This is a genomic window from Moraxella sp. DOX410, assembly GCF_032248735.1.
GTDB classification, from domain to species: domain Bacteria; phylum Pseudomonadota; class Gammaproteobacteria; order Pseudomonadales; family Moraxellaceae; genus Faucicola; species Faucicola tetraodonis.
In genome coordinates, this window is record NZ_CP135138.1 from 2187756 (window position 1) to 2303098 (window position 115343).

A 115343-nucleotide genomic window follows, 5' to 3' on the forward strand; every position below is an offset into this window, starting at 1 on the left:
AGCTGCCACCACAATCGCTGCCACGCCAATCGATAAACTCACAAAACTGGTCAAGAATAGTTCAAGAATGATCAGCACTAACCCCAAAATTAGCCAGTGCCAAGGCTCAATTAGCATATCCCCACCTTGATTTTTAGTATACCAAACCCATTATGCAAGATTATGAATTTAAAAACAAATGCCGTCATTTAACCCGCTATCTTTGTCACATTATTCACTATCATCGGCTATCAACTGCTTGACCACACAGACCGCTAACTGTGGTTAATGATTGCACAAAGATGCGTTTTTTCCTATAGTGGTCTATGACCCTTTCATCTCTAGAGTCCCAAAAAATACGATGAGCCTTGATGCCCTCAAACTTAGTAACCAGTTATGTTTTCCCATTTATTCACTGTCAAAAAGTATCACTAACCACTATCGTCCCCTGCTAAAAGCCTTGGATTTGACCTACCCACAGTACCTTGTCATGCTGGTGCTATGGGAAAAAAGTCCACAAACTGTCGGCTCATTGGGCGATTTCTTAGACCTTGATACTGGCACCCTGACGCCTTTATTAAAGCGTCTTGAAAGCAAAGGCTTCGTGCATCGCGAGCGTGCCACCCAAGACGAACGGGTGGTACAAATATCGCTCACTGCCAAAGGGGATGCCCTAAAACTCCAAGCCGCTACCATTCCTAGTGCTATGTTAGCTGCCATGCAGTTAGATGACGAAGCGATAGATCTGCTACAACAAGTGGCGCAAAAACTCTGCCCGATTCATACAGAGGTGTGTCCCCACAATCTATCACCCAAAAACCATTAAACAAATTTTTAGCATTAAGCGCTATCTGCCTACGTCTTATCTATTATCATGCGTCTTGTCAGGGTATCGTTAGATTTAGCATTTTTAGTCATTTGTTATTAGTTTGTATGCAGCGTGTGAGAATTTTATTACCTTATCTAGGCACTGAAAATTATATTGTGTAAAATATAATTGTTTCAAACTAAACATTAAAACCTAAATACTGTGGCGAATGTTATAACGCCTATCGCCGATTTTTTCATTTATTCACGCAAGTTAATTATTCAAAAAAAGGTACTCTTATGAAAATTTTTTATAAAACCCCAACTGCTACCTCAACCGGCGGCCGCTCAGGTCATGTTGCACTAGAAGATGGTTCACTGGGCTTTGATTTACAAACCCCTGAGCAAAATAGCACAGGCGTCAACCCAGAAAAATTATTTGCCATGGGTTATGCCGCTTGTTTTGACAATGCCTTGACTCATGTGGCACAGCGTATGAAGCTAGAAGGGGTCAGCTCAAAAACCTCAGCAGTGGTTGGGCTTGGCATGAATACCCAAGGCGGTTATGCGCTTGACATCGATTTGTATATTGAACTTAGCGGCGTCAGCGAAGAACAAGCGAAAGACTTGGTGGAAACGACGGACAAAGTCTGCCCGTATTCCAATGCGGTGCGTGGCAATGTTGACGTACGTCTGCATACCCAAGTAGTGGCATAATCAATTTAACATAATTTCCATTGCAAGCGGCGTGCTCAAATGTCAAAGACTCATTTGGGCACATTTACCGTTTTGTTGAGCAAGTTGAAAGCCATTCAAGCGTTCTAACAGCCAATGACAAAATTGGTAACATCGAGCTTTCTTTAGCTTTGTTTAAAGGCTCGGACAATAACTTTTATCGCTCTACTATTATCATTATAGTTTTATCACTAGATTAGGAATATTTCATGTCACTGATTGAAAACTTACAATGGCGCCATGCCGTCAAAGCCTTTGATCCAAACCAAAGCGTGAGTCAAGAAAATATCGACAAAATCATCGAAGCCGCTCGACTGGCGCCCACCTCATCGGGATTGCAGCCATTTAAAGTTATCGTGGTCAAAAACCAAGCCATCAAAGCGCGGCTAGTGGCGGGTGCGCTCAATCCTGACTGCATGAAAGAATGTTCTCACGTGCTTATTTTTGCAGGTTGGCAGGATTATAGCGCCGAAAAAATTGATACCGTGTATGACATGACCACAGATGAGCGTGGCTTACCTAGAGGGCGTTTTGATAGTTATACTTCCATGCTCAAAGCAAGTGTGGCCAAAAAAAGCGCAGACGAAAATTTTGAACATATCGCTCGCCAAGCTTACATTGGCTTGGGACTTGCGTTAGCTCAAGCAGCAGAGCTTAAAGTAGACAGTTGCCCTGCCGAAGGCTTTGATCCTAAGCTGATTGACGAGGTATTAGGTTTAGAGAAATTGGGGCTAAAAAGTATCGTAATCATGTACGTGGGTGTTTCAGATCCAGCACGTGATTGGATTGCGCCTATGGCAAAAGTACGCGTAGCCACAGAAGATTTTGTTATTGAATACAATTAATTCATCAGCTAGCAAAAAAACCGCTAAGAACAACCCTCTAAATAGCTTATTTAGAGGGTTTTTTATATCTACAATGGGCAAGTGATATTGGTTAAAGCAATTTGTACGGGGATAAGCTTTATGAAAAACGGATTTTTTTAATAATCATCTTTATTGACAGCGAACCGGTAGATTGACAATACCTACCACCGGTACGCCATTTTTGGTAAAGGGGTTAAATTTGCCGCTCTTAGCCTGCATAGACAGTTGTCTATCGACTCTGACATTGCCGGTCGATTTGGCTAAAGTGACGCTGGTTGGATTGCCTTGTTTGTCCACCGTATAGCGAATAATCGCTGTTAATGCGCCGTTTTCCAGGTCTTCACTATGACAGCTAAAGCTAGGTTGCCGCCGCCAACTTGCTTGCCCTGCCGAAAAGCTCACAGGTGAATTATTTTGCGCTTGTTGGGCTTCTTTATCCTTGTCGGCTTGTTGTTGTTTTGCCTTTTCGGCTTTCGCCCTAGCTTCATCGGCTTGTCTGGCTTTGGCATCAGCTAGCGCTTTTTGACGATCCATTTCTGCTTGTTTGCGCTCGCGCTCTTGTTGTTCAATTAATTGGTTGTCCAACGCTTTTTGCCGTGCAAGCGCTTGTTGGCGTTCCAATTCTTGTTGCCGTTCCAATTCTTGTTGTTGTTTTAAGTCTTGCTGTCTGGCGAGTGCTTGTTGGCGCTCAAATTGTTGTTTTTGCGCCTGTTCGGCTCGCTCATTGGCGAGGGCTAGTTGCCTTGCCATGACAATGTTTTGGTCAACCTGTGGCGGCTTGACGATAGTTTTTTCAGCTGGTTTCGACGGTTCGGGTAATGGTTTAATCGGTTGTTCTACAGGTTTCTTAGCAATCGGTTTTTCGACTGTTTTCTCAACAGGCTTGCTGATGGGTTTTTCTATCGGCTTTTCTTCTGGTTTTTCTGCTAGTTTTTCTACGGGCTTAGGTAGTTGTTTTATCGGTTGTTGCTCGGCTGTTACCGTCATCTCTTCAGGCTTGGTTGGCGCAGGTGGTGGCGCGATAAAGCTAATTTCTAACGGTGGCGTGACTTTGGGCGGTTTGATATCAGGCGTTGCCATATTTGCCAAGCTAATCGCTACGATACCATGTAAGCTCAATACACCAATCAGTGCCAACGTGCCCGACTTTTTATCGACTATGCTGCTAATATCGTTTGAGAAATGGGCTGGACTAAAGTTAGCGTGACGTTGGATAGACATAGTTATAGCGCTGTATGTTTAGGGAAACTTTTGAAATCGCTGTATTATAGTGTGAATGAGAATCGTTATCAATATCTTAAATGATATTAATTCTTATTTATAAAAATTAATGATAATTATTATCATCAATGCTATGATTTGCTATTTTAAAACTTTGACCCGGGTCAACTCATGCTAACCACCCAATCGCTTACCGTCATGCGCCAACAAAAAACCCTCTTAAACAACATCAATGTTACCCTTGAGAAGGGAAAAATCTATGCCTTAATTGGGCATAACGGTTCGGGTAAATCGACATTGATTAAAGCTTTGGCAGGGGAAACCACCCCCACTAGCGGACAGATTTTATTACCGGATTTTGCTGACAAATCAATCTTTGATTTACCGCCAAAAACCCTCGCCCAACAAGTCGCCTATTTACCGCAAAAATTGCCTGATGCCAGTCAATTTACCGTTGCCGAACTGGTGATGTTAGGGCGATACCCTTATCAAAAATGGCTACAAAAGCCTACGCCACAAGACCATACTAAGGTGCGTGAAGCAATGGCGCTGACCCAAGTCACGCCGTTTGCCGAGCAATCAGTGGCAACGCTATCCGGAGGGGAGCGCGCCAGGGCATGGCTTGCCATGTGTATCGCCCAAGATACGCCCTATTTGCTACTTGATGAACCACTTGCCCCGCTCGACATCGTCTATCAAGTTGAAATACTGCGTCTCATTCGTGATTTGGCACGGCAGAAAAACAAGGCGATTGTGATTATTATTCATGATATTAATCTTGCGGCACAGTTTTGTGATGAGTTTATTGCGTTAAAAAACGGCAAGCTTTGTCATGTGGGTGATATCGCCAGTACCATGCAACCGCAAGTGCTTGACCAGATTTTTGGTATCAATTTGCATTTATTAAGTCACCCAGTCACCGGTAATAAAGTGGCGGTGGTGTGATGAGAGCTTTTTGCTTGCTAATTGTTTTGTTTTTTTTGACAGCGTGCCAGCCTCAGCGGGATTTAAAGCTTGAAGCGCCCCCCGCAGAGGCTCACAGCGTCAAAGTCATCACCCCTGATTGGGCGGTGGCTTCGACACTCACCGCCCTAGGCTATCCACCGATTGCCACAGGCGATACCAAAAGCTACCGTGAATGGGTGGGGACGCCCGCGCTGCCAAGTGATATTATCGATATTGGGGAACGATTCACCCCAAACTTTGAACGGCTTGCCCAACTCACCTCATCTTCTAACAATATTGTGATTATTGATAATGATTTTTATGCTCATCTAAGACCTGCTTACGGCAACACACCCCATAAGTCGGTGAGTTTTATGTCAAAAAACGCGATAGCGACTTGGCAGGACTATGCTGAACCGACACTTCAGCTGGGTGAAATTATTCATCAGCCGCAGCGCGCCCAGCAATTTTTAACCCAGTCAAAAAAACAGCTTGGCAAGCTTGGTGCGACATTTCGCCAAACACATCCTCACATCAAAAAAATTGCGGTGGTGCAGTTTGCCGATAGCAATAATTTGCGGATTTATACCAACAATAGTCTGTTTCGACCGACATTTGAGGTGATGGGGTTAAATTTGATTACCCTTGAAGATCAGATGGGTAAAGGCAATCTTTGGGGATTTAATTCGCTGGCATTGAGTGATTTGGCAAAACTTGATGATGATACCTGTTTGGTAGTGGTTGAGCCGTTTAGTCCTATGCTACGTCAAGAATTAGCCAAAAATTTGCTGTGGCAGCGTCTAGGCTATGGCGCAACGGCTAACAATAGCCGCTGTATGGCAGTCTTACCGCCGATTTGGCTGTATGGCGGCGTGTCTTCTATGGTGGTATTTGGCGAGCGATTAAATCAGGCTCATTGGTTAGGGGGCAAGGCGAATGGGTAATAAAACTAGGCTACAACATAACCAGCGAGATAACCAGCGAATTACCAAACCCTTGAATGCCCCTGCCCTTTGGCTTTTTAGTGGCTTATTGTCGCTGGTTTTAATGACCACGGCTTTAGTCCTTAAAACCACTTGGCATGATTCATTGGGGTTATTATTTGCCCGTTCACAGTCGCTAACCTTAGCGCAAATGGTGGCGCAGTTACAAATTTTGCCGACTATGTTAGTGACGATATTTGCCGGGGGATTACTGGGCGTAGTCAGTGTCTTGCTACAGCAATTGGTCAAAAATACCCTTGCTTCAGATAGTACCCTTGCGGTAGGGACAGGGGCACAATTGGCTTTATTAATTGTGACGCTGTTTTTTCCCAATTTTGGCTTGTATGGTAGCTTTTGGGTGGCATTTATTGGCGCATTGCTGAGTATGGGCTTGGTGTTTGCAATTGCTGCCAACAGTCGTATGAATCCTGTGGTGCTCATTTTGGGTGGTTTGGTGGTCAATATTTTGTTTTCTGCTATATCCTCACTGTTGATGATTTTTTTCTCAGAAAGGGTTATGGGCGTTATGGCATGGGAAAGCGGTAACTTAACCCAAACCAGTTGGCAAAACAGCCAGTTTTTTGTGCTAATAAGCCTAATCTTGCCCATTATCTTGTTGTTTTTGGTCAAACCTTTAACCATCATGAGCCTTGATGAACGCCAAGCCAAAGCCTTGGGAGTACCTGTGGCTGCCGTGCGTATGCTGGTAGTAACCCTTGTTGCAGTAGTCACCGCAAGCGTGGTAAGCCGCGTGGGCGTTTTAAGTTTTGTCGGTTTGGCTGCGGCAAGTGTCGTTAATGTAGTAGCGATTCGCCCGATTGGACAACGCTTAATGGCAGGATTTGCCTTTGGAGCGATGTTGTTGTGGCTCACTAATAACGTTGTGATGCTGCTGTCACCCTGGTTTAAACCATTACTTAATATAACGCTGCCTGTGGGATCGGTCACAGGGATTTTAGGTGCCGGGTTGATTATTTGGTTGGTCATTCGACAAAGTAAACAGCCCATGATTGCCGAACAAAGCCCTAGCCTATTGGTCGGCAAACGCCGATATTTTGGTGGCGGTTTTTGGGTGGTTGCGGTCGGGTTGTTGCTGCTTGTGACGGTAGGTGTATTACATATTTCCCCTGATGCGATGGGCAGTTTTGGGTGGCATACCGAGGCAAGTTTTATCGAAAATTTTCGCCTGCCGCGTACGTTATCGGCAATGGCAACAGGTCTGATGCTGGCTACCGCAGGGGTGCTATTACAAAACTTGACTCGAAATCCGATGGCAAGTCCTGAAGTCATGGGCATCAGTTCGGGTGCGGCATTGGGGGTGGTATTGGTGTTTGTGCTCAGTCCAGTGATACTAGGCACACTGGGACTGGCAACCGATTCTTTTTGGGCATTAGGATTGCCGTTATTGGGCGGGCTGTTAGGTGCGGGTTTGGTGTTACTGTTGGTTTTATGGCTTGCTCGTCGGCTATCCTCAAGCTATTTGTTACTCGTGGGTGTGGCGATTTCTGCATTGATGGGTGGTATTTTAACTCTAATCAAACTGTCAGGCGACCCTCGCTTACAAGCGATGCTCAATTGGCTATCGGGTACAACATATCATGCTTATCCTGTGACGGCGTGGGCATTAATGGTCATCGGTACAGTGTTATTTTTGCTCAGTTTTTTGCTACTAAAGCCGCTTAGGGTGATTAGCCTAGATGAAACAATGGCTCGCAGTTTGGGCGTATCAGTAAAACGTAGCGAAATACTGATTTTTAGTCTTGTAGCAGTGTTAAGCACTGTTTCGACATTGGCGGTTGGACCGCTAAGTTTTATTGGGTTGATGACGCCGCATTTAGCCAAGACACTTGGGGCGGTGCAGTTACCTCACCAATTAGCCTTATCAGCGCTACTGGGCGCAGGATTGATGTTGATTGCTGATTGGGTGGGACGTTATGCGATTTTTCCCTATGAAATACCTGCGGGCACAATCGCTTCCATCGTAGGCGGTTTATATTTTTTATGGTTGATGAAAGGTATGAAAAATTAAACAGATAACTTCTTTGGTTGCGCTATCATTATTTATTGTAAATAAAAATAATAATTGTTATCATTCGCAAAAATGTTTTATCTATTGTCCTTTGAGTGATTGAATATGCGTTTATCCCTATTATCTTTAGCCGTGCGTTCGGCTTTGGCAGCAAGTACGATTGGCTTATTATCAACCGCGGCGATGGCAGAAGAAGCAAATACCACGGATGCCGCCACAGAAACCCTACTCGATGAAATCGTGGTGACTGCAAGTGCGGATGCATCAAAAACTGGTTTGCCGCCCGCCTATCAAGGTGGGCAAGTCGCCACAGGTAGCCGTATCGGTATTTTGGGTAATAAATCGACCATGGAAACGCCTTTTTCGACCACGGCCTATACCAATGACTTTATTTTAAATAAACAAGCGGATTCTGTTGGCGATATCCTAAAAAAAGACTCAACGGTGCGTGTGGCGCGTGGCTTTGGTAATTTTCAAGAAGCTTATCTGATTCGCGGATTTGTCACCAACTCTGACGATACCATGATTAACGGCTTATACGGCATTATGCCCCGTCAATCTATCGCAAGCGAGCTATTTGAGCGGGTCGAAGTACAACGTGGCGCGAGTACCTTCCTAAATGGCATGGCACCCGGGGGAAGTAATAAAGGGGGCACAGTGAATTTGCTGCCAAAGCGAGCCACTCAAACGCCGATTCGTAAAGTCACTATCAGCAGCGAAAATGCCGAAAACGGTAAAATTGCCCTAGACGTGGGACAACGGTTTGGCGCAAATCAAGCGTACGGTGTGCGTGCCAATGTCGCCTATCAAGACGGCGGTACAGCAGTCGATGATGAAAAAGCCAAATTGGGTTTGGTCGGTTTGGGCTTAGATTATCGCCAAGATAACATGCGGTTATCGGCAGATTTGGGCTATCAAAATAACGAACTGCAAAAAACACGCACCAATGTCACCTTGTCAGGTTTGACCCGTGTACCCAATGCCGCTGATGCCAAAAGCAACTGGTCGCAACCGTGGAGTTATTCAAATGAAAAAGATGTGTTTGGCACATTACGGGCTGAATATGACCTTAGCCCAAATTTGACTGCGTATGGCGCGTATGGCTTTCGTCATGGCGAAGAAGAGAACTCGCTCGCTAACTTGACGGTCACCAATTTAAATGGCGATGGCACCACCTACCGCTTTGACAATGCCCGTGAGGACGACATCAACACAGGCGAAATCGGTATCCGTGGGAAACTGACCTCAGGCAAAATCAACCATAACTGGGTAGTGTCTGGCAATATCTATAAAGCACAGATAAAAGCGCCTTATCAATTTGACTGGCAAAACACGCTGACGACCAATTTATATCACCCAACCTCGTACGCCAAACCCAGCTGGTCGGCGGCGGCGTTGGCAGGTGGCGATATCGACCATCCTACCAAGACAGGCGAAACCACGCTCACCAGTGTGGCATTGGCAGACACCCTAGCCTTCATGGATGATAAACTTCAAGTGACCTTGGGGGCAAGACACCAAACCATTGAAGATGAAAGTTTTGACCCCACCACCCAAACCAGTAATGGCAAATATAAAGAAAGTAAAACCACGCCTGCGTTTGCCCTATTATATCGCCCAACCGATGAATGGTCAGTCTTTGCTAACTATATGCAAAGCCTCAGCAAAGGCGAAACTGCCCCTCTCACCACCACCATTGATGGCGTAACAACTGAGCTGACCAATGCAGGTCAAGCCATGTCACCGTACGTCACCAAACAAAGCGAAATCGGCGTGAAATACGACCGCGGCGTTATCGGTGCAGGTCTCACCGCTTTTCAAACCAACAAGCCGCGTTATACTACCGTTGATACTACCTTTGAAGCGCACGGCAAAAACCAACATAAAGGCATTGAGCTCAATGTATATGGACAACCCACCGCCAATATGCGAGTGCTAGGCGGCGTGACCTTCCTTGATACCCAACAAAAAGACACCGGTAGCGATGCCACTGAAGGGAAGCAAGTTATCGGTGCAGCAAAACACCTGTTGAACCTAGGGCTAGAGTATGACTTACCACAAGTAGATGGCTTAACCTTAACAGGCGATGTCATCCATACCGGCAAACGTTACGCCAATGATGCCAACACCCTAAAAGTCGATGGCTACACCACTGTGGATTTGGGCGCAAGATATAAAACCCAACTTGCTGGTAAAGCAGTCACGCTCAAAGGGGTGATTGCTAACGTCACCGACAAAGACTACTGGTCATCGGTGGGCGGTTATGAAAATACGGCAGGTGACAACGGTGCAGGCTATCTTACCTTAGGTGAGCCACGCACATTGAAGCTGTCAGCGACCTTTGATTTTTAATTTTACCCATTGTTAACGTTTGCCATCGGATGAAGCTTGCTTTGTCCGATTTTTATTTGAGACTGGCTAAAAAATAAAAGCTAAACAGGAAATACATGTTCCCTACTACCATGCCCCTTATGACCCTTATCTGGCAACAGCATCGTATTGCCTTTATCAAAGTCATCTTGCTCAATCTGCTTAATGCCTTGGTGAATGTCGCCATTATCGCCTTTATTAACCGTTTTTTAATCACAGCAGTCGGCACTGATAATCCCCTCTTAGGCAGTTGGCAGATATTAGCGGTATTTTTGGTAGCGATTATGGGTTTATTAGCGACAACGTTTATGTCACAGCTTGCCTTGACTAAGTTAGGGCATCGCTTTGTGTTTGAATTACGTTCGCAACTGATAAAACGTATCTTAGACACTTCAATTGCCCAAGTTGAAAAAATCGGTAGTGCCAAGCTGTTAGCCAGCTTAACTACCGATGTGCAGTCGATTACCGTGGCATTTGTACGCTTGCCTGAGCTGGTGCAAGGGGTGATTATCTGCACAGCGACCGCGGTTTATTTGGGGTTTTTATCCGTGCCAATGCTGCTTGTGGTCATGGGGTGTATTACGCTGACCATTTTTATCAGCAGTAAACTCGTTGGCCATGTGTATGCCCATTTAGCCACATTACGAGAAATCAATGATGCACTGTATCAAGATTATCAAGCGGTGATTGATGGACGAAAAGAACTTGCGTTAAATCGTGAACGTGCCAAACGTCTATTTACCAATGATTATCAACGCCACGCAAGCGACTATTTCAACCATATTGTCAAAGCAGATACTTTTCATTTATCAGCCGTAAGCTGGTCAAATATTATGATGTTTGCCGTAATTGGGGTGATTTATGCCCTAGCCAATATTTATCACTGGGTAGATACCGCCACCGCCACTACGTTTGCCCTCACCGTATTATTTATCCAGTCGCCTTTACTGATGGCGATTGGGGCATTTCCCACCGTGCAAACGGCTAAAGTTGCCTTGGAAAAAATACAGTCATTACAGCTTGCCGACTATAGCCCAGATTTTGATACCCAAATTTTAACCCCAAATTGGCAAGTCATTACTTTTAAAAATATAAATTATCACTATGACAATAGCGCAAATTTTGGCTTAAAACATATCAACTTTACGTTAAAACGGGGCGAAGTGGTGTTCTTAATTGGCGCCAATGGTAGCGGAAAATCGACACTTGCCAAGCTCATCACAGGGTTATATCAGCCTAAACTTGCGGAAAACACGGGTATTTTTATCGATAATCAGCCTGTCGCCTCAGAACATTACCCCCATTATCGCCAGTTATTTTCAGCGATTTATAGCGATTTTTATCTGTTTAACACTGTGATGGGAAACGCACAAAATGCGCCCAATGCTGAGTTAATCGATAATTGGCTAGATATTTTAGCCATCAAAGAAAAAGTCAGCGTCACCGATAACCAACTTAGCGCCACCGAACTTTCGCAGGGGCAGCGTAAACGCCTTGCCATGCTGCTTGCTGTCGCCGAAGAAAAGTCTATTTTACTGCTTGATGAATGGGCTGCCGACCAAGACCCTGCCTATCGCCGTGTGTTTTATCACACTATTATTCCCATGTTGCAAAAAATGGGCAAAACGCTGTTTATTATCAGTCATGATGACAGCTATTTTGAAAAGGCGGATAGATTGTTGATGATGAAAAATGGCGAACTCAGCGAGCTGACCGGTTTGCAACGCGAAAAAGCCAGTCTAGATGCCATTACAGTGATTGGTGAGCATTAAGAATCTATACGACCTGCCCTAAAACCTCGTAACAGCTGATTAAATATAATTGCAAATGAGAATAATTATTGTTATTATTTTCATTACTTTTAACATACTGTAAATTTCTGTAATTATTTATTAGGGCGGGGTCACTTATGCGTTTATCTTTTTTATCAGTAGCAATACGGGCTAGTTTGGCGGTGGGTATTAGTCATATTTTTACCAGTCAAGTGCTGGCAGACGTTGCGACCAATAGCGAAGATGCACCTGAAACCACATTAGATACCTTGGTCATTCGTAGTGATGCTTACCGCACTACCGCTACCAAGACCGCCCTTGACCCCGAAAAAACCCCCATGAGTTATTCTCGTATCGAGCAAGAGACATTGCAGCAACGCCAAGCAGACAGTGTGGCGAGTGCACTGCGTTATGAGCCAGGTGTCAGTAGCGAAAGTCGTGGGACGGTTGGCATCTTTGACGAATATACCCTGCGTGGTTTTAAGAATTATTCCAACTTTTATGACGGGATGCGGCTGCCGTATGATGGAACTTGGAATTTAATGCCCCAAGTCGATGCCTATGCTACCGAAGCCGTGGAAGTACTCAAGGGACCTGCTTCGTCACTGTACGGCTATAATGAACCGGGCGGCATGGTCAATCAAATCGCCAAAACCCCAAAAAACACCCCCGAAAACGAAATTAGACTACGGGCGGGCACCAATAATCTTAAAGAAATCGCCATTGACAGCACAGGTCCTATTAACGATACCACCAATTATCGCATGGTGGCATTAGCCCGTGAAAAAGACGGACAAATGCAAACGACCGAAGAAAAACGGGTGCTGCTCAATCCCTCTATCGAATACAAACCGAGCAACAATATCTCGGTGCTTGCCAATTTGTATTATCAAGATGACCCTCATCAAGTCCCTTCTACCCCACTACCAAGCGTTGGCACAGTGTATAAAGCCAGTTATGGTAAGTTAGACGCGGATGCCTACGCCGGCGATAAATGGAATGATTTTAGTAAAAAAGTCTTTATGCCAAGCGAGACCATCAACTGGAAAATCAATGATTTATTAACCTTTAAACATACCTTGCGTTATACCGATGCCGACGCCCAACAAAAAAACACCTACCATCAAGGCTTTAGCGAAGGCTCAGACAGCAAGCTTATACGCACCGCCTACACGACCGATGAGAAAATGACCAACTGGGCAACCGATAACCAATTGGCTTATAATCTGATTACCGATAATACCTCGCACAATTTGCTATTGGGTGTGGACTATCAAAAAACTGACAGCACGGCTAAGTACGCAGATGCCATGTACAATGACATACCCATTATCGATTTAAGCGATCCTGATTATGATTTATTTAGCAAAACTGCCCTGAGTTTGACAGGCTATCAACAAACCGATGATATTGAGCAAAGTCAATTCGGCGTTTATCTACAAGATGAAATGCAATGGAACAAGCTTACTGTGGTCGCAGGGTTACGCCACGATGACTATAAAAGCACCACCAAAACCACTGCCACAGATAGCGATGCAAAAACCACCGTCAACGAAGCCAACCAAACATCCGGGCGATTGTCAGCCCTGTATCAACTTGACAATGGTTTTGCCCCCTATGTCAGCTACGCTCAGTCATTTCAACCATTATTGGGTGTCAACTATATTACAGGTGAAGCCTTTAAGCCCACCACCGCCAACCAAGTTGAAGTCGGCATAAAATACAACTCGCCAGATAAAGCCACCAAAGCCACGCTGTCTGCCTACGATATCACGCGCAAAAATGACAAGGTCACTGCGATTGACTGGACCAAACAAACCCAAACAGGTGAAACCACGTCAAAAGGTTTTGAAATTTCTGCCGATCATCGTTTCAACGATTGGCTCAATGTGGGTGTCGGCTATGGTTATGTCGATGCCGAAATCACCAAGGATGAGTTTAATCCGCAACTGGTCGGCAATACCCCGCAACAAATTGCCAAGCACAACGCCACACTGTGGGCAAGTATGAAACCCAACGCCAAAACCGCGGTGCAAGTGGGTGTGCGGCACATCGCTGGGATGCAGATTGATAGAGAAAACTCAGATACTTTGCCAAGCGTCACCTTGGTGGATTTGGCTGGTAGTTATCAAATCAACCCCACGTTCGATGTGGGCTTAACGGTCAGTAACTTGTTTGACAAAACCTACGTGGGTAGTTGTTATGACCGCAACAATTGCTGGATGGGCGCAGAGCGACAAGCCAGTGTTAGCTTGACTGCGAAGTTTTAATCAGGTTCATAAATCTAAACAAAGGATTTGTTAACCCAAGTTCTTTCCTTATCGCCCTTTAACAAAAATTACATTCTATGCACCCAGAAAATCTGACTTTATTTGATGACCCCGAAATTGCCAACATCATCGATCACATCAACGAAGACCACGGCGATGATATGAAACACATGGCGTTAGGCTTGCTAAACTTAACCAAGGTTCAGCAAAAAACCTTGCAAAATGCGACCTTGCGCCAAATCTATCAACAAGGCTTGCTGTTGGATTTGCAATTTGCGCAAAACGAGCCGCACTTAGACAATCAGCTTTTGGCATTTAGTGAGCCGACCCAAACCCTTGAAAAATTCAATGACCAATATGTCGCCTTATTGCAGCGCAGTGACCGCAAACAAGGTAAAAAAACGATTGATATTAAGCAGCGTCAATTTTGTCTGCAAAGCGTGGAAGCGGTTAGTCACCATATGTATCGTTTGACAGTGCAAACCGATAGCGATTTATCCGATTTACCGGCAGGTTATGCGTTTTTGTTTGATGTCAAACTACCCGACACCGACCTAAAAAAACACCCCCGCCCCTACCGCTATTATACGCTTCGCAAGGCATGGAAAACCGTGAATGAAAATGGTGAAACGCAAAACCTTGCTTGGATAGATATCTATTGTCATGGAGAAAAAAACGGTGAAATCAGTCTTGGCGAAACCTGGGTAAAATCGTTAAAAACAGGCGATGTTTTTACCAGTGAGCGAGAATTCCCCGAAAAAATCGATCATCTCGGTGTTAATCAGCCACAGGGACAAAGTCTATTAATCGCTGATGAAACCTCACTACCGACCGTAGCCAGACTGTTAGAGCAGTCGCCAATGACCGAGCAGACAATACCGCCGATTGTACTTACCTTTTTGCAAAGCCCGCTAGATTTGGCTTATTTAGAAGACGTTTTAGCCCAGTATCCTGCAACGGTGTTGCCAATTGTGGCGAATGATAACCAACTGCCCCATACGCAGATTTTTACGACACTGCAAGATTTTTTACAACAACATCCTCGCCAAATTGACCACATCTGGGGTGGTCTTGAAGCGACAACAACGAAAAAGCTGCGTTTGCTATTGGATGAGTTATTACAGTTAAGTCGCGATAATAGCGTACTAAAAGTGTATTGGCGAGCAAGCTAAGGGTTATCCTAGAATTGGGCAGACTATCAAATGCGTCTTTGGGTGCGTGGTCATAACAATTGATTGTTTGCGGGGTCGCTTGACGGTAGGCGGCGGGCGGCGAATTTTATGAACCCCTAGCTATTCATCATTTTGTCACGCAACCTTTCTATGATATTTCACAAATTTATCAACGCTCTTATTTGAGCCTAATTTAGTGAGCGATCATGAACTATAAGACCCATCATTATAAAAACCATCATTATAAAAACCATCATTATAAGAATACGCAAATCAAGCGCATTTGCCTTACCACATCCATGATTGTAGCAAGCATGTCACTTGTTGCTTGTAATAACAATGATAATGATAGTAATGACCCTAAACCACAGCAAATCGCTACCAATACGAACCTTAACTTTACTATTCTTGAAACGTCAGATTTACATAATAATGTCATGAGTTATGATTATTACAAGTTGACAGAAGACAAAAGTTTTGGGCTTGAGCGAACCGCAACGCTTATTAATAACGCTCGTAGTGAATCTGCCAATAATATCTTGCTAGATAACGGTGATACCATTCAAGGTAGTGCTTTAGGCGACTATCAAGCAACGGTGAACCCTGTCAAATGCGACGAAACACTGGGCATTTATAAGGTTATGAATGACCTAAAATATGATGCAGGTACGATTGGTAACCATGAATTTAACTATGGGTTGAACTATCTTAATCAAATTACAGGCAGTCAGTTTAATGTTGATGGCATAACCGCAAGTGCCAGTGCTTGTAAAGGACCAGACTTCCCCTTGGTTTTATCCAATGTCATTAGCGCTCGCAATAATCAGCCACTGTTTAAGCCTTATAAAATCATTACCAAAACCTTTACGGCAACCACACCAGAGGGTAAGACGGTTACCGTACCGCTAAAAATTGGTATCATTGGCTTTACCACACCCGGTATTATGCAATGGGACAAAAAATGGCTAGACGGCAAAGTCACCACCGCCGGTGCAAAAGAAATGGCAGAAAAATACGTGCCACAAATGAAAAGTGAAGGTGCAGATGTCATTGTCGCCTTGTCGCATGGGGGTATTGATACCTCACCATACAGCCCAACGATGGAAAACGCCAGTTGGCATCTATCGCAAGTGGCAGGTATTGATGCGATTTTGATGGGACACACACATCAAGTGTTTCCTGATGCTAGTAGCAAAGACACCCGCCTAGACCAAGCAGGTATTGATAAAGTTAATGGCTTGTTAAACAACGTCCCTGCGGTCATGCCAAGTTTTTGGGGCAAAGGGTTAGGGGTCATCAAATTGAATCTAACCTTTGATGGCAAGAAATGGGTCGTCAATAAAAACAATACCAAAGTGGAAGTACGTACTATCCAAAATGCTGATAAAACTTTTGTCGCAGCTAACCCGCGAGTGGCTCAATTAATTCAAGCAGAACATAATGCCACTATTAATTATGTCAAAACCCCAATCGGTACATCCGATTTCTCAATGACTTCTTACTTTGCTGATGTGGGTGATGTGTCAGCGATTCAAGTGGTCAACCAAGCCCAAGCCAATTATATCAGCGATTATATTAACGCCAATTTGCCACAATATAAAGATATCCCTGTCTTATCAGTAAGTGCCCCATTTAAAAGCGGATTTGCAGGGGGTTCAGATTATACGGATGTTGCTCAAGGCAATATCGCCATTAACAATGCGGCTGATTTATACCTGTATCCAAATACCGTGTTTGCAGTAAAAATACAAGGCAGTGACATCAAAAAATGGCTAGAGAATTCCGCCAAACGCTTTAATCAAATAAACCCAAGTCTTACCACACCACAATCGTTAATCAGCACTTTTCCTGGGTATAACTTTGATATGTTTACCTCAGCCGATGTGCAATATGAAATTGATGTGACTAAACCTATCGGTAGCCGTATCCAAAACTTAACCTACAAAAGCAAGCCGATTGAAGACAACGCACCATTTATCATCGCAACCAATAACTATCGTGCATCAGGTCTAAAGGAATACTACAATATCAATAGTACCAATGTAGTTGAATCACCTGATGCCAATCGTGATGTGCTGATTAACTACATCAAAGCGGCTAAGAATTTATCATTAACCAATAATGGTAGCAGTCGTAGCTGGCGGTTTGTCAAAGTAAAAACAGCGGGTCCTGTAACCTTTAAATCGAGTGCAAACAAAATTGACTTTGCCCAAAAAGCAGGATTAACCAATATTAGCGTCGTAAATAATGACGACGGTTCAAATAAAGGCCTGGCAGATTATGCAATAGATTTATCAAACTAATCGCCAAAAAACTTGTATTTTATTTATCGTTAAAAAAAGTGTGGTAGTTGCCACACTTTTTCTTTTTCTATTTTATTAAGCTTTAAAAGGTACAGCGGACAAGCTTTGACATGCCATCCTTCTTACGTTTATACCGGATTTTACGACACTTTTGTTTTGTTGTTTGTTTTTCATAAGGATAGTGTCTCAGGGTTTTCTGTCTCCGACAATATGAAATATAAAAAGTATTGAGAAACTACAATACAAAAAACACCCCCTTACTGATGTAAGGGGGTGTTTTGGAATAGGGAGCTGACGATGACCTACTCTCACATGGGCGAACCACACTACCATTGGCGCATTGGAGTTTCACTTCTGAGTTCGGGAAGGGATCAGGTGGGACCTCCAAGCTATTATCGTCAGCAAAGGGGGATAGAGGAATGAGTTATTTTATAAGTAAAGTATGAGCTATATCAAGCGAGGTGATAATCGTTATTACCTACAAAGCCATTTAGGCGTTGTATAGTCAAGCCAAACGAGCAATTAGTATTGGTTAGCTACACATATCACTATGCTTCCACACCCAACCTATCAACGTCGTAGTCTACAACGGCTCTTTAGGGAAATCTAATCTTAAGGTGGGCTTCCCGCTTAGATGCTTTCAGCGGTTATCCCATCCGAACATAGCTACTCGGCAATGCGACTGGCGTCACAACCGAAACACCAGAGGTTCGTCCACTCTGGTCCTCTCGTACTAGGAGCAGATCCTCTCAAATTTCCAACGCCCACGGTAGATAGGGACCGAACTGTCTCACGACGTTCTAAACCCAGCTCGCGTACCTCTTTAAATGGCGAACAGCCATACCCTTGGGACCTGCTTCAGCCCCAGGATGAGATGAGCCGACATCGAGGTGCCAAACACCGCCGTCGATATGAACTCTTGGGCGGTATCAGCCTGTTATCCCCAGAGTACCTTTTATCCGTTGAGCGATGGCCCTTCCATACAGAACCACCGGATCACTAAGACCTACTTTCGTATCTGCTCGACTTGTGGGTCTCGCAGTTAAGCGCGCTTTTGCCTTTATACTCTTCGAACGATTTCCGACCGTTCTGAGCGCACCTTCGTACTCCTCCGTTACTCTTTAGGAGGAGACCGCCCCAGTCAAACTACCCACCATACATTGTCCTCAGCTCTGTTAAGCTTGAGTTAGAACCCCAACATTACCAGGGTGGTATTTCAAGGATGGCTCCACAGACACTGGCGTGCCTGCTTCAAAGCCTCCCACCTATCCTACACAGGTAAGGTCAAAGTTCAATGTAAAGCTGTAGTAAAGGTTCACGGGGTCTTTCCGTCTAGCCGCGGGTACACAGCATCTTCACTGCGATTTCGATTTCACTGAGTCTCTGCTGGAGACAGCGCCGCCATCATTATGCCATTCGTGCAGGTCGGAACTTACCCGACAAGGAATTTCGCTACCTTAGGACCGTTATAGTTACGGCCGCCGTTTACTGGGGCTTCGATCAAGAGCTTCGCTTACGCTAACCCCATCAATTAACCTTCCAGCACCGGGCAGGCATCACACCCTATACGTCCACTTTCGTGTTTGCAGAGTGCTGTGTTTTTAATAAACAGTTGCAGCGGCCTGGTATCTGCGACTGCCAATAGCTTTGTAGAGCATGTCTACTCACCATCGGCAGCGTACCTTCTCCCGAAGTTACGGTACCATTTTGCCTAGTTCCTTCAGCAGAGTTCTCTCAAGCGCCTTGGTATTCTCTACCTGACCACCTGTGTCGGTTTCGGGTACGATTTCTTTATGACTATCGCTTAGAAGCTTTTCCTGGAAGCAGGGTATTTGCCACTTCGCTGTACAAGTACAGCTTGCTATCAGATCTCATTAATAGTCTAGCGGATTTGCCTACTAAACCTAACTACATCCTTCCACTTGGACAACCATCGCCAAGCTGGCATAACCTTCTCCGTCCCTCCATCGCATCATAAACAAGTATCGGAATATTAACCGATTTCCCATCGACTACGCCTTTCGGCCTCGCCTTAGGGGTCGACTCACCCAGCCCCGATTAACGTTGGACTGGAACCCTTGGTCTTCCGGCGAACGGGCTTTTCACCCGTTTTGTCGTTACTCACGTCAGCATTCGCTCTTGTGATACCTCCAGCATGCTTTACAACACACCTTCACAGGCTTACACAATGCTCCCCTACCACTTAATTGAAACAATTAAATCCGCAGCTTCGGCTCCTAGTTTGAGCCCCGTTACATCTTCCGCGCAGGCCGACTCGACTAGTGAGCTATTACGCTTTCTTTAAAGGGTGGCTGCTTCTAAGCCAACCTCCTAGCTGTCTGTGCCTTCCCACATCGTTTCCCACTTAACTAGGAATTTGGGGCCTTAGCTGGCGGTCTGGGTTGTTTCCCTCTTGACGACGGACGTTAGCACCCGCCGTCTGTCTCCCGGATATCACTCATCGGTATTCGGAGTTTGCATCGGTTTGGTAAGTCGGGATGACCCCCTAGCCGAAACAGTGCTCTACCCCCAATGGTGTTCGTCCGAGGCGCTACCTAAATAGCTTTCGGGGAGAACCAGCTATCACCGAGTTTGATTAGCCTTTCACCCCTATCCACAAGTCATCCCCTGGCTTTTCAACGACAGTGGGTTCGGTCCTCCGGTAACTGTTACGTCACTTTCAACCTGCTCATGGATAGATCACTCGGTTTCGGGTCTATACCCTGCAACTAGACGCCCTATTAAGACTCGGTTTCCCTACGGCTCCCCTATTCGGTTAACCTTGCTACAGAATATAAGTCGCTGACCCATTATACAAAAGGTACGCCGTCACGGAACATGTCCGCTCCGACTGCTTGTATGCACACGGTTTCAGGTTCTATTTCACTCCCCTCACAGGGGTTCTTTTCGCCTTTCCCTCACGGTACTGGTTCACTATCGGTCAGTCAGGAGTATTTAGCCTTGGAGGATGGTCCCCCCATCTTCAGACAGAATTTCTCGTGTTCCGCCCTACTTAATATGCTTCTTATAACCTTTCGAGTACGGGATTATCACCCTCTACGATTGACCTTTCCAAGTCATTCCTCTAAATTATAATCAGTCGGCTCCTCCCCGTTCGCTCGCCGCTACTAGGGGAATCTCTATTGATGTCTTTTCCTCGGGTTACTGAGATGTTTCACTTCTCCCGGTTTGCCTCGTAAATAAATTTACGATACCTGTCTTATGACAAGTGGGTTTCCCCATTCAGATATCGCCGGATCACAGGATATTGCCGCCTCCCCGACGCTTTTCGCAGGCTGTCACGTCTTTCATCGCCTCTGACTGCCAAGGCATCCACCATGTGCACTTCATTACTTGACTATACAACCCTAAAGGGTCGTATAGGTAATGGTAACGATCTTCACCTATGTTTACGCTTGATTCAGTTCTCTTTACTTTTAAGTAATCAGTTATTCCAATCATTTCTTTGGGTCTGATTGGCTGATTACTAAGGTTAATTATCTTCGTTGGAACTTGATAATTAACCCAGACTCATTTCTCTATGTTGTTATTGAATTATCAGACCCTCGTCAGGTCGTGATTTCTGATAAAACAGATTGAAGTAATCTCTTAATACTTACTAAATTACTCTGTCTGCTTTATAACGTTAAGCTAATTATGGTGGAGCCAAGGAGAGTCGAACTCCTGACCTCCTGCGTGCAAGGCAGGCGCTCTACCAACTGAGCTATGGCCCCTGAGCAAGGATCAGCAAAGCATCGCTTTGCCCGAGCGCAAGAGAATTTACGAAGTAAATTCTAAAGCATTTAACCTCTGGTTAAATGGTGGGTCTAATAAGACTTGAACTTATGACCCCTGCCTTATCAAGGCAGTGCTCTAACCAACTGAGCTATAGACCCTGAACGAGGATTAGCAAAGCATCGCTTTGCCCGAGTGCAAGAGAATTTACGAAGTAAATTCTGAAGCCGTAACCCTCGAATTAGCTTATTTATACACAAGAACAACTTGCTGTGAATTCTCACTTAGTGCTTTAGTTAAGGAGGTGATCCAGCCGCAGGTTCCCCTACGGCTACCTTGTTACGACTTCACCCCAGTCATCGACCACACCGTGGTAAGCGCCCTCTTGCGTTAGGCTACCTACTTCTGGTGCAATAGACTCCCATGGTGTGACGGGCGGTGTGTACAAGGCCCGGGAACGTATTCACCGCAGCATTCTGATCTGCGATTACTAGCGATTCCGACTTCATGGAGTCGAGTTGCAGACTCCAATCCGGACTACGATAGGCTTTTTGAGATTAGCATCACATCGCTGTGTAGCAACCCTCTGTACCTACCATTGTAGCACGTGTGTAGCCCTGGTCGTAAGGGCCATGATGACTTGACGTCGTCCCCGCCTTCCTCCAGTTTGTCACTGGCAGTATCCTTAAAGTTCCCGGCTTAACCCGCTGGCAAATAAGGAAAAGGGTTGCGCTCGTTGCGGGACTTAACCCAACATCTCACGACACGAGCTGACGACAGCCATGCAGCACCTGTATGTGAATTCCCGAAGGCACTCCCGCATCTCTGCAGGATTCTCACTATGTCAAGACCAGGTAAGGTTCTTCGCGTTGCATCGAATTAAACCACATGCTCCACCGCTTGTGCGGGCCCCCGTCAATTCATTTGAGTTTTAACCTTGCGGCCGTACTCCCCAGGCGGTCTACTTATCGCGTTAACTGCGCCACTAAAGTCTCAAGGACCCCAACGGCTAGTAGACATCGTTTACGGCGTGGACTACCAGGGTATCTAATCCTGTTTGCTACCCACGCTTTCGAATCTCAGTGTCAATATTATGCCAGGAAGCTGCCTTCGCCATCGGTATTCCTCCAGATCTCTACGCATTTCACCGCTACACCTGGAATTCTACTTCCCTCTCACATATTCTAGCACCACCAGTATCACATGCAGTTCCCAGGTTAAGCCCGGGGATTTCACATGTGACTTAATGAGCCACCTACACTCGCTTTACGCCCAGTAATTCCGATTAACGCTCGCACCCTCTGTATTACCGCGGCTGCTGGCACAGAGTTAGCCGGTGCTTATTCTGCAGGTAACGTCTAATCTAATGGGTATTAACCATTAGCCTCTCCTCCCTGCTTAAAGTGCTTTACAACCAAAAGGCCTTCTTCACACACGCGGCATGGCTGGATCAGGGTTGCCCCCATTGTCCAATATTCCCCACTGCTGCCTCCCGTAGGAGTCCGGACCGTGTCTCAGTTCCGGTGTGACTGATCATCCTCTCAGACCAGTTACAGATCGTCGCCTTGGTGGGCCTTTACCCCACCAACTAGCTAATCTGATTTAGGCTCATCTAATAGCAAGAGCTTGCGCCCCCTTTCACCCGTAGGTCGTATGCGGTATTAATTCGAGTTTCCCCGAGCTATCCCCCACTACTAGGTAGATTCCTAAATGTTACTCACCCGTCCGCCACTAATCATCTCTAGCAAGCTAGATAATCATCGTTCGACTTGCATGTGTTAAGCCTGCCGCCAGCGTTCAATCTGAGCCATGATCAAACTCTTCAGTTTAATCTTTCTATCTATTGTCACCGCGTAGCGGTGTCAATAGATTTAATTTGTTGACTCAATTATTTATACTGTCTTTGCTCAAATAAACTTACGAGTATCTTCACTCTGACAATATAATTAATTAAAGTCTTAATTTTATCGCCCTAAGTGAAAATCCACACAAGTTGTTCTTGTGTTTGTTGTTATTTAGTTCACAACATCATCGGCTGATGTCGTTAAGAAGGTCGCTATTTTAACAGCTTATTTTGTGTTGTCAATAACTTTTTTCTTTAATTTTTTATGACCGCTCAACTTCTATCTATATTAATTTAAGTCGTTGTTTTTACTACAGTTTGTGGCTGTAGTCGCTGCCAGTGAGTGCGTATTATACGCTTTTCTTTTCCCCTGTCAATACCACTACGAAAAGTTTTTTGATTTATTTTCAAATTAGTTTTTTATAGTTAAAGATAAGAATGCTTACACTCATCAATATACTGGTCGCTAGGGTAATTAAGACAATTTTGGCTAGCTCTGGTGCGAGTGCTTTTGAGGGGATATTTTCATCACTATAATGGCGAACCATTTTAAGATGCTTCGCAATCGGAGAGATTAGAACAAGTAGGCTTAATAGATAAAAATTTTGTCGCAAGGTCACAAAGGTAATGAGTAAAAAGTAAGCACCCAACAACATAAACCGATACAGGTGGCTCATGCTTTCTTTGCCTAAGGTGGTGGCAAGGGTATTTTTACCAGCGCGTGTATCTGTGTCAAAATCCCGCATATTGTTAATCATCAATACGCAAGTGCATAGCAGTCCGATCACCACCGCAGCAATAATATCCATCACGCGGATAAATTGTGTTTGTAGGTACACGCCCCCTAGTACATTAACTAAGCCGAAGAATAAAAATACTGCTATTTCGCCTTTGACATTGTACCCATAGGGGTTTTTACCCATGGTATAGGTCACTGCGGCGATAATCGCGATGATGCCCAATGCTAAGAAGGTGAAAAATCGGTCAGACTGTTAAAGCTCAGCCAAAGTAAGCCAATACCGCAGCCGAAAATAAACAGTGCCCAACTTATGATTAATTTCTTGAGGGTCTTGGGGTTGATTGTCCCTTGGGCAGTCTGTCTGTCGAGTCGATGGGCATCAGTACCCCGCATGCCATCGCCATAGTCGTTGGCTAAATTGGATAAAATCTGTAAGCCTAAGGCAACCCAAAGGCTTAGCAAAAAGATTTGCCAATTTTTGCTGTTAAAGCTGCCAATACGGGAGTATGCCAACGCATTGGCTACTATGATGCCAGCCACCGCTAGTGGATAAGTGCGTGGGCGAGTCGCTTGCCAAAATGCTTGTAAAAAATTGACCATCACTCACTCGAAACCTTGTATCACCAATCGCAACATCTAAATGGATTTAGCCATTTAGATGCACGTTTACCAATGATGCGGGGTTTATGTTGATTTTTTTAGACCTGCTTGTGCCAACAACGCACCTAAGCTACCGATTTTTTGCGGTTTGTCGGCTGCTTGGTTTTGCGGTTTAGCGGCTTTATCACTACGTTGGGGTTTGCCCGAATGTTTGGCTGATTTACCGCCGCGCTCGCTATGGTCTGCGTGTTTTTTCGCGGTACCAGCCACTGGTTGGTTGGTATTTTTTGCTTTATCAGCGGGGGCTTTTTCAGCAGCTTTGGCTACCATTGAGGTGTCTGACTTCATGCTAAAGCCCACGCGTTTACGCTCTGCATCCACTGAAATCACGCGAACGGTGACGATATCACCTGGTTTGACGTGATTTAACGGATCGGCGATAAACTCGTTACCCATCTCTGAGATATGTACCAAGCCATCTTGATGGACACCAACATCAACAAAACAACCAAAACTTGTCACATTGGTGACCACGCCTTCAAGCGTCATGCCTTCGGTTAAATCGTTGAGGCTATTGACATCGTCACGGAACTGCGCTGTTTTAAAGCTCGGTCTTGGATCGTGTGCAGGTTTGGCTAATTCTTGTTTGATGGCAGCGGCTTTCAGCGTTGCTTGCTCGGCATCGTTAACCTCATCGTTTGCGGCAGCGATAAGTGAAGCGGTCAGATTGTTAAGCGCTGACTCGTCACCTAGCACATCGTTGAGATTATTGTCAGTTGAAGCCAGCCATTGTTTGACCATCTCGTAGTTTTCTGGGTGTAACCCTGTCGCATCTAACGGCTCATCACCGCCACGAATGCGTAAAAAACCTGCCGCTTGTTCAAAAGTTTTGGCACCCAATCTTGGCACGTTTTTGAGCTGTTCACGATTGGCAAAGGCGCCATGTTCGTTGCGGTAGTTGACAATTTGCTGCGCTACATTGACATTGAGACCTGCGATATAAGATAAAATCGCAGGGCTTGCGGTGTTGACATCTACGCCTACTGCATTCACGCAGTCTTGCGTGACTTTGGTTAAACTATCGGCTAGCTGCGTTTGGTTGACGTCATGCTGATATTGACCCACGCCAATGGCTTTGGGATCGACTTTAACCAACTCAGACAAGGGATCTTGCAAACGACGGGCAATCGATACTGCCCCACGAATGGATACATCAAGCTCTTGTAATTCTTGCGATGCCAGTTCGCTCGCTGAGTACACAGACGCACCAGACTCATTGACCACCACAGGCACGGCTTTGATATCCCCGTTTCCTTGAGCGCTGTTTTCTGCCAAAATTTCTTTGATTAAGGCATCTGTCTCACGGCTAGCCGTACCATTACCAATGGCGATTAAATTCACATGGTGGTTTTTGAGTAAATCGGCAATGGTTTGTTTGGCTTCATCGACCTTATTGTCTGGGGCAAATGGATACACCGTTGCAATCGCAAAACTATCATCGCTGTTTTTGGCAACATGACCTAGGCTATCAACCACGGCCATTTTGACCCCATGACGGATACCCGGATCGACGCCTAAAATCGTTTTTTGACCCGCTGGCGCTGCCATCAACAGATGCTGTAAATTGCTTGCAAACACGTCAATTGCTGCGGATTCAGCCGTTAAGCGTTTTTCTGTGAGCAAACGATGCTCAATATGCGGACGCCATTTGTCCAACCACAGTTTTTTGCCCAGTGACAATAAAAACTGTTGACGGTCACTAGGCTCGGCAGCCGTTAAGTTAAATGCCTGATTAATTTGCTGGATAAATGGCGCATCATCGCCTTCAATCGCAATCGTCAGTACATTGTCTTGGCGACCGCGTAGCATCGCTAATAATCGATGATTGGGTAGACGTGCCAAGCTTTCAGCGTGGTCAAAATAGTCTTTGTATTTTTCGCCGACTTCCCGTTTTTCTTCGCCCACTAGACGGCTATGAATTTGGGCAATTTTACCAAAGCCGACGCGCAGTTTGTCGAGTAGATCAAGCTGCTGTGTCCACTCATCGATAATAATGGCACCGATACCTGATAACTGTTTTTCTTTATCTTCAAAAATTGACGCTTCGGCTTCGCCGTTGTCATCTTGAACAGGCGCTGGCGCTTGATAATCTGATAAGGCTGTCTCTGGGCTTACCGACTCATTTAAAACCGCCAAGGCAATTGGCTCAAGTCCTGCTTCACGCGCTTGGGTTGCCAGTGAGCGGCGACGCGGACGATACGGCAAATAAATGTCTTCTAGCTCAAGTTTGGATGCCGCCTGATTAATGCGTTCACTCAATTCATCGGTTAGCTTATTTTGTGAGGTCAACAGCTCAATGATTTTTTGGCGGCGAATGGCCATATCTCGTTCATAGCTGAGCGATTTTTCCAGACTACGCAATTGTACGTCATCGAGCCCGCCGGTTTGGTCTTTACGATAGCGGGCAATAAACGGAATCGTCGCCCCATCATCATAGAGTTTGACGAATGCCATCATTTGGTTGAGTTTGATACCAAGATTGGCAGCTAATTTTTGATAAATGGCTTGCTGGACTTGCTCAGAGAGTACATCTACCGCTGGATTAGCCGCAATGGCAGTAACGTTTGTAGTCATATTTTTGCCTAACACTTATAAGGATGAACTCATAACTTCAGAGTTCACGCATTATAACAAAACAATACACAAAGATAATAGGTAAACGCTATTTTAACAAAAATCTTTAGTGAATTTTTACCTTGTCAATTATACCCCTGTTGTTAAACTAAAATTTTGCTAACGGATGACTATATAATAGATGACTACCCTATAAGCTAACGTCGCGTTTTTAGCAAAATCACTACAGCAATCGACACATTTCTTTGCTTTAATAACCGCATAACCAAGCAAATTTGACTGAATAATAAGATTGATAATGCTTGCAAGTTGTAACCAATCGTTTCAAAATACCCTTATCAGTCCTTAATAAAAATTTTTATACCCATATATTTTATAACATTGCTTGTCCTAACTATTAATTATAAGGTTCATTTCAACACGCTAATGGAACATATTTAGCGTTTATAAAAACTATGTAGCGAAAACAACATTCGAGTGAAAATAACATTGGTGATAGGAATATCGACGATAAAAATGAGGAAAATAATCAATGAGTGACGACATCAACCCCACTGTAGAATCTACTCCCAATCAATCAGCCGCCGGCGATATGAATCAGCGCATTTTGGTCGTTGATGATGATGCGCGCCTACGTACCTTATTGCAACGTTTCTTAGAAGACGATGGTTATATTGTACGTACTGCGCATGACGGCAACCAAATGGACAAATTGATGCAGCGTGAATTATTTTCGCTGATTGTGCTTGATTTGATGCTACCTAACGAAGACGGTATCAGTATTTGCCATCGCTTACGCGCAGAAAACTCCGATATTCCGATTATTATGTTGACCGCTAAAGGTTCCGATGCCGATCGTATCGCAGGACTTGAAGCAGGCGCGGATGATTATTTGCCAAAACCCTTTAACCCCAAAGAATTATTGGCACGTATTAAAGCCGTATTGCGCCGGCAAACGCGTGAATTGCCAGGCGCACCCAGTCAGCAAATGGAAGTGGTCGAATTTGGGTCATGGACATTAGATTTATCAACGCGCACCCTAAAACGTGATGGTAACATCGTGACCTTAACTACAGGTGAATTTAGTGTATTAAAGGCTTTGGTACAACATCCCCGTGAGCCATTAACCCGTGATAAACTGATGAATTTGGCACGCGGCCGTGAATGGGGCGCAATGGAGCGCTCAATTGATGTGCAAGTATCGCGTTTACGCCGTCTTATCGAAGATAACCCTTCGCAAGCGCGCTATATCCAAACCGTTTGGGGCGTGGGCTACGTGTTTGTACCCGATGGGGCAGAAAGCTAGACAACCGCTATTTAAGACAGCGGATTAAAAAAGCTAATTAGAAGAGCGGATTAAAAAAGCCAATTAGAAGAGCTAAGTTAACAGAGTTTAAGAAATTGTTATGATAAAACCGTTGATTGTAAATACAGCCTGTCACCTGGTGATGGGCTTTTTAGGTTCTGGTAAAACCAGTTTTATCAATGCCTGTATCACGCATTTTCAGCAGCAAGAAAAGTGGGCGATTTTGGTCAATGAAGCAGGTCAAATCGGTATTGATGAAAAGCTATTGACGAGTAGTTCTAGCCATGATTTAGCGATTCGCCAAGTATCTGGTGGCTGTATCTGCTGTACTTCGCAACTACCGCTACAAATTGCGCTCGCTCGCTTGACTTCTGAGTATAGGCCTGACCGATTATGGATTGAGCCGACAGGGCTTGCACACCCGCGCGAGCTGATTGAGCAGCTATCTGCACCGCATTGGCAAACTGCGCTGTCGCTAAAATCTGCCATCAGTATCGTCAATGCGCGTCATTGGCAAGATGCCCGTTATCGTGACAATGAAGGCTACCAAGCGCATGTGCGGTTTTGTGATGTGGTGGTGATTAATCGTTTTCATGGGTTGGATGACACCCAAAAAACCCAGCTAACCGCATGGGTCAAGGGCTTGAACCCTAAAGCAAACTTGATTTGGCAAGCAGAACAAACGCTGAGCGAAGACAATCTGCAGCAATTACAACAAGCGCTCAAGCAATCAAGCCAAGTGCTTGCCGAGCGTAGTCACTACCAACAAATTAGCTTAACGAGCTTTGCTCAGTCCCACGCTCCCTCCACCACCCAAGCCGACACCACCCAATCACCAACAGCTACCAATGATGACTTGCCATTTCGCTATCATGATGTACAAAACGGCTATCAAATCATTGGCTGGCGGGTGTCAGCCGACTGGACAATTGATATGACTGTGCTGATGGAATGGTTGTTGGCACTGCCCAACTGGCAACGTATCAAATCGGTGGTCCATATCAAACATACGCATGATGAGCAATGGCAAACCATGAATTTTACCCCTGATTCGCTCGATTTGGTGGCCTGTGAGCCACAAACCGATAACCGTATTGAAGTGATTTTTTTGGATAACACTATCGAATTGGATTTTGATAGGCTCGATACTGAGCTGATGATGATGTTTGGGCATATCAGTTAAGCTTACGGTTGATGGATAGCCCATTTTATTGTCTATTTTTTGATTTTGCGGCTGTTTTTTTCATTGATTATGTGGCGTTAACATCGGGCGTGATACGGATGATAGCGTCATTTTCAAGGTTTTTTTCTTGCATATCAAACCCTGTATGAGTGATGGTGAGCAAGCTACTCACGCGCGTCCCATAGCTACTTCCTAGCAACTTATCGAGGCGATTGGCAGGAATAAAGATGGAAGACAACACCAACTCTGTCTCCATACCTAAACCTGTATCAGGTAGCTGGGTGATAGGCGCTTGTTCACGGTCTTGCAATATCTCAAATGCCACGTTTTTCCAATTGGCTGTTTGCCAATTCTCATGCCCAGCAAGCAGCGGCAATAACTCTTGTCGTACTCGCCTGCGCAGTTTTTCCGTTTTAAACCATGCCTTATTTGGTTGACCATTGGATAACACGTATAAGCCTTTTGCCAATACCTCGATGCCATACCCTTTATTATTAAGTAGCACCGCTTGCTGCCGATCGCCGATGACTAGATTAAACCCATCGTAGCAGGGCAAATCAATTTGCCTTGCAAAAGCTAGCGGCGACCACTCACCACTTAAATAATCAACGACTAACTGACCTCGGGACGTGGCAAAGACAGGCTTATCTTTGATAATCTCTCGGTAGTTTAAAATCACCCCCCAGCGCCCATGCACAGGATCTATACCCAACCAAGTGCCACCTGCTTGCGCATCTTGCCCCGCGATGATTTTTTTTCCATTCGGCAATTGCCATTCATGCAGTACGCGTGTAGGACGCTGCAAAAATTCATCCCGATTGGATAATAGCACCAAGGGTTTATCCTCAAACAGCTGCCAAGCCAAAGCCACAATGCACATACTTCATTCCTTTTAACTAGTTACCATGCTATCGCCCATTGAATCCTGCATCAGCTCGATTACTCATTCCATAGGTTAGCACCCAAAACTTTTTTAGCAATCACCAAATCGTCATATTGTTCATTTATGATAAAAAATCTAAAAATTGCAGTTTTAAACGATTGTTGCCCTTGTGAATAAGCTTATGACGCCAATTAGCATCGTGATTATTACCCTAAACGAAGCCGAACGTATCGGTAATATTTTGCGTGACTTAGCCCAGCAAAGCTACCAAAATTTTGAAGTCATTGTGGTGGATTCCAACAGCGAAGATGACACCTGTCAAATTGCAGCCAGTTTTCGCCATCAGTTGCCCGCGATAAGCGTACATAAAATGTCAAAACGTGGCGTCAGCTTGGGTCGTAATACAGGGGCAAGCCTAGCCAAAAATGAACGAATACTGTTCCTAGATGCCGATGTGCGGTTGGATGCAGACTTTTTGCAACAAGCCAGTCAATTATTGGATAAAAAATCCTTGAAAGTAGCCGGCGTGTATATGAATGCTGACCACCTAAAACCTTGGTTTACAGTGGGTTATCTGCTGTTTAACATGGGTATTTTTGTTAGCCAATTTTTATCGCCAACAGCGGTGGGTGCCTGTATTTTTTCCAGTAAATCCGTACATGAGCAATTGGGCGGCTTTGATGAGTCTATAACTTTGTGTGAAGATTGTGACTATGTCAATCGCGCCAAAAAAATCACCCGCTATCAGATGCTACCGCTCACCTTTCGCTTTGACCCACGCCGCTTGCAGCAAGATGGCTATTTTAATACGGGCTGGAAATACCTGCATGCCAATTTATATCGTTTTTTTATTGGCGAAATCCGTGATAACAAAATCCGCTACCAGTTTGGGCATTACCATACCCCAAAAAAATAGCGTCGGTGGTGACGCTATTTTTTGCAGAGTTTTTAGGAGCTTGCCCTATGCTTTATCGTCCTTTAAACTCAGCAGGACGCTTTTGCATAAAGGCGGTAATCCCTTCTTTAAAGTCTTCACTGGTCGCCATTTGCATTTGGTAAATTACTTCTTGGTCTAGCGCGATATCTAGTCCTGCAAATGCCACTTGATTAATCGATTGCTTCATTGCCGCCAGTGCCAAGGTTGGCAAGCTCGTGAGGCGGTCGGTCAGTTTTTTCACTGCCGCATCCAGCGCATCTTGACTCACCAGCGCATTCACCAGTCCCAAATCTTCTGCTTTTTGCGCGGTGATTTGCTCACCCAACATCACAAGCTCAGTGGTTTTGGCGGCACCAATCAACTGCGATAACAGATAAATACCACCCCCATCAGGCACTAGCCCGATATTGACAAAGGCTTGTAAAAATTTAGCATTATCACTTGCGACGCGAAAATCACACGCTAACGCGATATTCATGCCTGCGCCCGCACACGCGCCATTGATACGCGCGATAATCGGCTTGCTGATTTTGCGAATACGGCGCGTGATATCCGCAATCCCAATGGTCAGACTATGCGACATTTTCAGTAGGTTTTCGCGGTTATCTGCGCCTGATAGCATCTCGCGAATATCACCACCGCTAGAAAATCCTTTGCCCGCGCCTGTAATGACAATCACTTTGGCGGCTGTGTCGTATTGTGCGTAATCAAGGGCTTGATAAAGCTCCGATTTCATCATGCTATTGAGCGCATTGAGTGATGCTGGATCATTGAGGGTAATCGTCGCAACACTATCTGCAACATCATACGTAACTTTTTGAAAGGTGGGTTGTTGTGTTTGGGTTGCCGTCATGGGTCATCCTTTTACCAAAGAAATAAATACCAAAAAAATAAAAACAATGAACCCCTTCATCTTACCGAAATTATTTTTTTTTGGGAAATAAAACGCGACTTGTAAGGTCAACAATCCAAACCCGACCACAAAATTTTTACAATTTTCAAAATTTCTGTATTGACAGAAATATATAAAAAGCTCAAAATAACTAAAAATTGATTGATTTATATCTATTTACTTATACACAGGGCTAAAAAGTGCAACTCACACCCACCATGGAAAAATTTGTCTTACATTGGGGCGAAATGGGCAATAAATGGGGCGTAAACCGTACCGTTGCCCAGATTCATGCCTTGTTGTTTTTGGCAGGCAAGCCGATGAATGCCGAAGAAATCCAAGAAACCTTAGGCGTGGCGCGTTCAAATGTGAGTAATAGTATCAAGGAATTGCAGAGCTTAAATTTGGTACAAACGGTCCATACGCTCGGTGATAGACGCGATTATTTCACCACGGGCACGGATGTGTGGGAATTGGCTAAGGTGATTGTCGAAGAACGCTATCGCCGAGAGCTTGCGCCGACGGTTGGATTCTTGGCGGATTTAATCAATGAGCCAGAATTTGCCACAGAAAGTAAAGACATACAGCAACGTATCAAAGACACCTACCAATTTGTCGATACGCTGACGAGTTGGGCGAACGAGATGCTAAAACTTTCGTCCACTACGCTCAATCGTATCCTAAAGCTTGGGGCAACGATTCAGAAGTTTGTGAAATGATGGGAAATGCTGGATTGGGACAATGACTGCAACATATCCGACTGGCAAAGTTTTAACCTGTTATGCTGTATAGTTGGCGGTTTAAGTAGTGTAATCGTTGGCAAATTGGTTTTACCAAAAAGCTAAAAATTTTACCCATAAATTTCAGTTTTGACAGAAAAAAGGAAAGAAATGATGAAAATACTTATCACAGGCGGTTCAGGATTTTTAGGCACAGCATTAACACAATCGTTAAAAACCCATGGCGTAAAAGGTGACACTGCGTCAGTCACTTGGGTATCTCGTTCTGTAGAAAAAGAGAAAACCAAAAATATCGCAGACGACGTTATTAGCTATGACGATCTTGCCAGCACCGATCAGACGTATGATGTCATCATCAATCTAGCAGGTGCGGGTATTGCCGACAGCCGTTGGACGGAGGCACGTAAGCAAGAATTGTTTGATAGTCGCCTAAAACCCACACAAGCGGTAATTGATTATATTGAGCGAGTCGGCAACAAGCCAAAACTATTGATTAGCGGCTCAGCCATCGGTTGGTACGGTATCCAAAAGGAAAACGACCCAACTGCGCTTGATGAAACCAGCCCCGTGACAAAAACCGACTTCGCTCACGAAATTTGTCAGGCATGGGAGCAGCTAGCTTTGACTGCCCAAGATGCTGCAACAGATACTGTAACAGATGCCGTAACAGATGCTGTGCCAGTTGCGATTGTGCGCACAGGGGTAGTGATGGCGCCCGAGGGGGGTATGGTTGGGCGACTGATTACCCCATTTAAAATGGGCACAGGTGGTAAGCTTGGCAATGGTCAGCAAATCATGAGCTGGATTAGCCGTACTGATTGGGTGCGTGCGGTGATTTTTATCATTGAACAAAACCTGACTCACACGCTGCCCACTGAGCAAATTTACAATTTGACCAATCCAACGCCTATTAGCAATACTGCATTTACCGATGCGATGGGCACTTGGTTGCACCGCCCTACTGTGATGACCCTGCCCGCCTTTGTGGTCAAGACCATGTTTGGTGAAATGTCGACATTACTGTTGGATGGGCAACGCGTTGTGCCTACAGCGTTACTGAATAAAGGTTTTGAATTTAACGACTTGACCGTATTAGATGCCCTAAAAAGCTAATCTTCGGAGACTGTTAATATGATTACCATGTACTATGATAATACCTGCCCTGTCTGCCGTACCGAAGCGTTGCATATGGCAGAAAAAAAACCTGACGCCATTCGCATCGTTTCGATTAATGACGCACGGGAAGAACTTGCCAAATTTGGTATTAGCGAAGATGAGGCGATGACTTATCTGTGTGTGCAAGATAAACAGGGGAACATGCAAAAAGGCATGGATGCTGTACGACTGCTATATAAAACCGCACAGCTGCCATTTGCAACCGTGTTTGAATGGCCTGTGGTGAAACAAGCCAGTGATATGATTTACCCTATTTTTGCGCGACATCGCAACCTTATACCCAACTGGATGACCCAACTTGTCTATGGTAAAGTCGCAGCAGACTGCAAAGACGGTATGTGTAGAACTCGAGGCAAATAAATGCCGTTTGGTTTAAATGGCGGTATGTACGCTCAATGATTTATTTATCATGGATAGCTTGATAATTTTTAGTGGTCATTGGGCGTTACAGTCATGATGGTGCAATCATGATTAGGCACAATGATTATTAGTCACGCTTATGAGTATCAAGTTATGTCTACTATTAACTTTGGGTGCTTTGATAACGTTGCCACTAATTTTCAACTAACATTCTACAATTTTTTTACAGTTTGAGAAAAAATAGCTAGATTTTTTAACAATTTTCATTTAATAATAGCAACTAATCAGGAAGATGAGATTGTTTGTATCATTTAAGACAATCTATTACGTTTAGCATAGCGGACTTGCTTCACCATATTGTTGTCTACTGTTATTGTCATCCAATCGCTATCTTCCTTGTCGGTTTTGACACTGATTGGTGAATCAATCATCAATGAGTTGTCTTTTTCATTCATTTACAAGGAGCGTTACCATGGATGAGGCACAAATTCAGCGCGTCATGAGTCATCCTGAATTCCAAAGCATGGCAAAGAAAAAAACTAGCCTAGGTCTTATTTTTACCATTATCACACTAGTTTTTTGGTTCGGTTATCTGCTACTCGTGGGATTTAACCCAAGCATGTTTGCTAAACCAGTTTCCGCAGGTTCGATGACGCCTGTAGGTTTTTATATTGTCGTAGCTTTCATCATTTTTGTACCACTCATCACTTGGATATATGTCAAAAAAGCAAACGGCGAATTTGACACGATGACTCGTAAAGTCATCGACGATATCAACAGTGGTAAAGTATAACTACACAGGGATTGTGTTAGGTTTTCATTTGTAAAATTGTGGGGCTGATAATCATTTTGACATCAGTTCTGACATCAGTTTTGACACCATGGAGGGTGGCATGTTACAACAACAGTATAACAGCGTGACTGTTAAAGGCTTGGGCAAGCGTATCGGCAAGGTTTCAACCGCCGCAAGCTTGACGCTAATGGGTCTGATGGCACAGATGCCAGCATGGGCAGCGGGTGCCCTTGAAGGCGAAGTAAAAAAACAACCGCTGAATATTTCAGCCATTATCATGTTCTTGATTTTCGTTTTGGCAACACTCGGTATTACTTACTGGGCGTCAAAACAAAACAAAACCGCTAGCGACTTTTATACCGCGGGCGGCGGTATCTCAGGTACCAAAAACGGAATCGCCATTGCCGGGGACTATATGTCAGCGGTAACCTTTTTGGGGTTATCGAGTATGGTTTTTACCGTCGGTTATGATGGCATGATTTATACCCTAGCCTTCTTGATTGGCTGGCCAATTATTTTATTCTTAATCGCTGAGCGGCTGCGTAACTTGGGTAAATTTACTTTTGCCGATGTGGCATCTTATCGTTTTTCCCAAACTCCTGTACGTATTTTTGCTGCATCCGGTACCTTGGTCGTCGTTGCACTATATTTGGTTGCGCAGATGGTTGGTGCGGGTAAATTGGTTCAATTATTATTTGGATTAGATTATATTTACGCAGTTATCATCGTTGGTGTATTAATGATGGTTTACGTATTGTTTGGGGGTATGCTAGCCACCACTTGGGTGCAGATTATCAAAGCTATTTTGCTGATGTCAGGTGCGACTTTCATGGCATTTATGGTGATGAGCCATGTTGGTTTTAGTTTTGACAAATTATTTAAGTCAGCAGTGGCGATTCATGATAAGCATGAAGCGATTTTGTCGCCTGGTAAATTGGTTAATAATCCCATTGAATCTATCTCATTAGGTTTGGGTCTATTGTTTGGTACAGCAGGTTTACCCCACGTATTGATGCGTTTCTTTACGGTGCCAGATGCCAAACAAGCCCGTAAATCGGTACTGGTTGCCGCTAGCTGTATTTCTTACGTGTATTTTATGATCGTTCTTATTGGTTTGGGTGCTATCGTTATCCTAGCTGAACATCCAGATTATTTTACGACAGTGGTGAAAAATGGCGTAAGCTCACAAGCACTCATCGGTGGTGCCAACATGGCAGCGATTCACTTATCCCATGCCGTGGGTGGTAACTTATTCTTAGGCTTTATCTCGGCTGTTGCTTTTGCAACTATCCTAGCGGTTGTGGCAGGTTTGACGTTATCAGGCGCCTCAGCGGTCAGCCATGACTTGTATGCTAGTGTTATCAGAAAAGGTCAAGCGAGACCTGAAGAAGAGATGCGTGCATCAAAAATTACCGTGGTTGCATTAAGTTTATTGTCAATCGTGACCGGTATTATCTTTGAAAACCAAAACCTTGCGTTCATTGCAAGTTTGGTATTTGCGGTCGCGGCATCGGCTAACTTCCCGATTCTTTTGTTAGCGATGTTCTGGCGTGGTCTAACCACTCGTGGTGCGGTAATCGGTGGGTTTGCAGGCTTAGCAGTCGCAGTGTTACTGATTATCTTAGGACCTGCGGTTTGGGTAGATATCATGAAACACGAATCACCGGCTTTCCCATACAAAAACGTGGCGTTATTTAGTATGCCTGTGACCTTCATTCTAGCGTGGATTGCATCTATCACTGACAACTCACCACGCGCTCAGCTAGATAGAAAAGGCTTTGATGCACAGTATGTACGTTCATTAACCGGTATCGGTGCGTCAGGTGCATCTGACCACTAACCCAATGTTCAATAATAAATACCGCTTACCATAAGCGGTATTTTTTTATATTGGGTTTTTTATAAAAGCTACTAATTTTATCCTTGATGAATCTCTACAAGGTTTTGGCTTGCCGTGGCATCAGCTTGTTTGACATACAATTTTGATTTTGAACTGTAAGGCACTAGCCCTGAGGGTACGACGCCTTTAGCAGATTCGTAATTATGAATGGAGTCATCGAAGAAAATATGCGGGGCAAAGGTTTGCAGTACATGGCGTTTATCCAAGCCACCTAAAAAGAATGCCAAATCCACATTGACGCCCCAATCACGCAATGTCTTAATCGCGCGCAAATCAGCAGGCGCATTGCGTGCGGTCACCAGTGCAATTTGAATCGGTGGATGCTTGATTTTAGCAGGCAGGCGTTTTTGTAGTTTAGAGAGTTTAATTAAAAAATCCGCATACGGGCCTTTATTCATCGGCACATCACTCATTTTGGCTTCATAATCATGAAACGCTTTGAGTCCTTGCTGGCGCGACAATAGTTCCCCTGCTTCATCAAATAACACGGCATCGCCATCAAATGCAATGCGTAGTTGATTGGTGTCTAGCTCTTTCATATCAATGGGCGGCGCATCCAAAATCGCGCAGGCACACACGCCTGCATCGGTGACTTGCTGGGCATCGTCATGATTGGTGGTCAAAAACAAATCCACCTTAAAATCTGCCACATAATCCGCCACCCCTTCGCCTGAAGTAAATGCCGAGCGACTAATCGGTAGTCCATGACTACGCAGCGCATTTAATACTTGAATGCCGGTATCTGGGCTGTTTTTTGACATAATCACCACTTCAACCATAGGCGCAGCGATGCCCTCGCCCTTGTCATCGGCTGCACAATGCTGATTGAGATTGAGTAAGGCTTTGATAAGCGGATAACCCGTCCCAGTTTGCAATGGGTCATTTTCGCGTTCAATCATATAGCTGCGAAATTTATCAATCGCCGTTTCTGGATCTTCGGTTAACGCTTGTTGAAAAAACCGCTCAGACTCTGATAGGTCAAACAATGCCGTGGCAGAGACCGCCACAATTAATGTGTTGGAAAAATCAACTGACATAAAAATGCCCTTAATCAATCGTATTGTTATGAAGCATAGCACTCACTATGCTGTAGTTATATAAGTTTTGCCACGGGTAATCTAGATTATTCCTGTAACTTGTTGGTGTAAAGGCGCACAGTTTAGTGTCAAGACACCCAGTCAAATTGCAGATACCAATCATTAGCTGTCGACTATTACAGTATTTTTTTACACGGCTATCGTGAGCTGCCTCATTTTCTGTCATCACTGCAAGCAATTCAATCAGCAAGTTGGTTTCATCACCGCAATTTGCTATAATATCTTGTTTACGCTTTTTGCAAAGCGACGAATTCATGGGATTGTAATGCCTATCGAGACACGGTAAGTCTGGATTGGCAGAGTTTTTCCCTTTTTTTATTCCCATCTCTCACGGTTACATGACCGATAGTAACGGTCATCACTGCCAAAGGACAACAGGAGCAATTATGGTAGCCATTACCTTACCAAACGGCGATATTAAACAATTTGATGGGCAAACGTCAGTCATGGAAGTGGCGCAAAGTATCGGCGCAGGGCTTGCCAAAGCCACCGTTGCAGGACGTGTCAACGGCAAATTAGTTGATGCGTGTGACCCGATTAGCGAAGACGCCAGCGTTCAAATCATCACGCCAAAAGACGAGGAAGGTGTGGAAATCATTCGCCACTCGACCGCTCACTTACTGGGTCATGCTGTCAAACAGCTGTATCCTGAGGTAAAGATGGTTATCGGTCCTGTGATTGAAGAGGGTTTTTATTACGATATCTACAGCGAGCGCCCGTTTACGCCAGAAGACATGGAAAAAATCGAAGCGCGCATGACGCAATTGATTAACCAAGATTACGATGTTATCAAAAAAATGACACCGCGTGACGAGGTTATCAAAGTATTCCAAGACCGTGGCGAGACTTATAAATTACGTCTTATCGAAGATATGCCGAATGAAACCCAAATGGGTTTATACTATCACCAAGAATATGTTGATATGTGCCGTGGACCACACGTGCCCAATACCCGTTTCTTAAAAGCCTTTAAACTCACCAAAATGAGTGGTGCCTACTGGCGCGGTGATGCCAAAAACGAGCAACTTCAACGTATTTACGGTACCGCTTGGGCAGATAAAAAAGACCTAAAAGCCTATATCCAGCGTATCGAAGAAGCGGAAAAACGCGACCACCGTAAAATCGGTAAAGCGCTTGATTTATTTCACATGCAAGAAGAAGCGCCTGGTATGGTGTTTTGGCATCCCAATGGCTGGACGATGTGGCAAGTGCTTGAGCAGTATATGCGAAAAGTACAAAAAGATAACGGCTATCTTGAAATCAAAACCCCGCAAATCGTCGATAGAAGCCTATGGGAAAAATCAGGTCACTGGGAAAATTATGGCGACATGATGTTCACCACCCACAGTGAAAAACGTGACTATGCCATCAAGCCGATGAACTGCCCGTGTCATGTGCAAGTGTTCAATCAAGGGTTAAAATCTTACCGTGACTTGCCATTGCGTCTTGCTGAGTTTGGCTCATGCCACCGTAATGAGCCGTCAGGTTCACTCCATGGCATCATGCGGGTACGTGGCTTTACCCAAGATGACGCCCATATTTTTTGTAGTAATGAGCAAATCAAACAAGAAGCCCAAGACTTTATCAAGCTTACCCTTGATGTGTATAAAGACTTTGGTTTTGATGACGTGCAAATGAAACTCTCGACTCGCCCAGAAAAACGGGTCGGTGCTGACGAACTGTGGGACTTGGCAGAAAAAGACTTAGCGGACGCATTGGATAATGCCGGGCTTGATTGGCAGTATCTGCCAGGGGAAGGCGCATTTTATGGACCCAAAATCGAGTTTAGCCTTAAAGACTGTCTTGGCCGGGTATGGCAATGCGGTACACTGCAGCTTGACTTTAACTTGCCAGAGCGACTAGGTGCGGAGTTTGTCAATGAGCAAGGCGAACGTGAGCGCCCTGTGATGCTCCACCGTGCGATTTTGGGGTCATTTGAACGCTTTATCGGTATGCTCATCGAGCATTACGCCGGCTGGATGCCAGTCTGGCTTGCACCGCAGCAAGTTGTGGTGATGAACATTACCGACAACCAAGCGCCAGCCTGTCAAAAAGTCGCCGAACAGTTGAATCAAGCCGGACTTCGTGTCATCACCGATTTGCGTAATGAGAAAATTGGTTTTAAAATTAGAGAACGCACCCTTGAACGTATTCCTTATATGATTGTCATGGGTGATAAAGAAGTAGAAAGCAACCAAGTTAACGTCCGTACTCGTGAAGGTGACAACCTTGGCGTGATGAGTATCGATGCCTTTATCGACTTGGTTAACCAAGCGACCGCCCAAAAAGGGCGTGTCAAATCAAAAACAGCGTAGGAGTAAGTATTATTAAGAGTTCAAACCGATTAGACATCAACGAGGAAATTCGTGCCAAAGAGGTACGCTTAGTCAAAGAAGACGGCGAACAAGTTGGTGTTGTGGATATAAAAACGGCTTTGCAGGCCGCCCGTGATGCTGAGTTGGATTTGGTCGAGATAGTACCAGACGCTCAGCCTCCTGTTGCCAAAGTGATGGACTACAGAAAATATCTGTACGACCAAAAACAAAAAGCCAAAGAAGCCAAAAAGAACCAAAAACAAACGCAGCTTAAAGAAATCAAATTGCGTCCTGGTACGGAAGAAGCCGACTATCAAGTCAAACTTCGTAAAATCCGTGAGTTTTTGGAAGACCAAGACAAAGTCAAAGTCACCATTCGCTTCCGTGGTCGTGAGATGGCTCACCAACAAATTGGCTTGCAGCAGCTTGAAAAAGTCATTGCCGATACAACCGATGTTGCCAATGTTGAACAACAACCAAAAGTTGAAGGCCGCCAAATGGGTATGCTACTTGGACCTACCAAGAAAAAATAATCAGCAAACCCGACTCTATAAAAAAACCACATCAATATATGTGGTTTTTTTATTGGCGTATTAACCAATTGATAAAATGTTAAGCTTTTAAATCACTGTATTTTTAAATCATTGTATTCGGGGTGTTTCTGTAGATAGCTTGCCACGTAAGAGCAGGCTGGCACGACTTTTTTACCTTGCTTGCGGGCGTAGTCTAGCGCGTGCTTGGTCAACGCCCCTGCAATGCCGCGCCCACCAATGGCGTCTGGTACAATGGTATGGTCATATACGATGACATCACCATTATCCACATAGCTGATGTAAGCAGTAGTGCCGTCAACGGTGGTTTCAAAACGCTGGGACTGCTCGTTATGGTGAATAGATAATTGTAAATCCGACATGGTTGTCTCCTTGTGTATTTTTTTGTCTACTATGCTATCTGTGACTTAGTTATTTGTCGCTTGGTTATTTGCCGTTTGATAGTAGCACAGCCACTGTCCATGGCTTGTAAAAGTTTTTGCCTATTCGGTATGGGCTTTGCAAATGATTTTTCGCTAGGCTTTTACCTTGCCCCACCCTGTTAACAATGCGATAATAAGCGGTTAAATCTTACCATTTTTCAAATTTTTTGGCGTGGATGATACGCCTTACCTTCACTTGCTATTAGCTAACTTAAACAGGAAAAACATGGCTCAATATATTTATACCATGAACAAGGTATCAAAAATTGTTCCACCCAAACGGGAAATCCTAAAAGACATCAGCCTGTCTTTTTTCCCCGGTGCAAAAATCGGCGTGCTGGGTCTCAACGGTGCCGGTAAATCAACCTTGCTTAAAATCATGGCAGGTGTGGACACCGAGTATAACGGTGAAGCGCGTGCCCAAGCGGGTATCAAGATTGGCTACCTTGCCCAAGAACCGCAGTTAGACCCTGCCAAAGATGTGCGTGGCAATGTGGAAGATGGTGTGCGTGAAGCCCTAGACGCATTGGCACGGCTTGATGAAATTTACGGCGAATATGCCCTACCCGATGCTGACTTTGACAAACTTGCCGCCGAGCAAGGTAAGATGGAAGACATCATCCAAGCGTGGGACGCCCATAACTTAAACAACCAGTTAGAAAAAGCCGCCGATGCGCTGCGCCTACCCGCGTGGGATGCCGACGTGAGCAAATTATCGGGTGGTGAAAAACGCCGCGTCGCCCTGTGCCGTCTATTGCTATCCAAACCTGATATGCTGCTATTGGACGAACCGACCAACCATTTGGATGCCGAATCAGTCGCTTGGCTTGAGCATTTCTTAAAAGATTATAGCGGCACCATCGTGGCGATTACCCATGACCGCTATTTCCTTGATAACGTTGCCGAGTGGATTTTGGAGCTTGACCGTGGCTATGGTTACCCTTACCAAGGTAACTACACCGAGTGGCTTGAGCAAAAAAATAAACGCCTAGAGCAAGAGCAAAAGCAAGAAGAAGCCTTTGCCAAAGCGCTGAAACAAGAGCTTGAATGGGTGCGTAAAAACCAAAAAGGCCAGCAAGCCAAATCAAAATCTCGCTTGCAACGTTTTGAGGAATTAAACTCCAAAGAATTCCAACAGCGTAACGAAACCGCTGAAATCTACATTCCACCAGGACCACGTCTTGGCAACAAAGTCATTGAAGTCAACAACATCAGTAAATCATTTGGTGACCGTTTGCTATACGAAAACCTATCCTTCACTGTGCCACCGATGGCGATTGTGGGGATTATCGGACCCAATGGTGCAGGTAAAACAACCTTGTTCAACATGATTACAGGCAAAGACAAGCCAGACACGGGCACAGTTGAAGTCGGTGAATCGGTAAAAGTGGCGTATGTGGGACAGGTACGTGATGAGCTAGACGACAAAAAAACCGTATGGGAAGAAGTCTCCGACGGTCTTGATATGATTACTGTGGGCGAATACACCACGCCTAGCCGTGCCTATATCGGACGCTTTAACTTTAAAGGTCAAGACCAACAAAAACTGGTCGGTAGCCTGTCGGGTGGTGAGCGTAACCGTCTGCAACTTGCCAAAACCTTAAAACAAGGGGCAAACGTGCTGTTACTCGATGAGCCATCGAATGACCTTGATGTTGAGACGTTGCGCGCGCTTGAAGATGCGGTGGAAGTATTCCCTGGTACGGTGATGGTGGTGTCGCATGACCGCTGGTTCTTAGACCGTATTGCCACCCATATTTTGGCGTTCGAGGATGAAGGCCCGATTTGGTTTGATGGTAACTACTCAGAGTTTGAGGCGTATCGCAAAAAACAATTGGGCGCGGATGCTGAGCCAAAACGCATGAAATATAAAAAGATTGCGAAATAGTTAGCGATTTCTGACCTATAATTTATGCTATATTAACCCTACTCAAGCGATTTGAGTGGGGTTTTTTAATCGTTTTTGATACAACAAAATTAGTACCACCCATTGCAATTTTGGATAAGGCAACCTTAACAATGATGTTGGAAGGCTTAAGCAGTACGCCACTCTATCATGCGTTATGACACGTTTTAAACAAGTTAGGCTGATACGCTATTTATGCCATCATTTAGCAACCAAAAATAAAAAAAGGACGTATTCAATACGCCCTTTTTTTTCAAAAAACCTTATTAAAACAACACCCGCACCCGAATGGTTTCTGGGATATTTTTGAGTGCTTCAACCGCTTGCGCAGAATCGCCGCTACCGACATCCATCACCAAATACCCCACATCTTCTTCAGTCATCAGGCTTTGGGCAAAGATATTGATATTGGCATCGGCAAAGGATTTGTTAATCTGTGACAACACGCCAGGCACGTTTTGGTGAATATGGAGCAGACGATGCGTGCCTTCTTTTTGCGGCATACTAACATTTGGGAAGTTCACAGACGTTGCAGTATCACCCATATCAGAGTAACGCACAAATTTTTCTGCCACTTCAAGACCGATATTGGCTTGGGCTTCTTGGGTTGAGCCACCGATATGCGGTGTCAAAATCACATTGTCAAACGCGCGCAGTGGTGATTCAAATTCTTCATCCGCTGATTTTGGCTCTTTGGGGAACACGTCAATCGCCGCGCCCAAGATATGACCACTTTCCAGGGCTGCTGCTAGCGCATCAATATCCACACATTTGCCACGCGCCGCATTAATAAGATGCGCGCCTGGCTTCATAGCAGCCAATTCTGTGGCGGTAATCATATTACGCGTGCTTGGCAAATCTGGTACATGCAAGGTGACGACATCGGCTTTACCAAGCAGTTCTTCTAGACTTCCCACTTGGGTGGCGTTGCCCAATGGCAATTTGGTGACCACATCATGATAGATGACTTTCATACCAAGGCTTTCAGCGAGTACCGATAACTGAGTACCAATAGAGCCATAACCCACGATACCCAAAGTTTTGCCGCGCACTTCATAGCTGTCTTTGGCAGATTTGTTCCAGCCGCCACGGTGTACCACCGCATTTTTTTCAGGGATACCGCGCATCAGCATGATGATTTCGGCAAGGACAAGCTCCGCGACAGAGCGGGTGTTAGAGTAAGGGGCGTTAAAGACAGGGATACCCAGTTCACGGGCAGCTTCCAAGTCCACTTGGTTGGTGCCAATACAAAAACAGCCAATGGCGATGAGCTTTTCGGCTTTTTCTAAAATATCGCGGGTCAAATGGGTGCGAGAACGAATGCCGATAAAATGGGCGTCTTTGATTTTTTCGCTAAGCTCTTCAGGGTCTAAGGCGGTTTTGATATTCTCAACATTGTGATAACCCGCCTCTGACAGCACTTTAAACGCATTGTCATGCAAGCCTTCAAGCATCAAAAAGCGGATTTTGTCTTTCTCAAGTGATAGATTTTGTGCCATAACAACCCCTAGTCAGTATTTTTAGTCAATTATCCTATCACACTTGCCGGGTTTTTTGTGGTGAAATTCCCGCAAGATGGCATGATTTTTTTGTCTTATGGGTAAAAAATTCTTCATCAATCGCCAGTGTTTTTGTCAAAATTTATGCCGTTAGTTATGCTATGATAGAGCCTCAAAAACCTTTTCAATCTGTCTAAAAATATGGGTAAAAGCCACACCATGACTGCTAATCAGACCGCCATCAATACGCTCATTGAACAACTACGCCAGCAAGGATTTGACGACAGCCAAATCAAAACCGATGCGGACAGTTTGGGCTTTTGGGGCAAAGATTGGACCAAGCATTTTGAACCCAATGCCAGCGCCATTGTCTTCCCAAAATCCACCCAGCAAGTGCAAGCCATCGTCAAGCTATGTAATACGCTAAACATCGTCATTACCCCAAGCGGTGGTCGTACCGGTCTATCTGCAGGGGCGGTTGCCGCCAATGGCGAGGTGGTAATTAGCCTTGATAAAATGCACCAAGTATTGGGCTTCTACCCTGCAGACCGTATGGTGGAAGTGGAAGCCGGTATTGTCACCAAAGCGCTGCAAGACTTTGCTGACAGTCAAGGGTTATACTATCCGGTGGACTTTGCGTCAGCCGGTTCAAGCCAGCTTGGTGGCAATATTGGCACCAATGCCGGCGGTATCAAAGTCATCAAATACGGCATGACCCGCAACTGGATATTAGGTCTTACCGTAGTGACAGGTAAAGGCGATATTTTGCATTTGAACAAAGGCATGATAAAAAATGCCACCGGTTATGACTTGCGTCATTTGTTTATCGGAGCAGAAGGCACCTTAGGCATTGTCACTGAAGTGCAAGTCAAGCTAGAGCGTCAGCCCAAAAACCTAACTGTCATGGTGCTTGGCGTGCCAGAGTTTGCCAATATCATGCAAATCTTGTCAGCCTTTCAAAGCAAAATGGATTTGACCGCGTTTGAATTTTTTGATCATGTCGCAGTTGATAAATTACTTGCCACAGGGCATGTACAAAAACCGTTTGAAACCGATGCGCCATTTTATGCGCTACTCGAATTTGAAGCGCCCTACGAGCCGATTATGGACATGGCGATGCAGATTTTTGAAGACTGTATGAGCGAAGGCTGGGTGCTTGATGGGGTGATGAGCCAATCGATTCACCAAGCCCAAGAACTATGGAAACTGCGCGAGTATATCTCTGAGACCATCTCGGTATTTACCCCGTACAAAAATGACATCTCCGTGCTCATCAGCCGCGTGCCAGAGTTTATCGCGGATATCGATGCCATTGTTAGCCAAAACTATCCGGATTTTCAAGTGTGCTGGTTTGGGCATATCGGCGATGGTAATTTACACTTAAATATTTTAAAACCAGAAAACCTTAGCAAAGACGAATTTTTTGAAAAATGCCAAGTGGTCAACAAGTACGTGTTTGAAACGGTGCAAAAATACAACGGCTCTATCTCAGCGGAGCATGGCGTGGGTATGACCAAAAAGCCGTATCTTAATTACACTCGTCCTGATGAAGAAATTGATTATTTACGCGCCATCAAGCAAGTGTTTGACCCCAATGGGATTATGAATCGTGGTAAGATTTTCGACTAGATAACCAAAAAAAGGATACAAAAAAAGACCTTTAACTGAGGTCTTTTTTTTGTCTCTCACATGGTTAGATTTTATTCACATTCATCGTGTCTGGCATGTTGACAATCGGTTTAAGTAGTTCAATGGCATCGGCGACAGTATTACAAACGATTAATCGTTGTAAATCTTCTGGTTTCATAAAACCTTGCTCAGCGGTAAACTGTAGATGTTCAACCAATTTGTCATAAAAACCATTGATATTGAGAATAATCATCGGCTTTTCATGTTGATATAGCTGTCGCCAAGTGGCAATTTCCATGATTTCTTCAAGCGTGCCAAGCCCACCTGGCAAGGTGATAAAGGCACTGGCGTACTCTGCCATGATGGCTTTACGGGTATGCATGGTATCGGTCAAATGCAAACGCGTCAAACCCCCATGCGCCACTTCTCGATCCATCATAAACTCAGGAATCACGCCCACGGCAATGCCGTTTTTTTCAATTACACCATCGGCAACCGCGCCCATACAGCCAATCACCGCACCGCCATACACCAGACCTAACCCCGCTTCAACCAACCCCCTACCCAACTCATGCGCCGATTGGACATAGACAGGGTCATTGCCTTTGCGAGAGCCGCAATACACAGCGACTAAGGGAACATCAATATCATGAAGTTTGACAATTTGTGCAATATCGCTCATTTCTTTACTAGTAATAATATCTACGGGTGTCATGCTTTTTCCTTTTAATGTGTTGTCATTATAGGCTACTCATCCTACAAATTGGTGAACGCATCCTAGGCGCAGCGTATCTCATTTTGGCTACATTTGGCGCATAGGCATTATAATTGGTGCAGTTGGCAAAAAATAAAGCAATGGCTGTTAAAAAGCCATCAAGTAGATATCCTAATAAGTATGATGGGCATCGGCAGCGATGCCATTGCTGCCGGCATAGATGTTGGCGAGAAAATATTGGGCTTGCTGTTCGTATTCAGACGTTGGGGGCATACCGCATTCCGCGAAATTTGATGGGGTCAAAAGGTTTATATTGCGTCTGTTTATAGCGGCTGATACAACACGCCGACCAACAACACCGTGATATCCTTCGCTGCTGGGGTAATCTGTACAATATCAAGTGCTATTGATTGAGCATCATACGTGGTTGCCAAGCTGTCGATTTGGCTTTGTAACTGCTGCCCAATGCTGTCTAACTCCTGTTGCAGCTGCTGACGAATCGCATCAAGCTCTGCGACGGTTTGTTTGTTGGCATTGATATCGCCCACCGAGTTCATGGCACGTTTGACATTATTGATATTGGTCTGTGACAACGCTTTGCGCCCCATAAACGCGCCTAAGACCGCAGAGCCAATACTGACCCCTGCATCCAGCCAGCCTTTGCTTGACTCAGCGGCTTGTTGTTGGTATTTTTCATTGGCGGCTTGCAGTTTTTTGGCTAGCACGTCTTGTTTTTTAGCAAAGCTATCACGCAGCTGGGCAATGGCGATATCACGCTGTTCATGCAGCGGTACGATGAGCCGATTGCGGAAGGCTTCTTCGCTCTCTGCCACTTCGCTATACAGCTTTAAACTATCGACATACCACAGGTTTAACACTTGCTGCTGACGGATGGCTTCTTTCACCGCTTTTTCCCAAGTTTTCCATGATGCCTTGTCGAGCGCTTGGGTAGGCAGTTGTTTGAGCACAGCGGGTTGGTGCGGAGCCGATTGTAACTGCTCAAAGGTCAAATCACTTAAAATCGCTTGATGCCAATCTACCACCAACGGCGGCTCACCAAATGCTGTGGTTAATAATAGCTGCTGCTGACTTTGAGCGCCTGATTTTTTGTCATTAAAAAATACCCGCGCATAGGCAAAGGCAGTAGGCTCATAGAAGGTTTGACCATCGCCCGCCCCGTCTTTGGGTGCATAATACAAGCCCACATCTTTGGGCAAGGCCGGCGGCTGACTCATGGTGCTTGCTAATGGATTGATGGCAGGCGTGGTGGCTTGCGCTTGCGCTGGGTCGGTAGGTGCAATCGCTTGGCTATTGGCTTTGAGCTGTGCTATGGCTTGTTTGCTAAGCGGCCCTGATAGGTAGTTGAGCGTGAAGCGGGTGCTAAAAATCACAGGGCTAGCATCATGCACATTGTGCAGTAAAAATTGGCGTTTACCGAGTTTATCAAACCACGCATTGAGCGCCGCTTTGTCCAGTCCACTGCTGCCGCTGGCAGAGAGCAAGCCATCCATCACCCGTTCACGGTCTTGGGCAGTCTGCAACCGTCCGATAAACCAAGTACCCGCGTTGGATAATGCTTTGTAGTCCAAGTCCACTGGGTTTTGGGTCGATAACACAATCCCCAAACCAAATGCACGCGCTTGTTTTAGTAGGGTCAACAGCAATACTTTGGTCGGTGGATTGCCAATCGGCGGTAAATAGCCAAACACTTCATCCATGTACAAAATTGCCCGCAAGGTTGAGGTGCCTTGCTGACGGCGCATCCAGCCCAATAAATTGGTGAGTAACAAGGTGACAAAAAATAAACGCTCATCATCGGATAGATGGGCAATATTGAGCACACTGGTTTGTGCTTTGCCATTTTTATCATAAAACAGTGCGCCAGCATCCAGCGGCATGCCTTTAAGCCAGCTGGCAAAACTCGGTGATGCCAAAAGCCTATTGAGCTTCATCGCCAGTGCGCTACGGTCTTTATCCGCAAATACTTGTGACAGCGGCAGGATGCCGATTTTGTCAAACGCTGGCGTTTGGATTTGGGTAATCAAATCCACCAAGGTTAAAGTTTGGTTATTGTCCCAGGCGTTTTTAAGTAGCTGTGCCAAAAACACATGCTCGGGTGCAAGGTTATCCCCATCGACTTTTAATAGCACCAACAGTGCCGACACTGTCGCATCGATATACTCCGCATAGCTTTCGCCATCATTTTTGACACTATCGGGCGGCGGGACGAGATTGCCAAGTAGGGCAATGGGTAAGCCATTCTCGCTACCTGGGGTATAGACACTGACACGATTGGCGGCTTTGAGTGCTTGCACACGCTCTGGGGTTTGAAAACTGTTGCCAAGCCCTTGTTGCCAGTTGGCTGCGGTTTGCTTGGCAAACTCTGCCACACTCATACCCGCTTGACTTGCCATGCCGCTATCAATCCACGGCTCAAAGTCACTGGCTGCCAAATTTGGGAACGTCAATGCCAAATTGCCCAAGTCACCTTTGGGGTCAATCGCAATCACCGGAATATTATCCAGCGCAGCTTCTTCCAGTAAGCTAATCCCCAAACCCGTCTTACCCGAGCCCGTCATCCCGATAATCACCGCATGGGTTGTTAAGTCAGCTGCGTCATATAGGGTTGCTTGACCTTGTGTAGACTCTGGGTACACGTCTTGACCGAGATAAAATTGACCGATACTATCAGCAATATTATTGGTGAGCGTTGGCATGGGATTCCCTCAAAATTTTTATAAGTAATGATTTATCGCCAACATGACGACTGGTCTAATTGTCTAACTGCCTAACTGCCTAATTGTCTAACAAGCTGAGTGGCGGTATGTCGGTTTCATTATAGGTAAAATTTTATCATTTCGCCTAGCAAAATTTGTCGATTCTTTTGTCGAGACTTAACACAATTTTTTAGCGCCAAAAAGATAATGCTTGCTACCAAATTTTGAAGTTTACCCGCTTACTGTTGGGTATTAAAAGCTGAGCAATAAAAAAAGCGATGGGTGACATCGCTTTTGGTGGGATTGCATCATCGCACTATGCTAATTAAGTTTAAAACTACTTTATAAAAATCATTTTGTCAGCGATTTCGTTGCCGCTTGGGTCATTGTCTAATTGGTAATATTGACGAAGCAATTGCCCCACATCACCCAATAGCGCAACCAAGCTATCAATGTGTCGATTAGCTTTAATACCTTCGATAGCCTTGTCGCACATCGCTTGCCACATAGTTGGCATCACATGGCTATTGATGCCTCTATCGGCGACAATCTCCAGACGCCGCTCACAGATATTAAGATATACCAACACCCCAGTATTATCCTGCGTATCCCAGACGCGATAATCCCCAAAAACTTCGATCGCTCTGTCTCGGCTGTTTTGTAGCCGTGCGGACGAAATGGGCAAATGATTCTCAATCACTAGCACCACTTCGCCGCGATGCCCTTGCTCAGCTTCGGTAATTGCTTGGTTTAGCTGTTGTTGGGCGCTGGGCGTTAACCAGCGATTGTGCAGGCTAGGTATAAACGCAACTTGACGCCACCATCTAGCCCAACTTGGCACAGTGGAAGTCACTGTCGCCATCGGTGAGGTGTAAGCAATGGTTTCTTCGTTGGCACCATTCGTTGCAGTTATTGGGTCATTTGTGCTCATGAAAATTCCATAAAAAATAATGAAGTATATAGTTGATGATAAGGGGTAAATTTAAAATAATTTTTAATAACTAGCCGATTACTGACTATTGATTACCAATCGCCCCCAGCGCCACCACCGCCAAAGCCACCACCGCCGCCACCAAAGCCACCACCACCAAATCCACCGCCGCCAAAACCGCCTCCACCAAATCCGCCACCCGGTAGGAAGACAACCCCACCGCCGCCTCTGCCACCGCGACCACCACCGCCACCTCGAAATAGCAAAAATAAAAAGACAATAAATGCCACAAATATACTGCCTAGTAACCCTGCACCAAAGATTGTACCAAGCGTTACAATGCCACCTGCCGTAGCAATCGAACCAAAAAAGCGCCCTAATATACTGGTCAAAATCATACCAGCGACAAAGCCAAAAAAGCCTAGGAAGATAAGCGGTATTCCGCCCTCTTGATTTGACTGAGCATTGCTATTGGCATTGGTATTGACTCGATTGGCATCTGCTTGCTTTAAAATAGCCGGATCGGTTGTCAAGCGTTCTTCAATGCGATTAATTCCCGCCGTGATACCACCGGCATAATCGCCTTGTTTAAATCTTGGGGTTATGTCATCGCTAATAATGCGTTTAGCGACGGCATCAGGAATGGTACCTTCAAGACCATAGCCCGTTAAAATGTACATTTTACGGTCATTGACAGCAACAACCATCAACAGACCTTGATCGGTGTCTTTTTTGCCCAGTTTCCAGCGATCAGCAACTTTCATTGAATAGTCAAAAATATCCTCGCCATTGGTGGTTGGCACAATGACCACGGCTGCTTGCGCCAAGCCGCGGTCATTAAGACTACGCAGTTTGGTTTCAATCGCCTGTTTATCACTAGCCGATAGAATTTTTGCTTCATCAATGACAGGGTTATTTAGGATTAGTTTATCAGCGGCAACAGGGGCTTGGGTTGACTGTTTAGGCGTCTTAGTAGTCTGGGTATTGGCGGTAGCTGTTGCCTGATTGCTATTTGTCGAATTGCTGGTTGCTTGAGTATTGACACCTGGTATCGGCAGTGCATCATTGCCCAACGTCTCTTTAATTGCATCATTATTGAGTACAGCATCATTAAGCGCTTCATTGGTTTGTGCGGTTTTGGCAATCGCAACCATGTCCTCAACACTATGATCTTGTAGTGTGGGCTTAGCGGTAACGGTTGCGGAATTGGCTGTCGCTGTGGCAGTTTCTGCAACGGCAGCCATAGGCATCGCAAGTCCAATGCCCATGGTCAGCGCAGTAAAAGTACTTAATAGCACCCGCTTGGCTAACAAACGAGATGACAATTTTTGCGGCTGATTATGGGAGCGCTGTAAATTGGGCTGTGTCTGTACAATATTCAATGACACCTGTGTTTCCTCAAAGTATGCAATTTTTTTATTATGATATAGTCAATTCAACAACTATTTTAAAAAATTAAAAAATTAGTCTGACAATTGATGCAAATCTTATCTAATGAGCCTGCCACCAACTGATGGCAGACTATTTAAAAAAATCTTCTTAACTCTCAAAATTTAACTATACAGTTAACATTAACAATGGTGAATTAAGGTTTCGCTGTCGCGGTAGCCGAATTATTTACAGGCTGACCACCGGCATTGGCAGTGTTCCCATTGTTTTGCACTGGCTGACCGCCCGCATTTGCGGTGTTGGTATTGTTATTGCCAAAATCAACGGTTGGTGCGGTGGAGATTTGCGCCTCATTAGCCACGGTAAAGTTTGGACGGGTATGCATACCAAACACTTTTGCGGTAACATTGGTTGGGAATTGGCGTACGGTAGTGTTATAAGTTTGAACGTCTTGGATATAACGACCACGTGCCACGGTAATGCGGTTTTCGGTACCTTCAAGCTGTGCTTGTAACTCTTGGAATTGTTTGTCCGCTTTTAGGTCGGGATAGCGTTCTGACACTGCCATTAGGCGCGATAACGCACCGCCCAATTGATCTTGCGCTTGTTGATAACGTTGAAAAGCCGCTGGGTCATTGAGTACATCGGCACTCACATTGATAGTCGTCGCTTGTGAACGCGCTTGTGTGACTTGGGTTAAGGTCGCTTGTTCGTGCTGGGCATAACGCTCAACGACTTTGACTAAGTTTGGAATCAAGTCAGCACGGCGCTGATACTGGTTGACTACTTCTGACCATGAGGCGTTGATTTGCTCATCTTGCGCTTGCATAGAGTTATAACCACAACCGGTCAGATTGGCAGAACCCACCACCAAGGCTGCGGCTAATAAGGAGTTTTTTACTGTGGTATTGAATGGTTTCATAAGTTTTCCTCAAAAATAAATTAAATAAAGCGATATCTAGGTTTTTGAAAATTATGAAGCTATGTGCGGATACTGTAAATTTACGTTTTGTATAGTGCTGTATGGTTTTGTATCAAACCCCAGACTTATTAAAGCCGGCTTAGCGGCTTAGAATAGTTAAATATCGAATAGGTAAAAAACGAATAGCTAAAAATTGAATAGTTAAAAATTTGCAGTTAGCTTAGCAAAAAAAGACCAGCCAACGCTGATCTTTTTGATTACCTTTATTATCTACTAAAAAATTATTGCTGAGCGGCTTCAATTTGAATAACTAACTTCACTGTTTTACTCACACCCATTTTGACATAACCATCAATCCCCCAATCGGTACGGTCAATCGTGGTTTCAAAATCACCACCGTACACATATGCCATTAGCAAAGGACTGGCGTAGCCATTAAATTTGCTCGCTGTCAACGTAATAGGGCGAGTTTTTTTGAGCAAAGTTAGATTGCCTTTAATTTGGTGTAGTTGACCCTTTTTAAAGATAAATTTGGTAGAGGTAAAGTGGGCAGTTGGATATTTATCTGCATTAAAAAAGTCTTTACTTTTTAAGTCTTCATCAAATTTCTTATGACCTGTTTGCAATTTTTCCAACGGAATATCAAGATCAATTTGCCCTGTTTGATTGTCGGGGTCAAATACCATGTCGCCTTCCAAGCCATAAAACCCACCATGATTGGTTGAGGTACCAAAATGGTCAATGCTAAATCGCACATTGGTATGCATCGGGTCGAGTTTATAGTTGATTGAATCAGATTTGACGATTTTTTTGCTTACTGCTTTTGCGCCTAAACTGAAAGTTTTAGCCAAGGCTTTTTTGGTCAAAATGGCAGTGGTTGCCACGCCTGCAAGTTTGGCAAGTGTCCCTAAGTTGTTAGTTTTATCTGTCATCAACTTTCCTTATTATTAGTTGTTAAAAATTGCATTGGTTTGAACATTTTAACTTATCAATTGAATCAAGCTGTGCAAAGTGTGTTGGCAAAGCTCAGTATTTGTGAAATTATCTATCGTAAAAACGTAAAAAAGCCAATGCGTTAACATTGGCTTTTGGGTAACGCTAAGCAAGCTTATTGTTGTACCGCTTCAACTTGGATGTTAAGTTTAACGTCTTTAGCAAAACCCATTTTGACATAAGTATCCATGCCCCATTTGGTGCGGTCAATGGTAGTCTCAAAATCACCGCCACATACTTGTGCATTTTTTAGCATTGGGCTGTTATAGCAGTTAAATTTAGTGGCTTTTAGGCTAACTGGGTTGGTTTTACCCAATAGCGTCAAGTTACCGTCAACTTTCGTTACTTTGCCATTTTTGAAATGGAATTTGGTTGATTTAAAATTAGCCGTTGGGTATTTTTCAGCGTTGAAGAATTCAGCTGATTTTAAATGGTTGGTAAAATGTTCGTTACCCGTGTCAAGACTATTGACAGGAATGTCAACGTTGATGCTGCCTGTATTTTTGGCTGGGTTATAGTTCAAGTCACCCGTTACGCCGTAGAAACCACCTTGGTTGGTCGTTGTACCGAAGTGGTCAATCGCAAAACGTACATTGGCGTGGTTTGGGTCTAGTTTGTAGCTGGTGCTGTTGCTTGGCTTAACTTTTTCTACTTTGGCGGTTTTAGGCGCTTTTGTGACCGCTGCAGGTTGAGCTGCGGTTTCACCAACTTTTTGCGTTTCACCGTTTTGCGAAATGACTAATTCTGCATTGGCAAATTGTGTGGCTAACAACGCTGCGATAGCGGTAGTGGCTAAAAGTTTGCTATTCATGGGATTTTCCTTGATATGTTATAAGAACTGTTTGGGTATACAAAACATTGTTAATGAAACTTAACTTAGTCTATGTAGGATTAAGTTATTATAACATATACCTTTTCCTTGTTATCGTGTATTGTTTGTAAATTGTTGCTAGTTTTTGACCGAGCCAAGATTTTCACCATGACAGCCTTTATTACCCAGCCTTTATTGCGTTAGGCGGGTTGGATTAGGTCATTAAAAAAGGACAGCTTTTGCCATCCTTTTATAAAAAAATTAACTATGTTAACTTTCATCGTAACTTTTATCTTAAAAATGCCCGAGCATTTCTAAACATCCGCATCCACGCCCCGTCATTGTCCCACGCTTCAGGCTTCCAGCTGTGGTTATATGCCATCAAATTGCGCTCTGGGTGTGGCATCATCAAGGTCACACGCCCATCGGTGCTACAAATCCCTGTCACCCCTTGTGGTGAGCCATTTGGATTGAGCGGATAATGCTCGGTTGCTGTGCCGAGACTGTCCACATAACGCATCACAATTTGCCCATGTGCGCTCATCCCTGCGATATCGGTATCGCTCAGCGTCGCAAAGCCTTCGCCATGTGCCACCGCAATCGGTAGAATGCTCTCTTGCATGCCTTTTAACAGCACCGACTTGGTACGTTCAATTTTCACATTCACCGTGCGTGCTTCAAAGCGTGCCGATTTATTGGCGATAAAACGGGGGAAATTCTCTGCGCCAGGGATTAAGTCTTTAAGCTGGCTCATCATCTGACAGCCGTTACACACGCCAAGCGAGAAGGTTTCTGGTCGGTTAAAGAATCGCACAAATTGCATGCGTAGTTCATCATGGAACAGTACCGATTTTGCCCAGCCAGCGCCAGCGCCAAGCACATCGCCATAACTAAAGCCGCCGCAAGCCACTAGCCCATCAAAGTCACGCAAGTTGACACGCCCTTTAAGCAAGTCACTCATATGCACATCGACAGCTTCTAGCCCTGCGCGTTTAAAGCCTGCCGCCATTTCTAGCTGACCATTCACGCCTTGCTCACGCAAAATAGCGACTTTGGGCTGTATGCTGCGGCTATTGATATACGGGGCTTCAATCGCTTGGTTGAGATCATAATCGGCTTGGGCAATTAAGCCTTGATGGGATTTATCACCAATCAAATCAAAGGCCTGTTGTACGCATTCGGGGTTGTCACGGTTTTTGGCGATATGGTAGCTGACTTTGCTCCATTCTTGCTCAAGCTCGCTACGCTCAAAACGTAAATTTTGCGTAGCCGTTTGGATGAGTAAACTGTCTTCATCGGTGCTTTGACCGACTAGGCTTAACAATTCGCTGACGCCTGTGGTTTCGGCTAATTCAAGCAATTGGGCAACCTTATCGGACTTGACTTGAATGACCGCACCGAGTTCCTCAGCAAACAATTGACCGAGTAAATTGTCATCAGTTAACACCAATTTCACGCCTTGACGACTGGTGAATTGCATCTCAGTGATGGTGGCAAGCAAACCGCCATCACCAATGTCATGATATGCGGTGATTAAGCCTTGGTTGTTGGCTTGCTGGATAAAGTCAAAAAAGTTGATTAAATCTTGCGGATTATCCAAATCTGGGCAAGTATCACCGAGTTGGCTTAAGGTTTGGGCAAGGATTGAGCCACCCAAGCGGAACTGACCTTTTGATAAGTCTAAACGATAAAAAGCGGTTTCGCCAAGCGCTGAGCTGGTTAGCAATTCTGGGGTTAAGGTCTTGGTGACATCTTGCACAGGGGCAAAGGCAGTGATAATGAGCGACATGGGTGACACCACAGACTTGTTTGCTTGCTCCTCTGACCAATTCGCCCGCATCGACAAGCTGTCTTTACCCACAGGAATGGCAATGCCAAGTGCCGGACAAAGTGCTTCGCCCACGGCATACACCGCATCAAATAACGCTTGGTCTTCTTTGTCTTCACCACAGGCTGCCATCCAGTTCGCCGACAAGGTAATGTCTGATAGCTTGGCGATATTCGCCCCTGCGATATTGGTAATGGCTTCGGCAACAGCAAGGCGCGCAGATGCAGCAGGATTAATCAAGGCAACTGGGGTACGCTCGCCCATACTCATGGCCTCGCCTGTCATCGGATTGCCATCGACAGGGATGAGAGCAGAAGCGGTAACAGCACAGTCCGCCACTGGCACTTGGTAACGTCCAACATATTGGTCACGTACTACCATACCCGTGATGGAACGATCGCCAATGCTAATTAAGAAAGATTTACTGGCAACCGTTGGATGACGCAGGACGTCTTTGACCGCTTCAGCCAAATCGACTTTATCAAGATTTAACGCTTGCAGTGTTGGCGTGCTACGGCTAAAGCTACGCTGCATTTTTGGCGTGCCACCGAGTAGCACTTGTAGGGGCATATCGACCGGTTGTTGGTCGCCTTTGGTGTTGAGTAGTGGGTCATTGACTACCAACTCACGCACGTCCGTCGCTTCACCCAAAATCGCATACGGGCAACGCTCGCGCTCACAGATACTATCAAATAGCTCACGGCTCTGTGGACGGATTGCCAACACATAACGCTCTTGGGCTTCATTTGACCAAATCGCCATTGGCGACATACCATGCTCAAGCGACGGCACTTTACGCAAGTTTAACACCGCCCCAAGTTCGTGGTCATTCACAAGCTCGGGCATGGCATTTGATAAGCCACCTGCCCCCACGTCATGAATCGACACAATCGGATTGTTATCTTCATCTGGCTGGTTTCCTGCCATTGCCCAACAGCGGTCAATGACTTCTTGACAGCGGCGTTCCATCTCGGCATTGTCACGTTGCACGGACGCAAAGTCCAAGCCTTCATCAAGCTCCCCACTATCCACCGAACTTGCTGCGCCACCGCCCAAGCCGATTTGCATGGCAGGACCCCCTAGCACAATCAGCAAATCACCTTGCTGAATCGGATTTTTTTCCACCAAATTGCGTTTGATATTACCGTAACCACCGGCAATCATAATGGGTTTGTGATAGCCTCGCATTTGGCTGCCATCTTGGTCTTTTGAGGTATCCAATTGAAATGAGCGAAAATAACCGACCAGATTTGGACGACCAAATTCATTGGAAAACGCCGCACTACCAAGCGGTGCTTGGGTCATGATTTCTAATGCGGACGCCATACGCGCTGGCTTGCCGTAGTCAGCCGTCGAGACTTTTCCGCTGTGCTCCCATTTTTCTGGCATATCAGGCAGCTGCAAATGCGACACATGGAATCCTGCCAAGCCTGCTTTGGGTTTACCGCCACGACCTGTCGCGCCCTCGTCACGGATTTCCCCGCCAGAGCCTGTTGCCGCGCCTGCATAGGGTGCAATCGCCGTTGGGTGATTGTGGGTTTCGACTTTCATCAAGATATCAATCGGCTCTTGATGAAAATCGTATTCCAAATGCTTGTTGTCGCTGTTTAATAGCGGATAAAAACGCTGCCCTTCATGCCCTTTTACCACCGCGGCATTGTCTTTATACGCGGATAAAATATCGTTAGGATTTTGCTTGAAGGTATTTTTAATCATGCCAAACAAGGATTTTGGCTGTACTTCCCCATCAATCGTCCATTGCGCATTAAAAATCTTGTGACGGCAATGCTCCGAGTTGGCTTGGGCAAACATCATGAGCTCAACATCGGTCGGATTGCGCTTTAGCACATGAACGTAGGCATCCATCAAGTAGTCAATATCTTGGCTCGATAACGCAAAACCGAACTCACGGTTGGCAGATTCTAACGCTTCACGCCCTTTGCCCATCACATCGACATGGTTGAGCGGTGCTGGCTCGTGGTCATCGAATAAATGCTGAGCCTTTGCCAAGTCATAAAATAGGCTTTGGGTCATGCGGTCGTACAACATCATCTCGATATCATGCGGGAGCTTTTCAGGCAAATTTTCGCCGATGAGCGTATACACCACCAAGCGCTCAACACGCTCAATCGCTATCTCACAATTGTTAAAAATATCCGTCGCTTTACTTGCCCAAGGGCTAATCGTACCAAAACGTGGGCTGACGATAATTTGCAGCGCCTCTTTATTCTCATGTTGGCTTTCATGTTGGTTTTCATCTCGGCTTGCTTGATTAAGCGCGATTTCGTCACCGTGATTGAGCAAATCTACCGCTTTTTTATAGTCGTGTTCTGCCAAATCCTTAGAAAAAATATAAACTTGCTGGCTTTTTAAGTGGGTGATTTTGAGATTGGTTTTTTGGCTAAGGGAATTTAGCAGTTTGGTGGTTTGAAAATCGGTTAAAAATGGGTGTCCAGCGATGATAGTCATAGAAAGTTCCGCTTGCTTTGGGAAAAGTTGGGAAAATAACAGAAAAGTTTGCGGTTATTATAGCATTAAACCCACGGGCGTATCACTTGTCTTGATGGTGATAGACTGTCATTTCACTTTGTGTTTTTTCTAAAGTGCCTTTCAATTGTGTTACCTTGCGATAACATCATTAACGGTTTTATACCAATTACTTGCAGCTTTTCGACAGACTTAAACAACCAAAGCCGATATTATCGTCCAAGTTAATGACTTTAACCGAGTTTTAAAATAAATTCTTAACCAGTTAGCAATAAATTTTTTAGCATTAACTTTGAGACGTATAATAACCATATAATAACAAGGACATTCTCATGGCAGATCTCACCAAAGAGCAACATATTGAAAATATTAATAAAGTGATTGAAGGCGTCAAATATGCAATGATGACCACCATTACTGCAGACGAAAAACATTTACATGCGTGCCCTATGACCACCAATAAAAATGAATTAGAAAATGGTAAAATTTGGTTCATCGGCGATCGCAAATCAGAAACTATCAAAGACTTGGAAAAAAACTCACAAGTCAACTTATCTTATACCTCAAGCGACCAAAAAGACTTTGTATCTATCAACGGTACGGCTAAATTGGTTAATGACAAAGCCAAACTAGATGAGCTTTGGAGCCCAATTTATGCGGCGTTCTATGAGAAAGGTAAAGAAGATCCTAACGTGCAAGTGATTTGCATTGAATGTAACGGTGCGCAGTATTGGCTAAGCGGTAACACGGTGGTGGATATGTTTAAGATGGTATCAGCGGCTGTCCAAGAAGGTAAAACCGCAGAAAATCTGGGTGAAAACCATTCTGTGACTTTTTAATTATTGGCTTTAAAAAAATACAACCCCAGTTTTTTAACTGGGGTTTTTTATAGTAAATTTTAGCTAACAATTTTTTAGAATAATCCATTTTTTTAACGTCATTAGCTTTTTTTAAAGTTATCGATTAAGGCTGTTTTAGATAGGGCCATGCCGCTTTCAGATAAATAAACATTGACCATAACGTCAACACCACTGAAATCAATAATAATAAATATCCCGTCATTTCAAGCGACTCCCAATTGAGCAGTAACACCGTAATTGCCACCATTTGAAAAGTGGTTTTCATCTTGCCCACATATGACACTGCAACGCTGGTACGATTGCCTAGTTCTGCCATCCACTCACGCAACGCAGAGACGGCAATCTCCCGTGAGATGATAACAATTGCTGAAATCGCCATGACAATGTCAGGATGCCACTGCACCAAAATAATTAGCGCAGCAGCAACCATCAGTTTATCCGCCACAGGGTCAAGAAACCGCCCAAACGCCGATGTCATATTAAGCTTGCGGGCAAAGTAGCCATCTAACCAATCGGTAATTGCCGCCAAAATAAATACAGCCGTCAATAAAAAGTGGCGTAGTAGACTATCGCTAAACTGATACATGCCTATATTGGCAATTGCATTGTCACTAATGGCGCTTTGCCCAATCCCCATCGCAGGCGGCCAATAAGCAATCGCCACAAACAGTGGAATCATCACGATGCGCGCAATGGTCAAGTTGTTGGGCAAGTTAAAAATACTGCCCGAAGCAACAGGGGGATGGGCTGTCTCGTCGGTCACTGGCTTATCGGTCATGGGATTTTTCGTTCATTCTTGTTGTAGGGCGCGGCGTAACGCTAATTTTAGTTGAAATAATTATAACGGTTCTCAAAGTAATGTCATTATTTTTTGCCCATAATGCTCATTTTTGTTATATTTTTCAACAATCAAGCCACTTTACCTTATTGATTTCATGGTATTTTTTACCAAATATGTCATTGTATAAAAAACACTTCAAAAGTAACAGGGTGTAATTAGGTAGTCAAAAATTTAGACTTTTATTGATATCATAACGTCCGACAACAAAAATAATAATAACAATAAGACTTATTTCGCTATTAGCAAATTTTGCTGTTGTCAGGTTTATTGAAATTTGAATACTTTGTACCCAATTCATCAGTCATAACGTATTAATTTGCGAATTTTTTTATCATATAGTGATTGGACAATTTTGATAAACCGCGTTCATTGTCAAAAATTTTCAGACTTTTAACACTTACCTGTGCTTTTCCTCAGCCCATTGCTCACCTCCTGCAATGGGTTCTTTTTATTCTCTTAAATCATTGATATATATAAATTTATTAAAATTAATATGAAATTTGACCACACTTTTGACCACACTTTTATCATTCCGCTTGCCCTTTTTTGACTTAAATTATTTTTGTAACTGCCGAAAAACACCCCTGTCCAAAAATGGGCATACCCCCTCATTTTTAAGGTGGCCTTTATGTTCCAAAATGGATAAGGGTAAAAACCTTAGTAATTCCTTAGGGCAATCTTAAGGCTTTAAACTGGTAAGTAATTCAGTTTACTTGACTTGCCATTACATGGGGTTGTCTTGTCATTTTGAGGTTTAGTAAATTCTTGACGGGTCACAATAGCAAAATGCCCGTATGCCTTACCCTGTATCGCTTTGGCGGTTTCCAGTCTCTTAAATCTGTCTATAATTTTGTTTTACGGTTCATTGTTGAAAATACGCCTTATGCCTTGCTCTGCTTGGATTTGGGTGAATTTCGGATTTTAAATCCGTATCACTACGTATCAAAAGCCAATGAGAAAATGCTTTAAAAATTAGATAAGGGCTAACCCTTAGCGGGTGTCATCATGCGAGCGTGATTGCACCAATCGCAAGGGCTTAATGGTTTTTAAAGTGGTGAGCTGTGGGCGGTTGTATCCAGTGAGAGAATATTTTTATTTCACTATTTTTTTAAGATGTTGTTGTTAGATGTTGTTAGATGTTGTTAGATGTTGTTAGATGTTGTTAGATGTTGTTAGATGTTGTTAGATGTTGTTAGATGCTGTCGATTGTCTTTGATTTAAGATAATTCATTATGTTAAACTCAATTGTCCAAACTATTTATTTTATTATTACTATAATCATGGACAAGTTCTGTAGGAGTACATTATGAGCCGTTTACGGAATCGTGAAGATAGAATGAATGCTCGTCATCGTGTTGGCGTGGTCGATGGGATTGCTGGTTCTTGGACAGGTCCTCGTTATATTACTGTACCTCGCACTGATTTTTCACCTGGCACTAGAGTTTATTATTATCGTGTATCCCAATCTATTCGCCGTTCGTACAATCGTTATAAATCAGAATTAAGTACCGATGACTGATAATTCACCCAACTCATATAATAATTTAGAGCCCGTTACACAACCTGATTCTTCTACGGAAAATCAGGTTGATTTACATTTGCATGCACATCGACATAACGATCATTCAAATACTAACTATGTGCCTATTCAAAATGCCCATAACGTTAATATCTCTCCTCCTGCTATTCCTGCTAATGATATGGTTTTATTAGAACAATATCATCCAGGTGCTATAGACAGAATACTTAAAATGAGTGAAATTGAGCAAACTTTTACTCACCAACTTGTTAAAAGTGAGCAACTTGAACAAGTAAAAATTAATCAACGAAATGTTGAAATTAGTAAAGAACAGAATAGATTTAATACTATAAAGCTTTGGATGGGATTTTTTATCATTATTGGGCTAATTGTAATAGCATTTTATTTATTCACTGAGAACTTTATTATTGGGGGTAGTTGTATTCTATTTGCAGCTTTAGTTTTAGCTGCAGTATTTGTATTAGGTTATTTTCCTGAAAAGATATTTGATATTTTTAGGCGTAATAATTCTTCTGAATAATGGCTCATCTGGTGCGAACCTATCCAATGACTGCGAACCAATTAAAAACGGTTATTCGCTTGTTCACTTTCTTGTTCACCAATAGCAGTTAATCACATAGTTACACTCAAGGTTACGCCTAAGATAGCGTTTTGCTTGTTAAATTTATTGCTAACTAAAAAAGCATGGTCTAGCCATGCTTTTATTTACTAGACAGCAATTAATTAATAACTAATACTTTATCAATTTCTTTCATCAATCTATCTGTATTGCTCAAGGCTTCGATAATTTGCTGATAATGGATGATATCCTCATAGCCCAATGTCATGTTTTGGCGGTCTTTGAGCCATTTTTGGGCAGGTTGGTAGCCACCGATGTAGAACTCCCAAGCAATTAAGGGTACATCATCAAAGTATTGAGTATCGTTTATCCATACTTTGCCTTTGTCTGCCTTGGTTGGGTCAGGTTCATAGCCGATACTGGTTTTTGTCATTTTGCGGGTGACGATGTTATCGCCGTTGCCGTGGTAGCTGATGTTCTGCGCTTGTACGCTTGGGTGTTCGAGTAGGTGAATTTGGCGAAGTTCGCCACCGAGTTTGACAAGTTTAAAGAAGGTGTCTTTGTCGGTTGGGTATGGCACTCTTGGGAAGTCGATTTTTAGGAATTCTTTGTAGGTTTCTCGGTAGGCGGGCGAGTGTAAAACGGCGTAGATGTAGTCTAGTACGTCTAGCGGATGGAATGTGCCTTCTTTGCCTGCTTGTTCATCTTCGTGGTCGGTGATGAAGGTTAAGCCTAGGTTTTCGGCGATTTTTTGGGTGATGTTGCTGTCTAGGTTGGGTTTTCTTAGGTTTTTGAGTTGGTCAAAGTCAAAGTTTTCTTGATTGGTAATTTCGGGATATTGGTATAAAGGGAATACATACCCATTATCGAGAGAAGAAATCGCTGATTTATCAATTAAATTTTTGAAAATACCAAATTTGCTAGTAAAGTTATCTCTCGCTCTTTTTAAACTAAACAAAGCGAAATTTTCATCAGTCATCAAATGTTGCATTACTTTACGAACGGTACGCCATACTAACTTATCTTCATAAAATATAAATTTTTTATCAAATGGTCTGTATGATATTGGATAGATATACTTTGATAAATCATCTTCATTTTTAATATTATCGTAACCGTCTAAAATATTCCAACCAGCTTTTTCTTTAACTTTAAATTTCTTATGTAAAATATTTGCATCACGTTCAGATTGCTGAAATGATTTATAAAAATCTAAAAGTTCCTTTTTGGAGTTTTTAATCACAAAATCATCATGAGCAGTAGTAATGCCTAATCCGTTATTAGTAAATAACTCATCAATTTTAAAATCATCATTCAATTTATTTTCGTCAAAATTGTTTTTAACCATAAAATAATTTGGGGCTTTGTTTTCAAGCTGAACATACGGAATTGTCGCAATCGAATTTTTATTCAAAAACTCGTATTTATCATCACGCAAGCCAAACAAATCATAATGATAAACCTTTGCTAATTCGCCTTTTTTCTTTTTACCCGTTTTAATTAACAAATTGATAGACACGCCCTGCATGATATCAAACACATTTTCATCACGCCCGCCATCGGGTGCGGTTTCCTTTTTCTTGGCATTACCATGTAAATCAATCGTATAAATCTTGTCGTAAGTATTGAGCAAGTGCCAACGCATACCCCGAAACGTTGGATTATCAAGAAATCCGTGTGGATTAATAAAGGCTAAAACTCCTTCACCATTTTTCTCAATAAAATGCTGTCCATATCGCATAAACTTGACATAATCATCATTAATCCATTTTGGGTTTCTCTCATTTAGGCGGTCATTGGTGTTTGGCTCTTTTTTATAATCTTCCATTAAGCCCATAATCCATTCGCCTTTATTAGCACTTTCACCACTATACGGCGGATTACCAATGACAACCATCACAGGGCTATCTCGCTTGATATGGTTTGCCTCATTCGCCTCTTGCGCCAGAAATCCTGCAAATAAACTACCCGTATCGGGGTGATGTTCCTCTAGGCTGTTGGTCAAATACACCTTTAAGCGTTGGTCTTTGCCCGCCACATAGCCTGTGTCTTTCAGCAATAACTCAAGCTTTAAATGAGCCATCGCATAACTCGCCATCAATAGCTCAAAGCCATTTAAGCGTGGAATCAAATCATTATCCACATAGCCCGACCATATGCCAGGCATTTTGGCAAAACGATTTTCATAGATATATCGCACCACTTCGGCTAAAAACGTGCCTGTGCCTGTCGCTGGGTCAAGGATTTGCACCTTGTGGACTTCCTTGTCAACTTTAACTATAGTTGTACCCTTCTTGCGGGCATTACCTACGGCAACTTCCTCTTTAATCGTGGTTTTATCAGTGCTGGCAATCCCCATCGGCAAATTAAAATCGGTTTTGAGAATGTCATCCACGGCTCGCACAATAAATTTGACCACAGGCTCGGGTGTGTACCATACGCCACGTTGTTTACGTAACGCTGGGTCATATTCGGCTAGAAAATCTTCATAAAAATGGATAAAGGGGTCTAGCGTTTGGGTGGCTTTACCAAAGTTTTTAAGTAGTTCTGCGACATTGGTGGCTCGGAATATATCGGCTAAATCATTAACAATCCACTCGATACGCTCGTCTAAGTCATAACCTGAAATGTACTGGAACAGGGTGCGTAAAAATGGGTTAGATTTTGGGATAAGTGTGGCGGCTTCTTGTCGGGTAAAATCTTCTAGTGTTTTATCATTTAGACGAGCGGCAAACATACCATAGGCGATGGTTTGGGCGTAAATATCGGCGAACTGGCGTGGGGTAATATCGTGAATCAATACTTCTTTAAACGCTTCCATTTGGTCTAATAGGCTGGTGTTTTGATTATTTTCTTCATCACTGGTCAAAGCCTTATCAATCACATCAGCAAGCATACGGGCTTTACTTGCCATCATTTCGGCAAGGCGTTTCGGAATTTTAATCGTCGTAGTAATACTTTGGCTAAAATCTTTGATAAGGTTGGTAAACTGGGCGAAGTTCTCAGGGATAGGTTCGATTTTATTACCGTTTTGGCGGGCAATGGCAAGTTCGGCTTTGAGTTCACCATCTTTATAAAATAGAAAATTGAGATAATCAGTAAAAATGATATTGTTGAGCGATGCCTTGTAGCGGTCAAACTGTTCTTTGTTGCCTGTTTTTTTAGTACCTTTAAGGTCATTATCGCCAATGTCCTTAGCTTCAATAAAAAATACGGGAATTTCTTTTTTCTCAATAATATAATCGGGTGCGCCGCAAGAACGGCGTTTGGGTTCATTAATAACAGCAAATTCAGGCAATAGTCCATTGAGCAAATTCTGTAAATCACCACGAAAACTGTGTTCAGTGGTCACGCCTGTGGCAAAAAGTTTGTTAATGGCTTCCACATATCGGGCTATCATGGTCTTTCCTAAATTTTTGTAATCAAATGCTTTTGATTGTATCTAGATTTATTCGGATAGGCTAGATAAATGATAATGATATTTTATAAAGTATATATTTGGTGCGAACCTGCCATATGCGAACCAATATAAAACGGCTGTTTCCTTGTTCACTTTCTTGTTCACCAATAGCAGTTAATCACATAGTTACACTCAAGGTTACGCACAAAAGGCGGTTTGGTGCGTAAAGTTCGCATTTAATAACGGCTCATTTGGTGCGAACTTGCCTACGTACTGCGAACCAATAAAAGGGCGGTTTTGCTGTTACAGTTGCCTGTTACAGTCATTTATAAAATCAATCATGTGGTTACACTCAAGGTTACGCACAAAAGGGCATTTTCTTTGGTAACTAATCTTGGTAACCAAAATTTGTTGCTAACTAACTTGCTAACCATACCCCAATGACAATTAATAAAATCAATCATGCCCGCTTATCGTTCGGCTTTTGCTGTTCGTTTTGCTCATTGACTCATAATTGTTAGTGAGTTTATAGTATTTTCTTCCAATTACTTCGAACTACTTCCAATTACTTCGAACTACTTCGAACTACTTCCAATTACTTCGAACTACTTCCAATTACTTCGAACTACTTCCAATTACTTCGAACTACTTCCAATTACTTCGAACTACTTCCAATTACTTCGAACTACTTCCAATTACTTCGAACTATCAATCCTTATTATTTGTAATATGTAGAGTGTAATGTTGCGTCGGATCTCTTGTACTGCTGCCTTGCCATTCGATGATACCTTTATTTTCAAGAGACTTTAAAACTTTTCTAGAAAAGGTATCACTTTTACCTAGAATTTGGCTAAGAGTCTTAGTAGTTATTTCCTTATAGTTATAGATATGTTTTATTGCAACTAGCTCATTTTTATCTAGTGTTTGGCACAATTCATCAGTAAGTAGTTTTTTAACTTGGTCAATATCTCTCAAGTTTCTTTGAATAATGTTATTTTCTAGGGTTAGCTGTACTGAATTATTATTTGGTTCATGATAGATAGGTTTATTTAGTAAAAATTCCTCCATTTCATTAAATATTCTTTTAACTCCCTCATTAAGTTCTTTAACCCATCCAAACTCTGATAATACCCTAGCAATACGAGGATTTCTAGAATATCTAGTATTCATAATATTTTCGATCGTTACTATATTAGGTAAAGCTCCTGGACTGAAAATCTCAATTCTATCATCATAAATTGAAATTCTAATATGATCGCCCATCATTGCATAGTTACGGTGGGTCAAAGCATTAACTATACCTTCAAACCATGCAAATTCAGGATATTCGCTTATTTTTATAAATTTTCCGTTGTCTCCAAGAGTTTGAAATTCTCTTAACTGTGAATTTACAACTTCTCTCGCTTTGGTAATCATTAAAGGTATTGCGCCTTCTATATTAACTTCCTTGATGATATTAATAGATGTACCTGTTTTCTGAGCTCTCCCGTCATATCTTATTACCCTTATTCTGGCATTAGGGAAGTACTTTGTAGGGTTATTTCCAAATAGTAAAATTCCTGCATTTGTTATATTTAAATCTTTATTTATAAAATTTCTTGCCTTAAGTATTTCTTTAATGCTTGAATCATGGCTATTAAGGTGATCTTTATATTTCTCCAACAAATCCATATCTAAATCTTCTAAACTTGAATCCCTTACAATTTCATCTTCAAAAGATCTTTGTCCTTTATCATATTCAAGTAACTTTCTTTGCTCAAATTTTAGGAGAATTGAGTTATCTTTCGAGCGTAAGTAAGCTTGTCCATCATTGGCTTCGATTACTCGGTGCGTGGATGGCTCAACATCAAATACAAGTATGACGTCAGATTCACCTTTATTGTTTACTACATTAATTGTCTCAATACTTAATGGAATAGGAGTTTTTTGCCCTTCATTTAATATATGTTTGAAATCTTCAATACTGTGAGCTTTTGGATTGTTAAAACCAGTTATTGTTCCATCATCCTCTATGCCTATTACTAACTTGCCGCCCGAGGCGTTAGCAAAAGCAATAAGATGTTTAATAATCTGCTTAGGTTCTATTCTTGAACTTTTTCTATCAAAATATTGTCCTTCTTTCATCTTAGACAACTGTTTTATTTCAGCGCTATTCTCAGTTGCTTCCATATTATGTCCTCTTAAAAATTTATATCTGTTAAGAAAAATACTTCAAGTAAAAATATCAATACATGGTTAACCAATTGAGCATTTTAAAAATCTCTATTAATTATTGTGTCATGTTTAAATAAACATTACTAGATTTTGTGGATATCACCTTTTATCCTGTGTAGTTATTTCGTCAATAAAGATTTTATATAGCTCTAATTTATCTATTTTTGGCTTTGCTTAACTGTTCGGTTTTTGAAGTGAACCATAGGCGGTTAGGTGTTCATTTTGCTGTTCATTTTTTGCCAATGCCTTGTTATTGCTGGCTTGGTGGCTGGGGTGGTGTTCAGTTTTGGATAAGGTCAAAATGACTATGCCCCTTTGCTTGGTCGTATGATGCTATAAATCCAACATCAAAAAATCATTTATTGTAACTAAGATCATCATAACCGTAACTGTGCTATACGCTCACCATTTGGGCTGTGTGCTTGCCTGTGGTGTTGGTGGTATGTTTGTCTATCCAATGGCATAACGTGGCAATATGGGGCAATAGGTGGGCGTGGTGGTTTACGGTTAATGTCTTGTAGCTGCTGGCTTTGGTAGTATGTCAATGAAAGGCATTTCATTAAGATAGGGCGGGTCTGTCCTATCATGCCAATAAAAAAGGGCATGGCTAAAATCACCATAACCCATCATGCCTGCTTAAAGGGTCGCATTTTAAATGTAACCCTTTATCATGCCCGCCTAATTGGTGGTTGGTGGCAATGGTAAATACTGGCTAGTGTCTAAATACTCATCATCACCCCAATCCGATATAAACCATCTGTAGCGGTTGCCTCCTGCTAGTAGCAGAACCTGCCATTTATTTTTACCACTTCTTTTTACAATTTTCCCGTTATGGATATTTATTCGCACTGGGTTTTTATTTCGCTGGGCTATCTCAAGTTTTCTTTGACTAATAAATATTTTCTTATCAGCAATAGTTAAATATATCTTTGTGTCATGGGTCATATTTGACAATCCTATCTTAGCTAAATTCATATAAAAATAAGAAAATGCTACTTAATTACTTAAACTGGCTGTAACCCTTGCTATTACTGGCTTTAACTTAAGTAATTACCTTAAGTAACGCCTACTTAAATTACTTAAATTGGTGATTTTTTAGCCTAGTTTAAGTAACTTAAGTAATGGCTACTTAACTACTTTACTTAAGCTAAACCCTTTCTATGACTGGGCTTGCTAGGTGTTTAAGTAATTAAGTAGCGTTGTGGCATTTTTATAGTTATTTGAATAAACAAGGGTTAATTAAAATCACCCTTTTTCTGCCCTCTTGCTCTTGGCGTATATATCCCGCTTGCTCTAATTTATCCAATTCTTGTTGCAGTAGTTTGTTACTGCGTTGCATAGGCATAGGGCAAGAATTGGCTACATAGGTGCGGTTAAGTTTAAATAACCTATCTTTGCTGGCTCTGTCCACTAACCAATCAATTAGCTTTTGGGTGTCGCTTTTCTCGTTGGTTTTAATATCAAGGTAACGCAATCTTTCGGCTGTTGAGTATTCCACCAACATAAACGCCCGTTCTAGATAGTCCACTGATACCGATTTTTGGCAATCAAAAAACGCCATTAATGAGGCTATACGGCTGGCATTTTGCGCCATGCGTGAGGCAAACGCCTTTAAAAATTCGTATGCGTTGCCTTTGGCTTGGCGGTTCTCTACTCGTTGCTGAAAGTCCGCTAGGGCTTGCCTTGCTTGGCGGTTCTCAAAAGGCATATTTAGCCTCATTTCTTTGCCTTTATCGTCCGTTTGTATCTCGGTAGGTAAAGGGTCTAATAAAATATCGGACCTTGTCCAATACGCTTGCAATCGTGGGTCATCATGCGGGTTATTGTCCAATCGTTCGGGCGTGTTCCATACCCGTTGACCTTGTAGGCTATCGGGGCAAGCCAATAATGCACGGGCTAGAAATCCTTGTTGTACTAGCATAGGGTCGGTTAAGGCTGGCTCTAAGATAATGCGCTGTCCTTGTAGGTCTAGCGTCAACCTTACGTCATAGGCATTTGTTTTAAACTGCGGGTTTGCGCCTCGTTGTGAGCGTACACGGCTAACGGGTGAACCGTCCCACAATTTAGCAAGGCTGGCTATGGCATTGCCTGCGGTATCGCCTTTCATGGTATGCCCATTAAAAAATTGCCCTGCGTCATCTGTTGTCCATGATAGGTTAGCCTTATCATCTAAAATAAATTGGTCTAAGATTGCCTCGATCGTTCCCTCTTGAATAAGCATACTATCATTGCTGGGCTTGGCGTTGCTTTGCAAGTATTCTTTGCGCTCTTTACCCTTAAGGCTGTCTACTTCGCTTTTCCATTCGTTTAAAAGCTCGATATAGGTTTTATAAATGCGCTCGTCCCATTTGTTTATGCTGTAGTGTGATAATTCACTGGCAAAAGTTTTACCGCTACCACTTCCGCCCTCTGTAATTAGAAATAGGCTGGCTGGCTTGTGGGTGTGTCCAATGGGTGCATTAATGTAGCGTTGCCCAATGGTAGATAATGCCCCTAAAATACATTGCCCCGCCATTGCTAAGGGTACTTGTGCATGGTGGGCTATGGCTTCAATCGCTTGTCTTAAAACGCCTTGCCATGCTTCAATAGGGTAACGGGTGGCGGGCGTGTTGGTGTCCTCCAGTGGTTCGGGCTCGCCCCATTCAATGCCGTTTAATTCCTTGACCTTAGTTTGCAAGGCTGGCTCTTTGTTTGGGTCGTTGATGATTTCATCTAATGAATAGCTGATAACTAAATCGGTTATCGTGTCCACTGTTGCCACCAATCGCACGTTATACCCCTTGAATGTGGTTTCCAGTTGCTTGCCTGTGGGGTAATCGGTGAATAGGGTTACTTGGCTGTGGCTGGCGTGGGCTTTAACCATGCGCTCAAATTGCCAATCCTTAAATGGTGCAATCAGTGAATACTCACCATTGATTGTTAAATAGGGGTATAGCTCGATAGCAGTATCAAGGCTTGCTACTGCCACCACTTGCCCGCCATTGCCCAATATAAAACAATCGTTTTCTAAGCCATGTAACGGGAATGGCTCTGCATTATTTAACGGGAATATGGCAAGGTTAGACGGCTGGTAATGCTCATCAAACAACATAACGCCTATGCTGTTGGCGGTTGGCTGGTTGGCGTTGTCCACTGTGTAATTGCTATCAATAAAAAGCAATTTATCTTTGCCGATACAGTGGGCAAGGTTCACCAATGCGGGGTTATGCTGGTAAGTTTCATAACTTGCCGTTGGCTGTCCTTTGATAAATTCATGAAAGGCTTTATTTGTATTTTTTGATATGGCTAGATTACTCATTTCGATAGCCTCCCATTACTCATAGCTTGGCGTTTATTGGCTTTTTGGCGGTGGGTGCTGGTGTAATACCACTTAGAGAAATAAAGGGCTTTACGCCCCTTATCCTTGCCACTGTTGCGGGCTTGTTTATTCATGCCTTGCCCTCCCAATTCAATACAACATCAAAATCATTTAGCGGTTTCCATGAAACGGGCTTTAACTCGAAGTTGTCTTTTGATATTGCTTGTAAATGAATAAGGATATGAAAGGCTTTATCATATAGATACGCATTGACTGACCCTAACGGCTCTATCACCTCGCCATTGCAATAAACTGCATAAAAAGGCTGGTAGAAAATACCGTCTTTGAAATATCCGTCTTTGCGTTCCCAATAGCTAGGAACATATAGCGGCTTTTCGTCTTGGGCTGGCGTGTGAGCTGTGGTATCGGTTGCACTGTGGGCAAGTGCATTTTTGCGTTGGCTGGTTTGGGTGTTGCCCGCGGGCATGATGATTTTATTAGGCATGATAATGCCTCCTTGCGTATTATTTTGAGTATTTACCACACTATGAAAAATCATAGGGTGGCGGGGTTCACTCTCGGTCACGCAAGCAACCGCCTCGCATATTTGCCGTAAAGGCTTATTTTGCAATGTCACCCCGCCATAACTTTTTGCCAATGCTGGCATGATATGACGGTTTACCCCTGCGAATTGGGGTAGATGGGTTTGTGCTTTGTTATCGCCACTTTGAGAGAGTAAGCGAAATTTGGGCACAAAAAAAGCCAAAAGGTAACGGAATGGCTGTCCGCTTGCGTGAATTTTTGAGAGACCTCTATTGTCAATCATGCCCGCCACCAATGGCAAGCTATCATTTAGTGAATTAAATTCACCAATATTTAATAGTCTTAAAATTTTACTCATGCTATTATTTCCATAAGGTCATGTGGTGTGACTTGGGGCGTTATCTGTAAAAGGATAATGCCCTTTTTCATGTTCAAGCCATTTTTAAAAATAGTATTTTTTGCTTTCATTTTTGATGATTGCTTTCTAAAGTTTTTTGGTGCATTTTGCACAAATTTTGGTGCGTGAATTGATGTTTGTTGCACGCTCTATCCCTTGACTGGCAAGGGATACACCCTTTTTGATAATTCCCCAAAACTGCCCGTTTTGGTGCGTGAAATCGTGGTTTATTTCTTCTTTGGTGCATTTTTTGGTGCATTTTGCACAAATTCTGTTGCATGAGTTGATGTTTGTTGCACGCTCCACCCCTTGACTGGCAAGGGATACACCCTTTTTGATAATTCCCCCGAATTGCCTGTTTTGTTGCATAAAATAGTGGTTTATTTCCTATTTTGTTGCTTGCTTCCACTGGCTGACATTGGGTAATCACTACCAAAACTATCAACAATAAAATAGCGATATTGATTGTTTGGATAATCTCGCCCAACTTTCCCCTAATCTTGCCAATATCCTGCCCACGGATAGCACGTTGTAGCTTGTTTGGGTGTTGAGTGGTATGTTTATATCGACTCATGTTAAAACCCTTAAAATTGCCTGTTGTGGTGGCTCTATAAATACTGCCCTTTTAATACTGAATACTTGATTAGGGTTCACGGCTTGTAAAAACTCTACAACGGTTTCGGCTGTCCAGTAATCCATGAATATATCGGTATTCGCTGGTTGTATCGGCTCACCATTCATCATCACAAAATAAAAGTCATTGGGGTCTATTCGTTCGATATCAGGATATAGGCTCATATCTCGCCCGCCTTTTGGTTATCGCGTGATGGTTCATTCAATGCCTTGACCTGTTCTTGTATGTCCCATATTTCAGCAGTCAAGATATCGAACTCATTTTCTATCTGTTCAGGGTTAAGATGATTATTCATTGCATGATTCGCCATAAATTCGGCTTGGTGCAGTAAATCTTCTAAACTGTCGGATAATTGATTCAACTGGTATTTCATGTCATGCCCCTGTTACCGCTTGGATATAACTAGGCTCTAGCCAATATTCTTTTACCTTTTTGCCTGTTGGCGTGGTGATAAATCGGCTTTGGATAGGTATGCCTTCATCTCTGCGTAAATCGCCCAATCTTTGAGAACATGACATACAGTTAAAACGCTGTAAGGCTTCAAGGGGCGTTATTTTTGCGCCTGTCATCAGGTGGGCTAATAGCTGGGCTTTGTGTCCTGCGGTGTTATTTGGACTCGGGGTGTTAGCTGTCATGGTTTACCCCTTATGCTGTCTTATTGTCTAAATAGTCGATTAACTCGCTATTTCTAAAATAATGGGCGTTACCAATGGTGATAGGCTTTACAAACTTGCCCGCCTTAATCCAACGTGTGAGCGTCAAAACGTGGATTTCCAATAGCTTTGCTACGGTGCTACGGCTGGTTATGCCTTTGGGGTTGTTGGCAAGGTCGGTAAAGGTGGGTATTGGTTCACTTGCCACCTTTTCGGCTGGCGTGGTGTTCACTGTTAGCGGGGTTTTGTTGGTCATTGCATTAACTCCTAATCGGTTTGTTATCGAAAGTTGTTAAGGCAATATTAAGTTTTTAACAAGATAAATAACACTTAGTAAAAAATATAAGTGTTTGATTCTTATCAATATTCAACGATATTCAACGATACTCATCAATATTCAACGATACTCATCAATATTCAACGATATTCAACGATACGAATTATTTTGTAATTTTATGTAAAAAAGGCAAGCTTTGATAGCTTACCTTTTCTAAACCTTATTTCATGTATTTCTAGCCTTGCAAAACTGGTCTTAAACTCTGATCAAGCGATAACCCCGCATAAATAACGCCTGTTGTAAGTCATTCAGTGGTAAAAAAGGATTATCCAAAATATCGCCTAACTGGTCTATTTCCTCCCGGGTCATTACCAAAATATGCCCGCTTGGGGTGGGCTTGGTGTCCAATGCTGGCAAGGTATCATTCATAGCTGGGGTATTATTCATGGTTCACCTACTCATTAACCGCCTGTTGGTTGGCTTTGGCTTTATCCAGGTAAATAATATTGTCCACCTTGCCCGCTTTGAGATCATCTAAGTAGTTCGCCCATGCGGCCATCATGTCATGACGTTTATTAAGCCATTTAACGCGGTTGTATGCCCTGCCGTTAGCGTCTCTTACGTTGTGGCCTAACTGCATTTCAATAAGGCGATAATCGTAATTTAATCGTTCCTCTAACATGGTCCTGGCAGTTGCCCTAAACCCATGCGGGCTATGTACCCCAAAATAACCCCTATTGCAAAAATCCTTGCCTATGCCTGCCTTATTCATTGATTGACTATTGAGCAATTTATTAACTTGTTGCCCATCTGCAAAAGGTTTTGATTTTCGTCTGCCATTATAAAAAACGTATTCCATACCGCCTGTTATTGGCTTCATACGCTCAATAATGGCCATTGTTTGCGGTACTAGAGGTATTACTAAGCTATCAACCATATCATGCCGATTAACGCCCTTTTGTGGCTCAAATTCCCACTGTTTAGCGGTCAGGTCTAGATCAGCCCATTTCATAGTGCAAATATCCCCAATGCGGGCAAAAGTAAGGGCCAGTAATTGCAATATCTCTTTATTGAAATTATCACTAGCGGGCAAGCTGTCTATTTCTTTTAGGAGTAGGCTAAATTCTTGGGGGTCAATAATAGCGGGGTGATGTTTTTGGCGTGTTGGCTTTAAGGCTCTAGCCTCTTTAACTGCCGTTACGGGGTTATGCTCTATCAAGCCACTGATAACCGCATGGGCAAAAATACGGCTTGCAATTCCCTTTACTCGGTTGCCCTTTTGAATATGCGTTTTTTGCACTTGTTTAAGTAGTCTTAATACCTGGGGGGTGCTTATTGTGTTTATTGGCGTGTCTGCAAACTCTTTTAATAATGGGTTTAAAAGAAAATTCCAATTCTTAAGGGTTTGCTCTGCTAGAACATGGGTAGGGTTATTGGTCTGTTCATCTAGCCAATCCATTGCAACGGCCTTAAATGTGGTGTCCATTGCATAGGCTTGCTTTTTAACTTCCTGTTGCCGGTTAGTCTTTGGATCAATGCCCTGCTCTAACAAGGCTAAATTATCACGATGAGCTTGGCGGGCTTGTTCTAGTGTAAATCCGTTGGCATAGTTGCCTAATGTCATTTCGATTTTATTTTTTGTTAGCGGGTGTGTGTAACGGTGCTGAAATTCCACATAATCGCCCCTTATGCGTATTCTTAAGCCTTTATAACCATCAATAGAATAATAGGCTTTATCTTTGCCCACACTATCCTTGATCGCTTTTTTGATTTGGTTATCGCTCTTAATGCTTGCCACAATTAACCCCTAATCTTGACCACACTTTTGACCACACTTTTTTGCGTCTTATAATGTTGTCGATTGTTTACCAATAATTGCCATATTACCCTTGCAAGCCTTGATAGTAAAGGATTTTATGTTTTCGATTGTTGGGGTTTGTTTTCGTATGTTTTCGTTATATGTTCCCCTGCAATGGGTTTTTTTTATAGCTTAAGCTTTGAAATGATTAGATGTTGCAATTCATCACATTTTTTAGGTTGGTACTAGAGGCAGCGGTTGGTATCTACCTAAGCATTAAAAATTTGCCAGCATTTTCAGCCCTGCAATGACTAATACCAGAGATAATAATTTATTGAGCATGGGGTCGGCAAGGCGTTTGCTACCATAAGTTGCGCCAATAAAACCCCCTACACACACCGCCACAAGCCAGATTGGTAGTTGATTTGGCAGTTTTGCCCCTGTCGATAACACACCAAACAAGCCTGAAATTGAATTCACCAAAATAAACCCCGACGCTACGCCTGCGACAACTTTAGGGCTTGCCCAACGGTTAAACAATAGAATTGGACTTAAAAACACACCACCACCCACCCCCGTCAATCCCGAAAGCAACCCTAAAACCGCCCCCACGATTGCCAAAAGCCATTTTGACACCTGTTTTAATGGTTGCTCGCTGGTGAGTTTTTTGGCAAAGATAAATGAATAAATAGCCGAAAAAATCAGTACCGTCCCAACAATCGGCTTATATAAATGACTGGGTAAATGGGTCATTCCCCCGATAAACGCCATCGGTACCGCGGCAATAGCAAGGGGAATAAAAATTTGCCAAGAAAAGTTTTTTGCAGAATAAAATCGCCAAAACGCAATGATGGACACCAAAATATTAAGACATAGCGCAGTAGGTTTCATCATACTTGGCGCAACGCCGACTAATCCCATCATCGCTAGATAGCCCGATGCGCCCCCATGCCCGACTGATGAATAGAGCAAGGCAGAAATAAAAAACAGCACGCTTAATAGGGTAGTTGTCATTGCTTGTTAACCATTATTAGAGTATTAACCATTATTAGAAAGCCACAGACTCTCAGTGCTGTCGGCATAAAATTCTTGTTTCCACACAGGAATATCTGCTTTAATCGCATCCAGTAGCCAACGACACGCATCAAATGCAGGATAACGGTGGGCAGCCACCACCCCAATCCACACCGCCATCTCACCAATCGCAAGGTCGCCAACACGGTGTATGGCAATGGCGTTTTCGATATCAAACTGGGCTTTGGCTTGTTCAACCAGTTTTTTGCCTTGATTGAGTGCCAGTTGCTCGTAGCCGTAATAAGTGAGTTTGCTAACAGGGCGAGCGTTATTGTGATTACGTACCCAGCCTTCAAATGTCGCTAACGCCCCGCAAGTATCGCTCATTAAGGTGTGTTTAAGCCGTCTGTCGTCAATGGCTCGGTCAATTAACGCAAAGCCGCTAGTAATCACGGTTTGGTAGGCTTGGTCTTCACTGATGCTAATGGTGGATGAGCCTTTATGCAATGCATTCATGGTTTTCTCTATATTGTTTAAAGGGCGTACGTGATATTCAACCACCTGCCACAGGCGGAATAAAGGCGACGATATCACCATCTTGAAGCGGCGTTTGCCAGTTGGTAATATGGTGATTGATTGCCACAGCAAGTTTGGTTTGGGCGAGTTTAAACCCGTAGTGTGCGCTTAACGTTTGGTAAAGCTCGGTCAAGTTATCACCGTCAAAGCGGATCGTTTCTTCGTCTTTCCCTGCTTGTTCAGCAAGGCTTGCAAAGTATAAGATGGCTAAATTTTTCTCAGACGCGCTAGGTGTTGGCATAGTCGGATTTGCCTCCTGTTTTGGTGAGTAACTTGATATCGCTGATGGTAATGTCGTGAGATAATGCTTTGGTCATGTCATAAATCGTTAGGCAAGCCACCGACACAGCAGTTAAGGCTTCCATTTCCACGCCTGTTTTGTGGGTAACTTTGACGGTGGCAGTGACGTGGATTGAGCAGTTGTTATCATCATACTCAAAGCCGATTTTTACCCCGTCGAGTGGCAGCTGGTGGCAAAGCGGAATCAGCTCGTGGGTGCGTTTGCTTGCCATGACCCCTGCGATATGCGCGGTCTGGGTGATTGAGCCTTTTTTGGTGATACCGTCGGCGGATTTTATCACTTGGTAACTGTCGCTAGGGAAAATGACTTGCCCTACAGCGGTGGCGGTGCGTTGGGTTATCGCTTTGCCCGACACATCGACCATGGCGATATCGCCGTGTGCGTCTAAATGTGTCAGGTCTAAGGGCGTTAATTGTGTTGTCATGTTTTGGATTTTCACCCCTCAAATGTGGCACAAAATTACATAAACGTATACGGTTATCAAGCTGCGTTTGAATGAGTAAATTTTTCTTAAATTTGCCTATTTTATATTTTAAAAATCACTCGTCATCGATTAACCGCCAATCATCGACAAATTCGCCATGATACCACTGTCGTTTTGCTTGAGTAAATGATGCTCGGGCTTAATCGGCATTAAGCTTTGCAAGGCATGAACCAATCCATCGACATCGCCATTTGCCAAAAACGCTCGCACATCATAACTGCCATTATCAAACAAACACAAATGTACTTTGCCTTGGCTACTCACTCGCAGGCGATTACAACTGTCGCAGAACTGCGGTGCATAAGGCTCAATCAGCCCAATGCCACCGACATAATTGGCGTGGCGATATTCAATCGCAGGGCCTGCATCGCTTGATCGACGTTGGGATTGCCAACCATTTTGTAATAAAAAATCTTTGATACGCTGACCACTGCTATGTTGGGCAAAAAACAAAGCTTTATTATCCGAGGTTTGCATAAACTCAATAAAACGGTAAGTGACAGGACGATTTTTGACAAAACTTAACACAGATTGCAAGTTATCAAAGGCGGTGTCTGCCATCAAAATACCGTTGAGTTTTAGCTTAATATCGGTGGTTGCTAGCAATGTATCGATGTCTTGTAACAGCGTTGGCAATATATCAAAGCCGGTGATTTGTTTAAAAATGGTGGGGTCAAAGCTGTCGATACTGATGTTAAGCTGATTTAGCCCTGCTGTTTGCCAGGCGGATAAATGCTTGGCAAGCCGATAGCCGTTGGAGCTAACCGCCACTGTTTGGATGCCTTGGGTCTGCTTGGCAAGTTCGATGATGCGCGGTAAATCTTGTCGAATCGATGGCTCACCCCCCGTCAGCCGCACTTTGGTGGTACCTAGTTTGGCAAAGGCTTGTATTAAAACATCGATTTCGGATACAGAAAGCTCGTTGTCAGGGCGTTTACCCGCGTTGGCAGTATAGCCATCGGGCAGACAGTAATGACAGCGAAAGTTGCAGAAATCGGTAATCGACAGGCGTAAATAACTTAACTGGCGATGAAAATTGTCCACCAAATTTAATGAAGAATGCTGCGGAGTCATCGTTAGCTAAAATTCCAACTAAACGGCTGCACCGTCACTATTTCGCCTGCTTTTACCCCTGCATTGTCTTGGGGTAATACAAGCAAGCAATTGGCGTGGCTAAGCTGTTTTACACGGTGGGAGTCTTGGGCAGATAAAGGGGTTACGCTAAAACTGCCGTCTTCATGTTGGCAAAAAACCGCTCGCTGATAATCTTGGCGTCCTGCTCGCTTTTTGATGTCGTGGGTGGTTTTGGCAAACAGTTGCAGCGGTTTTGGGATATCTGATTGTATCACGCCCGATAGTTGCCACAGCGCAGGTTGGACAAAATTAAGGCAGCATACCACGGTAGATAGCGGATTACCGGGCAACCCAAAATACATGACCGTTTTTTTATCTTGCGCAAATTCCCCAAATATAAAGGGTTTACCTGGTTTCATTGCCACTTTGTAATGGTGAATTTTACCAAGCGCCTGAATAACTTGGGTTAAAAAATCATAATCGCCCACCGATACACCCGCCGTAGAAATAATCACATCACATTCGGCTATCGCTTGCTGAACAGTACAGCGAGTGGTCTCAAGGTTGTCAGGGACAATGCCATAATCTTGAATCGCAATCGGCAACTGCTTTAATAACGCTTTTAGCGTGGGCGTGTTGGAATTATAAATTTGGGCGAGCGTTGCCAGCGGTTGCCCCACGTCAACTAGCTCATCGCCGGTGGCAATAATACCAACCGTGAGTGGCTGAAATACCGGAACGCTATCCACGCCTAAATTGGCAAGTAAGCTGATATCACTGGGGTTTAGGCGTTTACCAATCGTTAAAACAGTTTCGCCTGCTTGCACTTCCTCGCCTTGGCTGCGAATATTTGCGCCTACCTTAGCGGTTTGGGTCAAGCGAATGTGATAGGCTTGGCTGTTATCCAAACTGGGCTGAATGTCGCTAAGGTTAGTGTCTTCCTGCATCACTACCGTGTCGCAGTCATTTGGCACCACCGCGCCGGTAAAAATTCGCACGCCTTGATTGGGTCGCAAACGACCGTTAAAAGGTTTACCTGCCCCCGATTCACCGATGATTTCAAGTTGGCTATCGTGGTCAAGATAGCTACCCATAGCTATCGCAAAACCATCCATGGATGATAGATTTTGACGGGGAATATCAAAGGATGCAGCAATATCTTGGGCTAAAATTTGGTTTTGCGCGTCTAACAAACCCACTGTTATTGTCTTTACTTCGCCCAGACGCGACGTTAAATAGTTCTCTAGGCGCTCATTAATCGCTTGTTTTAGTTCATTGACAGAAATCATCATTATCTCAATTAAAATGTTGGGTCGGCGCTAAAAGGTGATAGGCTGTTTTTAGCTGTTCAAATTGTTCTAAGGTATCAATATCTTGGCTTAAATGTGGCAGCAGTATCGGATAAAACTGATAAACCGTGCGGTCGGTAGGCGAAACGATAGCGGTTTGATGTTGCCATAACGCCCGAAAACCTTTATCGCCTTGCAACTGATGCCCAAATGCTTGCAAAAAACCCCAAGGTAAATTGACGGGAATCCCCCAAATTGGTTGATTGTTATCACCATACTCACTCACAATCAGCTGATTGTCCTCAACATTTTGGCTTAATAGCCTCAAATCATCGAGGGTTACCGCCACTTGGTCAACGGTCAAAAACAAAATCCGCATTGCAGCACTTACTGACTGTTGTTGTAATATTGTCATTGCATACTGAATCGATTGCGCCATCCCTGTTTGCGGCGTTGGATTATCGACGACTGTGACGGCAAATGGTGCAACTTCATTGTATAACGCTTTAGATATTGGGTTATCAAGTTTTGGCAAAACCACCAACACTTGATAAGGCTGCAATTGGCGTGCCAATTGAATTTTTTCAGCCAGCAAGGTTTGATGATTTTTTACAATCAGCTGTTTGGCAAAACCAAGACGCTGGCTCAATCCTGCCGCCAAAATCACCACGATTAAATTACTAGGCGTGACGCTCATGATATACCTGTTGAATTTGGGCAGTGATAGATAAAGCTACCGCTTCGGGCGTATCCCCACCGAGCGCTAAACCCACAGGATAGAACAAATTAGCAGGTTTCACCAGTCGATAACCATCGTCAATCTCACTAAGCAACTGCTCAGTGCGATAGGTTGGCCCTAATTGCCCAATAAAAAAAGGCGAGTTTTGGGCTTTAAAGGCTTGGCTGAGCCATACTCTGTCTTGACTCAGACTATGGGTCATTATCACCACAGCGGTCGGCTGCGGTGACTCAAAAAAAGTCTGTACAGACTCGGCTTTTTCAAGGGCAATCTGTACAAAATTGGCGTGAGCCTGCCCGCGACAACGGGTAATCACATCCAAACGACTATCAATCACCGTCACCTGCCAGCCTTGCAAATTTGCCATGGTCATCAAAGGTAAACAATCTTGCCCCGCGCCAAAAATTAATAATTGTAGCGGTGGTTGTAGCGTTTCTATAAAGATGCTCAGTTGTTGTGCTTGTTTTTGATAAACATGCAGCATAAAGCGACTTTTACGGCTGGCAGCGACTTGATTAACCAATTGCCAATCTTGTTGACCCAATTGCGACAACTGCGTCAAGGGCAGATGTTGCCCAACTATAAACTCATCTGAGTTTGAGGTGATAACTGTAGCCAGTGTTTGTGGCTGTTTTGTCTGTTTTAAGCGCTGAAAACAGGCAAATAATACAGATTGTTCATTTAAAATCAGACGTTCAAATAATACTTGAATGACGCCTTGACAGCCAAGCCCAAAGCCTTCTTGCTCATCACTGTCATCGACCACCTCATCTTGTGATAACTGGCTATCGGTTGCGGTATGATAGGTTTTGAGCGTTGCCCCATCTCGCGTTAGCCAAAAGGCTCGCTGTACCAAGTGCTTTTCAAGACAACCGCCACTCACCATGCCTATGGATTGACCATCGGCTAAAATCAACATTCTAGCACCAGGTTGCCGATAGGCTGACCCTTCGACACTCACCACGGTGGCTAGTACCGCTTCACTGTTGGGCGGTAACTGGTCAAGGGTAGCAAAAATATCAAACAAGTGGTTCATAGCAAATGACAGTGTACCCGATTACAGTAATGGCAACTGGTACAGCAGTTTATCCAAGGTAATGGGATAGTCTCGTACTCTAACGCCTGTGGCATTAAAGATCGCATTGGCAATGGCTGCCCCTGCCCCTGATAATGCCAATTCACCTATACCCTTGCTATGGAGCGGATTGGCATAGGGGTCAGTTTCGGGTAACATTATTACCTCTAAGTCAGGCACATCAGCATTCACACACACCTGATACTCGGCTAAATCGTGATTACATAGACGACCGTCACGTTTGTCATGGTGAATTTGCTCCATCAAGGCAGCCCCTATACCAAACACCATACCACCAAAACACTGCGAGCGCGCTGTTTTTTCGTTTAAGATACGCCCTGCGGCAAATGTGCCTAGCATACGGCGAACCCGAATTTCACCGGTTACCCGGTGTACCCCGACTTCAGCGAACTGTGCGCCATAGCCTGCATGACGGTATTCTTTTTTGGTTTTACCAGGTTCGATTTCACCATTAGCTACCAAGCCATGAGGGGCATATTGCTGCAAAAAACTGCTCAGCGGTAACTGGGTATCGACTTGTTCCCAATCGAGTACATTATCATGATTGTCTACAGAGACCTCAGAATTAAGCCCTGTTTTTTCTGCTAGTTTATCCAACGTATCGGTTAACGTATGGTTAATTTTTTCGCCAATTTTTTCAGCTAGGCTAGGGTCATGCTCAAATTGTCTATATAGATTGCCTTGTTTAAAGCCAATGCTATCGGCATGCAGCCCCACACTCTGGGCAATCTTTTCTCGTAGCGCTTCACATGCCAGATAAATTGAACTACCAGCGCTTGAAGCTCCCCAGCTACCGCCTGACCCTGCAGCAGGGGGCAGATCGGTATCGCCAAGTTTGACCTCGACATGGTCAATCGGTAAGCCCAGCATATCGGCAACCACTTGCGCAAAAATAGTATAGCTACCTGTACCGATATCAGTCATGTCAGTTTCGATACGAGCCATGACCCCAAGCGGTTTGTCAGAGGGCAACAGGCTCACACGGGCTTGTGAGGGTTTTAATTCGTTGCTACGCGCGGCGCACGCCATCCCATAGCCAATCAGCCAATCGCCTTCAAGGCGACTTGCGGGCGTTTGTGGGCGTTCATCCCATCCAAAGGCTTTTGCCCCCTGCTCCATACACGCCAGCAATTTTCGGGTGCTGTAGGGAATTTTTTTGCTTGGGTCTTCGCTCGGTTCATTGCGTTTTCGCAGTTCGATTGGGCACAGCTTTAACGCATGCGCCAGTTCGTCCATGGCACATTCGAGTGCCAACTGACCCACTGCTTCGCCAGGGGCACGCATAGAGCCTGTTAAGGTAAAATTCATGCGCGCCATTTCGTATTTGATTTGGCGATTGTCACCGCCATACAAAAAGTGGGTAGAGACCGCCACTGGCTCAAAAAACGTTTCTGAAGGTAAATTGGTGACAATGCTATTATGAATAATGGTATGGATTTTGCCATCTTTATCCGCCCCCAATGCCACCCGTTGTTCAGTGTTGGTGCGTCTGACGGTAGTTTCCATGACTTGCGGTCGGGTCATGTTCACCAGTACGGGGCGTTTTAAGTCTTTAGCCGCAATGGCTGCCATCACCGACTCTGGTGAAATACCCAGTTTTGAGCCAAACCCACCACCAACATAGGGCGATAGCAAACGGACATCGTCTTCCGGTATATCTAAGGCTTTGGCAAGTTGTACTTTGGAAGAGGCAAGCATTTGGTTAGAAGTATGAAGGGTTAGCTTACCTTCAAACCAACGCGCCAACGAACTGTGCGGTTCCATCGGCATGTTACTTTGGCTTGGCGTGGTATAAGTCACATCGACTTTGACCTCTGATTGCTTAAGCGTTTTTTCAGGTTTGCCAATGTCGTCACTTTTATCGGTTACCCAATCAATAAACTGGGTATGCTTTTTTTGCTTGTTAAAGTCAAAATGCCCGTGTTTTTCATCATTTTCATAGTCAATCTGTAATGCCTTCGCGCCTTCTTGAGCCGCTTCTAGGGTTTCTGCGACCACCAAAGCAATTGGCTGACCATGATAAAAGACCTCGCTTGCCCCTTGCACAGGCGCCATTTTGACACCCCCTTGTTGCGGGTTGCGTAAAAACAATGGGTCATGAAATACCCCAATCACACCTGCAACTTGTAAGGCGGTATCTTTATGTACTTTTTTTACCTTGCCTTTACCAATGGTTGCACCGACCATCACCCCATGACACAAGTCGTCAAATTGGTTTTCGGCAGTATATGTGGCTTTGCCTGCGACTTTTAGGTGTCCTTCGATACGGCTCAGTGGTTTGCCAACGAGCTTGCTATCAGTCGTATCTAGCCGTGACTCGATAGGCTTGTCCATGGTCAGTTTTTTTTCAAGGGGCGATTCGCCAAAAATTTGTGTTAGGCTCATGCACTCACTCCACTACTTAAAGGACTTGATTGATTGGGTTGTTGTAATGCTCGTTGCACAACATGGTGTAAAAGACGCTGTACTAGCACGGTCTTGTACTCGGTTTGTTCATCGGTTTTTGCTTCTTTGAATAGGGTCGCCACCGCAAGCTCAATACTCACGGCATCGCCCGTGCTACCAATCAGTATTTTTTCAATCTCGGTATTTCGCCACGGCTGACTGCCAATACCGCCAAATGCAAGTCGCACATTGGTGAGTGTATCATTATCATGCTCAATCACGGCAGCGACGGACACTAAAGCAAAGGCATACGACGCACGGTCACGCACTTTGTCATAGCTATGCACGCCTTTTAAGGGTGGCGGTAGAATGATATGGGTAATCAAATCACCTAGATTTAAGCAAGTTTCAATATGGGGGGTTTGCTCAGGTAAGCGATAAAATTCAGCGATAGGCACTTGGCGGGTTTGCCCGTCCGCTTGCTGGATAACAATGACGGCATCGAGTAATCGCATTGCCACCGCCATATCTGATGGATGGGTGGCAATACACTGCTCGCTCGTGCCTAAAATTGCTAAGTTCTGATGAAGACCTGCTTTTGCCCCGCAGCCAGAATTGGGCTCACGCTTATTACACGGACTATCAGGCTGATAAAAATAATAACAACGGGTGCGCTGTAGTAGATTGCCACCGGTACTGGCTTTGTTACGCAGTTGCGGCGACGCACCCGACAACAAGGCACGGGCAAGCACCGCATAATCTTGACGAATGACAGGGTGAGCCGCTAATTCACTGTTACTGACCATAGCGCCGATTTTTAACCCACCTTCTGGCGTGGCTTCAATTGTATTAAGCGGCAAACGTGAAATATCAATCAGCTGTGTTGGCTGTTCGATTTCGAGTTTCATCAAATCAAGTAAATTGGTACCCCCAGCGATAAAAAACGGACGCTGCACCTCAGCCAAATGCCCCTCAGCTAAAGTGGCTATTTTGATGGCGTCATCCACCGAGTTGGCGCGCTGATAATCAAAAGTTTTCATAGCGACACTCCTGTAGCCTGAGTAGCTGCTGTCTGAGTGGTTACGTTATCTGTCTCTGCCGAAAAACCGGTTTCTTGTAATACCTGTTTAATCGCTCGCACGATGTTGGGGTATGCCGAGCAGCGACAAATATTGCCACTCATACGCTCAGAGATTTCTTTATCTAATTGTTGTTTAAATTGTGCTGTATCTTTTGATAAAGGCTGCATCAAATCATCCGACACATGACTTGCCCAGTTTTGGCGTAGCTCTTCAATCATCGCTTTGGTCGAGCAAATTTGCCCAGGGGTACAATAACCACATTGAAAGGCGTCATGTTCCAAAAACGCTTGTTGAATCGGGTCAAGCGCCTCAGGTGAGCCAATGCCTTCAATGGTTTCGATGCTATCGCCTTCGTGCATGACTGCCAGGGTTAGACAGCTGTTGACCCGCTGACCGTTAATCAGCATGGTGCACGCGCCACACTGACCGTGGTCACAGCCTTTTTTGCTGCCTGTCAAGCCAAGATGATTGCGACAGACATCTAGCACCGTGGTGCGTACATCTAGATTCGTCAACGTGTGTTGTTGCTGATTGATAGTAAGTGTTAAGGATTGTGGCATAAAGTTGCTTCTCGTCTAGTTGTTATGGATTTATTTTTAAGTGTCTTATCTAAGATTAACGCATGTTATCAAACTCATTTCTAAAAATTCGCTACGCCTTGCCTACGCAAGGACGATACTAACATTAGAAGGGTTTGTTATTTTTGCGTATGTAGCCATCCCGTTTTTTTGGCAATTTTTTTTTGGCAGTTTCTTTTGCTAATTTTTTTACTAGTTTTTTTGCCAGTCTATTTTGCTAGGTAATTGATTTTATTTTATTTTATTTTTTTAATCAGCTTTTGTATGTTTATCCGTGTAAAAGTCTCAATAAGCAATTTAGCTTTTATAAAATTTTGATGGTATAAGCTTGGCTATTATTTGTTAGGCATGCTGACACTTGCCTATTTTGTACCAAACAATTTATTAACATGGTATTAACTAGGTAATTTTTTTATCATTATCGTGACTGAAATTCTGACTGCAGAGTTTTATATACCGCATAGACTGTCAACGATTGTCAAACTTTCCGCACTTACTTGTGGTGTTATGCCGCTCATTACTCACCTTGCTCACCGCTTGCCATGATTTTTTGCCTCTGTTATCGCAAAATACAGCCTGTGTTATCAATTTGAAAGATTGAGCCGATTTTTTGCAAAAAAGACTGTATTTTTCACAAAAAAAGGGTATTATGCCCCCATAAATTTTGAACGTTATATTGTTAGGTCTTGGGTGCAGTGTCATGGCATTTTGGGGTTTTGCGGTATAACGTTTTTGTTTTGGTGTCAGTCATCCTGACTGATATGTTATTCACAAGTTCGAGAAAGATAGCCACAAGCAAATTTTCTTAAACCCTTATCTGAGATGGTAATCCGATATGAGCGTTCAAACCCCTGTACACCCTATTTCTCATGCCACTAACGAATATTACTTAACTCGTCAAAGCACGATGGAATCTAATGTTCGTAGTTATCCCCGCAAACTACCGCTAGCTATAGCTAAAGCCCAAGGTATTTGGGTCACCGATGTTGAAGGCAATGATTACCTTGATTGCCTAGCCGGTGCTGGTACATTAGCTTTGGGTCACAACCACCCAGCCGTCAAACAAGCCTTATATGATGTGTTACAAAGTGGTCTGCCACTGCACACCCTAGATATCACCACCCCTGTCAAAGATGCATTTACCGAATCCTTGCTGTCTTTTTTCCCAAAAGATTTTGTATTGCAATTTTGCGGTCCGACCGGTGCTGACGGTACAGAAGCGGCAATTAAATTAGCAAAAACTTATACAGGGCGTGACAACGTTATCGCATTTAGCGGTGGTTATCATGGTATGACCCATGGCGCGCTTGCCATGACTGGCAACTTGTCTGCCAAAGAGAAAGTGGGCAATTTGATGCCAGGGGTGCAGTTTATGCCCTATCCGCATGAATACCGCTGCCCACTTGGTTTAGGGGGTGAAGCGGGCGTGGATGCGCTGACTTACTACTTTGAAAACTTTATTGAAGATGTTGAAAGCGGCGTGGTCAAACCTGCAGCGGTCATCCTAGAAGCGATTCAAGGTGAAGGCGGTGTCGTCCCTGCCCCTAAAAAATGGCTACAAAAAATCCGTGAAGTGACCGCTAAGCATGATATCGTATTGATTTTGGATGAAGTGCAAGCTGGGTTTGCGCGCTCAGGTAAAATGTTTGCCTTCGAACATGCTGACATCGTGCCTGACGTGGTGGTGATGAGTAAAGCGGTCGGGGGTGGTTTGCCCCTATGCGTACTTGCCATCAATAAAAAATTCGATGCATGGGCGCCAGCCGGTCACACCGGTACTTTCCGTGGCAATCAGCTTGCGATGGCGGCATCGATTCAAGTATTGGATGAAATCCGCAGCAAAAACTTGGCAGAAAATGCGCGTATCCGTGGTGAATTCTTGCGCGATGAACTCAAAAAAATCGCCAAAGAATTTCCTTGTATCGGTAACGTGCGCGGTCGCGGCTTGATGACCGGTATTGAGATTGTCGATGAGCGTAAACCTGCTGACCGTATCGGCTCGTATCCTGCTGATATTGACATGGCGAATGCGATTCAAAGAGCGTGTTTTGACAACAAGCTACTGTTGGAAAAAGGCGGTCGTGGCGGTACAGTGATTCGCTTGCTTTGCCCGATTAACATCACTCAAGAAGAATGTGAGGCGGTGCTTGAACGCTTTAAAAAGGCAGTGGCTGAAGCCGTGCAAAAAGTGCGTGGGTAATTGATTATTGCCTATCAAGACGGTAAAGTTACTGACGTGGCTTTGCCGTTTTTATTATCTGTTTATTTCATTTTGAGTAAAATATGGAAACCAATATCGCCAAGACCGAACGCCTGATTCGAGAAATCAATCGGATTCATGGTGAGTATTCACAAGATTATTTCGAAACAGGCAAGGTACAAAAAATCAACCTATCACATACGCTCAAAACCGTCCCTATTGAGCCTATCTTGTCATATCGGCTTAATTTGCATGAAGCGATTAATGATTATTTGGCATTTGCCGACACCCAAAATATTGATTTTTTTTACCGCGTTAAAACGGCTGAAAGCATCTATGACAAAGTCAATCGCTATTTGGCACGAGAAAACCAGTACCCAGTCAATAATATTTTAAATGATATTTTTGGTGCTCGGATAATTTTGCCATCGGCTGATGTGAAAAACATCATGGAAAAACTGGATGATTGGAAAACAGATTACAGTCTAAAAAATTGGTATTTACGTGATATCGACGGGTATATCGGTGTGCATGTGTATTTTAAAAATGCGAGCAATTTTTATTATCCGTGGGAATTGCAAATTTGGGATATAAACGATGCCAAAGCCAATATTGTAAATCATCAACTGTATAAGCGTAATTTTGTAAAATAAATTAACCATTTGCTCGTATCACTCTGTTTAATGACAATTTATAGTTAACTCTATCTTAAAGAATGCAAGGACTTACCATGTCAAACTTATCACAGCACCGCCAAGCGTTATTTTGTAATGACAGCCAATCCATTGCCGATTACCAAAAAAACATGAACACCGCCGTACAAGCCGTCACCGACTGGCTCAAAAATGACAAAATGTACACCGGCGGTAGTATCAAGCAGCTACGTTCTGCCATTAGCTTTCAACCTTCTAAAGAAGGCTTAGGCTTAGAAGACGCATTAAAACGTTCAGTCGAATTATTCCTTAATAAAAGCTTAAAGGTGCATCACCCCCACTCGCTTGCGCATTTGCATTGCCCAACGATGGTCACAAGCCAAATCGCCGAAGTGCTGATTAATGCCACCAACCAATCGATGGACTCTTGGGATCAAAGCCCAGCAGGGTCACTGATGGAAGTACAACTGATTGATTGGCTACGTCAAAAAGTCGGTTTTGGTAGCGGACAAGCGGGCGTATTCACCTCAGGGGGCACCCAATCCAACTTGATGGGCGTGTTACTCGCCCGTGATTGGTGTATCGCTAAAAACTATAAAAATGACGATGGGTCTGAATGGTCAGTACAGCGTGACGGTATCCCAGCCGATGCCATGCAAAAAGTGAAAGTCATCTGCTCAGAAAACGCGCATTTTAGCGTGCAAAAAAACATGGCAATGATGGGCATGGGTTTTCAATCAGTGGTCACTGTGCCAGTCAATGACCAAGCGCAGATGGATGTTGCCGCACTTGAACACACCATGGCGCAACTGAAGGCCGAAGGCAAAATCATCGCCTGTGTGGTCGCTACCGCAGGCACCACGGACGCCGGCGCGATTGACCCAATCCCTGCGATTCGTAAGCTTACTCATGAGTACGGTGCATGGCTTCATATTGATGCCGCTTGGGGCGGGGCGCTGATTTTATCGAATAACTACCGCGATAAACTTGCAGGCATTGAGCAAGCTGATTCTATCACCCTCGACTTCCACAAACATTACTTCCAAAGCATCTCTTGCGGGGCGTTTTTGCTCAAAGAGGAAGCCAACTATCGCTTCATGCATTATGAAGCTGAATATTTGAACTCTGCGTATGACGAAGAACATGGCGTACCTAACCTAGTCTCTAAGTCGCTACAGACCACGCGCCGTTTTGATGCGCTAAAATTATGGCTGACAGTGGAAGCCTTGGGCGAAGAATTATACGGCTCGATGATTGACCATGGCGTTGATTTGACCCGCGAAGTCGCTGATTACATCAAAGCCACTGATGGGCTTGAATTGTTGGTAGAGCCACAGTTTGCCTCCGTGCTATTTCGCGTGGTACCCAAAGACTACCCGGCTGAGTTGATTGATAGCTTGAACCAAAATGTCGCCGATGAGCTATTTGCCAAAGGTGAAGCCAATATCGGCGTGACGCGCGTCAGTTACCAAAAGCAAGGGGATGCTCACCAAGATGTGCAATCGCTTAAAATGACCACGTTAAGCCCCATCGCCACGCTTGACAATGTCAAAGCCTTATTGGCTCAAGTGTTGGCGCAAGCCGATGACATCAAAGACCGTATTATCACAGGGGATTATCAACCTGCGATTGATTGATAAGCACAAAAAAACCGATTCCTTGGCGAATCGGTTTTTTTATTGTAGCACTAACACTGACTGTAATTGACCGTCACATCCAGCGTCGGAATCAGATTTGACTGGGCGGCAACATCCTCGTCTAGGACATTGATAGCAAGTCCGCCCATTGCGGTTTCTTTATATTTTGACATCATATCTCTGCCTGTCTCTTTCATGGTCTTGATGGCTTTATCAAGCGATACCACATGTTGTCCATTGCCTTTAAGCGCAAGCCTTGAGGCATTAATCGCTTTTACTGCCGCCATGGCATTGCGTTCAATACAAGGCACTTGCACCAACCCCGCAATCGGGTCACACGTCATGCCAAGGTGATGTTCGATGCCAATTTCGGCAGCATTGGCACATTGCGCAGGACTACCGCCAAGCACATAGGTTAACCCTGCCGCCGCCATCGCACACGCCGATCCGACTTCCCCTTGACAGCCAACTTCTGCGCCTGAGATACTGGCATTTTCTTTGATAATGATGCCAATCGCTGCGGCGGTTAGCAGAAAATCATGTAACCCTTGCAGCGTATAACTTGGACAAAAATCTCGATAATAATGCATAACCGCAGGTATCACGCCTGCCGCACCATTGGTGGGTGCAGTCACCACACGTCCGCCACTGGCGTTTTCTTCATTAACTGCCAAAGCATAAAGATTGACCCAATCCATCACGGCAAGGGCATCATTAAATGCTTTTCGGCTATCGGCAGCGGATAACTGCTGATAAATCGCCTTGGCGCGGCGCTGTACTTGTAAGCCCCCTGGCAAAATACCATCGTGGCGACAACCATCATTGACACAGTCTTGCATGACTTGCCAAATGTCGTTAAGTCCACCCAGCAGCTCATCTTCACTCAAGTTAGCCAGTTCATTGGCTCGAACGACCTGGGCGATTGACAGTTGATGGTGTTGGCAAATTTGTAATAATTCTTTGGCGTTGTTAAAGGGATAAGGTACCGGTTTTTTGACGCTTTCAATCACCGGTTCTTTTGCTTGGGCTTCTTGCTCGGTCTGCACGAACCCGCCGCCGATTGAATAATACGTATTTTGGTAAACAATATCATTGCCTGTAAAAGCAGTAATCGTCAGGGCATTGGGATGATGGGGCAGCGATACCCTACCATTTAGGATTAAATCCTTGTCAGCAACAAAATTAATCTTATGCTGCTGATTTAGATATAGCGTGTTTTGCGCTTGGATATCGGCAATTTTTTGTGAAATAGCGGTGACATCCGTCGTCTGTGGTTGCTCTCCCATCAAACCTAGCATCACCGCTATATCACTACCGTGCCCTTTACCGGTCGCACCGAGCGAACCAAACAGCTCGACTTGCACCCTGTCCACCTGCGTCAGTAGCTGCTGCTGTGATAATGCGCTAACGAACAGATTCGCCGCTTTCATCGGTCCGACCGTATGCGAACTTGAAGGTCCAATCCCAATTTTAAATAAATCAAAAATACTGATCACTGGTAAATCCTATATGCCAATCAGTTGAAAAATTCAATTATGTTGTATTCATTGTGCTAGATAATCACGAATTGCCCATCTGTGTCAATGTGCTATCGAAAAGTTTATCAAATGATAGATGATGGATGATAGATACTTGCTACACGCATCGCAAATTTGGCAAATAACCGCACGTGTAACCGCATGAGGAAGAAAATAGCCGTTGGCAAGGATTAATCTGCTAACGATTCACTTTCTTTACTCGCTAATAAAAGTAGCAGCAATAAACAAACCAAGAAAATCATCATGAGCGCCATGAGATACACGTTGACATACGCCAGTGGCACGCCCATTTGGTTCAGCATCACAGATGCATTCATCCCAGAGGTGCTAGGTAACACCCAGCGCAAATACTGCAGGGGCTCAGGCAGCATTTGATACGGCCATGAAATCCCTGAGACAAACAGCATCGGCATTGAACTTGCGACCAAGATTTGCATCGCCCGTTCTCGCGCCCCAAACCACACCCCAAGTAGACAGCCCAATGCTGTTACCGCAGGGAAAAACAGGGCAAGCAGTACCAGTGAACCCGTCAGATTTTGGTTACGGATATAGTCATTGTTGGAAAATACCCAGCCATAATAAAAACAGCCGAGCACAAAACCAAAACACGCTAACCCCAATATTCGCGCAAGCCACGTTTTCATCGAAGCGCGGTGCATGTCTTGCTCTGCCCAAGTACCCACTAGCATTGCCGTGCCCATCAAAAACATCTGCTGCAGAATCAATATCGCAACCGCAGGGACAATGTAGCTACCATAGCCTTCGGTACGGTTGTATAACGGATTAATCGTCAGCGCCACAGGGGAAATATTGTTTTTAGCAACCGTGATATCTTGCCCGATGGCAACATTTTTTTGTACTTTCGCCCCTGCGGACACGGTGCCGATGACTTCTAAAAACCCAGATTGTACTTGTTTATTGAGCAAAAAATAGTTACCGTTGGCAAGGATACTCACCTTGGCAGGTTGTCCTGTGGTCACTTTTTGATACAGCCCTGAGGGTATCACTATGTAGCCTGCAATTTTGCCTTGCCACATCAGCTGCTTGGCACTGTTTTCATCGTTTACAATGGTGCTTTGGATGCGTGGATTGGCTTGGGCGTAGCTGATAATGGTCTGCGATAGACTTGAATGGTCATAATCCACCACTGCCACAGGGACATGACGCACCACTTCTTTTGAATACGGCCAAGGATAAAAAAAGCCATAAATAATCGGGGCAATCAGTAGCATAGTGAGCACCCCTTTGTCTTGAAACACGCTGCGCCATACATGCAAAACTTGCAGCAAAAAACCGCGCTCCCAAATGTTTGGGGCTTTGCTTACGTCGACTTTGTTAGGCGTTGTCTGGGTGGTCATCAGCGTTGCCCCCATTTTTCAGGCTTCAGCAATGCCTTTTTGGTCAACAAAGCGGCTAACAGCAAGGTAATCATAACGGCAATAAAAAATCCGATAAAGCTGCTATAGGCAAAGGATGGCGGTGCGCCCATTTGTAATTGGGTGGTTTGCAAGTTGAGATAATGGGTTAATGGCAGGGCATTTGCCCAGCGCTGCGCGGCAGGACTCATCGCCAAAAATGGAAATGTCACCCCTGAAAAAGCAAATGACGGCGCGGAGATAAATCCGGTAAATGACAAGCCTTGACGATACGAAAACGTGCCTACTGTGACAATCACCCCAAGCCAGAACGACACCATCATAAACATTAAAAATATCAGATAAGTAATCGCCACGGACGCCAAACGAATGGGGAAAATTTGCATCACCAAGGTCAATGCCACCGCCGCCCAAAGCGTATAGGCAAACATCGCCCAAATTAGTTTGCCATTGAGCCCTGCGATAATCAGTGATAGTTTGGGTTTTTCGTGCCCCAGTGTCACAGGATGGCTAGGGTCAAAGGGGCGGTTACTGGCAAATTTGGGGGATGTTAGCGACTGATACCACTCACCTAGCGTCTTGTCAACCAGCTCTCGCCCGACAGTTGACGCCCCAATCACCATCGACAAAATATGTAGTAAGGCTGGTACCACCGTGACCGCCAAAAATTGCTGATAATTATTGGCAGTATTAAACAGTGCCACACTTTGCGATTGTATCGGTGCATAACTGGTTTTGGTCAGCGTGATATCTTCGCCAATGGCGACTCGCCGCTGCATCTCTGCCCCTGCCGAAAAGGTACTAACTGCTGTCTGTACCGCTTTTTGTATCATGCCTGAATGCGTGCCATATTGGGCATTGACATTGAGTAGCAAGCGCGAGGTTTTGCCAGCCAGTAGATTGGTTGAAAAATTCTCTGGGATTTCAACCACCGCCATGACATCGGTAGTCTCGATGGCTTGCTGAGCGGCAGCGGCACTATGAAGACTTTTAACCACCGCAACCTCAGGCGTCGCATCAATATACCGGATAATCGTCGCAGATTGCGCGGAGTGGTCATTGTCTATGACCGCAATCGGAATCCCGACTGCCATGCCTTTGCTAAAAATCCACCAAACCAAAAATATCAATACGATGGGCATCCAAAACATCAAGGAAAAATCCCAGCGATTTTGCACCAAAAAATCCCATTCACGGCGCGCACTGTACCAAAACGCCGCAAAGAATTGCACAAAGCCTGAGCGGTTATCAAACTGCGAATACGCATGACGCTCATGGTCATTATCACTAGCCCTAGCGCTGTCACTAGCACTGACACTGTCACTGTCACTAGCATTTGGCACAGTGGACGATATCGGTGACGGTTTAGAGCCCTTGTTTGAGGTCAATTTTGATGTCAGTTTTGATGTCATAATTGACTTCATTTTGTTTGGGTTGGCTGCTGGCTTGCCGGTATATCAACCAATACGGTCATGCCCTGTCTTAGGCGTGTATCTGACTGGCTCGGGCGCGCACGAATCTCAAAGGTACGCATATCAAAGCCGTCTTTGCTATTGGTGGGGCGCCACGTGGCAAAATCTGATAGTACGGAACTTGCGTAAACTTTAAACACTTGGCGGTAAGGCTGATTGTTGACCGATAATGCAGGAACCGTACCGCTAAATTCACTACCGACTGCAAAATGGTTTAGATTGTTTTCGGTAACGTTAAGCACCACCCATTGGTCTTTGGGGTCGACAATGGTCATCAGTGGTACGCCCTGTCCCACCACTTGACCTGGTTTGACAATCACGTTGTCCACGATACCCGCAATCGGGCTTTTAAGATTGGCTTCTTCTTTGGCCACCATCGCTTCTTTAAGCTTGCCTTCTACTTGCCTGACTTGCGCTTGCGCGGCGGTTTTATCTTCACTGCGCGCGCCTGTTTTGGCCAACTCATATTGCGCTTTGGCGATTTTGGCTTTATCGACACTGGCGACATAGTTGGTATAGGCTTCATCACGTTTTTGCCGCGACATCAAGCCTTCTGCTGCTAGGCGGTTGATACGCTCGTAGGTGACTTTGGCAAGGTCAGCAGCGGATTGGGCAGAATTGTACTGATATTTTGCCATTTCAATCTCTTGCGGTCTTGCGCCATTGTTGGCTTTGTCCAGCTGGCTTTGGGCTAATTCTTTCCCTGCTTGTGCTTCTTCGACCTTGGCATTGATTTCTGGACTATCCATATCAATCAGGCGGGTGCCGACGCTAATTTCATCGCCTTCTTTGACATAAATATTGGCAATACGACCGGCAACTTTGGCAGCGACAGGCGTTTGCTTTACTTCCATATGCCCTTGGATGGTCACAGGCTCGCTGCGCGTTTCGCGCTTGTCTTTGATTAGCCCCCACGCGACCAGTCCAATCAGCCCAACGATAATCAAAGCAATAATGATGGTGCGGATTTTATTGGGTTTTTTGTTGGGCGGCACGTAGCGGCTATCCGTTGCAGCGGCTGACAGGCTGTCCTCTGCGTGCGGCTCATCGGCAACTTGGGCGTGCATCGCTGCATTAGCATTATCCGCAGCGCTATCCAAAGTGTTGTCGTTGCCTTTAGCATTGTCTGGTGTTGGGTTTTGTGGATCAGCCATACGGTAAGCCTACTGGTGAAATAAAGACACGGGTTAAAATAATTGATTAGTTTTTACGATGTTCAAAATAAATCGCGGGTAGCTTGACGTCCGCTGCCTGCATATAACGGTTAAACTCTAGTGGCGTACCGCAGCTTTGCATCAAGTCTGCCATTGCCTGCACATAATCATTTGCCGCTTTGGCTTGCTCGGTTTTGGCTTTTTCCAAATTGGCTTCGGCTTGCATCACTTCTACGGCCGTGTTGACGCCTTCTTTAAAGCCAAGCTGACGAAAACGTAGCATCTCACTGGCGAGTTCAATATTGGTATTTAAGGCAATGAAATTATCGCGTGCATTGTTGACTGTTTGCCAATTTTTTTCTACCAATAACATAATATTATCATTGACATCCACTTGGCTAAATTCGGCTTGGTGCAGCTTGGCAAGGCTCGATTGGGTACTGGTACGGCGATCTACCCCACCCCACAATTTCCAGTTGGCAGACACTCCAGCAATCCAATTTGGGTCAGCGTCGATTTCCGAGCGACCAAAGACGGTGACATTGGGTTTGTAGGCGGATTCACTAAATTCATGCAGCGCTTTGGCTTGGTTGTATTTGGCGGCAACCTTATCAAAACCTGGGTGATGCATTTTAGCTTGCTGCTGAAAATAACTCAGTGGCGGCAACGGCTTGGTGGATACAAATAAAGGCGATGTTGGTTTGATAAAATACGGCGTCCGCAGTAACCGCTGTAATGCGGTCATGGCAAGCTCAGCATCGTTCAGCGCTTTGCTATTTTCGTATTCGGCATCGGCTAAGGCTTTTTTGGCTTCCAAACGCTCGACTTTTGAAATCAGCCCCACATCGAGTGCGCGCTGTGCGGCATGGTCGGTGGCACGAATCGCATTGAGCGCATCGGCGCGTAGATAAGCTGCCATGATGGCAAGTTGGGTTTGAAAATAGCGTTTGGTAAGCGTGGTGTATTGTTCATCCAGTGACAAGTCAGCATCGGCACGGCTTTCATCGGTCATACCATTGAGCAAACTGGTCACTGCTTCGGTTTTGTGTCCGTTATAGGCAGACCATAGCACGGTGACATTTGCGCCTGTTCTATTTTTATCGACATTGACAGGGATGCTATTGGGAATCGGGTCGGTGACTAAGCCACCGATATCAACAGGGGTGGTAGGCAGTGGCAAGGTGATGGGTAAATTGCCAATATTGTTATTGACTGCGTTGTCAATGGCTAGGTTGTTTTTAATGCCCGTGGTATCTATATTGTTATCCACATGTACATGCGTGGCACTGGCACCCAGATACACAATCGGTTTGTTTAAGCCTTTGGTCGACTCAGCTCGCAGCTCATTACTCACGATTGCCGCATTGTCAGCCGCGACTTTGGGTGATACTTTGACTAGGTACTGCTGCGCTTGTGCCAGTGTCAAATTACTGGGCACATCTAGGCCATAACTTGGCGGATAAGGCACCCCATTATTGATAGTAGGATCGTAGCTGAGCCCAGCTGCTTTCCCCCCTTTGACTTCATTGGCGCGGGTCGCGGTTTTTTTCGATGGCGTGTCTGCTGATGGTGCGTCGGTGGCAGGGCTAGCATTGAGTACAGGCTCAGGATTGGGCGGGGTATTGATTATCGGCGTAAACTCCGCGGTATCGCCACTGGTACTGGGCTGCAATCTGCTAGTGGGCTTTGTGGTTGGCGCTGCTGGTGTGGTTTTAGCCAATGTTTTAACAGAATTTTTAGCCGATGTTTTAGCTGATGTTTTAACAGGCGGCTTGTTAGCATTTTTAGTGGGACTACTGGTCGTTTTGGTGGTTTTTGTCGTGGTCGTGGTGGTGGTTTTTGTTGTAGTTTTTGTTGGGGTCGTTTTGGTAGTGCTAGGTTTGGTGACCGTGGTCGCAGCCGTCGCTGCCAAAGATAAGGACAAATTCAACGAAACCATTGCCATCGTAAACGCAGACAGGGTAAGCACGCGTGATAGTGGCTGCAGATGATGGCTTACTGAGTAAGTCGATGGTTTGATGGATTGATGTAATTTCATACGACTCGCTAATAACTTGCCTATGGCTTTGCCGCAACATAACAACCCCGCAAGCCGTCAATTACCCTAGTAATTGATGCGGTCGCTGTTATGATGCCCGTATTACCAAAAAACTGTCTTATTAAATAATGCCTAATTAAATAATAATGAAATACCAAAGTGAGCACTAACTGTCATTTTGTATATTAACTAAAGTATAAGATTGTAAAAAGAAAAAAATGACCCGTCAATCTACACTTGTCATATTAACAATATTGTAGTTTTTTTAATAATATGGCTCATTAAGCCTCACATCATTACTGTTTATTTTTATTTAACAAAGTAAAAATATTTCTCAATCCAAGTAGTCACACAAATCAAACAAGTTAGCTTACTGCTGTCATTTAAGGATGCTAAAATGCCTAACAATCGCGTTGGGTTTTAACAAAGAAAACACAACATCACTCCTTAACTCATTTAGCCGCCCACGTCCTTGTTTGCTACACTAGAATACTAGGCGTTATTTAACAAACTTGATTTAAAAAACTTGGTGCCATGCTAGATAAGGAAAGAAACGATGCTAAAAGAAGCGGTGCTAAAAGTTAGGCATTTATTGATGGTTGCCATGTTCGCCGCTACTTTATTAGCATGTTCAGTGCCGTCTATGCAGCAAAGTTCAAATACAACAACAACATCTGAGTCAAAGCCTGTTGTTCCAACTTATACTACTACAAGCTATATTTTAGCCGAGCCTTTACCGAATAAACAATTACGCATCTCGATTACAGCCAAAGAAAAAAACTTGCGCATTAACAACTGTAATGAGTCTATTACGGTCGCTTTGTTTGAAAAAGATAAAAAAGATGTCGTTTGGGGTGGCGTGTCAGATGCTTGTCGTTCACTTGATATGATTATTCCACAGGGTGCTACGCTAAGTTTTATCACCAAAATTGACGATTCATCGCAGCCTTTGGATTTGAATAAAAATTATCAAGCCCAAATTTTTGGTTTAACCTATGATCCAAATATAACCACCAACCCTATAACATCTGCTGAAAACCTTAGCAACGAATTTAAGCTAATTCCTTAACCAATGAGCCAAACTAACCAAATCCCCCTTGCCCAACGTGTCCGCCCAAAGTCGCTTGACGAGGTAATCGGACAAACCCACTTGCTCGGTGCTAAAGCACCGATTCGCCGTATCATTGAGCAAGGTTACTTACCCTCGATTATTTTGCATGGCGAAGCAGGCATTGGCAAAACCACCCTAGCCATGCTATTAGCCGATGCAGTGGGTCGTCCTTTTCGCCCGCTCTCGGCTATCAATGCAGGGGTCAAAGAGCTGCGTGAAGTACTGGCAAAAGATGACGGCTTGTTTGGTGAGCCGCCGGTGGTATTTGTCGATGAGATTCATCGGTTTAACAAAGCCCAGCAAGACGCACTTCTCGGCGCGGTTGAGTCTGGGGATATTACTTTAATTGGTGCGACCACTGAAAATCCCTCGTTTAGTGTCAACAATGCCCTATTGTCCCGTTGCCAAGTGTATCGGCTCAACCCCTTGAGCGAGGATGAAATCAGCCAAGTACTACAACGTGCCATTGACGATGATGCAGTTTTTAAACAATTTAAGATTGAAATACAATCAAGCCAAGCGATTTTTGCGCTATCGCAAGGCGATGCGCGTAAGGCGTTAAATTTACTTGAACTCGCCATTCAATCAAGCCCCAATTTTAAGCAAGGCAGCCAGTCACCGATTGTGGTGACTGATGACAGTGTCATCGCGGTGGCAGGTGCAAGCCTGGTACGCTACGACAAATCAGGTGATGGTCATTATGACCTAGTGTCAGCGATGATTAAATCAGTCCGCGGCAGTGACCCTGATGCGGCACTGTATTGGATGGCGCGGATGCTGACAGCGGGCGAAGACCCTGCCTTTATTGCACGGCGGTTGGTGATTTTGGCAAGTGAAGATATCGGACTTGCCAATCCCAATGCGTTACTACTTGCCGATACCGCCCTGCGAAGCGTGCAGAGCATCGGTATGCCTGAAGCGCGGATTATTTTGGGGCAAGCGGTGGTGTATTTGGCGACATCGCCGAAGTCCAATTCTAGTTATCAGGCGATCAATAAAGCGATGCGACTGGCAGAAAATGACCAATCGCCTGTACCGCTACATTTGCGTAATGGCGTCACCAAACTGATGCGCGCCGAAGGTTATGGTGCCAATTATATCTATCCGCATGACTACCCCAACCATTACCACCCACAGCAGTATCTGCCTGATAATTTGATGGGCACACGGTTGTTTGACTTTGCTGATAATGCCAAAGAACAGCAAACCTATGCCTTTATACAGTGGTTAAAGGACAATCATTGAACAGCGGTGATTAAAGCGCGGCGGCTAAAAAACCCGTCAAAGCAGACAACGGATGATTTAGCGCAGCCAAATGAACCCTATTCTGTAATACCCAGTATATCATCAGCAATAAAAACACCAACAAAAACCCAAGCTGAATCCACAAAAAATAACGATGTTTAAAGCCCAAGCGGCGCAGCTTGGCATGGCTATAACTGCCCTTATCAAAGTTGGTATGTTGATGCCTTTGCCATTTGCCCGAACGATAATAGTTTTCTACATCCGCAAGTAACCTTGGTACACTGGCGCTATCAAATTGCGCAGTTTCAAAATAGCCTAGCAGGGGGCTAATATCATCGACATCATCCATATCGTTGACGTTATCTAAATTGATGCAGTGCATTTTCCAATGCCCAAACAGTCTATTGGGCGCCTGTCCCTGCTCAATGACGTGAATATTTTTGTGTCTTTTATCGGCTTTGATTTTGTCAAATAGTTGGGTGATAGTACGCTCACTACCTTCCATATATTGTAGAAAGTTGCCTTGCTTGAGAAATAGTACGCTATTGACATTTGCTTGGGTGTTGCGCGCGACTGACTGACGATAGATATCAGGCAACGTCATCGGATGCAAACTTGCTTGTAAGGTAATTTTGCTCGTGTAGATAAGATAAAAGACTGACATCACAGGATCCTTAGACAAGTAAATCGGTTAGACGTCTATGACTTTTTAATAGCGTTTTCTTCAAACGTATTAAGAATGTAATTTTTATTAATCATTAAGTAATAATATACCAGTTTTTTTTAATTTTTGCTCAAAAATTATACAAAATCACCAATTTTTGTTAGTTTTTTTAACTAATTTATCCGCATGTTTTATCTGCGTGCGCTACCAGCGCGTATGGCTATCAATATTTCGCTGCTTAGACTCACTGAGTTAATGCTATAATAGCGCGCAAATAAGAAATGGGCGCGCATACTAGCTTCACCCAGCTTGATGAGGTGATTGTTAAGGTTAATTTGGACAATATTTTGAACAAACCTAGCTGATAGCGCTTATTTTCTGTCCCTATTTGTTAATCAGTTTTTTAGTTTTTTAATCAATGTTATTCCAATAAATAGCTAACAAAGGCACTTTTATGGCATTTAATACAACGGCAGAAATTATCGATGACATCCGTGCAGGCAAAATGGTCGTTTTGATGGATGATGAAGACCGTGAAAACGAAGGCGACTTGGTGATGGCAGCCACCCATGTACGCCCAGAAGATATTAACTTTATGATTACCCACGCGCGTGGCTTGGTGTGTTTGACCATCACCGCTGACCGCAGTGAACAGCTCAATTTACCGCTTATGTCGGATAAAAATGGCGCTAAATTTAGCACCAACTTCACGGTATCAATCGAAGCGGCAGAAGGGGTCACCACAGGTATCTCAGCAGCGGATCGCGCCAGAACCATCCAAACAGCGGTATCTTCGACTGCCAAGCCAGAAGACATCGTACAACCTGGTCATGTATTCCCGATCGTGGCACAAAATGGCGGTGTGCTACACCGTGCCGGTCATACTGAAGCCGGCTGTGACCTAACACGCTTGGCAGGACTTGAACCTGCGGCAGTGATTTGTGAAATTATCAAAGAAGATGGCGAAATGGCGCGCCGTGATGACCTAGAGATTTTTGCCAAAGAGCATGGCTTAAAAATCGGCACCATCGCTGATTTGATTAATTACCGTATTGCCAATGAGCAAACGGTCGAAATGGTTGCGACCTATCCGATGCAAACTGAGTTTGGTGAGTTTACGGCCTATCGTTTTAAAGAAAAAAATTCAGAGGATACCCATTTGGCACTGGTCAAGGGCAACCCTCAAGAAGGCGTGAGCACTGTGCGGGTGCATAGTTTCCAGCCATTGCGCGATTTATTCACCGTGCAGCTACCCAACAGCGGTAAGAGTAATTGGGATATCCATGCCTCACTCAAAGAAATTAGCCAATCCGAGCGTGGCGTGTTTGTCTGGATTGGGCATCAGCAAGCAATTGATATGGGCGAAGCGCTCGATAACTTTGTCGCTGACAAACCCAACTCACCGCTTAAACACCAACCCTACCGCAGCATTGGGGTTGGTTCACAGATTTTACGTTATCTGGGCGTGCGTGATATGCGTTTGCTGTCATCACCGCTCAAATTCAACGCGTTATCAGGATTTGACCTAAACTTGGTGGAAACCGTTGCTAACCCAGACCACAAAGCGTGATTTACGAGATAGCAATTTATCAAACAAAAAAAGCCACGAGCATTGCAACTTGTGGCTTTTTTAACAATTTTAGTAATAGTTAAACACTATAACTTTTAAACCGTATGACTTTCTAACTCGGCAAGTTGTTGGCGCTGACCATCAGAAATCGGTTGTTTATTTTTGCCGGTTTGGTCAAAAAACACAATGACGGACGATGCGGTGGCGACGACTTTTTGCTGGGCCGTGCTAAAGTAAACATAGTCATGGGTCAGACTGGTATTGCCTATTTTTTTGGCACGAATGCCAATCCAAAGCACATCGGGGAAAGTGACCGAATTTAAATACTGGCAAGATGACGAAGCAATCACGGTATGGGTTTGTAAGTTAAACATATCAACTTGTTCAAGGTAGTGGATACGCGCGCGCTGGGCATAGTTGTAATACACCACGTTATTGACGTGATTGAACGCATCCATATCACCCCATTCCACTTTTTGCTCATAGATAACAGAAAAGCCTTTTAATGGGTGATTGTGTTGTTGGGCGATGTCCTGGCGGGCGGCATCACTCATTGGGGGATTGGACATATTTCTCTCTCTCATACGGTTACTGTTTAAAACAAGGTAAAAATTATTGAATCACTAGCGCAGGCGCATTAGCCCTTGCTGCTGGGTTGTGGCGACCAATTTGCCATTTTGCCAAAATTGACCGTGGTTTAGGCTTTTTGACTGTGATGTGGTATCGCACCACATGTTGTAGAGTAACCAATCATTCATATCAAATGGGCGGTGAAAATGCATACTATGGTCGATACTTGCCGCTTGCAACCCTTTAGTCATAAAGCTAATCCCGTGTGGCATCAGCCCCGTGCCAATCAAATAAAAATCAGAAGAAAATGCGAGCAGTGCTTGTTGCACTTGAATTGACTGTTTACCCAGCTGCGGAATGCGTAGCCAGTTGGCTTGGCTAGGTTCCATGATTTTTGGATGGATTGGGTCACGCGGCTGTACTGGCTTGATTTCGATATGACGCTGGCGCATAAAGCGCGCTTTGAGCGCATCAGGGATTTTGCCTACCACTTGGTCTTTGAGCTGCTGCTCGGTCAGCAACACATCTGGCGCAGGATACGTTGGTATCGCTTGTTGATACTCAAGCCCTTCTTCAAACGGTGAAAAAGACGCCATCATGGTAAAAATTATGCTCGGTTGGTTATCATCATCATATTGGCGCGCTGTCACTTGACGTGAGGCAAGACTGCGACCGTCGCGCAATTTCTCCACTTGGTAATATACAGGCTTATTGATATCGCCACCGCGCAAAAAATAGCCATGAAATGAGTGGCAAGGTTTTGCATGCTCCACAGTATGGCTGGCTGCCATCAATGCTTGCCCCAGTACTTGCCCACCAAAAATACGCGCACCGACATAGTCGTGGCTTTGCCCAATAAATACACTGTCTTGATACGGTACGAGGGTTAAGGTTTCTAATAACTGCGAGACCAATTGCTGCCAACTCGCTTGCTGCTCAAACTGCTGCGTTACGGCTGTTACGGGCACCTGTGGTTGGTGAGTGATATCAATCGTATGGGTATGGTTTATATCTTGCTGGCTTGCCATAGACGCTCTTATCATTAACGTTATTTTGGGTAGATAAAATGGATTAAAGTCACTCATTATACAAGAATTTTTGAGTGATAAGGTTTAGAAATTCATCAATCTATGGCATGATAAGACATATTTTAAACCTTGTATTTATCTTTAAAAAACTTACAAAAAAACTCACGCAATCACTAGGCATACTATGAATCACGTAGGGAAAAATTCAGGCACTACCCAAGCGAACAGCAAAGGTACCCATCCTGCTGCTACCCCGCTGTTAAAAAATCTATACCGACAAGTCTCTGGCAAATTATTGGGGCTCGCCGTCAAATCCAAACTTATCGGCGACATCCCCAATATTAGCCAAGCTAGCACCGATGTTAGCGATGAGAAGCTACCGCTAGCTAGCGGTAGCTTAGCAAGCGCCAATACAAATATGGATAGCGACACATCAAGCCAGCGACTCACCTTTTATGTGCTCAAAGAGTATTCTCGTAGCAACAGTATTTTAATTGACCTAGAAACCAAACAATACGACCTACCCCCTGCCCTAGCCAATGTCATCGATCGGGCGCATGGTATTGATGAAAATACCGCAATGATTTTTTTGCATCACCATAAAACAGAAAAACTGTCTCATGACAGCGCCGTATTCTCACCTCGCCTATTACGCTTGATTGAAGCCGTCGAGCAATACCCAACGCTACACATTGATTTTATCCCTGTCACTATCTTGTGGGGGCGCGCCCCAGAAAAAGAAGATTCGCTGTTTAACCTCCTCACCGCTGATGAATGGCAAGTACCCACCATTAGCAAACAGCTATTTAACATCGGGGTCAAAGGGCGGGATACTTATGTGCAGTTTCACTCACCCAAAGACCTGCGTGGCATCATCGAAGATGAGATTAGCAAGAACCCTGTGCTGCAAGCCGATAGCGTGGCACCCACTGATACTGCTAGTAACGACCGCCATCATTTACACACCATCACTGCACGGGTACAGCAGCGTTTAGAAGGTTATCTGGATAAACAACAAGAAGCCATCTTGGGCCCTGACTTATCAGACCGTCGCAATGTGGTCGATAAAATTCTGTATACGCCTGCCATTCAGCATGCCGTGAATGTCGATAGCAAAGAAAACTCACGTGAACTCGCCAAAAGCCGCAAATTGGCGCGTGGGTATTTGAACGAGATTGCCAGTGACTACTCGTCTGCAACCGTGCGCTTTTTTGACCGCTTTTTGACCTGGCTATGGACACAGTTGTATGACGGGGTTGAAGTGGCGCACTTTGAGCGGGTACGCAAACTGGCATCCGACCATGAAATCATCTATGTGCCTTGCCACCGCAGTCACATGGACTATCTGTTGCTGTCATACGTGATTTATAAACGTGGGTTACGGGTGCCCTACGTTGCCGCAGGCGAGAACCTAAACATCCCCGTGCTAGGTCAAATATTACGCAATGGCGGCGCTTTCTTTATGCGTCGCAGTTTTAAAGGCAATCCGCTGTACTCTGCGGTGTTTCGTGAATACGTGCATAGTATGTTGATGCGCAACACGCCGATTGAGTACTTCATCGAAGGCGGACGCTCGCGCTCAGGTCGCTTGTTACCGCCCAAAAAAGGAATGCTAGCGATGACGGTACAAAGCCATCTACGCCAAGCGGGCAAACCGATTGTCTTTATCCCGACCTACATCGGTTATGAACGCATTATGGAAGGCGGCACTTATGTGGGTGAGCTTAAAGGTAAACCCAAAGAATCTGAGTCGCTACTAGGTCTATTAAAAGCCAGTCGAAAAATCGAGCGCATCTTTGGTCATGTGCACGTCAGTTTTGGTCAGCCGCTGTATCTAGCTGATTTTATGAAAAAATTTGACGTTGCCCCAAATACCCTACCCAAAGACCGTACCGATAGTGATATGCCTGCCAATGTCATCCACATGATTGACAATTTGGGCATCAAAATCATGCAGCGTATCAACCGCTCTGCGGTGCTCAACCCAGTCACTTTGCTAGCTTTGGTACTGCTCGACACGCCCCATGGCGCACTCGATGAGCAAAGCTGTCGTGAACAGTTGGCACTGTATCAGCGTATCGCAGAAAAAATCCCGTATGATGATGATGTATCAATCACCCAGCAAAGCCCAGAAGCCATTATTAACTATGGCGTCAAGCTTAAACTCATCGAGCGCACCCCACATGTACTCGGTGACTTGATTCGTATTGCGGACGGTCAAGCGCCGCTACTGAGCTATTTTCGCAACAATATTTTGCATATTTATATCATCGCGTCACTGTGTGCCTCATTGATACAGCGTAATGGCACCATGAGCCTAAACACCATTGAGCGGGTGGTAGGTATCATGTACCCCTTCTTGCAAGCAGAGTTGTTTTTGAAATACCCACTGCGCACCCTAAATGACACTTTGCGTGAACATATCGATACTTTGGTCGAAGAAAACATCATCGTGGACAAAGGGGTGAATGCGGATGGTCATCGCATCCTGACCACGCCAGAGCCGAATACCCGTAGCTATCAGCAGTTGACAGTGCTTGCCAACTCAGTTGAGCAAAGTCTAGAGCGCTACTTTATGGTACTTGCGCTGCTGAGTCAGCAAGGCTCAGGCAAACTCACCAAAGATCAAGTGATTGATTTGGGTCATTTGCTCGGTCAGCGTCTATCCGTGCTATACGAAGATGACATGCCAGATTTCTTTGACCGTGCCTTGTTTACTAGCTTTATGGATGCGCTAGAGCGTTTAGGGTATATTACGGTGTCGGCTAGTGGGCTGATTGAGTTTGATGCTCGCATTCATACCATGGCAAAAAGCGCGCGATTTATCCTCAATATGGACGTGATGCATATCTTACAGCAAATCTCACAACTGACTGATGAGGAAATCAAACGCACCTTGACTGAACTGCAAAATAAAAAGCAACGCAAATTTAGCCGTAAAAAAGCTTAATGCCACCAAAAAATAAAAAACCGTGTTATCACAACACGGTTTTTTTGCATGCAAATCAGCCTAGCGACGCTGCTCGACAATCAGTGAATCAATGCGGCTATTTTGTAGTTGGCGCTGGGCTTGTGCCGCCATCTCTGGGCTACTCATGGCGCGAGAGATGACTTGATAGACAGTTTGGTCATTGCTTAAGCGTTTTTTGACGATTTGGGCATCCACCCCCGCCATTAGCACTTCAGCACGGCGTTTATCAGCATCATCGGCATTGTCAAAACTATTGATTTGCAAGATATAAGTCCGTGTAGGCTCTTCATTGCCAATCACAATGGCATCGGCACTGCTTTTATCATCGGCAGCGGTGCTAGTGTCTACCGTGCTATTATTGGCTGAAGCGCGTGGTTTGGTACCATTATCATCAGACAACAACGGATTATCAACCACGCTGACATTCGCTGATTTGGGCGCACTGGCGCTGTCAGCTTGGGTCAACACCACATCAGGCTGCGCCGAGACTGGCTGACTGGCAGCCGCCTCGTCGGGGACGGCACTGACCTGCTGTTCTTTGAGCAAGTCATAGAACTCGTAGTTATTGGTTTTGGGTTTGTCTTGCACCTTTGGCTGCACCATCGGCGCTTCTTCAGCGGTTGTGGTTTTGCCTTGGTTAAATGGATTCCACAAATAAACAAACAGACCAATCCCCACGGTCAATATCATGCCCACCAACATGGCAGCAAAAAACGACATCGTGCTTGGCGCTTTACGCGGGGTCGCTCCTTTGGGTCTTGCCATCATCATCTCCTACGACATGGGATACGGTAATATTACAGCGTTTTTAGCGTATCCTAATCATATCACATACTGGTTGGTGCCGTTAATCCCAACAAAATTAAGCCATTTTGAATCACTTGGCGTACCGACTTTGATAACCGCAGACGCGCTTGCATCAAGTCAAGCTCGTCTTGGGTTGGGGTTTCGCCATCTTTAGGTAAGATACGGTTGTCGTTGTACCAACCGTGGAACAAGCTTGCCAAATCTTTGAGGTAATTGGTCAATAAATGCGGCTCATAATTAACGGCAGCACGGCGTAGCACTTCAGGGTAAGAAGCCAGTAAGCTCAATAAATCCGTTTCAACCGGTTGGGTCAACAGATGCTGGTGGGCTTTGCCGGCTTTGTCATCGACCTTAATACCGCGCTCTTCAGTACGCTCAAGCACACGGCAAATACGCGCATGGGCATATTGAATATAATACACTGCATTATCTTTGGTATGCGATTTGGCAAGCTCTAAGTCAAAGTCAATGTGCTGTTCTGGTTTACGCGCGACATAATAAAAGCGCGCGGCATCATTGCCGACTTCTTGACGCAGTTCACGTAAGGTCACAAACTGACCTGAGCGTGATGACATCTGGATTTGCTCTGTACCGCGCCATAGGGTGACAAACTGCACCAAAATCACATCCATACGCTGGGCATCGTAGCCCATCGCCGTCAACGCCGCTTTCACGCGTTTGATGTAGCCGTGGTGGTCTGAGCCCCATACATCAATAATTTTGTCATAGCCGCGGTCAAGCTTGTCTTTGTGGTAGGCGATATCCGAGGCAAAATAAGTAAATTGACCATTGGCACGGCGGACAACACGGTCTTTTTCATCGCCAAATTCGGTGGATTTAAACCACAAATTACCGTCTTTTTGGTATAAAAACCCCCGCTGCTCTAATAACTCTAAAGCAGGCACAATGGCATCTTGGATTGATTTTTCGCTAAACCATTGGTCAAAATGGACGTTAAAATCCGCCAAATCATCTTGGATATCTGCCAAAATGGTACTAAGTGCGGCTTCATGAAAAATCTGATAATTATCGCCCAAATTGGCTTTGGCATTGGCAATCAGCCCGTCAATATGGGCTTCTTTATCACCTGAGACACATACTTTTTCGCCGTTGGCATCGATTTGGTACTGGGCATCGGCAGGTACATTGAGTAGCATATGTGCCCAGGCGGTTTTTAGGCTATCGCCATGCTGTTTTTTGATGGGTTTGGCAATATCTTTGACATAATCGCCTTGGTACGCATTGGTGGGAAATACAATTGGCTCACCGCACAGCTCAAGGTAGCGCAAATAGGTGCTGGTTGCCAAAATATCCATCTGACGACCCGCATCATTGACGTAATACTCACGCCCGACTTGGTAGCCAACCGCCTCTAGTAAATTGGCCACGCTCATACCAAACGCAGCGCCGCGACCGTGACCCACATGCAGGCTTGAGGTTGGGTTGGCAGAGACAAACTCAACTTGGATTTTTTGACCGGCAAATTCTTCGGATGTACCGAAGTCGCCTTTTTGCTCCATGATGGTGTCTAAGATAGCAAAACGCGCGTTATCATCTAAGAAAAAGTTAATAAACCCTGGTCCTGCAATCTCAACTTTGCTAATCATGTCCGAGGCAGGCAACATCGCCACGATGGTTTGTGCCAGTTCACGCGGGTTTTTCTTGGCAGTCTTGGCCGCTATCATAGCAAGATTACTGGCAAAATCGCCGTGCGCTTGGTCTTTGGTGCGGCTGATGGTACTGTTATCAACCCAATCGATTGGCAAAATTTGCTGTTGTTTTAGTGATTCCACCACTAATGCTAAGGCTTGCGAAATGACGGGTTGTTGTTCTGACATGGAAATTCTCTTTGTTGGCTCACAGGTTTTGTTGCAGGATTGATAACTAAAAAAGCACGATAAATCAATGAATCACCATCGATTTGAGGCTATCACTCGCTCATAATCGAGGGAGATTGATTTTGGCGTTCAATATACCAATTTTTGATGGTTTTTTCATTATAATCCTGTCAAAAGATACATGCCATTACAAGGAAACGCGTTTTTTTGGCGTATAATATGCGCTAAAATTTTTTAATGTCTGATGACAATCATAGGATAATAACATGTTTGTTTTAGTCTCTAGTGAGTTAATCACCAAACTTGGCATGTATGTGCTGCTGCCTATCTTTATCGCGTTTTTATTTTTTATCATGTACGATATTTCCAAGAAAAACAATGCAGGCAAGCAAGGCACATTTTGGATTTTTTTGGCACTGGGCGGCGGTTTTTTTGGCTTTCTTATCAAAATGGTCTTGGAGTGGTATTTTAGTAGGACACTTTAAACTCCCCTACTCTAAACCTTACTAGCCTAAAACGCCATTACCTCAAACCATATTACCCATGTTAGCTGTTCATGTTACATTTATGGTCGTTTGGCTATCATCACCGCACGGGTCGGGCGTTGATAGCCCTCGATGGTTTTGCTGCTATCATTGGGGTCAAGAAAATCGCTTAAAGATTGATAATCCATCCAGTCAGTTTTGCGTTGTTCATCCGTCGATGTCACATCCACATCGACACAGCGCACCGCCACAAAGCCTACTTTGTACAGCCACAGCGCCAATGCCGCAACAGATGGGATAAAATACACGTTATTCATCTGTGCATAGCGCTCACTTGGCACTAGCACGGATGTTGCAGCCCCTTCAATCACCAAGGTTTCTAGTACCAATTCTCCGCCTTTTGCTAGTTGATGGTATAATTGCTCAAGATGCTCAAACGGCGACGCGCGGTGATACAGCACGCCCATACTAAACACGGTATGAAATAGCCCTGCTTGCCCGCTAGTCAAGCTAGGATTGGGCAAAGCTTCAAGCGGTACGGGCACATAGTGCACCCTGTTGCGTCCAAAATCGTTACGGTCAGCCTGCCCCACAAAATGCCGAATCGCCATAAACTGGTGATAAAACAGACACGATGGGTCAATCACAATCACCGTGCTTGCCCCTGCGCCCGCCATACGCCAGCCGTGATAACCCGAACCGCCGCCCACGTCTAGCACGCGTTTGCCGTGAAGTGGGCTAATATGGGGCAACACCCTATCCCATTTCCAATCACTGCGCCATTCGGTATCAATATGGATTTGCAGGTCATCTCGACCCAGTAAAAAACCGCCTTTGCGCCACGGCATCAAACGTTTGAGTAGCGCATGGGTTTGCTTGTATTCATTCTCTTGCCAATCAAATGCTGCGGTGATACAGGGTTGATTCAACGCTACTTGCGCGTTGTCAACTACGGGCAAGCGCTCAATGAGCGATTGATAAAATGGCGCATGGGCGTAGCGTGATTTGTCTTTGATGGTAGCCAGCCAATTAGGCAACTGGGCAAGCCATTCATTGGCAACTGGGTATTTTTCCGCCAATTGCAGCAAGGTAAGATAGACGTCGGTTTCGGCAGTTTTGATGGTAGCATTCATGGTTGACTCTTTTAGGATTGACAGGTTTTCATTGTTTAAGGGCAATCATCACTTAAACGCAATAATCGACGCAAAGTTTAAAAACTGAAACCACGTCAAATGGCGGTCAAACCCCACCGTTGCTAAACGCTGATGATGAAAATCGAGGGTATCGGTGATAAGTACATTCTCCAGTGCATTGCGTTTACCACTGATTTCCATCTCACTATAGCCATTGGCGCGTTTAAAATCATAATACCGCTCAACGCGCCAGGCATCGTCCGCTTCATCGAGCAAATGGGTTTTTTCGGTCAAAATCAAAATACCGCCTTCAACCAACGCATCATAACAGCGTTTGAGTAACTGCTCGCGCTTGTCAGGAGATAAAAACTGCAAGGTTAAATTAAGCACAATCATATCGCACCGCTCAAACGCTACCTCACACACATCAGCGCAAATCAGCTCAATATCATGCTCAGGATAATGCTGCATCAGTACACTTTGCGCTTTGGCGATCATCGGCTCTGAGATATCAATGGCTTTGATTTGCAAATCTTGCGGCGCAAACTCGCCTGCGAGCGCAAAACTCACCGCCCCGAGTGAACAGCCCAAGTCATAGACGCGGCTGACTTTATTGCCGTCGCTATTGGTTTGGCGAAACTGGCAATGGCGTTTGGCAAAAATCGGCAACATGGCGAGCATCTGCCCATACCCAGGCACACTGCGGCGAATCATATCGGGAAAACAAGCCACCACTTGCTCATCAAAGCTAAACCGCGCATTGGCATCTAGCGGCGTGGTAAATAAAGTATCGTGGGGTGGTTTGGCTTGGGGCTGACGCATGCGGCTGACTCACTATGGCTGATTGAGCGTTACTAAGACTCAGTATCGCTGACTTAGTATCGCTGACAGTTTTATGCTCGCTTCAATGAGGAAACGCTTAAGGAGCGCTTAAACTGCCAGGTTTTTAGATAGCGGAAACTTGGTTTACATTGCCTAACTTGAATGACCAGTAAACTTTGCTATTCTAACATTTTCACCCGTTTTACTTTTAATAATTTATTTTAACCCTTATATCAAACCAATGAGATAACCATAAAAAGGTACTATTATGCAAACGATTATTTTAGGCGGTGGCTGTTTTTGGTGTACCGAATCAGTATTTAGCCATGTCAAAGGTGTGACCGATGTCACATCAGGGTATATGGGCGGTGATGAAGTAAGCGCCAACTACAAAGCCGTCTGTGGCGGTGATACCGGTCATGTCGAAGTGATTAAAGTCGATTTTGATGAGACCATTATTCCGCTTGAGACGGTATTGGATATTTTCTTTGCCACCCATGATCCGACGACACAAGACCGTCAAGGTAATGATGTCGGCAGACAATATGCCTCTGTGGTGTTTTACACCGATGAAGCGCAGCAAAAACCGACCATTGACCGTGTGATTGGTGAGCTTCGTGATGAGCAGGGCATCAAGGTGGTGACCGAAGTGCATCCTGCTGCGCAGTTTTTCGTTGCCGAGGACTACCACCAAGATTATTACGCCAACAACCCGACCCAAAGCTATTGCAACTTTGTGATTCCGCCCAAGCTTGCCAAGCTTAAACAATATTTTAGCGGTTTTATGATCGAACAATAACGCGTATTGTTATTTTATTGATACTTTGTTAATACCTTATTGATACTTATTAATTCTTCCAAAAATTGGGCTTTATACTGTTAATGCCCAATTTTTTCGCGTTAAATAATTGGACGTACCACAACCGTGCAAAAATTAACGCTTTATCACCCAATGTGAAAAAATGTAATTAAATGCATTTACTCCTTTCACTGAGCAAGCTTTTTTTATACCCTTGAATTAGTCAAAATTCACCCCGTTTGTTGATGTTTTTCTCTGTCACTATTCAAGGTTTGTTATGCGTTTACTTCCGATTTTTATGGCGCTGGCAGGCGTGGCGATGATTAGCCAAGCCAATGCCGCACCGACACCGCCTAATCTTAGCAATGCCCAGTTTCAACAGTGTTTATCCAATCTCAAAAATAGCAGCACCTTTCGCGGTGTAGCCAGCACTTTAGAACAATATCGCCCAACTGAGCCTGACCCTAGCGTGATTGTCTCGCTCAACTATCAACCTGAGTTTCAAAAAGAAGTGTGGGACTATCTCTCAGGTCTGGTCGATGAAGAGCGTGTGCAAGACGGTATCAATGCCAAAAACCAACTGCAAAGCACGCTAAACCGCATCGAGCAGCGCTATGGCGTGAAAGGAACGGATGTACTCGGCGTCTGGGGAGTAGAGTCAAACTTTGGTAAGCAGCTGGGTAAAAAAGATTTAATCCAGTCGTTAGCGACCTTGTCTTGCTTTGACCGTCGTCAGTCGTACTTTCGCACGGAATACGCCAACGCGCTGCGTATCTTGCAAAATGGTGACATCCGCCGTGATGATATGACTGGCTCATGGGCAGGGGCGTTTGGGCAAACCCAGTTTATGCCAAGTACCTTCTTACGCTTGGCGCAAGATTTTGATGGTGATGGACGTAAAGATTTGGTCAACAGCCAAGCTGATGCGCTCGCGTCAACGGCCAATTTCTTGGATAAAGCAGGTTATCGCACGGGCGAGCCTTGGGGATTTGAGGTCAAGCTGCCCGCAGGGTTTTGGGCAGATAGCAACCGCAAAGCCAAAAAACCGATGAGCTACTGGCGCAGTCAAGGTCTGACCCTTGCCAATGGTCAGCCGCTACCCTCTAGCCTTGATAGTGCAGGTTTGTTATTACCTGCAGGTAGCAAAGGTCCTGCGTTCTTAGTGGGTAAAAACTTCGATGCGTTTTATAGTTACAATGCGTCAGAGAACTACGC

At 44.4% G+C, this 115343-nt stretch carries 91 protein-coding genes, 2 tRNA genes and 3 rRNA genes (2 of these 96 cut by a window edge); 36 read left to right on the forward strand and 60 right to left on the reverse strand.

From position 1 onward, the window contains the following. Positions 1-117: the 5' end (the start) of an NfeD family protein gene (locus RNZ41_RS09815; protein WP_065254088.1), read on the reverse strand. It extends 342 nt beyond the left edge of the window; the window shows 117 of its 459 coding nt (coding positions 1-117); the start codon lies at positions 115-117; the stop codon falls past the left edge of the window. Positions 118-340: 223 nt separating this feature from the next. On the opposite strand from RNZ41_RS09815, the gene RNZ41_RS09820 reads away from it, so the two are divergent. The 3 genes from RNZ41_RS09820 to RNZ41_RS09830 all read left to right on the forward strand — a co-directional run bounded on the left by RNZ41_RS09820 (position 341) and on the right by RNZ41_RS09830 (position 2366). Then, the gene (locus RNZ41_RS09820; RefSeq protein ID WP_314027184.1) at positions 341-805 is read left to right on the forward strand and encodes a MarR family winged helix-turn-helix transcriptional regulator; all 465 of its coding nucleotides are present in this window, start codon (positions 341-343) and stop codon (positions 803-805) included. 281 nt (positions 806-1086) lie between these two features. Continuing rightward, entirely contained in the window at positions 1087-1503 is a 417-nt protein-coding gene (locus tag RNZ41_RS09825; protein WP_188875167.1) for an Ohr family peroxiredoxin, read from the forward strand. Positions 1504-1730: 227 nt separating this feature from the next. Beyond that, entirely contained in the window at positions 1731-2366 is a 636-nt protein-coding gene (locus RNZ41_RS09830) for a nitroreductase family protein (protein ID WP_314027185.1), read from the forward strand. A 150-nt stretch (positions 2367-2516) separates the two neighbouring features. Here the strand turns inward: RNZ41_RS09830 and RNZ41_RS09835 are convergent, their stop codons facing one another. Further along, entirely contained in the window at positions 2517-3608 is a 1092-nt protein-coding gene (locus tag RNZ41_RS09835; protein WP_314027186.1) for a TonB family protein, read from the reverse strand. 171 nt (positions 3609-3779) lie between these two features. Here RNZ41_RS09835 and RNZ41_RS09840 point away from each other — a divergent pair, with 171 nt between their 5' ends. From RNZ41_RS09840 to RNZ41_RS09875, 8 genes are all read left to right on the forward strand, one after another. Further along, positions 3780-4553, forward strand: a complete 774-nt coding sequence (locus tag RNZ41_RS09840) for an ABC transporter ATP-binding protein (RefSeq protein WP_314027187.1) — start codon at positions 3780-3782, stop codon at positions 4551-4553. Between the two features lie 35 nt (positions 4554-4588). Further along, positions 4589-5497, forward strand: coding sequence for an ABC transporter substrate-binding protein (locus tag RNZ41_RS09845; protein WP_314027188.1), 909 nt, complete (start codon positions 4589-4591; stop codon positions 5495-5497). Further along, a complete protein-coding gene (gene fhuB, locus RNZ41_RS09850) occupies positions 5490-7565 on the forward strand; it encodes a Fe(3+)-hydroxamate ABC transporter permease FhuB (RefSeq protein ID WP_314027189.1) in 2076 nt (691 codons plus the stop codon). Before RNZ41_RS09845 ends, fhuB begins: the two co-directional genes overlap by 8 nt. A gap of 105 nt (positions 7566-7670) precedes the next feature. Next, a complete protein-coding gene (locus RNZ41_RS09855; RefSeq protein ID WP_314027190.1) occupies positions 7671-9917 on the forward strand; it encodes a TonB-dependent receptor in 2247 nt (748 codons plus the stop codon). A gap of 95 nt (positions 9918-10012) precedes the next feature. After that, a complete protein-coding gene (locus RNZ41_RS09860; protein WP_314027191.1) occupies positions 10013-11707 on the forward strand; it encodes a multidrug ABC transporter permease/ATP-binding protein in 1695 nt (564 codons plus the stop codon). Between the two features lie 137 nt (positions 11708-11844). Then, positions 11845-13977 carry a TonB-dependent siderophore receptor gene (locus tag RNZ41_RS09865; protein ID WP_314027192.1) on the forward strand — a complete coding sequence of 711 codons (2133 nt, stop codon included), beginning with the start codon at positions 11845-11847 and terminating at the stop codon, positions 13975-13977. Between the two features lie 77 nt (positions 13978-14054). Further along, a complete protein-coding gene (locus RNZ41_RS09870) occupies positions 14055-15149 on the forward strand; it encodes an SIP domain-containing protein (protein WP_314027193.1) in 1095 nt (364 codons plus the stop codon). 206 nt (positions 15150-15355) lie between these two features. Further along, complete coding sequence (locus RNZ41_RS09875) at positions 15356-17452, forward strand: bifunctional 2',3'-cyclic-nucleotide 2'-phosphodiesterase/3'-nucleotidase (protein ID WP_314027194.1); 2097 nt, start codon at positions 15356-15358, stop codon at positions 17450-17452. Between the two features lie 289 nt (positions 17453-17741). Here the strand turns inward: RNZ41_RS09875 and rrf are convergent. From rrf to RNZ41_RS09915, 8 genes are all read right to left on the reverse strand, one after another. Continuing rightward, positions 17742-17855, reverse strand: a 5S ribosomal RNA gene (gene rrf / locus RNZ41_RS09880). A 98-nt stretch (positions 17856-17953) separates the two neighbouring features. Then, positions 17954-20812 (reverse strand): 23S ribosomal RNA (locus RNZ41_RS09885). 298 nt (positions 20813-21110) lie between these two features. Further along, a tRNA-Ala gene (locus tag RNZ41_RS09890) sits at positions 21111-21186 on the reverse strand. An 85-nt stretch (positions 21187-21271) separates the two neighbouring features. After that, positions 21272-21348: transfer RNA gene (locus RNZ41_RS09895), tRNA-Ile, on the reverse strand. Between the two features lie 136 nt (positions 21349-21484). Next, positions 21485-23016 (reverse strand): 16S ribosomal RNA (locus tag RNZ41_RS09900). Together the 16S, 23S and 5S rRNA genes with 2 tRNA genes alongside form the textbook arrangement of a ribosomal RNA operon. Before the next feature lie 421 nt (positions 23017-23437). Beyond that, the gene (gene menA, locus RNZ41_RS09905; RefSeq protein WP_314027195.1) at positions 23438-23953 is read right to left on the reverse strand and encodes a 1,4-dihydroxy-2-naphthoate octaprenyltransferase; all 516 of its coding nucleotides are present in this window, start codon (positions 23951-23953) and stop codon (positions 23438-23440) included. Between the two features lie 41 nt (positions 23954-23994). Beyond that, on the reverse strand, positions 23995-24369 hold the full coding sequence (locus RNZ41_RS09910) for a prenyltransferase (protein ID WP_314027196.1): 375 nt from the start codon (positions 24367-24369) through the stop codon (positions 23995-23997). An 84-nt stretch (positions 24370-24453) separates the two neighbouring features. Beyond that, complete coding sequence (locus tag RNZ41_RS09915) at positions 24454-27003, reverse strand: Tex family protein (RefSeq protein WP_314027198.1); 2550 nt, start codon at positions 27001-27003, stop codon at positions 24454-24456. Between the two features lie 532 nt (positions 27004-27535). Here RNZ41_RS09915 and ompR point away from each other — a divergent pair. Then, entirely contained in the window at positions 27536-28309 is a 774-nt protein-coding gene (gene ompR / locus RNZ41_RS09920; RefSeq protein ID WP_286130670.1) for an osmolarity response regulator transcription factor OmpR, read from the forward strand. Positions 28310-28409: 100 nt separating this feature from the next. Beyond that, a complete protein-coding gene (locus RNZ41_RS09925) occupies positions 28410-29492 on the forward strand; it encodes a CobW family GTP-binding protein (RefSeq protein WP_314027199.1) in 1083 nt (360 codons plus the stop codon). A 67-nt stretch (positions 29493-29559) separates the two neighbouring features. Here RNZ41_RS09925 and RNZ41_RS09930 read toward each other — a convergent pair whose 3' ends face one another. Then, positions 29560-30372 (reverse strand): NRDE family protein, encoded by an 813-nt coding sequence (locus tag RNZ41_RS09930; RefSeq protein WP_314027200.1) that lies wholly within the window; start codon positions 30370-30372, stop codon positions 29560-29562. Positions 30373-30556: 184 nt separating this feature from the next. On the opposite strand from RNZ41_RS09930, the gene RNZ41_RS09935 reads away from it, so the two are divergent. Then, positions 30557-31291, forward strand: coding sequence for a glycosyltransferase (locus RNZ41_RS09935; protein WP_095356514.1), 735 nt, complete (start codon positions 30557-30559; stop codon positions 31289-31291). 52 nt (positions 31292-31343) lie between these two features. Here RNZ41_RS09935 and RNZ41_RS09940 read toward each other — a convergent pair whose 3' ends face one another. Further along, positions 31344-32165 (reverse strand): enoyl-CoA hydratase/isomerase family protein, encoded by an 822-nt coding sequence (locus tag RNZ41_RS09940; RefSeq protein WP_314027201.1) that lies wholly within the window; start codon positions 32163-32165, stop codon positions 31344-31346. Positions 32166-32404: 239 nt separating this feature from the next. Here RNZ41_RS09940 and RNZ41_RS09945 point away from each other — a divergent pair, with 239 nt between their 5' ends. From RNZ41_RS09945 to RNZ41_RS09965, 5 genes are all read left to right on the forward strand, one after another. Then, positions 32405-32923 carry a GbsR/MarR family transcriptional regulator gene (locus RNZ41_RS09945; RefSeq protein WP_060995248.1) on the forward strand — a complete coding sequence of 173 codons (519 nt, stop codon included), beginning with the start codon at positions 32405-32407 and terminating at the stop codon, positions 32921-32923. Positions 32924-33097: 174 nt separating this feature from the next. After that, entirely contained in the window at positions 33098-34057 is a 960-nt protein-coding gene (locus RNZ41_RS09950) for a TIGR01777 family oxidoreductase (RefSeq protein ID WP_314027202.1), read from the forward strand. Positions 34058-34075: 18 nt separating this feature from the next. After that, the gene (locus RNZ41_RS09955; protein ID WP_314027203.1) at positions 34076-34480 is read left to right on the forward strand and encodes a thiol-disulfide oxidoreductase DCC family protein; all 405 of its coding nucleotides are present in this window, start codon (positions 34076-34078) and stop codon (positions 34478-34480) included. Between the two features lie 472 nt (positions 34481-34952). Continuing rightward, entirely contained in the window at positions 34953-35273 is a 321-nt protein-coding gene (locus tag RNZ41_RS09960) for a DUF485 domain-containing protein (protein ID WP_062332725.1), read from the forward strand. A 187-nt stretch (positions 35274-35460) separates the two neighbouring features. Then, positions 35461-37113, forward strand: a complete 1653-nt coding sequence (locus RNZ41_RS09965; protein WP_314027845.1) for a cation acetate symporter — start codon at positions 35461-35463, stop codon at positions 37111-37113. A 77-nt stretch (positions 37114-37190) separates the two neighbouring features. Here the strand turns inward: RNZ41_RS09965 and RNZ41_RS09970 are convergent, their stop codons facing one another. Beyond that, positions 37191-38210, reverse strand: a complete 1020-nt coding sequence (locus RNZ41_RS09970; protein WP_314027204.1) for a 5'-nucleotidase — start codon at positions 38208-38210, stop codon at positions 37191-37193. 446 nt (positions 38211-38656) lie between these two features. Here RNZ41_RS09970 and thrS point away from each other — a divergent pair, with 446 nt between their 5' ends. Both thrS and infC read left to right on the forward strand, forming a co-directional pair. Continuing rightward, entirely contained in the window at positions 38657-40585 is a 1929-nt protein-coding gene (gene thrS, locus RNZ41_RS09975; RefSeq protein ID WP_314027205.1) for a threonine--tRNA ligase, read from the forward strand. A 35-nt stretch (positions 40586-40620) separates the two neighbouring features. Beyond that, positions 40621-41118: a translation initiation factor IF-3 gene (gene infC / locus RNZ41_RS09980; RefSeq protein WP_172460503.1), complete on the forward strand. Its 498-nt coding sequence runs from the start codon at positions 40621-40623 to the stop codon at positions 41116-41118. 92 nt (positions 41119-41210) lie between these two features. Here the strand turns inward: infC and RNZ41_RS09985 are convergent, their stop codons facing one another. Beyond that, positions 41211-41498 (reverse strand): GNAT family N-acetyltransferase, encoded by a 288-nt coding sequence (locus tag RNZ41_RS09985; protein ID WP_314027206.1) that lies wholly within the window; start codon positions 41496-41498, stop codon positions 41211-41213. Positions 41499-41784: 286 nt separating this feature from the next. Here RNZ41_RS09985 and ettA point away from each other — a divergent pair, with 286 nt between their 5' ends. Further along, positions 41785-43446, forward strand: coding sequence for an energy-dependent translational throttle protein EttA (gene ettA, locus RNZ41_RS09990; protein ID WP_007117348.1), 1662 nt, complete (start codon positions 41785-41787; stop codon positions 43444-43446). Between the two features lie 284 nt (positions 43447-43730). Here the strand turns inward: ettA and serA are convergent, their stop codons facing one another. Beyond that, positions 43731-44963 carry a phosphoglycerate dehydrogenase gene (serA, locus tag RNZ41_RS09995; RefSeq protein WP_135889478.1) on the reverse strand — a complete coding sequence of 411 codons (1233 nt, stop codon included), beginning with the start codon at positions 44961-44963 and terminating at the stop codon, positions 43731-43733. 219 nt (positions 44964-45182) lie between these two features. Here serA and RNZ41_RS10000 point away from each other — a divergent pair, with 219 nt between their 5' ends. Beyond that, entirely contained in the window at positions 45183-46592 is a 1410-nt protein-coding gene (locus tag RNZ41_RS10000; RefSeq protein WP_313078492.1) for an FAD-binding oxidoreductase, read from the forward strand. Between the two features lie 64 nt (positions 46593-46656). On the opposite strand, the gene RNZ41_RS10005 is transcribed toward RNZ41_RS10000, so the two are convergent. From RNZ41_RS10005 to purL, 8 genes are all read right to left on the reverse strand, one after another. Continuing rightward, entirely contained in the window at positions 46657-47274 is a 618-nt protein-coding gene (locus tag RNZ41_RS10005) for an LOG family protein (protein WP_071586305.1), read from the reverse strand. A 356-nt stretch (positions 47275-47630) separates the two neighbouring features. Further along, positions 47631-50024 (reverse strand): ATP-binding protein, encoded by a 2394-nt coding sequence (locus RNZ41_RS10010; RefSeq protein ID WP_314027207.1) that lies wholly within the window; start codon positions 50022-50024, stop codon positions 47631-47633. Between the two features lie 337 nt (positions 50025-50361). Further along, complete coding sequence (locus tag RNZ41_RS10015) at positions 50362-50955, reverse strand: TPM domain-containing protein (protein ID WP_312177177.1); 594 nt, start codon at positions 50953-50955, stop codon at positions 50362-50364. 92 nt (positions 50956-51047) lie between these two features. Further along, the gene (locus RNZ41_RS10020; RefSeq protein WP_159675729.1) at positions 51048-52343 is read right to left on the reverse strand and encodes a TPM domain-containing protein; all 1296 of its coding nucleotides are present in this window, start codon (positions 52341-52343) and stop codon (positions 51048-51050) included. Between the two features lie 197 nt (positions 52344-52540). Then, complete coding sequence (locus RNZ41_RS10025) at positions 52541-53266, reverse strand: LemA family protein (protein ID WP_065254004.1); 726 nt, start codon at positions 53264-53266, stop codon at positions 52541-52543. 281 nt (positions 53267-53547) lie between these two features. Further along, positions 53548-54198 (reverse strand): YceI family protein, encoded by a 651-nt coding sequence (locus RNZ41_RS10030; RefSeq protein WP_159675728.1) that lies wholly within the window; start codon positions 54196-54198, stop codon positions 53548-53550. A 176-nt stretch (positions 54199-54374) separates the two neighbouring features. Then, a complete protein-coding gene (locus RNZ41_RS10035; RefSeq protein ID WP_076775333.1) occupies positions 54375-55070 on the reverse strand; it encodes a YceI family protein in 696 nt (231 codons plus the stop codon). Between the two features lie 289 nt (positions 55071-55359). Continuing rightward, positions 55360-59367 (reverse strand): phosphoribosylformylglycinamidine synthase, encoded by a 4008-nt coding sequence (gene purL, locus RNZ41_RS10040; RefSeq protein WP_314027208.1) that lies wholly within the window; start codon positions 59365-59367, stop codon positions 55360-55362. Positions 59368-59717: 350 nt separating this feature from the next. Between purL and RNZ41_RS10045 the strand changes: the two genes are divergently transcribed. Beyond that, positions 59718-60224, forward strand: a complete 507-nt coding sequence (locus tag RNZ41_RS10045; RefSeq protein WP_314027209.1) for a pyridoxamine 5'-phosphate oxidase family protein — start codon at positions 59718-59720, stop codon at positions 60222-60224. Positions 60225-60348: 124 nt separating this feature from the next. Here the strand turns inward: RNZ41_RS10045 and pgsA are convergent, their stop codons facing one another. Then, the gene (gene pgsA, locus RNZ41_RS10050; RefSeq protein WP_099807450.1) at positions 60349-61023 is read right to left on the reverse strand and encodes a CDP-diacylglycerol--glycerol-3-phosphate 3-phosphatidyltransferase; all 675 of its coding nucleotides are present in this window, start codon (positions 61021-61023) and stop codon (positions 60349-60351) included. A 1369-nt stretch (positions 61024-62392) separates the two neighbouring features. Here pgsA and RNZ41_RS10055 point away from each other — a divergent pair. Beyond that, complete coding sequence (locus RNZ41_RS10055) at positions 62393-62605, forward strand: hypothetical protein (protein WP_148664886.1); 213 nt, start codon at positions 62393-62395, stop codon at positions 62603-62605. Continuing rightward, positions 62598-63146 carry a DUF2335 domain-containing protein gene (locus RNZ41_RS10060; protein ID WP_314027210.1) on the forward strand — a complete coding sequence of 183 codons (549 nt, stop codon included), beginning with the start codon at positions 62598-62600 and terminating at the stop codon, positions 63144-63146. Before RNZ41_RS10055 ends, RNZ41_RS10060 begins: the two co-directional genes overlap by 8 nt. Positions 63147-63345: 199 nt before the next feature. Here the strand turns inward: RNZ41_RS10060 and RNZ41_RS10065 are convergent, their stop codons facing one another. The 24 genes from RNZ41_RS10065 to RNZ41_RS10180 form a co-directional block, all read right to left on the reverse strand. Continuing rightward, positions 63346-66585: a type ISP restriction/modification enzyme gene (locus RNZ41_RS10065; protein WP_314027211.1), complete on the reverse strand. Its 3240-nt coding sequence runs from the start codon at positions 66583-66585 to the stop codon at positions 63346-63348. Positions 66586-67293: 708 nt separating this feature from the next. Beyond that, positions 67294-68754, reverse strand: coding sequence for an ATP-binding protein (locus tag RNZ41_RS10070; protein ID WP_065254010.1), 1461 nt, complete (start codon positions 68752-68754; stop codon positions 67294-67296). 723 nt (positions 68755-69477) lie between these two features. Further along, positions 69478-69744 carry a hypothetical protein gene (locus RNZ41_RS10075; protein WP_065254011.1) on the reverse strand — a complete coding sequence of 89 codons (267 nt, stop codon included), beginning with the start codon at positions 69742-69744 and terminating at the stop codon, positions 69478-69480. A 271-nt stretch (positions 69745-70015) separates the two neighbouring features. Further along, complete coding sequence (locus RNZ41_RS10080) at positions 70016-72097, reverse strand: DUF3987 domain-containing protein (protein ID WP_314027212.1); 2082 nt, start codon at positions 72095-72097, stop codon at positions 70016-70018. Further along, positions 72094-72231, reverse strand: coding sequence for a hypothetical protein (locus tag RNZ41_RS10085; RefSeq protein WP_156652274.1), 138 nt, complete (start codon positions 72229-72231; stop codon positions 72094-72096). Before RNZ41_RS10085 ends, RNZ41_RS10080 begins: the two co-directional genes overlap by 4 nt. Continuing rightward, complete coding sequence (locus tag RNZ41_RS10090; protein ID WP_076775346.1) at positions 72228-72998, reverse strand: hypothetical protein; 771 nt, start codon at positions 72996-72998, stop codon at positions 72228-72230. The genes RNZ41_RS10085 and RNZ41_RS10090 overlap by 4 nt, the downstream gene beginning before the upstream one ends. After that, entirely contained in the window at positions 72995-73183 is a 189-nt protein-coding gene (locus RNZ41_RS10095; RefSeq protein WP_143351081.1) for a hypothetical protein, read from the reverse strand. The genes RNZ41_RS10090 and RNZ41_RS10095 overlap by 4 nt, the downstream gene beginning before the upstream one ends. A 424-nt stretch (positions 73184-73607) precedes the next feature. Next, positions 73608-73835 (reverse strand): hypothetical protein, encoded by a 228-nt coding sequence (locus tag RNZ41_RS10100; RefSeq protein ID WP_065254016.1) that lies wholly within the window; start codon positions 73833-73835, stop codon positions 73608-73610. Further along, positions 73832-74044, reverse strand: a complete 213-nt coding sequence (locus RNZ41_RS10105; RefSeq protein WP_065254017.1) for a hypothetical protein — start codon at positions 74042-74044, stop codon at positions 73832-73834. Before RNZ41_RS10105 ends, RNZ41_RS10100 begins: the two co-directional genes overlap by 4 nt. 1 nt (position 74045) lies before the next feature. Then, positions 74046-74306: a helix-turn-helix domain-containing protein gene (locus RNZ41_RS10110; RefSeq protein WP_065254018.1), complete on the reverse strand. Its 261-nt coding sequence runs from the start codon at positions 74304-74306 to the stop codon at positions 74046-74048. A gap of 10 nt (positions 74307-74316) precedes the next feature. Continuing rightward, positions 74317-74580: a helix-turn-helix domain-containing protein gene (locus RNZ41_RS10115; RefSeq protein ID WP_065254019.1), complete on the reverse strand. Its 264-nt coding sequence runs from the start codon at positions 74578-74580 to the stop codon at positions 74317-74319. A 276-nt stretch (positions 74581-74856) separates the two neighbouring features. Continuing rightward, positions 74857-75048, reverse strand: coding sequence for a hypothetical protein (locus RNZ41_RS10120; RefSeq protein ID WP_065254020.1), 192 nt, complete (start codon positions 75046-75048; stop codon positions 74857-74859). A 7-nt stretch (positions 75049-75055) separates the two neighbouring features. After that, on the reverse strand, positions 75056-76399 hold the full coding sequence (locus RNZ41_RS10125; RefSeq protein ID WP_314027213.1) for a tyrosine-type recombinase/integrase: 1344 nt from the start codon (positions 76397-76399) through the stop codon (positions 75056-75058). Positions 76400-76675: 276 nt separating this feature from the next. Further along, complete coding sequence (locus tag RNZ41_RS10130; protein WP_096488345.1) at positions 76676-77413, reverse strand: sulfite exporter TauE/SafE family protein; 738 nt, start codon at positions 77411-77413, stop codon at positions 76676-76678. Between the two features lie 24 nt (positions 77414-77437). Continuing rightward, a complete protein-coding gene (locus RNZ41_RS10135) occupies positions 77438-77929 on the reverse strand; it encodes a molybdenum cofactor biosynthesis protein MoaE (RefSeq protein ID WP_065254023.1) in 492 nt (163 codons plus the stop codon). Positions 77930-77966: 37 nt separating this feature from the next. Beyond that, positions 77967-78230: a molybdopterin converting factor subunit 1 gene (gene moaD, locus RNZ41_RS10140; protein ID WP_050325208.1), complete on the reverse strand. Its 264-nt coding sequence runs from the start codon at positions 78228-78230 to the stop codon at positions 77967-77969. Then, positions 78217-78714 (reverse strand): cyclic pyranopterin monophosphate synthase MoaC, encoded by a 498-nt coding sequence (moaC, locus tag RNZ41_RS10145; RefSeq protein ID WP_040404340.1) that lies wholly within the window; start codon positions 78712-78714, stop codon positions 78217-78219. Before moaC ends, moaD begins: the two co-directional genes overlap by 14 nt. Positions 78715-78843: 129 nt before the next feature. Then, a complete protein-coding gene (moaA, locus tag RNZ41_RS10150) occupies positions 78844-79848 on the reverse strand; it encodes a GTP 3',8-cyclase MoaA (protein ID WP_007117366.1) in 1005 nt (334 codons plus the stop codon). 2 nt (positions 79849-79850) lie between these two features. Beyond that, entirely contained in the window at positions 79851-81137 is a 1287-nt protein-coding gene (locus tag RNZ41_RS10155; protein ID WP_007117367.1) for a molybdopterin molybdotransferase MoeA, read from the reverse strand. Between the two features lie 7 nt (positions 81138-81144). Continuing rightward, on the reverse strand, positions 81145-81834 hold the full coding sequence (locus tag RNZ41_RS10160; RefSeq protein ID WP_007117368.1) for a nucleotidyltransferase family protein: 690 nt from the start codon (positions 81832-81834) through the stop codon (positions 81145-81147). Then, complete coding sequence (locus RNZ41_RS10165; protein ID WP_314027214.1) at positions 81818-82912, reverse strand: XdhC family protein; 1095 nt, start codon at positions 82910-82912, stop codon at positions 81818-81820. The genes RNZ41_RS10160 and RNZ41_RS10165 overlap by 17 nt, the downstream gene beginning before the upstream one ends. 21 nt (positions 82913-82933) lie before the next feature. Continuing rightward, entirely contained in the window at positions 82934-85357 is a 2424-nt protein-coding gene (locus RNZ41_RS10170) for a molybdopterin cofactor-binding domain-containing protein (protein WP_314027215.1), read from the reverse strand. Continuing rightward, the gene (locus tag RNZ41_RS10175; protein WP_314027216.1) at positions 85354-86397 is read right to left on the reverse strand and encodes an FAD binding domain-containing protein; all 1044 of its coding nucleotides are present in this window, start codon (positions 86395-86397) and stop codon (positions 85354-85356) included. The genes RNZ41_RS10170 and RNZ41_RS10175 overlap by 4 nt, the downstream gene beginning before the upstream one ends. Further along, positions 86394-86999: a 2Fe-2S iron-sulfur cluster-binding protein gene (locus RNZ41_RS10180; protein ID WP_159767911.1), complete on the reverse strand. Its 606-nt coding sequence runs from the start codon at positions 86997-86999 to the stop codon at positions 86394-86396. Before RNZ41_RS10180 ends, RNZ41_RS10175 begins: the two co-directional genes overlap by 4 nt. Positions 87000-87852: 853 nt before the next feature. Here RNZ41_RS10180 and RNZ41_RS10185 point away from each other — a divergent pair. From RNZ41_RS10185 to RNZ41_RS10195, 3 genes are all read left to right on the forward strand, one after another. Continuing rightward, a complete protein-coding gene (locus tag RNZ41_RS10185; protein WP_314027217.1) occupies positions 87853-89217 on the forward strand; it encodes a diaminobutyrate--2-oxoglutarate transaminase in 1365 nt (454 codons plus the stop codon). A gap of 83 nt (positions 89218-89300) precedes the next feature. Then, on the forward strand, positions 89301-89870 hold the full coding sequence (locus RNZ41_RS10190; protein WP_007117375.1) for a nucleotidyltransferase family protein: 570 nt from the start codon (positions 89301-89303) through the stop codon (positions 89868-89870). Between the two features lie 77 nt (positions 89871-89947). Then, a complete protein-coding gene (locus tag RNZ41_RS10195) occupies positions 89948-91507 on the forward strand; it encodes a pyridoxal phosphate-dependent decarboxylase family protein (RefSeq protein WP_314027218.1) in 1560 nt (519 codons plus the stop codon). Between the two features lie 50 nt (positions 91508-91557). Here the strand turns inward: RNZ41_RS10195 and RNZ41_RS10200 are convergent, their stop codons facing one another. The 5 genes from RNZ41_RS10200 to RNZ41_RS10220 all read right to left on the reverse strand — a co-directional run bounded on the left by RNZ41_RS10200 (position 91558) and on the right by RNZ41_RS10220 (position 99085). Beyond that, entirely contained in the window at positions 91558-93003 is a 1446-nt protein-coding gene (locus RNZ41_RS10200; RefSeq protein WP_314027219.1) for an L-serine ammonia-lyase, read from the reverse strand. A 212-nt stretch (positions 93004-93215) separates the two neighbouring features. Continuing rightward, positions 93216-94403, reverse strand: coding sequence for an ABC transporter permease (locus RNZ41_RS10205; protein ID WP_314027220.1), 1188 nt, complete (start codon positions 94401-94403; stop codon positions 93216-93218). After that, complete coding sequence (locus RNZ41_RS10210) at positions 94403-95833, reverse strand: ABC transporter permease (RefSeq protein WP_314027221.1); 1431 nt, start codon at positions 95831-95833, stop codon at positions 94403-94405. Before RNZ41_RS10210 ends, RNZ41_RS10205 begins: the two co-directional genes overlap by 1 nt. A gap of 8 nt (positions 95834-95841) precedes the next feature. Continuing rightward, positions 95842-97047, reverse strand: coding sequence for an HlyD family secretion protein (locus tag RNZ41_RS10215; RefSeq protein WP_314027222.1), 1206 nt, complete (start codon positions 97045-97047; stop codon positions 95842-95844). Between the two features lie 46 nt (positions 97048-97093). Continuing rightward, positions 97094-99085 carry a TolC family protein gene (locus RNZ41_RS10220; protein WP_314027223.1) on the reverse strand — a complete coding sequence of 664 codons (1992 nt, stop codon included), beginning with the start codon at positions 99083-99085 and terminating at the stop codon, positions 97094-97096. Positions 99086-99641: 556 nt separating this feature from the next. Between RNZ41_RS10220 and RNZ41_RS10225 the strand changes: the two genes are divergently transcribed. Further along, a complete protein-coding gene (locus RNZ41_RS10225) occupies positions 99642-100154 on the forward strand; it encodes a hypothetical protein (protein ID WP_314027224.1) in 513 nt (170 codons plus the stop codon). A gap of 3 nt (positions 100155-100157) precedes the next feature. Then, on the forward strand, positions 100158-101441 hold the full coding sequence (locus tag RNZ41_RS10230) for a replication-associated recombination protein A (protein WP_314027225.1): 1284 nt from the start codon (positions 100158-100160) through the stop codon (positions 101439-101441). A 10-nt stretch (positions 101442-101451) separates the two neighbouring features. On the opposite strand, the gene RNZ41_RS10235 is transcribed toward RNZ41_RS10230, so the two are convergent. Further along, complete coding sequence (locus RNZ41_RS10235) at positions 101452-102105, reverse strand: BLUF domain-containing protein (protein WP_314027226.1); 654 nt, start codon at positions 102103-102105, stop codon at positions 101452-101454. Between the two features lie 454 nt (positions 102106-102559). Between RNZ41_RS10235 and ribBA the strand changes: the two genes are divergently transcribed. After that, positions 102560-103675: a bifunctional 3,4-dihydroxy-2-butanone-4-phosphate synthase/GTP cyclohydrolase II gene (gene ribBA, locus RNZ41_RS10240; protein WP_062332841.1), complete on the forward strand. Its 1116-nt coding sequence runs from the start codon at positions 102560-102562 to the stop codon at positions 103673-103675. A gap of 95 nt (positions 103676-103770) precedes the next feature. Here ribBA and RNZ41_RS10245 read toward each other — a convergent pair whose 3' ends face one another. Next, on the reverse strand, positions 103771-104244 hold the full coding sequence (locus tag RNZ41_RS10245) for an acyl-CoA thioesterase (protein ID WP_065254041.1): 474 nt from the start codon (positions 104242-104244) through the stop codon (positions 103771-103773). Positions 104245-104298: 54 nt separating this feature from the next. After that, the gene (locus RNZ41_RS10250) at positions 104299-105273 is read right to left on the reverse strand and encodes an acyl-CoA thioesterase (RefSeq protein WP_198510450.1); all 975 of its coding nucleotides are present in this window, start codon (positions 105271-105273) and stop codon (positions 104299-104301) included. 184 nt (positions 105274-105457) lie between these two features. Here RNZ41_RS10250 and plsB point away from each other — a divergent pair, with 184 nt between their 5' ends. Beyond that, positions 105458-108223, forward strand: a complete 2766-nt coding sequence (plsB, locus tag RNZ41_RS10255; RefSeq protein WP_314027227.1) for a glycerol-3-phosphate 1-O-acyltransferase PlsB — start codon at positions 105458-105460, stop codon at positions 108221-108223. A gap of 60 nt (positions 108224-108283) precedes the next feature. Here the strand turns inward: plsB and RNZ41_RS10260 are convergent, their stop codons facing one another. Beyond that, positions 108284-109009 (reverse strand): SPOR domain-containing protein, encoded by a 726-nt coding sequence (locus tag RNZ41_RS10260; protein ID WP_099833340.1) that lies wholly within the window; start codon positions 109007-109009, stop codon positions 108284-108286. 62 nt (positions 109010-109071) lie between these two features. Continuing rightward, complete coding sequence (argS, locus tag RNZ41_RS10265; RefSeq protein ID WP_314027228.1) at positions 109072-110889, reverse strand: arginine--tRNA ligase; 1818 nt, start codon at positions 110887-110889, stop codon at positions 109072-109074. Positions 110890-111155: 266 nt separating this feature from the next. Between argS and RNZ41_RS10270 the strand changes: the two genes are divergently transcribed. Next, positions 111156-111374, forward strand: coding sequence for a DUF2788 domain-containing protein (locus tag RNZ41_RS10270; RefSeq protein WP_007117392.1), 219 nt, complete (start codon positions 111156-111158; stop codon positions 111372-111374). 80 nt (positions 111375-111454) lie between these two features. On the opposite strand, the gene cmoB is transcribed toward RNZ41_RS10270, so the two are convergent. Continuing rightward, positions 111455-112507, reverse strand: a complete 1053-nt coding sequence (gene cmoB / locus RNZ41_RS10275) for a tRNA 5-methoxyuridine(34)/uridine 5-oxyacetic acid(34) synthase CmoB (protein WP_314027229.1) — start codon at positions 112505-112507, stop codon at positions 111455-111457. A gap of 48 nt (positions 112508-112555) precedes the next feature. Further along, a complete protein-coding gene (gene cmoA, locus RNZ41_RS10280; RefSeq protein WP_314027230.1) occupies positions 112556-113329 on the reverse strand; it encodes a carboxy-S-adenosyl-L-methionine synthase CmoA in 774 nt (257 codons plus the stop codon). Between the two features lie 268 nt (positions 113330-113597). Here cmoA and msrA point away from each other — a divergent pair, with 268 nt between their 5' ends. After that, a complete protein-coding gene (msrA, locus tag RNZ41_RS10285) occupies positions 113598-114128 on the forward strand; it encodes a peptide-methionine (S)-S-oxide reductase MsrA (protein WP_050325183.1) in 531 nt (176 codons plus the stop codon). Between the two features lie 277 nt (positions 114129-114405). Beyond that, positions 114406-115343 carry the 5' portion of a lytic murein transglycosylase gene (locus tag RNZ41_RS10290; RefSeq protein ID WP_312522190.1) on the forward strand. The gene runs 448 nt beyond the window's last position, so the window shows 938 of its 1386 coding nt (coding positions 1-938); the start codon lies at positions 114406-114408; its stop codon lies off the right edge, out of view.

Bases quoted from the DNA above. Each gene is read 5' to 3' on its own strand.
- RNZ41_RS09940 (WP_314027201.1), bottom strand. From the start codon at position 32,165: ATGACGGCAACCCAAACACAACAACCCACCTTTCAAAAAGTTACGTAT.
- RNZ41_RS09955 (WP_314027203.1), top strand. From the start codon at position 34,076: ATGATTACCATGTACTATGATAATACCTGCCCTGTCTGCCGTACCGAA.
- plsB (WP_314027227.1), top strand. From the start codon at position 105,458: ATGAATCACGTAGGGAAAAATTCAGGCACTACCCAAGCGAACAGCAAA.
- RNZ41_RS10115 (WP_065254019.1), bottom strand. From the start codon at position 74,580: ATGACCAACAAAACCCCGCTAACAGTGAACACCACGCCAGCCGAAAAG.
- moaA (WP_007117366.1), bottom strand. From the start codon at position 79,848: ATGACTCCGCAGCATTCTTCATTAAATTTGGTGGACAATTTTCATCGC.
- cmoA (WP_314027230.1), bottom strand. From the start codon at position 113,329: ATGCGTCAGCCCCAAGCCAAACCACCCCACGATACTTTATTTACCACG.
- msrA (WP_050325183.1), top strand. From the start codon at position 113,598: ATGCAAACGATTATTTTAGGCGGTGGCTGTTTTTGGTGTACCGAATCA.
- RNZ41_RS10085 (WP_156652274.1), bottom strand. From the start codon at position 72,231: ATGAATAAACAAGCCCGCAACAGTGGCAAGGATAAGGGGCGTAAAGCC.
- RNZ41_RS10105 (WP_065254017.1), bottom strand. From the start codon at position 74,044: ATGAAATACCAGTTGAATCAATTATCCGACAGTTTAGAAGATTTACTG.
- RNZ41_RS10215 (WP_314027222.1), bottom strand. From the start codon at position 97,047: ATGGCTGATCCACAAAACCCAACACCAGACAATGCTAAAGGCAACGAC.
- RNZ41_RS09965 (WP_314027845.1), top strand. From the start codon at position 35,461: ATGGGTCTGATGGCACAGATGCCAGCATGGGCAGCGGGTGCCCTTGAA.
- RNZ41_RS09930 (WP_314027200.1), bottom strand. From the start codon at position 30,372: ATGTGCATTGTGGCTTTGGCTTGGCAGCTGTTTGAGGATAAACCCTTG.
- RNZ41_RS10210 (WP_314027221.1), bottom strand. From the start codon at position 95,833: ATGACATCAAAACTGACATCAAAATTGACCTCAAACAAGGGCTCTAAA.
- ribBA (WP_062332841.1), top strand. From the start codon at position 102,560: ATGGCATTTAATACAACGGCAGAAATTATCGATGACATCCGTGCAGGC.
- RNZ41_RS09820 (WP_314027184.1), top strand. From the start codon at position 341: ATGAGCCTTGATGCCCTCAAACTTAGTAACCAGTTATGTTTTCCCATT.
- RNZ41_RS10065 (WP_314027211.1), bottom strand. From the start codon at position 66,585: ATGATAGCCCGATATGTGGAAGCCATTAACAAACTTTTTGCCACAGGC.
- RNZ41_RS09915 (WP_314027198.1), bottom strand. From the start codon at position 27,003: ATGACTACAAACGTTACTGCCATTGCGGCTAATCCAGCGGTAGATGTA.
- RNZ41_RS09985 (WP_314027206.1), bottom strand. From the start codon at position 41,498: ATGTCGGATTTACAATTATCTATTCACCATAACGAGCAGTCCCAGCGT.
- RNZ41_RS09825 (WP_188875167.1), top strand. From the start codon at position 1,087: ATGAAAATTTTTTATAAAACCCCAACTGCTACCTCAACCGGCGGCCGC.
- RNZ41_RS09875 (WP_314027194.1), top strand. From the start codon at position 15,356: ATGAACTATAAGACCCATCATTATAAAAACCATCATTATAAAAACCAT.
- RNZ41_RS10130 (WP_096488345.1), bottom strand. From the start codon at position 77,413: ATGACAACTACCCTATTAAGCGTGCTGTTTTTTATTTCTGCCTTGCTC.
- RNZ41_RS10225 (WP_314027224.1), top strand. From the start codon at position 99,642: ATGCTAAAAGAAGCGGTGCTAAAAGTTAGGCATTTATTGATGGTTGCC.
- serA (WP_135889478.1), bottom strand. From the start codon at position 44,963: ATGGCACAAAATCTATCACTTGAGAAAGACAAAATCCGCTTTTTGATG.
- menA (WP_314027195.1), bottom strand. From the start codon at position 23,953: ATGGGTAAAAACCCCTATGGGTACAATGTCAAAGGCGAAATAGCAGTA.
- RNZ41_RS10190 (WP_007117375.1), top strand. From the start codon at position 89,301: ATGGAAACCAATATCGCCAAGACCGAACGCCTGATTCGAGAAATCAAT.
- ettA (WP_007117348.1), top strand. From the start codon at position 41,785: ATGGCTCAATATATTTATACCATGAACAAGGTATCAAAAATTGTTCCA.
- RNZ41_RS09960 (WP_062332725.1), top strand. From the start codon at position 34,953: ATGGATGAGGCACAAATTCAGCGCGTCATGAGTCATCCTGAATTCCAA.
- RNZ41_RS10135 (WP_065254023.1), bottom strand. From the start codon at position 77,929: ATGAATGCATTGCATAAAGGCTCATCCACCATTAGCATCAGTGAAGAC.
- RNZ41_RS10015 (WP_312177177.1), bottom strand. From the start codon at position 50,955: ATGAGCACAAATGACCCAATAACTGCAACGAATGGTGCCAACGAAGAA.
- RNZ41_RS10080 (WP_314027212.1), bottom strand. From the start codon at position 72,097: ATGAGTAATCTAGCCATATCAAAAAATACAAATAAAGCCTTTCATGAA.
- RNZ41_RS10055 (WP_148664886.1), top strand. From the start codon at position 62,393: ATGAGCCGTTTACGGAATCGTGAAGATAGAATGAATGCTCGTCATCGT.
- RNZ41_RS09970 (WP_314027204.1), bottom strand. From the start codon at position 38,210: ATGTCAGTTGATTTTTCCAACACATTAATTGTGGCGGTCTCTGCCACG.
- RNZ41_RS09950 (WP_314027202.1), top strand. From the start codon at position 33,098: ATGAAAATACTTATCACAGGCGGTTCAGGATTTTTAGGCACAGCATTA.
- RNZ41_RS10100 (WP_065254016.1), bottom strand. From the start codon at position 73,835: ATGAGCCTATATCCTGATATCGAACGAATAGACCCCAATGACTTTTAT.
- RNZ41_RS10160 (WP_007117368.1), bottom strand. From the start codon at position 81,834: ATGAGCGTCACGCCTAGTAATTTAATCGTGGTGATTTTGGCGGCAGGA.
- fhuB (WP_314027189.1), top strand. From the start codon at position 5,490: ATGGGTAATAAAACTAGGCTACAACATAACCAGCGAGATAACCAGCGA.
- RNZ41_RS10070 (WP_065254010.1), bottom strand. From the start codon at position 68,754: ATGGAAGCAACTGAGAATAGCGCTGAAATAAAACAGTTGTCTAAGATG.
- RNZ41_RS10165 (WP_314027214.1), bottom strand. From the start codon at position 82,912: ATGAACCACTTGTTTGATATTTTTGCTACCCTTGACCAGTTACCGCCC.
- moaC (WP_040404340.1), bottom strand. From the start codon at position 78,714: ATGACAACACAATTAACGCCCTTAGACCTGACACATTTAGACGCACAC.
- RNZ41_RS10205 (WP_314027220.1), bottom strand. From the start codon at position 94,403: ATGACCACCCAGACAACGCCTAACAAAGTCGACGTAAGCAAAGCCCCA.
- RNZ41_RS10005 (WP_071586305.1), bottom strand. From the start codon at position 47,274: ATGAGCGATATTGCACAAATTGTCAAACTTCATGATATTGATGTTCCC.
- RNZ41_RS10060 (WP_314027210.1), top strand. From the start codon at position 62,598: ATGACTGATAATTCACCCAACTCATATAATAATTTAGAGCCCGTTACA.
- RNZ41_RS09835 (WP_314027186.1), bottom strand. From the start codon at position 3,608: ATGTCTATCCAACGTCACGCTAACTTTAGTCCAGCCCATTTCTCAAAC.
- RNZ41_RS10235 (WP_314027226.1), bottom strand. From the start codon at position 102,105: ATGTCAGTCTTTTATCTTATCTACACGAGCAAAATTACCTTACAAGCA.
- RNZ41_RS10025 (WP_065254004.1), bottom strand. From the start codon at position 53,266: ATGAAACCATTCAATACCACAGTAAAAAACTCCTTATTAGCCGCAGCC.
- pgsA (WP_099807450.1), bottom strand. From the start codon at position 61,023: ATGACCGATAAGCCAGTGACCGACGAGACAGCCCATCCCCCTGTTGCT.
- RNZ41_RS10170 (WP_314027215.1), bottom strand. From the start codon at position 85,357: ATGAGCCTAACACAAATTTTTGGCGAATCGCCCCTTGAAAAAAAACTG.
- RNZ41_RS10230 (WP_314027225.1), top strand. From the start codon at position 100,158: ATGAGCCAAACTAACCAAATCCCCCTTGCCCAACGTGTCCGCCCAAAG.
- RNZ41_RS09870 (WP_314027193.1), top strand. From the start codon at position 14,055: ATGCACCCAGAAAATCTGACTTTATTTGATGACCCCGAAATTGCCAAC.
- RNZ41_RS10155 (WP_007117367.1), bottom strand. From the start codon at position 81,137: ATGATTTCTGTCAATGAACTAAAACAAGCGATTAATGAGCGCCTAGAG.
- RNZ41_RS09910 (WP_314027196.1), bottom strand. From the start codon at position 24,369: ATGGTCAATTTTTTACAAGCATTTTGGCAAGCGACTCGCCCACGCACT.
- RNZ41_RS09865 (WP_314027192.1), top strand. From the start codon at position 11,845: ATGCGTTTATCTTTTTTATCAGTAGCAATACGGGCTAGTTTGGCGGTG.
- thrS (WP_314027205.1), top strand. From the start codon at position 38,657: ATGGTAGCCATTACCTTACCAAACGGCGATATTAAACAATTTGATGGG.
- RNZ41_RS10220 (WP_314027223.1), bottom strand. From the start codon at position 99,085: ATGAAATTACATCAATCCATCAAACCATCGACTTACTCAGTAAGCCAT.
- RNZ41_RS10185 (WP_314027217.1), top strand. From the start codon at position 87,853: ATGAGCGTTCAAACCCCTGTACACCCTATTTCTCATGCCACTAACGAA.
- RNZ41_RS10120 (WP_065254020.1), bottom strand. From the start codon at position 75,048: ATGAATAATACCCCAGCTATGAATGATACCTTGCCAGCATTGGACACC.
- RNZ41_RS10250 (WP_198510450.1), bottom strand. From the start codon at position 105,273: ATGGCAAGCCAGCAAGATATAAACCATACCCATACGATTGATATCACT.
- RNZ41_RS10195 (WP_314027218.1), top strand. From the start codon at position 89,948: ATGTCAAACTTATCACAGCACCGCCAAGCGTTATTTTGTAATGACAGC.
- RNZ41_RS09925 (WP_314027199.1), top strand. From the start codon at position 28,410: ATGATAAAACCGTTGATTGTAAATACAGCCTGTCACCTGGTGATGGGC.
- RNZ41_RS10045 (WP_314027209.1), top strand. From the start codon at position 59,718: ATGGCAGATCTCACCAAAGAGCAACATATTGAAAATATTAATAAAGTG.
- RNZ41_RS10270 (WP_007117392.1), top strand. From the start codon at position 111,156: ATGTTTGTTTTAGTCTCTAGTGAGTTAATCACCAAACTTGGCATGTAT.
- RNZ41_RS10075 (WP_065254011.1), bottom strand. From the start codon at position 69,744: ATGACCCATGACACAAAGATATATTTAACTATTGCTGATAAGAAAATA.
- cmoB (WP_314027229.1), bottom strand. From the start codon at position 112,507: ATGAATGCTACCATCAAAACTGCCGAAACCGACGTCTATCTTACCTTG.
- ompR (WP_286130670.1), top strand. From the start codon at position 27,536: ATGAGTGACGACATCAACCCCACTGTAGAATCTACTCCCAATCAATCA.
- RNZ41_RS10035 (WP_076775333.1), bottom strand. From the start codon at position 55,070: ATGAATAGCAAACTTTTAGCCACTACCGCTATCGCAGCGTTGTTAGCC.
- RNZ41_RS09860 (WP_314027191.1), top strand. From the start codon at position 10,013: ATGTTCCCTACTACCATGCCCCTTATGACCCTTATCTGGCAACAGCAT.
- RNZ41_RS09840 (WP_314027187.1), top strand. From the start codon at position 3,780: ATGCTAACCACCCAATCGCTTACCGTCATGCGCCAACAAAAAACCCTC.
- RNZ41_RS10010 (WP_314027207.1), bottom strand. From the start codon at position 50,024: ATGCCAACGCTCACCAATAATATTGCTGATAGTATCGGTCAATTTTAT.
- RNZ41_RS10030 (WP_159675728.1), bottom strand. From the start codon at position 54,198: ATGACAGATAAAACTAACAACTTAGGGACACTTGCCAAACTTGCAGGC.
- RNZ41_RS09830 (WP_314027185.1), top strand. From the start codon at position 1,731: ATGTCACTGATTGAAAACTTACAATGGCGCCATGCCGTCAAAGCCTTT.
- RNZ41_RS10180 (WP_159767911.1), bottom strand. From the start codon at position 86,999: ATGCCACAATCCTTAACACTTACTATCAATCAGCAACAACACACGTTG.
- RNZ41_RS09855 (WP_314027190.1), top strand. From the start codon at position 7,671: ATGCGTTTATCCCTATTATCTTTAGCCGTGCGTTCGGCTTTGGCAGCA.
- RNZ41_RS10245 (WP_065254041.1), bottom strand. From the start codon at position 104,244: ATGTCCAATCCCCCAATGAGTGATGCCGCCCGCCAGGACATCGCCCAA.
- RNZ41_RS10090 (WP_076775346.1), bottom strand. From the start codon at position 72,998: ATGAGTAAAATTTTAAGACTATTAAATATTGGTGAATTTAATTCACTA.
- RNZ41_RS09935 (WP_095356514.1), top strand. From the start codon at position 30,557: ATGACGCCAATTAGCATCGTGATTATTACCCTAAACGAAGCCGAACGT.
- moaD (WP_050325208.1), bottom strand. From the start codon at position 78,230: ATGCCAACACCTAGCGCGTCTGAGAAAAATTTAGCCATCTTATACTTT.
- RNZ41_RS10110 (WP_065254018.1), bottom strand. From the start codon at position 74,306: ATGACAGCTAACACCCCGAGTCCAAATAACACCGCAGGACACAAAGCC.
- RNZ41_RS10175 (WP_314027216.1), bottom strand. From the start codon at position 86,397: ATGAAAACTTTTGATTATCAGCGCGCCAACTCGGTGGATGACGCCATC.
- argS (WP_314027228.1), bottom strand. From the start codon at position 110,889: ATGTCAGAACAACAACCCGTCATTTCGCAAGCCTTAGCATTAGTGGTG.
- purL (WP_314027208.1), bottom strand. From the start codon at position 59,367: ATGACTATCATCGCTGGACACCCATTTTTAACCGATTTTCAAACCACC.
- RNZ41_RS10000 (WP_313078492.1), top strand. From the start codon at position 45,183: ATGACTGCTAATCAGACCGCCATCAATACGCTCATTGAACAACTACGC.
- RNZ41_RS10260 (WP_099833340.1), bottom strand. From the start codon at position 109,009: ATGGCAAGACCCAAAGGAGCGACCCCGCGTAAAGCGCCAAGCACGATG.